Genomic DNA, 115,343 nt, shown 5'->3' with positions numbered 1-115,343 from the left:
TCAGCAAAATATTGCATCCGGTACGGTGCGTGTTCGTGTTATTCCAGGACGAGTGGATCAGATTAAGTTCGCTGATGGTACTTCTAAACGTGCACATTTGTGGAATGCTTTACCGATGAAGTCGGGTGAGCTGTTAAATATTCGTGATATGGAGCAAGGTTTAGAAAACTTTAAACGAGTGCCAACGGTTGAAGCTGACTTTAAAATCCAGCCAGCAGAACAAAAAAATGAACCGGGTTATAGTGATGTGATTCTTGCATGGCAACAAGCTAAACCTTATCGCTTACATGTGGGGATTGATGATTCAGGTTCTGATGCTACTGGAAAATACCAAGGTACAGCGACCTTGTCACTTGACCATGTGTTAACTTTAAATGATTTATTTTATATCAGTTATAACCATGATTTAGGTAGCAATGGTTCTGGTAAACATGGTACAGATGGCTTTTATGCAAGTTATACCATTCCATTTGATTATTGGTTATTTTCAACCAGTTATAGCCGTTCTAACTATTTACAAACAGTCGCTGGAAGCACTGAAACTTATCAATACAGCGGTAAAAGCGAACTCATTAATGCAGATTTGTCTCGAATTATTTATCGAGATGCTCACCGTAAAACTGCTGTAGGTTTTGGTGGATGGTATCGTGAATCACAAAACTATATTAATGATGTCGAAGTAGAAGTACAGCGCCGTAAGACTGCAGGCTGGAAAGCAAGTCTTGATCATACCGAATATTTTTCTAATGCCACTTTAAGCGGCAATGTGACTTATAAACGTGGTACAGGTTGGTTGAATGCAATGAGGGCACCAGAAGAAGACTTTGGTGAAGCTTATACACATGTCGGGATTCTACAGGCCAATGCCAGTTTACAAGTGCCTTTTAAAGTGGGTCAGCAAAATCTGCAATATTTAGCTGAATGGCGTACTCAGCACAGCAATCAACCTTTAACTCCTCAAGACAGATTTTCAATTGGAAACCGTTATACCGTAAGAGGTTTTGATGGCGAGCAAACTTTATTGGCTGATAATGGTTTTTTAGTTCGCAATGAACTGAGTGGCTCAATTATGAATAAGCCACACTCTTGGTATGCAGGTATCGATTACGGAGAGGTTGGTGGAAAAACTGCACATTATCCGAATCCTTTACCAGGCACGAGTTTATTAGGTGCAGTTATTGGGTTGCGTGGACAAATTACTCCCTTGCGTTTGAATTATGACGCTTTTGTGGGTGCGCCTTTGAAAAAGCCAGATCACTTCGAAACAGATGATTACACGACTGGATTTAGCGTGAATTGGACCTATTAATTCAAGTTTAAAGGTCCAGAACTTAATCAACTTTATTAAAAAAAGATTTAGTGAGATTTTAGAATGAATAAGAACCGTTATCGTATTATTTTTAGCCATGCTCGCGGTATGTTTATTGCTGTTGCTGAAATTGTAAAAAGTAAAACTAAGCAAGCAGGGCAAAGTCAGGGACAAGTGGGAACAGATTCGACTATAGATTCGGTTCTACCTATTCATTATAAAAAACTAAATCCACTTAATTTTGCTGTAATTGGTTGTTTGGGAGCATTGGTAATTAGCTTACCAATGAGCAGTGTGGCTGAAACTCAGATTATTGCCGATAAAGGTGCGCCTACATCGCAGCAACCGACTATTTTAAATAGCGCAAATGGAACAACTCAGGTCAATATTCAGACACCAAGTGCGGGTGGTGTTTCGCGGAATACCTATACACAATTTGATGTTGGTCAAGAAGGTGCCATTTTAAATAATTCACGAAATAACACCCAAACTCAGTTAGGAGGCTGGGTACAAGGTAACCCATGGCTTGCAAAAGGCGAAGCCAAAGTTATTTTGAATGAAGTGAATAGTAATAATCCAAGTCAACTCAAAGGCTATATTGAAGTTGCCGGAAAACAAGCACAAGTTGTTATTGCGAATCCATCTGGTTTGATCTGTGATGGCTGTGGTGTGATTAACGCAGACCGTTTTACTTTAACCACGGGTCAAGCGGTAATGAACCAAGGTTATCTTGAATCATTCCGAGTTCGTGAAGGTCAGGTTACGATTGAAGGTAAAGGCTTAAACGGAAGTTTAACCCCTTATACGGATATTTATGCGCGTGCTTTAAAAGTAAATGCAGGCTTGTATGCAAATGAACTCAATACTGTACTTGGACAAAATGATATTCAAGTCAAAGACCAAGTAGCTCCTCAAATCACGGCAACGACAGCAGCTACTACCACACCTCCGCCAAACTTTGCTTTAGATGTAGGCCAATTGGGTGGCATGTATGCTGGAAAAATCTTTTTGGTGGGAACAGAGCAAGGGTTAGGTGTACGTAACGCAGGTACGATAAATAGTACTCAAAGTACGCTTACGCTGAATGCAAATGGTGATTTGGTCAATAATGGTAACTTGATCGCGAATCAAGATCAGGTACAGCTGAAAGCTCAAAATACTAAAAATACTGGTAATGTCAGTAGCGCAACTTCACAAATTTCTATTGAAAGTCAAAGTCTAGATAACTCTGGTTTAATCAGTAGTGCTGATGAGTTACGTCTTAATCAACAAAATAGTTTAAGTAATAGTGGCACATTGAATGCTGCTCGCCTTGTTATTGATGCGGGTAGTCTAAAAAATAGTGGTTCTATCGAACAAACAGGTTTGCAAGGACTTGATTTAAAGTCAGGTTCAATGACAAACCTTGGTGGTAAAATCGGAATTGCTAAAAATACCACAGGTGGTGGTAGTGGCGGGTCGACAGGTGGCAGTGTTCCGACAGTTCCAACTGATCCATCCAAAGATGGCGGAAGTTTAGAAGTTGCTACTCCAATAGATACGACCCCAAAAACTTATGATCAAGGTTATATTCATGTTAAGGAACAACTAAATAATGACCAAGGGGCGATCATTGCCAATGGTGGTGTAGATTTAGACAGCCAAAATGGTCTAGATAACCAAGGCGGTCAACTTAATCTGGGTGCTATTCATATTAAAGGGAATAGCTTTAATAACAACCAAGGTGAGCTCACAGTTAAAAGTGCTGATATTCAAACCTCAAGTTTTAGTAACCAACAAGGATTACTGCAATCACTCACTTCTTTAGATGTAAATAGCCAGTCGATTGATAATCAGGGCGGTAAAATTAATGCCTTGAATAATATTAGTATGATCTCGAGCGGAAACATTCTAAATCAAGCGGGGCAGATCGCGAGTTCGTCTGAACTTTATTTACAGGGATTGGGCCTAAATAACAGTGGGGGTGATCTGGAAGCTGAACAATTATTAAAACTTAATCTTTCAGGTCATTTGAATAACCAGAAAGGAAAAATAGTCACTAATAATAACTTGGATAGTTCGCTTTTTGGTTTAGATAACGACCAAGGTGAAATTTCTGCAAAAAATATTACGATTCAAAACAAAGATCAGGCTTTAAATAATGGTTCAGGAACGATTTATGCTGACCAAAGTTTAAAAATTCAAACTGGATCTTTAAATAATGCAGTCAACGGTACGTTATCTAGTCATGAAAATCTGCAAATTGATAGTCAACAACTCACCAATCAGGGCTATATTCGTGCTGATCAACAATTAAAAATTAATAATACAAGTGTTATGACACAGCAAGGAGGTGTTCTTTCAGCCTACGGTAATATTGATTTAACGAGTCAGCGTCTTGTTAGTGATGAAAAAAGTGTTATTGCGGTTGGTATCAATGCTCAAGGTGAGCAAGATCAAAATGCTCAAGCGGATTTAAATATTAAAACAGAGCAGGCACTTGAGCATCACGGAAAACTACTGGCAAGCCATAATATTGATTTAGATGGGGCAAATGTAGATTTATCACAAGGAACTGCAGCAGCTCAAAATATAAATATTACAGCTCGTGATGGAGATATAAATAATCAGTCTGGTATGTTGCAGGCTGACACTATCCAATTAAATGCAGTACAAAACCAGCAAAGTCTGATTAACCAGGGTGGTCAAATTCTTGCGAAAAAATTGAATTTGAACATTGGGAAAGATATTAATAACCAACAAGGTTTGATTCAGCACACTGCATCAGATGACCTGAATTTAACTATTCAGGGAGTCATTAATAACCAGCAAGGCCGTATTCTCACAAATGCAAATCAGTTAAATATTCAAGCACAGGGACTCAATAGTGACTCTGGTGTGATCCTGCATTCGGGCCAAGCTGGCTTAAATATGGATATACAAAATATCCATGCGCAAAAGGCTGAATTGAGAACTAATGGCGCACTTAAACTTACGACCGATCAAGCACTATTAGACCAATCAAAAGTGTCTGCTACTCAAGCCAATATTCAAGCCAACCAATTTACTGACCGTAATGGTGAAATGTTGTTTAGTGCGGTAAATGGTCAAAGTTCAATTCGTGTAAATGGTGACTACCAACATCAAGGAAGTGTATTACAAAGTAACCATAGCTTAGACATTCAAACAGGTTCGCTTAGTAACCAAAATGGGAATATCTTAGTCACCCAAAATGGTTCATCTTCACAACCAGTACAGTTAAATATTGTCAGCCAAAACGATATTCAAAATGATTTGGGTAACATTGTGAGTGAAGGCCAACTTTCATTGAAAACTGGAAAAGGAATAAGCAACCAACAAGGAAATATAATTAGTTCTAATACGCTTGAGCTTACAACAGATCAGTTAATTAATAACCAGTCTGGGCAGATACAAGCGAAGGATATTAAGCTCTCTGCATCAAACTTAGACAATAGTTCAGGAGTAATTGCTGCTAAAACTGGTGATGTATCACTCAATATTAATAATCAGTTGATTAATGGTCGTGTTGAGCAGGGTAAATCGGCTGGTATTATTCAGGCAGCACAAAATATAGATGTTCAGACTGGGTTATTAGACAATAGTGGTCTGATTTATGCGGGTCAAAATCAACAACTCAAAGTTGCTCAAAATCTTAAAAATGCTGGACAGTTAGCTGCTCAAAATAACTTAAATATACAAACGGCGACACTGTCCCAGACTTCTGCAGGGAGCATTATTGCTGGTTTAACATCAGATGGTTCATTAGCAAATCAGGGTAATCTTAACATTGATGCTACAGGTGCTATAAATGCGCAGGGGCAACTCATCGCGGGCGGTGATTTAAGTAGTCAGGCCGCTAACCATGTCTTAAACCAAAGTCTTGTTCAAGCAAAAAATATTTCGCTCAACAGTAAATCTGGTCAATTGAGCGCTCAACAAAGTTCTATACAGGCCGCACAGCAACTCAATTTAACCACTCCAGATACGCTAGATACTCAACAAGCCAATTTAAAGGCGAATAAAGTTCAAATTAATGCAAAAGACTTAAATAACCAGTCAGGACATATCCAGCAAACAGGTTTAGATGATACTCAAATTTTGTTGACGGGTGATTTAAGCAATCAAAACGGGCAAATTGACAGTCTAGGCCAAAAACTACAAATAAATGCCAATAATTTAAATAACCAGAATGGTCTCATCCAATCTGGTACAGCAGACAGCCAACTTATACTCGCTATAGCTAATACGCTCAATAATAATCAGGGCAATATCAAAACTGCTGGTAGTTTGCAAACGAATAGTTCTGAGTTAAACAATGATGCTGGAACGCTACTTAGCTTCAATGGCTTTAACATCAATACACAGCAGCTTAGTAATCAAGCAGGTCAAATTGTTGAGGCTGGAACACAAGACAATATTGTTAACCAATTAATTGTTAAAAACCTTCTAAACAATAGTAATGGCAAGATTCAGACAAATCATAATCTTGAAATTCAGGCTGGTGCGTTAAAAAACAATACGGGCAGTATTGTGACCGCAGGCACAGCAGGTCTTAACCTCAACACAGCATCACGACTCGATAACCAGTCTGGAAATATTCATTCCAGTGGTGATCTAAATATAAAAGCTCAAGACATTTTGAATGATCAGGGACAAATTCTTGCTGCCAAAAATGCTCAGTTTAATAGCCAAAACACCTTAAGTAACCAAGCGGGATTAATTGCAGCACAACAACAATTAATGATTCAAAGTGCTGCTTTGAATAACCAAGCGGGTCAAATTGGGTCGGTAGATGCGGGCGTAAATATCCAGACGACTCAGCAAGCATTGAATAATCAGAGTGGTAAGATTCAGGCGAATCAAGCGATTAACCTCGATGTACAGGGCCTTGATAATAGTCTACAAGGCTTGATTAGTAGTACTAAAGGTGATCAAAGCAAAATTCAGATTGATACTCACCAGCAGAGCCTGAATAACCAAAATGGACAGATTAATAGCGGTAATACATTACAGATTAGTACCAATAGTCTGAACAATCAGCAAGGTCTAATCACTGCACAGGGTGATCTTGGTATAAACGCCGTGCAACTGATTGATAACCGACAAACCTATTTAAATGCTACCTTGCCAGAGTTGGCCCAAGGTATTCAATCTTTAGGACAAGTCTTATTACAAACGTCCGAATTAAATAATGAACAAGGTCAGGTCATTGCTGGAAATGGATTAACCATTCAAGCGCCTAAGGTGAATAACAGTAATGCGGGCTTGTTAGCCAGTGGACAAGACTTACTGATCGACAGTGTTGGACAAGCAGGTACGATTAATAATCAGAAAGGCAAAATCAGTGCTAACCAAAACATTAGCCTCAATACAGGCCTGATGAGCGGAAGCCAACTCGATAATAGTCAGCAGGGCTTCATTAGTGCTGCAAAGCAAGTCAAAATTATTAGTCAAAATATTGATAATTCAAACAATGACCAGAACCAAGGTATTCAGGCAGGGCAAATAGAAATAGCTGCTAGTACTTTAAATAATAGTGCTGGACGAATCTCTGCTGAGCAGCAACTTAATTTAAATATTTTAGATAATTTAAATAACACCAAAGGCTTAATTAGTAGTCTTGATCAATTAACAATACAAGGTCAGCAAGATAATAACCGTCTAATCGTAAACAATCAGCAAGGGACTATTATTGCAGGTGAAGAAGGCTCATCAACTGCAGGTTTAAATATTCTGGCCAAAGGTTTAACAGGCGACGGTAAGGTCTTAAGTCAGGGACAGTTAAATCTTCAGCTCAATGATGATTATGTACAAGATGCTCAAGGTCAGTTGCAGGCACAGGGAAATTTAAACCTTAGCTCTAAGGGAAAAGTTACCAATCATGGTGCAATCAAAAGCAACGGACAGTTATCTATTTCAGCAAATACAATTGAAAATGCTGTAGATGGCAGTTTGGAAAGCCAGCAAACTCAACTTGAATCTGTAGGCGTGCTCAATAATTATGGACTCATTAATGGTTCAAATACATATGTTAAGGCAGGCCAACTCAATAATATTGCCGGACGTATTTATGGTGACCATATTGCAATTCAGGCGAATACTTTAAATAACCAAAGCCTCAAGGGTTTAGCGCCAGTCATTGCCTCAAGAGGTGATCTGGATCTGGGCGTACAGGTTTTAAATAATCTGGAAAATAATCTAAATCATCAAAGTGGTTCGCAAATTATTGCCATGGGAGACTTGCGTATAGGAGGTTCGCTTGACTCACAGTGGCATGCTCAAGGAACTGCTCAGCAAGTCAATAACCGAAGTTCTGTAATTAATGCGAATGGCAATATCGACTTGAATGCTGATATTGTTAATAACCAGAATGTGTTTTTTACAACCAAACAACAGCAGACCACAGAGCAACTGGATTACTGGAATATGTATATTTCAGATTCGCGTGCCGGATGGTATAACCCTGGTCCTCAGTCCTTAATTACTCAGGAAATCTATAGCCAGAATCCAGATTTATTTACTAAATTAAAGCCTGCACAACAACTTGTGACTTCCTATGACAACGCAACGATGCAGGATTATTTAAGTCGTCCTGATGGTTATTTCTTCATTGTAAATAACTATGACGATAGCTCAGCCGGCAACATGTTTAAAGGCTATGTCGTTTATAACGGACAGCTCTACAGTACTGACCATTATGAAAATGTGAAAAGTACCCAAACTACGACTACGACTGTAGCAGATGAGTCAGCACCAGCTGTGATCAGTGCTGGAGGAAATTTAAGTTTCACAGGCACAATTAATAATGACAAAAGCCAAATTATGGTGGGTCAAAAGCTGATTGGAGATGCAAACGCAATTCACAATGTCGATGCCAAAGGTCCTAAAATTACGCATGAAACAGGAACGGTAACGCCGAGTTATGGAAGTTATGGGGGCAAGGGGCACGATAGAGTCTGGGCTTCTGCTGAACAAGCTTATAACCCAGCAGATGTTACCAAAGGGGTGGATTTATTTATCTATGAAAATCCAACCAGTGCGACCCCTGTTAAAGTGCAAGACCAAACCCAGCAAGTCAATAAAGACAATTTGACTGAACAGGCACTTAGTCAAAACCATGACTCCAATATTATTGGTCAGCAAAATACACAGGTTAATCAAACAGAAACTGTTCAACAAACTACAGCTCAAACAGATCGTATTCAATCAAATGAAATTAAAACAGGTCAGGCACAGCTTAAAGGCGTAGTTGGGGCAAACACTACCGATCATAAAGCCATGAGTAATCGTGCAGTCGATCAAATTCAAAACACTGATACTAAGGCTGCCTCTGTTCAGGGGCAAACAACACAGATTGATGGTAGTGGTTTCGAGATTCGTACCAACAACGCTAACGTTAAAGTCCCAAATAATGCGTTGTATAGTAAAAATCCAGACAGCCGTGCTAACTACCTTGTTGAAACAGATCCAGCGTTTAGTAACTATCGCAACTGGTTATCTTCGGATTATATGTTGAATGCATTGGGACTTGACCCAGCACTTCAACAAAAAAGATTGGGTGATGGTTACTATGAACAACGTATGGTACAGGACCAAGTTGCTCAACTGACTGGTTACCGTTTCTTACAAGGATATGGTTCTGATGAGGAGCAATATAAAGCGCTCATGAATAATGGGCTGAGCTATGCAAAACAGTACAACTTACGCCCTGGTATTGCACTCACTCCAGAACAAATGGCGCAATTAAGCAGCGATATTGTTTGGTTGGTAGAAAAAGAAACTACCCTACCAGATGGTACAAAAACCAAAGCTTTAGTCCCGCAAGTTTATGTTAAAGCGCGTGTAGGTGACTTAAAAGGCGATGGAACTTTAATTAGTGCCGATAGTATTCAGCTCAATTTAAGTAAAGATTTGACCAATGCGGGAACAATTGCTGGACGACAAGTGGTTCAAATTAATAGCCAAAATTTAAACAACCTTGCTGGAAACATCCGTGGTGGTGTAGTTAGCATTAGTACTGAAAAAGATTTAAATAATATTGGTGGTATGATTCAGGCCGATCAAGCCATGAATTTGCAGGTAAAAGGTAACCTGAATATTCAGTCAACCACACAGAGCAGCCAAAATGCATTAGGCCAAAGTAACTATAGCTGGACAGGAATAGATCGTATTGCTGGTCTTTATATCGGTTCAGCACAACAGCAAGCGTTGAGTGATCAGCCAACCTTGGTGATGAACGTTGGTGGTGACACTCGTATATTGGCTGCAAATATCCAGAATAACAGCGGTGGACGAAGTATTATCCGTACGGGCGGTGACCTTAAAGTCGGTAGCCTGAATACGGAAGTGACCAACAATGTGGTGGGTAGCTCAAAAGCTTATCATTTAGATACACGACAAGTCGAAGTCGGCAGCCAGATTAAGAGCCAAGGTGATTTAAGCTTACAAGGCAATAATATTCAGATTCATGGTTCACAAATCAGTAGTTCAGAAGGCCTAACTGCGTTACAGGCTAAAGAGCGGCTACAGATTGAAGAGGGCCGAAACAAACTTGATCAACAAGATCAGTCAAGCTTTAGTAAGAAAGGTAAACTGAGTAGCTCTACGACAAGTGACTTTAGCCATCGTAGTTCAGATATTGCGGTCGGTAGCATTGTTGAAGGCAAAAAAGTGCTATTGGATGCAGGAAATATCAATGTCCGTGGCAGCAATATTGTTTCTGATGAGTTGACGCAGATTCAAGCCAAAGACAATGCAAATATTGAGGGAGCTCAGAACCAATACAACAGTCAAACTAATAGTGTTGTTAAAAACTCTGGTCTTATGTCCACGGGTGGCATTGGTTTTAGTTTAGGTAAAAAACAAGAAACTACTTTAAAAACCGAGCAACAGCTTACTAATAGTGCTTCTCAGGTGGGTAGCTTAAACGGTAATACCAATATTGTAGCGGGTAAGACCTATCAGCAAACGGGAAGTACCGTTTCATCACAGAAAGGCGATGTGAATATATTGGCGCAACAAGTCAATATTGAAGCTGCTAAAGAACAAAGCACAAGTGATTATAAGCATGAGATGCAACAGAAAGGTTTAACACTTGCAGTAAATGTTCCCGTAGTCTCGGCTGTACAAAGTGTAGCGGAGTCTGCTAAGCAGGTTGGTCAAAGCAAGAATGATCGTGTGAATGCAATGGCAGCAGCCAATGCTGGCTTTGATGCTTATAAGGCTGGACAGGCTTTAAGTTCATTACAAGGTGCATTATCAAATGCAGGTTCACTCAATGGTGGTGTAGAAGTTGGTGTTAGTCTGACTTATGGTGAACAGAAAAATACTGAAACAAGCCATTCACAAAGTACCACGGCGAGTCAAAGTCAGGTCAATGCTGGCGGAACGACAACCATTGTTGCCACAGGTGCAGGGGATCAATCGAATATTAATATTGTTGGTTCAGACGTATTGGGGCAACAAGGTACACGCTTGGCTGCCGACAACAATGTCAATATTAAAGCAGCCGAACAGAACCATATTGAAGAAAGTAAAAATGAAAGTGCAGGCTGGAATGCCGGAGTTACTGTAAGTAATAAAACAGGCTTTGGTGTAACGGCTGGCGGCAACTTGGGTAAAGGTAAGGGTAATGGTACCGACACAAGTTATGTGAATAGCCATGTGGGTTCTAAAGATAGCCTAACCACGATAACAAGCGGAAAAACGACGAATATTATTGGCGGACAAGTACAAGGTAAAGGTGTACAGATTGAAGCCGATAACTTAAATGTTGAAAGCTTACAGGACAAAGCGACATATAAGAGCAAACAACAGAATATGTCAGCACAGGTAAGTGTAGGTTTTAGTGGAGGTAATGTATCTGGAAGCTTTAGCAAGTCTAATGTAGATGCGAATTATGCATCTGTAAATGAGCAGTCAGGTGTATTTGCAGGCGATGACGGTTACCAGATTAAGGTGAATAAAAACACTGACTTGAAAGGTGCAATTATTACCTCGACTCAGACTGCGGAAAACCTGAAGAAAAATAGCCTAGATACAGGTACTTTAACGTCTTCTAACATTCAAAATGTGACTGAATATGATGCTAAGGGCATTTCTGTAGGTGGTGGTTTTAATGCCGGAAAAAGTGGTACGGCAGGTAACAAAGAACCTGGCACGGTACTTTCGACACCAAACAAAATTGATCAACATGCTTCAACAACAGTAGGAGTAAGTAAATCTGTTGGGTTTGGCCTAGACAGTGATAAAGACAGTAGTGTGACCAAGAGTGGTATTAATACCCAAAACATTACAATTCGAGATGAACAAGGTCAGCAAGCGTTAACAGGTAAAACTGCCGGACAGATTAAATCTGAGATATTGACGTCTGTAACTACAGATACAGCACGTGAGAATAGTGGAGCACTGCAAAACAACTTTGATAAGGATAAAGTTCAAAGTGAAATTAATTTGCAGATGGACGTAACGAAGAACTTTGATGCCAACCGTCAGGAAGCAGGCATTACAGTTGATAATATTGTAAAGGCGCTGGAAGTCACAGGACAGGCAATAGAGGGTGCTAAACAGACACTAGCTATAGCCAAACAAGCACAACAAGAAATCCAAAAACTTAGCCCAGAAGATCAAGTAATATTTGAAAATTTCTTGACAGAACTTGCACAAAGTCAAAGAACGGATAGAACAGACACTTATTATCCTCTTGTTTTGGCAGCTGGAGAAGGGTTAGCGATGGCTGCAGCGGCATGTGCAAGAAGCCCGGCTTGCGCTAGTGCGACAGTAAATGTATTAGGTGCAGTTGGAGTTGCAATTTTAAATGAACAGTCCGATGACAAGAATAAAAAAACTACCCCAAAACCATTACCTTCAACATCTGGGAATTCTGCAACAGGTATGCCTCCTAACAAAGATGATAATGAACGAGATTTTAAATATGACAATAAACAAATAGGAAAAAAATTAGGAAAGCATGTTAGTGATTTTGGCCGAAATCCAGCTAATGCAACTGATAGAGAATATGTATTAGCTCAAATTGAAAATATTGCAAGACATCCTGATAAAGTTGTAAGAGGAACATTTGCAGGACAAGGTCCAATGAATACAAGAGGCGCGGTCCAATTCAGAATAAAAGGCCAAGATGTCGTTGTAACTAAACCTGACGGAACTTTTGTTACTATATTGAGAAATGGGATTAATAATCCTTCAGTTAAGCAAGCATTAAATGGAGCTAAATAATGAAAAATTTAGATTTTCTAAAGGGAAGATTACTAAAAGATGTGTTAGGTTTAGTATATGTCGAAAACAACATAAACGCTGAAGATTTGGAGGAAAATAATATTCTGAAGGTTTTATTAAATTTCGAGGGAAGAAAGATTTTAATAGAATGTGATGAAGTAGGTATTGGTCTGAAAATCAATATTGATAACCCTGTGCTTGAAGAGGTAGACATGGGAGAGTATGGTTTTTTAAAAGTAATTAATATTAGTAATAAAAAGGAATTTAATGAGATTGTTGGAATAAGATTGGGTAATATTAAAAATATCATATTTGAGGAAAATAATGTCGGTTTTGAATTGGAGTTTTTTAATAAACGAAGTAAGGTATTTATTAATTTAGGAGATGAGTTGTATCTGTTTGATAGTATACCAAAAGCTTTGTGTGATGAAGGCTATATTGTTGAATAAAATAGAAATATTTCAGCCTTGATGTCAAGATTTCCCTAGAACACACTGAACTAAGCCACAGAAAAACAGTAGCCGACAAAGCGTGAATTACACCTATTACGCTCGCTGATTTAGCTGTGGCAGCAGGAGAGGCGGCACTTGGAGTAGTGGGAGGTAAGGTCGTTACTAATGTTTTTAGTAAAGCTATAGAAATAAATGATGCCAAAGACCTCACAGCAGATCAGAAATCTACAATTAGTTCTATTGTAGGTTTAGCGGGTAGTGCAGTTGGAGCAACGACGGGTGATATTGTTTCTATAGTTCAGAGTGGGCAAGTTGCGCAGAATGCGGTGGAGAATAATTACTTAACATATAAAGAAGCTTTAACTAAAGAGCAAGCAAAGACAAAGCTTGCTAATTGTAATAGGACTAATAAATGTAGTCCTGATGAAATTAGACAGGCAGAGTTAACAGTAAAATTACTTGACTCTAAAGATCAAATCACGGATGTAAAAATTCTAGAAACTTGTCGTACAAATCCACAATCTTCTGCATGCCAGCAACAGAAAAAAGACTTGCAAGCAACAATTGCTTCATATGCGTTTAAAGACAGTCCAGCTCAATACCAAGCAGCTTTGAATGCTGAACGAAATCAAGATTTAGGTTTATTGAAGAATTTACCACAATCTTCTATAGTCCCTGTCGATTATATAAAAGGCAATGAATTTATCTATGAGCTGGCGCCGACTTTCTTAACAGGATTACAATTAACAAGTGGAGGTAGTATTTCAAGTTTAGGAAAGTATTCTGGTGAAATTATTGGAGCAATAGGTGGTGCGGCAGCTGGTTATGTATCTGGCGGTGATGCTCAAAGTGTAGGGATAGGAGCAGCAGTAGGGGTTGTAGGAGGGAGAGTTAATGAGAAAGTAGTTGGAAAAGTTGAAAGTACACTTAAAAAGGGTGGTTATGATCCATTAGCAATAGGAATGGCAAAAGGAGCAACTACGATTGGTATGGGTGGTGCGAGTGGTGCAGGGGGAACTGTGATTAATAATTATGTCAATAATGATCCTTTAAAGAAAGATGTACCTAAATCTGCAGTTGTTGGCGCATTAGTACCTGCAATCAGTGGTGAAGCGGCAGTTACTGCGGCGGGTGTTGGTGGTAAAATTCAAAAGGTTGTAAGTATAAATTCCGCTGTAGTTGGTACTGCAGCAGAAAAAATTCAAAAGGTAGCACCTAAAAAAGCTAGTCAGAATAATAAAGAAGGAGGAAAATAATAATGAATAATTTAGATTATTCTGTACCCTCATATATTTATAAAGATTCTGACAGAATTGGAGTATTTTTAGCTTCAGTAATTGGTTTTGTAGGTTTGTTTTTTGTTTTAAGAAAAATCTATCTAACAGGTTTTTCTGATATAATGATTGATTTTAATTTTGAAACAATTGTTTTATTAGTGGTTTTGGTTGGATGGTTTTTTATGATGCTTTCAGGCCTGTCTTCAGTATTTCCAATTTATATTGACAACCATGGTGGACATTATAGAACCTTATTTTTAAGAAAAAGAAACCTTAAATGGGAAGATGTAAATAATATTGCTATATTAAAAGGAAAGAAAGGTAATAAATTTAAATATAATACCATCGTGTGTAGTCGAGATCCTAGCAAATTAGTATGGTCTATTTCTGTTTCAGAAGATGATAGTTATGAGGAACTATATAAAGTTATTGACTATTACGTTCATAAATATGAAATTGAAGTTACACTAGAAAGTACCTTAGACGGTTCTGTCCAAAGACTTGATGGAATGCCAAAGAAGTTGGATTTTTCATAACTACACGATGTATAAATAGTGAATGAAATGTCTAGTAAGGTACTGAATGAGTTAGAAGAGGTAGTTTTCAAATATATTAATGATGAAACTGAATTTTGTTATTTTAAAGGATTTATAACTGATAAAAGTAATGCCTTAAATGATTTTATTAATTTTAGACATGATCTAGTCATGGTAATAGAGAATTGGTTTGAGTACGTGGAGTTTTGCTATTTAGAGGAAAACTGGAAAAAATATGCTCTAGAGTTAGGCTTTTTCTTGATTGATGGAATTAAAAATTATCCTAATGAGGTCCATCTACCATTAGAATCAATTATCGTGAAAGAGCAATTTTCTCGTTATTTATCCTGATTTTTAAATTGAGATGAAAAAATTCTAAATAAGGTTTTTCACAGATAAAAAACTAAGTAGGGCAGTCTAATCAGTTTTGAGTAAGGTTTATATTTTACAGTCATCATTTTCGATATGTTTCTTTAGTTTTATAAAATATACTACTCGGTATAAGTCGAATCGATTGATTTTTTCAGTCGTAAATACTTATTTTCGGAACTTTAAAATATCTAGTTTTATATACTTCAAAAGTAACTATAAAGGAAAACAAAATGACTTTAGTTAATAAAACATTGGTCTCTATTGCAATGGGATTGGCATTAACTGCTTGTGGTGGTTCTGGGAGTGATGGTGGAACTTGGAGTGCGCCGCAAACACCTAATACGGGTTCAAATAGTCAAGAGCAAACGGACAGAAGTAATAGCTCAGGTACTGTGACTGCAGCATTTGTTCCGACAGCAACGGCAAGCATGATGCTAATACCTTTTAATGGTTTCACATTAGGTAAAATGGATGCAAATAGAGCAGTACAAAATAACGATGGAAGCTATACCAAGTTTGAGAACTATGAGTTAACTGGAGATAAAATAGCAGTTAAAGATATTGCGGGTAATCAAAATTTTGCGTTAGGGCGTTGGTCATACGGAACGGCCAAACAATATAAATCTGATGGAACGCTTTCAAGCCAAGACGTTTTACAGAAATCGCAAAACTTATATTGGACATATGCTGTTTATAACGCATATACCCAAGGCGCGACTTCTGTGGGTAAAAAGACCTGTGAGGTTAGCGCATTTACTAAGCCTTATCTGACCAATTGGGGCGACGGTTCATCATCGACTTTACCAAATTTAGCAACCTCTACTGCTGGTACAGCAGAGTTTGAACTTTTAGCCGATGGAAAAGCTACTTTTAAAATCAGTATTACAACAACGAATGGCAGAAGTACAAACACTGCAACGTATAGTCCAGGCCAAAAAGCTGACTTTGCTACAAATTCAGGCATTATTACTGGCGCAACAACGATTGATCCTACGTCAAGTATAAATTCAAATGGACAATTTCTTGTGCAAGTGGGCCAAGGTTTAAATAAAGAAGTTCTACTTATCGCAAGCTATACAAATCAGCTTTCTGCAAAAGGCGAACGTTATTCAGGTCAAGCAGTATTTACCTGTAAATAAAAATGCATAAAAAAATAGGAGGGATTAACTTCCTATTTTTTATAGGTCACTCATATCAGCTCACCTCAAAAAACCCACTGATTTATCAAATACTTTGTCTGTTTTATTTTAAAACAGTTGTCACTTTTTGTGCTTGACGATAAATAGAGTGACTATTATCCTTTGCGTGCTGGCCTACATCGCCAGTCGGTTTTGACGGACCGTATCATAGAAGCATTAAAGGTTTTACTTTTAATGCTTAGCCCCTCGTGCCCCCTCTGCGGCGGAACGGGAGGGGGACACCTTCGGGTGTGCTGGCTCTATGACCAGTCCGTCAACCCCTTTTCGTTCTGCCACCATAATTTTAATGTCTGGCAGAACTCCCAATAAAAAGGAGTTGGCTTTGCACATCCATTGTTTCTTGGCTCTCGAAGCCAAAAGCTATAACGACACAGCTTAAAAATTTAAAGCAGCTTGATTACCCTAAGGTTTTCACGCTCAAAGTCATTTTTATTTAAAACTTAGTAACCACAAAATGTGAGATGTGCCAAGCACAGTCTTTATGGCTTTGCTGTGCCTTTTTTTCTCCCAAAAAAGTATCTCATTTACAAACAACAAGAATTTATAACGGTAAAATTATGCGAAATTTAGTTCTCCCAACACGTGCCTTATACGTTGTAAATAAAGCAATTGATCTGTTTCATCACCGTGGATTTCACCTTATTGGCGTCGACAGAATAGTGAAAGAATCAGAGATTACAAAAGCGACTTTTTATAATTATTTTCATTCTAAAGAACGGCTTATTGAAATTTGCCTTGTGGTGCAAAAAGAAAAGCTCCAAGAGCAAGTGGTCGCAATGGTCGAATATGACTTAAGCCCTCCCGCAATAGATAAACTTAAAAAGCTTTATGACTTACATACCGATGTAGAAGGGCCGTATTACTTATTATTTAAAGCCATTTTCGAGATTAAAAATAGCTATCCCAACGCTTATCAAACCGCCGTGCGCTATAGAATATGGCTAAAAAATGAAATTTATAGTCAGCTTAGATTGCTTAAAACCGATGTATCTTTTACCGATGCCAAACTATTTTTATATATGGTGGAGGGCACAATTATTCAGTGTTTAGACAAGAACGATGCGCATGAAGGAAATAAAGTATTAGATTACTTTTTATTGAGTATTTTAAAGATCAATTAACTTTAAAAGCTCCTTTTGTGGAGCTTTTTATTTCAATATCAGTACCTACCTTTAATTGTTAGCTATTCGCTTCTCAAGCATTTCCATAAAGGTTTTTAAAATATTATTGTGATTTTTACCCTTATGAGTAATTAAGCATATAGGGGTGCTGTAGTGCATTTTATCTTTTAAAACAGGCTGCATAATACCGTCTTCAACCCATTTTTTTGCATAGTGGTCGGGTAAAAAGCCTAAAAATTTTCCGGTTAAAATGAGAAAGGCAATACCTTCGCGGTCACTTGCGGTCGCTTTACAATCTAAAAGCTGATGCAACTTGGCTGCTTCCGAGGTAATCGCATAATTAGGAAGAATGGCTTGCCATTTTTTTAATTCATTTAAATGAATGTTGCTACATTGGTTAAATAAAGGATGATTTTTGCCGCAATATAAAAATGAACTTTCACTATATAAATCGAAATAGTCTAAACCAGACAAAGGCGTAACAAGGGGGATAACACCTGCGTGCAAACGGTTATCAAGTACACGGCATTCAATATCTGAAAGGGTGCTCATACTGATATTAATAATAACCTCGGCATGTTCCTCGGCAAGTTGTGTCAAGGTGTTGGTGATATAGCCTCTAGGCATAGTCACAAGGTTGTTAATAATGCCGATATTAAACTCACCCTTAAGACGGTTATGCATTTGATTGACTTTAGAACGGAAGTCTTCAATGGCTGCTGTGAGTACTTCAATATATTCTAAAATTTCCCGTCCTTCATCGGTCAGGGCAAAGCCGGCACGGCCACGTTGGCACAGCCGAATGCCCAGACGATTTTCTAAATCACTCATATGCAAACTAATTGCAGAGCGGCTAATACCTAAAATACTTTCTGCAGATGTAAAGCTATGACAGTCGCAAACCGTTTTAAATATTTTGAGAAGTTTTATATCAAAATCAGTGACTTGATTTAATTTTTTAGGTTTCATTTAGTTTTGTTTTTTTAAATCTAAACTCAAGATAATTTGAATTTATCAAACTTATCTCGCTATGTACACTCAAACCATAATTTGAAAATAAACAGGAATGGTTATGTTTGATACGGATAAATTTAGCGACTCAGAACATACTTTGGATGCGGTTCAAACTAATAATAATATGCACATAAATTATCAGGCGCACTGGATGCCTTTTTCAGCAAACCGAAACTTTGCTAAAGACCCACGTATGATTGTGGGTGCCAAAGGGTCTTATCTGATTGATGATTCTGGCCGTGAAATATTCGATTCACTTTCAGGCTTATGGACGTGTGGTGCAGGTCATACCTTGCCCGAAATTCAACAAGCGGTGAGCGCTCAGTTAGGTCAGCTCGACTACTCACCAGCGTTCCAGTTTGGACATCCACTGTCTTTTAAGTTGGCAGATAAAATTGTTCAGCATATGCCTGAAAAACTACAACACGTTTTCTTTACCAACTCAGGTTCAGAGTCGGCGGATACGTCTATAAAAATGGCACGTGCCTATTGGCGCATTAAAGGCAAACCAAGTAAAACCAAATTGATTGGTCGTGCCCGTGGCTATCATGGTGTGAACGTTGCAGGGACAAGTTTAGGTGGGATTGGCGGCAACCGTAAAATGTTTGGACAACTTATGGATGTAGACCATTTACCGCATACCTTGCAGCCCAATTTAACTTTTACCAAAGGCTGTGCAGAAACAGGGGGGGTAGAACTTGCTAATGAAATGCTTAAGTTAATTGAGCTGCACGATGCTTCAAATATTGCAGCTGTCATTGTGGAGCCTATTTCCGGTTCTGCAGGTTGTATTGTGCCGCCAACAGGCTATTTACAACGTTTAAGAGAGATCTGTGATCAGCATGACATCTTGTTAATTTTTGATGAGGTGATTACAGGTTTTGGGCGTTTAGGAACGTGGACGGCGGCAGAATATTTTGGGGTAACACCAGATATTTTGAACTTTGCGAAACAGGTGACCAATGGTGCCATTCCTTTAGGTGGAGTGGTGGCAAGCCATGAAATTTATTCTGCCTTTATGCAACAAGACTTACCAGAGCATGCCATTGAATTTACTCACGGCTATACCTATTCGGCACATCCAGTTGCTTGTGCTGCCGCTTTAGCTGCGCTTGAAATTTTAGAGAAGAAAAACCTGTTGGCTCAATCGGCGGCGTTGGCACCAAGTTTTGAAAAAATGCTGCATGGTTTAAAAGGCGCACCGCACATTTTAGACATTCGTAACTGTGGCTTGATTGGTGCTTTACAGTTAGCTCCGCGTGATGGCGATACCACCATCCGAGGCTTTGAGCTTGGTATGAAACTCTGGAAAGAAGGTTTCTATGTCCGCTTTGGTGGTGACACGCTTCAGTTCGGTCCAATGTTTAACAGTACAGAAGCAGATATTGACCGCTTAATGAATGCTGTAGGCGATGCGCTTTATCAAGTGAATTAAGCTTTATTAGGTATTTTACCGAAGTCTGTAATGTTAACAGACCCATCTTCAAAATCTAAATGAAAAATACAGTTTGATCTGAAAACTAATTGTAGTAAGGAGTGACAACAATGACAAATGGCCTAGAAGATTTTAGCTATGACGAAGTTTCAACTGAAAATAGTACGCATAGTGAACAAGCCAAAAAAGTGCTAGGGCATTTCATTCAAGGAAGAATTGTATCTAAAACGGCAAGAAAACAGCCAGTTTACAATCCTGCGACGGGTGAAATTAGTAAAGAAGTTGAAATTGCAGATGCGCAAACGGTAAATGAAGCAGTTCAGGCAGCCGAGCAAGCATTTCCTGCATGGCGTGATACACCAGTCATTAAACGTGCACGTGTCATGTTTAAGTTCAAACAATTATTAGAGCAAAATGCCGAAAAGATTTGCGCTTTGATTGGGCAAGAGCACGGTAAAATTTCTCATGATGCTCAAGGCGAACTGCAACGTGGTATTGAAAATGTTGAATACGCTTGCGGTGCACCAGAGCTTTTAAAAGGGGAATATTCAAAAAATGTCGGACCAGATATCGACTCATGGAGTGAGTTTCAACCGCTAGGTGTTGTGGCTGGAATTACACCATTTAACTTCCCAGCTATGGTGGCGTTGTGGATGTTCCCAATGGCACTGGTTTGCGGAAACTGCTTTATTTTAAAACCTTCTGAAAAAGCACCTTCTGTGGTTTTATTCCTTGCTGAACTTTTAAAACAGGCAGGTTTACCTGACGGCGTGTTTAATGTGGTGAATGGTGACAAAGAGGCGGTAGATGCCTTATTGCATCATCCTCGCATTCAGGCAGTCAGCTTTGTGGGTTCAACACCAATTGCTGAATATATTTACCGTACAGCGACTTCAACGGGTAAACGTTGCCAAGCATTAGGCGGTGCAAAAAACCACGCGATTATTATGCCTGATGCCGATATTGATAACGTAGTGACTTCATTGTTAGGTGCAGCTTTTGGCTCTTCTGGCGAACGTTGTATGGCACTTTCGGTTGCGGTTGCCATTGGCGATGAAGTTGCCGATGTTGTGATTGATAAGCTGACTCAAGAAATGAAAAAATTGAAGTTCGGCCACTATGCAGATGCAAGCAACGACTTTGGGCCACTTATTACCCAAGCACATAAAGACAAAGTACAAGCCTATATTCAAAGTGCAGAGCAGCAAGGCGCAAAAATTGTGGTCGATGGCCGCGATGCAAAACCGGCAGGCTATGAAAAAGGTTTCTTTGTTGGGCCAACTTTAATTGATCAAGTCACACCAAACATGACCAGTTACCAGCAAGAGATTTTTGGTCCTGTGTTGCAAGTTATGCGTGTAAATACCATGCAAGAAGCGATGCAACTCATTAATGACCATGAATATGGTAACGGTACTTGTATCTATACCCGTGACGGTGAGGCAGCACGCTATTTTAGCAGTCATATTCAAGTCGGTATGGTGGGTATTAATGTGCCTTTACCAGTACCTGTGGCTTATCATAGCTTTGGTGGCTGGAAGCGTTCACTGTTTGGTGATTTACATGCGTATGGCCCAGATGGTGTCCGTTTTTACACACGCCGTAAAACCATTACACAGCGTTGGCCATCTGCTCAAGTCCGTGAAGCAAAACAATTTTCAATGCCAACTTTAAATTAATTTTTATTATTAGGGAAAACAGCCGTTTTCCCTTTTTTCATGACTGTAGGATTTTGAAATGTAATAGATTGTTTTTATGGATATATTTTTAAGGAATGAAATATGAATAATGATAGAACAAAAAAATTAGGCGAAGGACTCTCAAATCGCCATATCACAATGATTAGTATTGGCGGTGTTATTGGTGCTGGTTTATTTGTCGGTTCATCTTCTGCAATTGCCAAAGCAGGCCCCGCAGTGATTCTTGCATACCTGATTACCAGCATTATGGTGTTTCTGGTGATGCGCATGTTAGGTGAAATGGCCGTTTTAGAGCCGGACACTGGTTCATTTTCTACCTATGCCCGTAAAGCCATTGGCCCGTGGGCAGGCTTTACCATTGGTTGGTTATATTGGTGGTTTTGGGTACTTGCGATTCCGGTAGAAGCCATCGCAGGTGCTGAAATTTTACATTCGTGGTTTCCGAACGTTTCAGTTTCTATCTATGCGTTCTGTTTTATTGTGTTCTTAAGCTTGGCCAACTTTTTTAGTACCAAAAGTTTTGGTGAGTTTGAGTTCTGGTTCTCTTTAGTCAAAGTCGTTGCCATTATTGGGTTCATTATTATTGGTATTTTGGCAATTTCAGGTATTTGGCCTTTAGCTAAAAATGTCAGTGGTGTTGCCAATTTATACAACAACGCTGGTTTTATGCCGCACGGGATGGGAGGCATTTTAGCTGCCATTTTAATTACGGCATTTTCATTCTTTGGTGTGGAAATTGTCTCGATTGCCGCAGCAGAGTCATCTAACCCTAAACAGAAAATTAGACGTGCCACCAATTTGGTGTTGTACCGTATTATTCTTTTTTTCGTGGTCTCAATGTTTATTGCGGTTTCACTTGTCGATTGGCGTTCACCGGACTTACAAAAGTATGGGACATTCCAATATGTTTTAATGAGCTTAAACGTACCGGGCACTAAACTTATTATTGATACGGTCGTATTTATCGCCGTGGCGAGCTGTATGAATGCGGCAATTTATACCTCTTCTCGTATGTTATTTCGTTTGGGAACACGCAATGAAGCACCGCAGGCAGTCACTAAAGTGAACTATGCCGGTGTACCTGCAATTGCGGTGTTTTCCTCAACTTTTATTGGTTTAGTGTGCTGTGTCATTAACTATGTATTTCCAGGAAAAGTTTTTGGCTTATTGCTCTCAAGCACAGGGTCAATTGCTTTGCTCGTGTACTTGGTTATTGCGTTTTCACAACTACGTTTAAGACATAAGCTAGAAGCGGCTGGAGCGGAAATTCCATTTAAAATGTGGTTATTCCCATGGCTGACTTGGTTTGTGATTATCATTATTTTAAGTGTATTGGCTTATATGTTCTTCTCACCAGCCTATAGTTATGAAACGACTCTATCTTTAGGTGTAACCTTAGGTGTGGTGGTTTGCGGTTTGTTTGTGACCCGAAAGCGTAAAGCAACCCGTTCGGTTGCGATCAATCAGAGTAATTTATAAAATATTAAATTAATTTTTAATGATACAAATAAAAAGCTCCTTAATAAAAAGGAGCTTTTTATTTTTTTAATTCTAATTATTTTATTTTAATTGTAGTTGGGTTTTTATAATAATATAAAGAGTTAAAAGCTAACTGAGCAAAGACGTTTAAATCGCTTGCCAGTTTTCTTTAACTTCTTCTGAGTTTTTATTTAAAATGACTTGATCTTCTTTTACCTCCCCAATCCAAGAAGTAGGGATAAGATGATGTTGATCATTTTCATCTTTGGTGAGTTTTAACTGATTTTCACCTTCAAGATGATCGACAGTTCCTACTTTGGTGCCACAAGAAGCAATAACGTCTGCATGTTTTTTAATATCATTAATATTTAAAGTATTCATCTTTGACCTCTTCTTTGAAAATAAAAAAACGGTAGAAACTAAATTACTGGATAAAACGGCAGAAATCCTTAATTTTTAATAAACCTTACATGATTATTTTATAATTTCACTTAAGCGATATATTTAGATAACAATGAAATAAAAAGAAATATTCCTTGAATAAAGTTATATAAAATATCTTTTTATTACATTTTATATCTTTAATTAAACAGAATTATTTCGATATGTTTAAGTGAATACTTTTGAATAATTATTTGTAATGAATATTAAAATATCTATAAATATGACAATCTTGAGTATGTTGAGTGAATTTGAACATGCTCAGGCCGAAAACAAAAGTCAGCTCCGCCAAGATTTACTCTACCAATTGGTAAGTTTATCTAAAAGTTTGCCTTATCCAGCTTCAGGTCATACCTATCAGCGATGGCAATTGTTTGCTCAAACTGCAGGGTATGATTTAAGTCTCGCTAAATTATTCGAGTCACATCATGATGCTTTAAGTATTCTAAATGAATTGGGCTATCAAGACGAAATCGATGACCAAACTTGGGCGGTATGGGCAGCAGATGGCGGGCCGGCACCTGTACAGGTCCAGAACAATCACTGTAATGGCATAAAAACCTGGTGCTCAGGTGCAGAGTTTATTCAAAAAGCCCTAATGAGTTATAAGGACAAAGAAGGCCAAGCACAGCTTTGTATCGTTGATTTGGCTCATCCCTCTGTTCATGTTGACTTGAGCCACTGGCAAGCAGTCGGTATGCAGGGAACCCAAACAGCTCAAGTGCATTTTGACAATACTCCTGTTATTCCTATCGGACTGCCAAATTGCTATTTGGAGCGTCCGGGTTTTTGGCATGGTGCTGCTGGTGTTGCGGCTTGTTGGTATGGTGCCGCGGTACGCTTGGTTAGCTTCTTACATAAAAGTTGCACCCTTAACCCGAACGCATTTAAAAAAATGTATTTAGGGGAGTTGGCTCAACAGCTCTCTGTAACCAAACAGTATTTTCAATATATTGCCAAGCTCATTGATGATGAGCCTGCGCTCAGCCATGAGCGTGAAATCCGTATATTACGTGCCCAAACAGAACAATGCTGCCAGAGTGTTATTCAACTCGTTGGTAAAGCTTTGGGCGCGCGTCCTTATTGTGAAGAGCCTACATTTTCACAGCTCATCGCTGATTTACCAGTATTTATCCGACAGAGCCATGCGGCTTTTGATTATGAGTCTATTGCTGAGCTCTGTTTACCGGAGAAAAGCTTATGGGAACTTTGAAGCATCCCTTAGTAGAGGACCGTATGATTTCAGGTGAAGGCACACCCGAATTCATGTGGCTTGAGGCATTTAAAAAAAATCCTTTAGATCGGCTGAATTTAAAGTTGTTTCAGTCTAAAAGAGTGGTGATTGTTGCTCCGCATCCTGATGACGAAGTGCTGGGTTGTGGCGGTTTAATGCAGCAGCTAGTCGAGCAAAACTGCCATATTGTCATTTTGGCAGTCAGTAATGGAACACAAAGCCATCCTCATTCAGTGAAATATACTCCTGACCAATTGAACGATTTACGTCCGCAAGAAACATTGGCTGCTTTAAACACTTTAGGTATTTCAGCTTTTTCTGAACGGATTGGTTTAAATCTAATGGATGGTCAAATTCATTTACAGACGGATCAATTGAATCAGGCGCTTAGCCAAATAGTTCAGCCCGAAGATATTTTAATTTGTAGCTATGCACTTGATGGCCATCCAGATCATGAGGCTGTCGGGAAAACAGTACAAGCTTTTGCCGAAGCTCGGGACTTACTATGTTTGCATGTATTGATTTGGGCATGGCATTGGGCAGAGCCTTTTGACACACGAATTAACTGGTCCAAAGCAAAAGCTTATGCCTTAACTGAAAACCAGTTAATTAAAAAACATCAGGCGGTTATGCAATTTAAAACACAACTTGAAGCCGATGAGAGCACAGGAAATTCCGCCGTTTTATCCTCAAGTGCGATTAGCCGTCTTTTAATGCCTTATGAGGTATATCTGAGTGATTCATTCTCGTGTGTATTTTGAAGAGTTGTATCGTAGTAATAATGACCCGTGGGGCTATGACTATCACTGGTATGAAGCCCGTAAAAGACAAATCTGCCTTGCATTATTAACGCGACCACACTACGAAAGAGTTTTAGAAATTGGCTGTTCAAATGGGCATTTAAGTGTTTATCTGGCTCAGCGCGCTGCTCGTCTGTTATGTATTGATGTGTCGAAGCAAGCCGTTCAGCTCGCATCTCAACGGTTAGAAGCATTTGAACATGTGACTGTTGAAAATAGAAAAATACCTGAAGATTTTTATGAACAAAAATTTGACCTGATTGTAATTAGCGAAGTGGCGTACTACCTCACATTCGATGAGTTAGGTGAGTTTATTGAACAGTTAAAGCAGGCCTTAAACCCGGAAGGGGAAATTTTGTGTTGCCATTGGCGACATGATATTCAGGATTTTGAATTGAATGCCCAAAAAGTCCATCAAAGCTTTCAACAATCTTTTCCATTTCATCACTATTTAAGTCTGAACGATCCGGACTTTATGGTCGATGTTTGGACGGTTAATCCTTCATCAATAGCTCAGCGAGAACAATTACGATGAAAATAGGTGTTGTAGTTCCAGCGCATAATGAAGAGCAACATTTGCCAGCCTGTTTGCAATCAATTCAGGAGGCGATTGAAAAAGTACCGGATGAACAAGTCGAGGTCATGGTCGTACTTGATAGTTGTACGGATCAGTCACGTTCAATTGTACAGCGCTACGAAGTAAGCTGGATTGAATGCAATTATGCATGTGTCGGAAAAGCGCGGGACTTAGGTATCCGCCAACTTATTCAAAACGGCGCAACTTGGCTGGCTTGTACAGATGCTGATAGTGTGGTCAGCCCTGACTGGTTACGCTGCCAGATTTTGCATCAACCTACAGATGCAATTTGCGGTATTGTGACTTTAGATGACCTTAGCCGTTTATCAGTTATGAAACAAAAAAAATATTTATCGCATTATCAGGATTGTATGGATCATCACCATATTCATGGCGCAAATTTAAGTTTTAGTGCTGCTGCTTATATGCAAGTAGGCGGTTTTGAACCTGTTCCTTGCCATGAAGATGTTTCACTCATTCAAAAACTGATAAGGCAGTGTTGTAATATTACATGGAGCAATTTAGTTCGGGTAACTACCAGTAGTCGACTCGAAGGAAGAGCGCCGGAAGGCTTATCAAAATTTTTAGAAAATCTTTAATTAAACTTATTTTCTTAAGATTATTTTAATAATTAAAATATATTCTAAACTCAGATCCTCTGTTATACATAGTGTTTTAGTGTTCAATGAGCTATACCTTTTTTGCCACATCACCCGATGTGGTTTTTTTTTTCATTATGACCATACAAACATCTAGGCCAATGAAAAGACCTTCTCAACAATAGTGCTGTATATCTGACACGATGACACAAAAAATCACAAAAGCTAAAACTCATAGTTTTTATAAATTGTTTAGATAGCTATAGATAAAATAACGAGGAGAACATTCATGAAAAAAATATTATTTACCACACTCACTGGACTTGTTTTATTAACTAGTAGTGCAGCATTTGCAAGAACAGATCCCGCTTTACTTAATCAAGCAGCAAAAAATGTAGTCACTGTTTCAAAAGCTAAAACTTTAGCTGATGAAACAGGGGTAACCTTAACTGGTACTATCGTTAAGCATATTGCTGGCGACCATTATGAATTTAAAGACAAAACAGGTTCAATCGTGATTGATGTCGATGATGATTTGGCAAATGGTTGGCAGTTAAAGGTTGGAGATAAAGTGCGTATTGTAGGTGAGGTTGATACCCACCGCGTTAAACCGACTGAAATTGAAGTATTACAAATTGAACGTGTTAAATAATTTTTCATTTTAAATAAAAAGCTCGAACTAGATTCGGGCTTTTTTATTGAAATAAGCAAGCTTATAAATTTTTTATAATAATGAAATATAAAGTATTTTAAATAAAGGTATGTTAAGTTGAAAATTCCATTAATAATGAAATTTTATATTTCACGGAAGTCTTATGAACGTTCGCCTGTGTTATGCCAGCCAACGAAATGAAAAAAATGAAGATTTGCTACAAGATTTACGTGATATTCTGACAGAAGCTCGTGATTTCAACGATTTAAACGGGATTTGTGGGGTGCTTTATTATGCCGATAATGCATTTTTTCAATGTCTAGAAGGCGAACAAGAGGTCGTTGAAAGATTATTTGAAAAAATTCAAAAAGATCAAAGGCATTATAATATTAAATGTTTATGCACATACTCCATTGATGAACACTCTTTTCAGCGTTGGTCAATGAAATACGTGCAGCGTAATACAAATATTGAAGCTTTCTTTCTTAACATGGGAGAGAATACCTTTAACCCGCTTTTGCTGAACCAGCAAAACCTCAAATTTTTCTTAAATGAACTCTTAATTGCAGAGCAAACTAAGATGAATACGGTTAAAAAAGTTGGAATGGTGAATCGGGGAGTAAACCCGTTCTAGCTATTAGATGCGATACCGATATGGATGTGTTTGAGTTTAGGTACGATTTGTGTCATGACTAAATAAACAATTACTGAAATCGACAGCATCCATATCACTTCTAAACTTTGACTAATCACAAACATTGCCCAGTAAAAAAAGCTAAAAAGGGCAATACACAGTCCGCTTCCTTTGTAGTACCAAGTAATAAATATTCCAAAGAGCGCTGAAGAAATGATGAGATTTAGTGTCTGATTCATTCCTAGATAGTTAAAAAGAATAATTAGTAAGCATAAAGCTAACATTGATAGTAAATATACAAATATATTTTTTGCAATAAACATTCTTTATATCCTATCTGAAGATTTAAAAAGTAATCTTTCCTCTGTTTCCAGAGGAAAGATAGTACATATTCATTTTTTGAGATTCTTTTTCTATTATTGAGACTTTTTATATTAATAAAGATGACTTTATCATTTTCTCCAGATCTCTTTATTAATATTCAGCTTTCTATTTAATAGTAAAGAGTGCTTATATGTACTGAAATTAATTATAGGAAAAACAATCAATTATGTTGTAAGTTTTGGCTTACATAATTGTGAGACATTGCCTACATTTGTATAAAAAATAACCTAATTTTACAAAGTTGTATGGATAAAAATTTATATTTTACATATGTTTATTTAAAATTATTGTTGGAATGGTCTTTACATAAATAACAAAAAGTAACATCAGATATTCAATTATTATTTTTAAATAAAATTTGATGAATTAAAAATATTATTATTAAAAAGTTAATTAATATGAGTTTTTATAATTTGTATGATGGGAAGTAATAATTTGAACTTATAAATTTAAAATATGTTTGTTAAAAATAGATTTCCTTATCTATTTTGATTAGATTTTGATGATCAAAATATAGAGAACATGGGCCACCAGACCAAGGCTAGTAATATAATAGCCATTATTTTATTAAAAATATTTATATGTTTTGGTTTTGAAAAAAGTCGAGTACTTAGTCTGCCTACTAAGGCCCATAGGTAGAGACAAGGAAGTGCTATAAGTAAAAAAATGCAGGATAAAATTGAGACATTTATCAAGATATCTTGTCCCTGTTTTGTATAGACGCTAATAACTGCAAAAGCCATCATCCATGTTTTAGGATTAATCGCTTGCATTAAAAAAGCAGCTTTAAAACCAATAGGAGGGTATTGTTCATTTTTTTCTAAAGAGATAACAGGATTGTAGGTATATAATTTCCAAGCTAGAACGGTAAGCCAGATTAAACCACTCCATGTCATAATTTTTTGAATAACAGGGTAAGCAAGAATAGCGGAGCCAAGGCCAATACCAACCACTAATACAAGTAAGGCTGCTCCAATACAAGAACCTAAAATAACGGGAAGTGTTTTAGAAATTTTATAATGACTACTTAAACTTAAAATTATAAAGTTGGTCGGGCCTGGAGTAATTGAGGCAACAATTGCAAATAATGAAAATGCAGTGAGGTTTTCCATCTTGTCTACCTTAGTTAATTGGGAGAGACAAGATGAAATAATTAAGATTTTTAATCTTGAAGATTTGTGCAGATTTTTCTGTAAGCGGCTGGTGTTAGTCCATAACAGCGTTTAAACCAACGACTTAAATGACTTTGGTCTGAAAAACATAAGTCAGAAGCAACTTGTGCTGGAGAAATACTTCTAGCGAGTAAATCACGTGCTCGTGTAAGTCTCAGTTGAATAAGATATTGATGAGGAGCTAAATGAAAAGTGGATTTAAAAATACGGTGAATATGGTAACGGTCTAGTCCCACCATACGTGATATATCTTCTAACCCAATATCTTCAAATAAATGATCATGCAGAATATCTCGGATTTTATGGGCGATTTGGGGTACATGAATACACGAAGATTGAGAAGCTTTTTTTAACCATTTACCTTGGGCAATATATTGAATAAGCATATCTAGACTATTGTCTTTCACGATATTCATTTCTTTATAGTGTAAGTGTCGAAATGCTTGCGAAGTAATGATTGCAAGTTGATCATCGGATTTTAATGGCGCATCAATCACTAGTTCGTAATGATCGGGGCTGTTGTGAAACAAACCTTGAAGGCGTTGCTTTAACCATTCTGGATGTAGATAAAGCATTTGGTAGGTAAAACCATCAGATGCAGGCGCATGTCCATCATGAATTTCTTCTGGCTCAAGCATAAAGACTTGCCCAGCATGACTATTGATTTGCTTTTTACGGCAATGAAATTGTTGAATGCCAGATTCAGTTACACCAATTAAATAACTTGAATGCCAATGGGGATCATACGCATGACCAGTAAAATGAGCACGGATTGTTTCGATACCCGTATTGGTATCTTTTGAAATATCCACCCAGTTACTACTCATAAGCACTGACCTATAAACTTTTAATCTTAGCTCCTGAAACAGTATAAAAGAGCTAAAATTAGTTCTAGAAGATTTGTGCAAAAACTTTAAAAATTTAGTGTGCATTAAAACCAGCCTAAGGTTTAACAGGCTGGTTTTTCATTAACGTTTGAATTGATTAATCTGAACGTGTAGCCAGCCAATTACTCATTTCAGGCCAAACAGAGGTCGGAGCTTGGCTACCGGACACTACGCCCATATGGCCACCGGGCACAGTTTTGAATGTTTTATCTTGGCTACTAATTAAATCCATAAGGGGCTTAACAGCATCGGCGGTCACAATAATATCTGTATCTCCACCTACAGCCAACACTGAACAATCAATATCTTTTAAATAAGCTGTAAGTTCGCCAAATTTGATTACACCTGTTGAGAGTTCATTATCAATCCAGAAACGTAAAATAATGTCGCGCATAACGCCACCCGGATAGGCCAGCATATTGTCGATAAATGAACTAGAGGTAGCGTGGTCAACAATAAATTCTCGGTTATCCAGATTTTTAAGAAGTTGCCAATAGGTTTTTAAATTACCAATGGGGTCCGTTAATTTAAAACCGAGTGTGTTTTGCCATCCATGAATATGAAATACTTCACTTGGTACATGTTGGCGAATACGAAAAGGCGTATGCTTACGGACCCACTGTGCAGGTTTAGTCAGACTTCCATAGAGCTTACCCATATAACCTGCTTTATGTGTGTCGATCGGGGAAGCAAGAATCATCAGATTCTTAATATCTTTATCTTTAAATAACGCGGTATAGCAAAGTGAAAGTGCGCCACCTAAACTCCAGCCATGTAATGAAAGCTGTTGTTGTCCACTATGTATACGGACCTGCTTTAACATTTCAGGCATAAAGACTTTTACGTAGGTGCCAAAATTGTATTTGGCTTGATTTCGGGTAGGTACGCCCCAGTCTATTAAGTAAACCTCGAAGCCTTGATCTAAAAAATAACGTATAAGACTGCGGGTAGGAAACAAATCGTAAATGAGCATGTTCACAGCTAAAGGTGGAACAATCACTAACGGCACACGGTGTTTGGCTGATGCTTCTGTCTCATTTCTATAATGGCGAAGGCTTATAATTTCATGCTTATAAATTACATCAAAAGGCGTTTTTCCTGACAGGGCAATTTCCGACCCTCTAAAAAACAGATCTGATGCATTGGAGAGCATGTGAGGTATTTTCTGACCAGCACGCTTTTTAAGAGATGTTTTAATCGACTGTACCTGTGGAACATTCTGTCGAACTTTAAGCAATAAACTCATTGAATATAAAACCTATAAAGATGTTGCCCAGAGCAAATAACGAGCTGGTCTTTTGCGGATATTAAAGGGAATAAAAGATGAGTTCAGTGACCTAAAAGACAGGATTTTCTGTTTAAGAGATCAAAGTGAAGTTATACTAAATTAATGATTTCTTTACATAAGATTTTGAAATGATTGATAAATTAAATTATAGGGCATGATTTTGTATAAAATATTTAAAAATTTAAGCTATTCTTAAGAATAGTAAAAATTTATTGGTAGGGTAATTTTGTAAAGTTTATTTGTGTTTTTTTTACATATTAAAAAATAAAATATAATTATTTTACAATCCGTTAGGAATGTAATCAGAAAGTAGTATATATGGAATTTGTTTTTAATGGTTTTTATACACTAATTTCGGCGGTCATCGTTCTATTGTTGGGTCGCTTTCTTGTCAATCGGATTGATTTTTTAAAACGTTATAATATCCCTGAACCGGTAGCAGGTGGTTTGGTCGCTGCGGTAGTTTCTTTACTTGTCCACACTTTCTGGGGATACAGTATTGTTTTTAGCAGTGAATTACAAACCAGCTTTATGCTCGTGTTCTTTGCTTCAATTGGTTTAAGTGCCAATTTTATGAAGCTTAAAGAGGGTGGTACTGCTTTAGTCATCTTCTTAATTTGTGTAGCCTCATTTATTGTTGTTCAAAATGCTGTCGGTATGAGCCTTGCAACCTTATTGGGTCTAGACCCACTTATCGGTTTGATTGCAGGTTCAATTACTTTAACCGGTGGTCATGGTACAGCAGGTGCATGGGGTGAAATTTTAGAAAGCCAGCATGGTATTCAGGGTGCTTTAGCGTTAGGTATGGCAAGTGCTACGTTTGGCTTGATTATTGGTGGTGTCATTGGTGGTCCTTTAGCCAAATTGCTCATTAATCGTTATAGCCTTGCTCAAGCAAAAACCAATGCTGAGATTCAGCAGCGTGACACGCATGTTGAACAAAATTCAGATGATCTTGCACCGTTTGAAAACCCGCATCAAGTTCGTTTAATTACTGCCGACAATGCAATTACCACGCTTGGTATGTTTGCAGCATGTTTAGCATTTGCTGAATTTATGACTGGCTTTAGTAAGGGAACTTGGTTTGAGTTACCAACTTTCGTTTGGGCGCTTGGTGGCGGTGTAATCTTAAGAAATATTTTAGAAAGCGTGTTGAAAGTTGATATTTTTGACCGCGCGATTGACGTTTTTGGTAATGCGTCTTTATCTCTTTATTTAGCAATGGCATTGCTTTCATTAAAGCTTTGGCAACTTGCTGACTTAGCAGGTCCACTTGTGGTTATTTTAGGTGCTCAAACACTGACGATGGCTTTATACGCAGCATTTGTGACTTTCCGTGTAATGGGGAAAAATTACGATGCGGCAGTATTGGCAGCAGGTCACTGTGGTTTCGGTATGGGGGCTACACCAACCGCCGTTGCAAATATGCAGGCGATTACCAATATGTATGGTCCATCGCATAAAGCATTCTTAATTGTTCCGCTTTGTGGTGCATTCTTTGTTGACTTGATTAATGCAACTGTCATTCAGCTCATGCTGAAATTTATTGCTTAATTAAAAAAAGCCCGTAAGGGCTTTTTTTATGGAGCATGTTATAGCCAACAACTTAAACCGTTAAATCTGCTGCGCTCAGCATTTCTTGGCCCACAATCATTTTAGCAAATTGATTGGCAATTCTTCCTGAGCGGTTGCCTTGCTGAGTTGCATATTGAATAGCTTTTAACTGGATCGTTTCCCAAGTTTCACGTTGTTGCCATTTGTATTCATTTAGCCAGTATTGAACAGTTTTTAAATACTCTTGTTGGCTAAAGCCATAGAAATTAATTTGTAAACCAAATCTGTCTGCTAAAGAAATCTTTTGTTCAATGCTGTCGCCAGGGCGTAATTCGCCATTTTCCCCAACATTTAACTCGGTATTATCTTTGTTGTATTCGGCCACCATATGCTTTCGATTTGATGTTGCATAAATGAGTGTATTGTCTGAACTAGAGGCCAGTGAACCATCTAATACAGTTTTTAAAGTTGCGTAACTTGAGTCACCAGCTTCAAAGGCCAAGTCATCACAAAAAATGATAAAACGCTCAGTACGGTCTTGCAGTAAGTTAATAATTTTAGGCAAATCTTCTAAATACTTTTTCTCAAGTTCAATCACCCGAAGACCTAAGTGGTGATATTCATTTAAACAGGCTTTTACAATAGACGACTTGCCTGTACCACGTGAGCCTGTCATGAGTACATTATTTGCCAACAAGCCTTTTGCAAAGGCTTCAGTATTTAGTTTTACTTTGGTGAGTTGGCTGTCGATATTGCAAAGATGATTAAAAGAAATGAGTTGAGGTTTGCGGATCGCGACGAGCGAACCTTTATTATTTTCTCTTTCCCATCTAAAGGCGATTGCCTCATCTAAGACATCTACAGAAATTTCTTGGGTTTTAGAAATTTTTTCGACTGCTTGAGTAAGCTTTTGAATTTCAAAAATAAGATTTGAAATTGTCTGACTTAATTCCATGAGCTCAACCTTTAAAAATGCATGAAAGAGAAATTGAACAATTAAACATAGGATGATAGTATCACCGTATGTTTAAGCTTACTAGTACCAATTTTAATGATTGAGCAAATTCAAAAAAGATCACTGGTCGATGAAGTGATTCATGTCATACGTCAGAATATTAAAAATGATATTTGGAAAGTAGATGAGAAAATTCCGACTGAACCTGAGCTTGTTCAAGGTTTGGGTGTGGGCCGAAACACCATTCGAGAAGCAATTAAAATTTTAGAATATTTAGGTGTTTTAGAAGTCAAACAGGGGCTGGGTACTTTTGTACGCACGAAAAATGACTTTTCAATTGTGATTAATTCAATTCATCATTCTGATTTATATGAACACGTAGAAGTAAGATGTTTATTAGAAATCGAAATTGCTAAATTAGCTGCTAGACATAGCACGCCTGAAGATATGCGCGATGTTATAGCGTGTTTAGAACATAGAGCAGCAACAAATCAACAAGATGTTGCTAACTTCATGTTAAGTGATAAGAAACTACATTTGGCAATTGCCAAGGCGACTCATAATAAAGCTTTACAGGCAACTTATGAGTATTTCTTAAACTCAAGCTATCAATACACCTTAGAGCTAGTGACTAATAAAAATTTACCTGACCCAAACCAGCAAATACATAGTGAACTTGTTCAAGCTATTCAACACAAGTCTGAGTCAGAAGCCATGCGAGTTGCGGAGTCTATGTTGGCGCCCATATTACGTTCGCTAGATTCAATTAAAGCTGACTTTGTCCAAAACCACTAAATAGCTAGATCAAATACTATGAGTTTTATGATTGTTTCGAACAACTTTGCTGTTCCTTACTATTTAAATGTGAGGAAAGAAAAGGGAATGACAACTTATTATTGGGCAACTCATCAATCTCAGTTAGCTCTATTTGACTCTTACGAATTGGCTTATCGCTTTTACTTTCCATCTCGACATATTTTGATTCGAAGTGAAATTAAAGCTTTCGCTCAGTAATATAATAATTGAGTACAACACCCCCATATATTAAAAACATAGGAGAACTGGCTCCTATGTTTTAAAATTTATGGTTCACTGACTAATCTTAATATATTTTTTAACAGTATACTTCTTAAAAATTCTTTATAATTTTCATCTGTATTTTTGTTCGAATGTTGAACTAAATATCCATTAAGTTGAGTGATTATAATAATGGCTCTTTCTTTATATTCTTCTGAAGATATTTTATTATGAATGGGGAGGATGATTTTATAGATAAGTTCGAGATTATACTTTTGTATGATTGACAAAGCTTCATATACATAGGGTAAATGATCTGAAATAGAGAAAAACTCTTTAAATGCATTTGTAATGATCGGTTGCTCTATTTCATAAATTATATTAGTTATAATATTCATAAACCGAATTAAAGGTGGTTCATTTGCATTCAAATTGATTAAAATTTCAATACGCTGTATATAGTCACAAATTAATTTATTAAGTAAAGCTTTTAATAAAATATCTTTATTTTGAAAATAATGTTGCAAAGTACTTAAACTAATATTTGATTGAGTTGCAACTCCTCTCATACTAAATCCGGAATAACCTTTAGTAAGAAAAACTATTTCAGCATTTCTTAAGATCTGCTTTATTCTTTCTTGCCCTTTTAGTGTGGTAAAGGACTTCTTTATTTGCATAGTATCAAAGGTATCAATTTTGATCATTATCCAGCCTGTAAGTACTATTTAAAAAAAGGCATTCTAAACCATGAAATTAAAAAAATATAAATAAAATATTTAAATTCTATTAAACTAAAATTAGGTTGGACGACCTATATTTTTTAAATCTAGGTCATTCGACCTAATTAATGGTTAAAAAATGGGTCAAATGACTTATTTTTATTTCTTTAGGTAGGATTAAAATAGGTCATGTTACCTATTTTAATAAAAATAAATAATCCTCATTTTTGTTGTGTGTATAAATAATTGTATTTGAATAACTATTTAAAAAGTATGATCGTTAAAACAATAATTTCTTTTTCTAGTTTTTAGTCATTTTAATAAAGTAGGGGTGGGTATTTAATTGGGTGTTTTTATAAGATTAAAAAAAATGATTTTAAATAACTCAACATAGTCTTTTTGTAATATGTGTATACAAGTTAAATAATTGTTATTAAATTGTGAAGAGAATCACACAATAGTAAAAGGTAGTTTGTTTTATATATAAAACAGATTAGCCATATTTTATTTGTCGAGTTTGATTCATTTTGTTCTACAAATCTAATCATTATATATGTAGGTTATGAATATGAAAAACATTCAGAAATCACTTCTTGCAGCATTAATAGTTGCTGGTTATGCGGTAAATACTCAAGCAGCTGTTACTGGACAGGTTGACGTTAAATTGAATATCTCAACAGGCTGTACTGTAGGTGGTAGTCAAACTGAAGGAAATATGAACAAGTTTGGTACTTTAGATTTTGGTAAAACTTCCGGTACTTGGAATAACGTATTAACTGCTGAAGTTGCTTCAGCAGCAACAGGTGGCAATATTTCTGTGACTTGTGACGGAACAGATCCTGTTGATTTTACAGTCGCAATTGATGGTGGTGAACGTACAGACCGTACTTTAAAAAATACTGCTTCTGCTGATGTAGTTGCATATAACGTTTATCGCGATGCTGCACGTACAAACCTTTATGTTGTAAACCAACCACAACAGTTCACTACAGTAAGTGGCCAAGCTACTGCTGTACCAATTTTCGGTGCAATTGCTCCAAATACAGGTACACCAAAAGCACAAGGCGATTATAAAGATACTCTATTAGTCACTGTAAATTTCTAAATATAAAAAAGAAATAATTAATTGAGTAGCAGGTTTGCTCAAATATGAGTAGACCTGTTTTAAATGGAGGGAAGATGATATTCAATCGTGGTTCGGCATTTATAATTTCTTATTTTTTAATTTCTTTAGTAAATGCGGGTGAAATTGGAGCTAAATTAACTAGTCAAATTGAATTATTGCCTTCTTGTTCTGTTAATAATAATGTTGTAGAAAATAATGCAGCAAATTTAAATTTTGGAACTATAGATTTTGGTGAAGCTACCACATCTTTTAAAGGGGTTTTAGAAGCTAGTTTAGTTAATAATGGTAATTCAGGTTTTCAGATCGAGTGTGCTGGTATTTCAACTGTAAAAATAATATTTGGAGCAGGAAATAATGATAGTAATATTCCAGCTTCATTTTCACAAAATTATTATCATGCTTTAAGTAATGGTAGAGATTTTATTGCTTATAACTTGCTCTATGGTTTAAATAAACAAGTCATTAAAGCAAATGAAGCTTTTATTCTTAATGATATGAATAATAAAAAGAATATCGATATTTTTGGTCAAGCAGCCCATGATGGTAGTCGTATATCTAAGGGTGAATATAAAGATATAGTACCAATTACGATTGAGTTTTAAGAAAAATGAAATACTTATATTTTAAAGCAATATTTTTGCTATCTGTTAGTCAATTTATATATGCAGCAGATCCTCAGCTCAATTCAAGTTTTAAAGTACAAGCTAAAATTGAAAATGGCTGTTCAATAGATAATATTGAGCAAAACATGGATTTTGGTAAATACTCTGCTTTATCAAAAAATAAAGTAGTGACTAATATTATTAATAGCAAAGGTTCTTGGAATATTCGTTGTACAGAAAGTTTACCTGTAAGTATTTCTATAGATGGTGGTGAAAACCTTCAAAATAATACAAGACGTATGAAGAATGGTTCATCCACTAATTATTTATCTTACAAACTGTATAACTCTAGCAGTTTATCCAATGAATATATTGTAGGTAATAAATATTTATTGCCTGCTACAACACCTACAAACCGTCTGGCAAATTTTGAAATATATGGTGTCGTTGATTTAGAAAATAATAATGAACCCCATGCGGCCGGAATTTATAAAGATACTGTTTCAATAATGATTACATGGTGATTTGTATGAACAATTCTGCATTTATTAAAAATGGCATTTTAAAATCTTTTTTATTTGCAAGTACATTATCACTTGTTACACCTGTGATGGCACAAGCAACTTTTCTAATTTGGCCGATTTATCCAAAAATTGAAGCCAATGAAAAGGCAACTGCGGTTTGGCTTCAAAATACGGGTAAGACCGATGCAATGGTGCAAATTCGGGTATTTAAATGGAATCAAGATGGCTTAAAAGATAACTATAGTGAGCAATCAGAAATTATACCAAGCCCGCCTGTAGCCAAAATTAAAGCAGGCGAGAAGCATATGCTTCGCTTAACCAAAAGCGCCAATTTGCCAGATGGGAAAGAGCAGTCATATCGCCTGATTGTAGATGAGTTACCGATTCGACTTTCTGATGGCAATGAGCAAGATGCTTCTAAAGTAAGTTTCCAAATGCGTTACTCAATTCCATTGTTTGCTTATGGGAAAGGAATTGGCAGTGGATTAACCGAAGAAAGTCAAAAACTTAATGCAAAAAATGCTTTAGCAAAACCGGTTTTACAGTGGTCAGTTCGCACCAATCAACAAGGCCAGTCTGAGCTATATCTTAAAAATAATGGTCAGAAGTTTGCGCGTCTTTCGGCACTGAAAACTTCAAAAACAGGTAATGATATCTCTTTAGGAAAGGCTGCTTTTGGCTATGTTTTATCAAATAGCACTGTAAAGTTTGCTATTGATCAGTCAACGGCACATGAGTTGTCAAAAACATCTAAAATTTATGGTGTGGACAGTTCTGGTATTAAACAAGAATTGATTGAAATCACCAAAATGGAGGATCCATCATGATCCTTCGGCATAATAATTTATGCAAAAGTATTTTGCTGATTTTATTGTCGGGTGGATGTTTAAATATTCCAAATACTGTGTTTGCAGGCGATTTGCCTCCACCACCAAGAGACATTAATGAAATTAATCAACTTTTTAAACTGTACCTAGATTTGGTTGTGAACCAATATTCGGTCCAGCAAGTTGTGCCCGTTATTGTGAAAAATGATGAGTACTTCATACAAAAAAAGAAGCTGATTGATGAATTAGAAATTAAGATCCCTCAAGAGTTATTAACAAACACTGACACATCTTTATCGAATCAAGATGTTTTGACCTTGGGGTTTAGTGGTGACGCGAGTGATTGGATATCTTTAGATAAATTAAAAGATGTAAGTTATGAATATCAATCTTCGAACCAATACTTTAAGCTCAATTTTCCGCCCGCTTGGATGCCCACTCAAGTTTTGGGTAAAGACTCATGGTATAAGCCGGAAGTCGCTCAGTCTGGTATAGGGCTGCTCAATAACTATGATTTTTATACATATAGACCCTATCAAGGCGGTTCAACCAGTAGTTTATTTACTGAGCAGCGTTTTTTCTCTCCGTTAGGGGTCATTAAAAACTCTGGTGTCTATGTCAAAAACCATTACAAAAATGAAGGTAACGCCGAGCCTGTAGATAATGATGGCTATCGTCGTTATGACACATCTTGGCAGTTTGATAACCAAAAGAACGCTACATCTTTTTTACTGGGTGACATTATTACCGGTAGTAAAACGACGTGGGGAAGTTCTGTTCGACTAGGCGGTTTTCAGGTACAGAGAAATTATTCAACCCGACCAGATTTAATTACCTATCCATTGCCACAATTTATTGGGCAAGCTGCGTTGCCAAGTACGGTCGATTTAATTATTAATGGGCAAAAGACCAGCTCAACAGAAGTACAGTCTGGGCCGTTTATTTTAAACAATGTTCCTTTTATTAACGGTAAAGGGGAAGCCGTTGTGGTCACGACCGATGCAGTCGGGCGTCAAGTCACAACAGCGGTTCCATTTTATATTTCTAATACTTTGCTCAAGCCCGGCTTATTTGATTACTCATTGTCTTTAGGGAAAATTCGAGAAGACTACGGACTTAAGAATTTTTCTTATGGAAAATTTGCAAGTGCAGCTGATGCCCGTTATGGGGTAAATGACTGGCTGACTGTAGAAGGACGCACCGAACTTTCTTCAGATTTACAGTTATTGGGTGCTGGGTCTGTACTCAAGCTTGCAAATTTAGGTGTGCTGAGTGCCTCTTTTACCCAAAGTAAAGCCGATAAGTCTATGTCTGAAGATCGAACGAAAGACTTGGAAGGTAATCAATATACAGTTGGATACAGCTATAACCGTAATCGGTTTGGTTTTAGCATTAACCATAACCAACGTGATGATGAATATACTGACCTTTCACGGCTGCAATATAGCAATTTAATTTCAGTAAATAGCAATAAAAGCTTAACGGCCAATACTTATTTTGCGACCAAAAACTCAGGAACTTTTGGCGTCGGTTATATCAATACCAAGGCGAATGACTTTAAAAATCGCTTTTTAAACTTGTCTTGGGCGCCTGTTTTACCGACTTATATGAATGGCGTGACTGTTTCATTAAGTGCCAACCGTGATTTCATCGAAAAAGAATGGAGTGCTGCATTTCAGCTTTCGATACCGCTGTTTCAGCGAAACGCGACTGTTAACTCAGGTTATGCATTTAATAAGCAGGGCGATACTGGCTACCTTAACTTCAACCGCTCTGTTCCGTCTGAAGGTGGTTTTGGTGTCGATTTAACCCGACGCTTTAATGAAAATAGTGAAGATTTAAATCAGGCACGCGTCAATTATCGCAACAGTTATATTAATACTGACTTTGGTCTGTCTGGAAACCATGACTATAACTACTGGTTTGGCCTATCCGGTTCCCTAATTTATATGGCAGGTGATTTATTTGCTTCAAACCGATTAGGTGAATCTTTTGCATTGATCGATACAAACCAAGTGCCTGATGTTCTGGTCAGATACGAAAACAGTTTAATTGGCCGCAGTAATAAAAAAGGCCATATTTTTGTGCCATCGGTAACACCTTATTATTCGGGTAAATACAGCGTCGACCCAATCGACTTACCTTCAAACTTTACAATCACACAAGTTGAACAACGGATAGCGGCTAAACGCGGTTCGGGCGTTGTGATTAAGTTCCCTGTTCATCAGTCTATTTCTGCAAATGTCTATTTGACTCAGGCAGATGGCAAACCTGTGCCGGTAGGGTCTGTAGTACATAGAGCTGATCAAGAGTCTTCTTATGTGGGAATGGATGGCATTGTCTATTTAGAAAATTTAAAACCGAATAACACCGTAACGGTTCAGCGTTCGGACCAAAGTATTTGTAAAGCAGATTTTTCTGTAGATGTAGAACAAGCCAAGCAGCAGATTGTGGTGGTTAAACCTGTTACTTGTCACGAGGTATCTTTGCCATGAATATAAAAACAAAAAAATTACTCAGACATTTATGTATGTTCTCTGGACTGATGTTGACGGGAAATATGGCTCATGCTGCATGTAGCGTGAGCGCTTCAGGTACATCTTCTATTTCGGTCCCGTCTATTTACTTAATGGAAAATGGTGAAAACTCATCACAATTTAATTCGGGTTTGTCGTGTACAGGTTTTAGCTTGGCTTTAGCAAACATGACCTACCTAAAATATCGGGTTGAGCAAATGTCAAATTCATTTACCAATGCTCAGACCGGAGAAAAACTTAACGCCATTATTCTAGACAGTAACAATGAAATCATTAGTCTAGGCCAAGAAAAAGACATGAGTAGCTTTACGCTGGTCAATCTTTTTAGCGGGCCTGATGGCAATTTACCTTTCTACATACGGCTTCCGGCTGGACAAAGTGTATCGCCGGGTGTTTATCAAGCCGACTCACCGTTAAAAGTAAAATGGTTCTATTCTGTGCCCGCAGTCGCGATTGTGGGAATCGGGGTGTTCTTTGAGAGTCCTGGGTTTAGACGCGGTGCATTGGGTATTGGTTTTAACTGGGGAAGTGGGGCAGACTCGCTTGGTTCACTCTCAATTACCGTACTTCCAGACTGCCGAATTTTAGCTCAAGACGTAAACTTTGGTACGGCGGCGTTTGCTTCCAAGCTTGAACCTGTTCAGTCTTCTATGGGAATACGTTGCTCTGTAAATACACCATATTATGTCAGTTTAAATAATGGACTTTCCCCGCAAAATGGCAACCAGCGAGCCATGAAGTCACAAACGGGAAATACATTTTTAAAATACGATATTTTCAAGAATTCATCGAATGACCGATGGGGAAGCGGTAACGAGCGTTGGTCGAGTTTAAATGCAACAATTAACCCGGGGGTACATAACGGGGTAACTCAGCAGAACTATGTGTTTACTACAAAAATTGTGGATGAAAACGCAGACACGATACCAGCGGGAACTTATCAAGATACGGTCACGGTACAAGTCGAGTTTTAAAAGCTGTTTTATATAGAAGATAAAAGCTCAGTTTATGGGCTTTTATCTTTAACCAAACTATTCAATTTCTAACTGATCATCATCTTTGGTAATTTTAATTTTTATTTTTTTATATTTCCGCTTATTTGGATCGAGCGCCGAGTTTATTACTTCATCGGCAAAAGGCGGGCACTGCATGAGTTTTGCATAAGCTCTATAGCCGATGCGTATTCGATTAGGCGGGCAATCGGTTCTTTTTGAATAGTATTCAATGAGTGAGTTCAGTTCTTGTAATAAAGTTTGCTGTTCCATCATACATACTTAACAATTAGATAACTCAAGCATAATAGATTTAAACCTTTTGCTGTGTAGCTGTTTATCATAAGCACCCATCAAAATTGTGATGCAGTTCTCTAAAATAACTTATATATGTATTAAGTTTGTTTTGGGGTAGGCTGAGGTGTTTTTTTAATTGAATTGTCACAATGGAAAGCTAAGTTAGACCTATAACAAAAACGAATGAAGATTGTTGCGAACAATAAAACCAAGAAGCAATTTTCAACTAAAGCTGGTCTGCTGTAATTAAGCTAATTCGAAAGAATTGGCTTTTTTATTTATTAAATATTATTCCTAATAATAGATTTACTAAGTTAATTCTTTTTTACTATCAAATTGAATGAAAAATATATTAAAAGAATAGCGACATTTAAGTCGCTACTCTTATAAAAAACGTTGCTTTACTCATGCTATATCAGGGTGTTTATCAGCAAGTTTTTGACGTTTTTGTTGAAGCTCCTGAATTTTCTGATCAATATTTTCAATTTTCTGTTCAATAGTTTCATGAAACTCTTCGAGTAACTCTTGTGCTTCCTCTATATTGTGAGCAATAGGCACGCCCCCAATTAAAGGCTTATTGGCTGTTTCCTTTAAATACATTGCAGTAGCAATACCTACCACCCCGCAAATCATCAAGTAATAGGCTGGAACCATTAGATTGTGGGTAGTTTCAACCAGCGTTGCGGTAAGAGTTGGGGTTAAACCAGCGATAACTACTGAGAAATTAAAGGCAATACCTAAAGCGCTATAACGGATTTCAGTTGGAAATAGGGCTGGTAAAGTTGATGCCATCACTCCGATAGACATATTGAGAGATAAAGCAAGAATAAGTAAGCCTATAAAAATTTGATAATTTACTCCAGAGTTAAGTAATACAAAGGCAGGATAGGACAAGAAAATAAGAGAAAGGCTTCCAATAAAAATAAATGGGCGGCGTCCAAACTTATCACTCAAATAACCAATCACAGGTTGTACAAATAGCATGCCAACCATAACCGCAATGATAATAAGTGCACCATGTGCTTCTGAATAGCCTAAGTTATGCGAAAAATAGCTTGGTAAATAAGTTAGCAACATGTAGTAAGTAACGTTAGTGCTGATTACGAGACCAATGCACACCAATAAACTACGCTTATGTTTAACAAAAATTTCTTTGAAACTAAATTTTGGGGGTTTGCTTTTTTGTGCTTGTTGCTCTGAATGCTGTTGATATACAGGGGTTTCTTCAAGGCGGTTTCGTAAATATAAACCGATTATGCCCAGTGGTAGAGCGAGAAAGAAGGGAATACGCCAACCCCACTCGGCAAAGCGTGCCTCACCCACGGCGTGTGTGATCAAGGCGACAGTTGCAGCCCCAAGTACAAAGCCGGCTATCGATCCAAAATCAAGCCAGCTTCCCATAAAACCACGTTTTCGGTCTGGAGAATATTCAGCTACAAAAATCGCAGCACCTGAGTATTCACCACCAATGGAGAAGCCTTGTACAATTTTTACGATGAGTAAGAGAATAGGTGCCCATAAACCGATTGTTTCATAAGATGGAATAAGGCCAATACCAAAGGTACTGATGGACATAATAATGACAGTAATGGCCAGAACTTTTTGACGTCCGTATTTGTCACCTAAATGTCCAAAGAAAAGACCACCTAATGGACGGAAAATAAAAGGTACTGAAAATGTAGCAAGCGCGGCAATCATTTGCACGCTTGGTGAAGCATCTGGGAAAAATACTTTACCGAGAACGTATGCCACATAACCATAAACGCCGAAATCAAACCATTCAATTGCATTACCTAATGCAGCTGCAGTAATCGCTTTTTTGGTTTTTTCGTTCTCGATGATATTGATATCATCAATCTCAATAGGTTTTACTTGTTTTTCAGATGTGCGCATATCTAGCCTAAGAATTGAATCTCAGTATTTAAAGTGAAAATATACGGTTTTAAATACTGAATTAAAAAATTGCAGAATAAAGAGACAGAATAACGATAAGTTACTCAAGAAAAGGGAATTAAGAGGTGTTCTCTTAATGATCAACAAGATAGCAAAAGAGAACTAATTATTTGTTTATGTTAGAGTTTTAAATTGTGGAGAAATTGTATGGATAAAGTTACATAAGTTTACTTAGTGGTAAAACTGAATCATGGGGTAAAAAAATTATATAAAAATTGATAAAAGACATGAGATTAGCATAAAAGTTAAGCGCTATTTTTTGAGCTTAAAAGGCCAAGTTTTTTTACTTTTCATATACAAAAACTGAACTTGCCTTATATCAGGTTTTCATTAATCAAACTTCGTTGCTTCAGGGATTGACTCTAAATAATCAAAAAATTGTTGAATCTGTTCTTCAGTTACACGTGCTGTAGAAATCGGGGCCAATTCATCTCTACCCAAGAAACCGATATCTACCTATGTAACGTTGATAAGTATTTTATACACTCCAATTTAACAATAAATTTTAATTATTTATCCTTACTTTTTAATGATCTAATTTAAAACAAATGTCATTTTGTGTGCTTGACTGTAATAGGGCAGAGCACTATCCTTTGCCTGCTGGTCACATTACCAGTCAGCTTTTGACAGAGCTGGTACAAAAGGCGCACAACAACGTATTATTTCGTTTTGTGCGTACTCCTAAGTCACGCCTTTATGGTGAGGCTAGGAGGGGCACGCTTGCGTGCGCTGGTTTCCTTTTGTACCAGTCTGTCAACCCTTCTAGTCTTGCCACCATTATTTGACAGTAATTGGTAAGACTCTTTTAAATCAAAAGGAGTCCGCACATGCGTACTATTTCTTATTTATTGGCCTTTGCCAAATTCTCTCTATTTATACCGCCTAAACAGTCATTAAAACGGCTCAATAGACCGTAGGTTTTCTACGCCTTAAGCATCGTTACGACTCAAAATCATAGCAACAATAAACCCGAGATAGGCGAGCACACCATTTTGTGCGGTTTTCGCATGCCTGCATTTAGCACTCATTTTAAGAGTGACGGCATTTTTATCTCTTTTTACATACAACAAAAAATTATTTTAAGCGGTATACATGAAAAATTTAGGCACTTCATTTAGAGCATTACACGTGCTTCACATAGCATCGGATTTATTTAAACAATACGGGTTTCATAAGGTTGGGGTAGACCGAATTATTAGCGAAACTAAAATTTCCAAAGCTACTTTTTATAACTACTTTCATTCAAAAGAACGTCTGATTGAAATGTGCCTTCTACTTCAAAAAGACACATTAATGGAAAAAGTAAGAGTGGAGATAGAAACGACTCACTATTCAACTTTCGCTCATAAACTCAGGCAAATTTATCTCTTACATGCCAATTTAAAGAGCGCTTATTATCTGTTGTTTAAAGCAATTTTTGAAATTAAAACAAGTTATCCTACAGCTTACCAAACGGCGATACGTTATAGACGATGGATTAAAAATGAAATTTTCTGCCTGCTTATGGAAACTAAAAAAGCCGTTTCATATGCCGAAGCGGAAATTTTTATATTTATGATAGATGGGACAATTTTTGGACTTTTGACTTCAGACAGAGTCGAAGAACAAACCAAGTTGTTAGATTACTTTTTAGTGAGGGTTAACTAAATTTATTAAGCTAAAGAATCAGTATTTTAGAATGAATTAACCATCTTTTTATTTTGAAATAATGATTTCTTAATTAAAAATTAACATGATTAATCTTTTATTTTATTGTTCTAGATTTTAAAAAGGACAAGTTATTTAGACTAAAAACTCACGGAATACTAAGAAAAAGTGAGTTTATAAAATCTGAAATAAAAATAGATGAAGACTTAACAATATAAATTTTTGGAGAAATTCGTGGATGATCATCATTTAAAAAGAAAAGTCGGCACGCTTGAAATGGTCGTAGCCATGCTGCTTTCAGGGAGTATTGGTCTATTTGTGATTAAGTCAGGTCAATCACCCGTTAATATTGTATTTTTCCGTTGCCTTATTTCAGCATTGTGTTTAATACCGATTTGTTACTACTATGGTCATTTTAAAAAAGTATACTTCGGTAAAAAAGAACTGTTTTTAATGGTGACTTCGGGCCTTCTAATTATTTTTAACTGGGCTCTACTGTTTGCCGCTTTTCCTAAAACTTCTATTTCTTTAGCGACGATTGTTTATCACGTGAACCCGTTTGTCATTTTATTTTTAGGGGCTTTGGTCTTCCATGAAAAGCTCAATAAAAATGATGTGCTATGGACCATCATTGCTTTTATAGGGCTAATCGTGATTATAGGCTTAGGCAGTGCTTCGGTGAACTCTAATGAGTTAGTCGGCTTGGGGCTGGTTCTTATTGCCACAACACTTTATTCAATATCGGTATTAATCACTAAAAAATTAAGTAATACACCGCCTTTATTAATTGTATTTATACAAACTCTGAGCGGGGCGATTGTCATGGCTCCGTTTATTTCGGTTTTTGAAAACCCGCCGATCGGTCAACAATGGCTGTTTGTGGTCGGATTGGGAGTTTTGCATACTGCATTTCTCTACTATTTAATGTATTCGGCGATTAAGAAAATACCTTTAAATAATATTGCGATCTTATCTTTTATTTATCCAATATCGACCATAGTGATTGATTATTTCTTCTTTGATCATGTGTTGACGAGTACTCAAGTTTTAGGTGCAGGTTTAATTTTATTAGGCGTACTGGGTGTGAAGTTGCATTGGAATATTTTTGCAGTAAAAAAAGTAGGAATAAGGAATTAAGATATAAAAATAAAAGGTGAGGTTGTTAAAGCCTCACCTTAGTTATAATTTTATTTTATCTTTTTCGTTTTTGTGTATTCGGCATAAGCTTCATCTGCAAAGCGTCGTAAAGATTCACCAATTGCGGCATATTGATATTCATTAAGGTTAGCTAAAGATGCACGAGCAGAAGGGTGCTGCACACCGAAGCCAGAACCGGGTAATAAAACCACACCTGTTTCATCAGCTACTCTAAATAATAGCTCGGTTGGGTTTTTATTTTTCATGACCCAATCGGCAAACTCATCTCCATAGAGAGTCCGTGAAGTGTTTTCGAGGTTGACTAGGGTGTAGTAGTCCACAGCATTTGGATCTGTTGGGACATCGACACCAAGCTGTCTATAAAGTGCTGCATCACGTTCACGAACAACAGATTTGACTGCTTTTTTATAGCTTTGGCGTGAGTCCATCATATTAAATAGCGCAAATAAAACCATTTGAACTTGCTGTGGGGTAGACAGGCCAGCGGTATGGTTCAAAGCAACATTTCGGCTATCGGCAACTAAGCGGTCAATAAACTTAATGCTTGCTGGGTCGGTGGTTAAAGATGAATAGCGGTCTTCCAGCTCTTTCTTCTCTTTTTTCGATAAGTTCGCAATTTGTTTATCAAGCACATTGTTATTTGAAAGTGCAATGACACCAAGTCGCCAACCAGTCGCACCAAAGTATTTAGAAAATGAATAAACCAAGATCGTGTTGTCAGGACAGATCGCAAATAGTGATTTGAAGTTATCGGCAAAAGTACCATAAACGTCATCTGTCAAAATGATCAGGTCGGGGCGTTTTTTAACAATATCTGCCAAAATCGCAAGACCTTCATCGCTCATTTTTACCGATGGCGGGTTACTTGGGTTGACTAAAAAGAACGCTTTAATAGACGGATCTTCTAACTTTCTAAGTTCTGACTCTGGATATTGCCAGCCGAGTTTAGGGTCTGCCTCAATAAGTACTTCTTCAAGCTGGTAGTCATTAAGTTTTGGAATTTCCAGATATGGCGTGAAAATAGGGCTACCAATGGCAATACGGTCGCCGTTTTTAATAATTTTATTTTCTTTTAATGAGTTAAAAATATAGGCCATTGCAGCTGTTCCGCCTTCAACAGCAAACAAATCTAAATCTCTTTTTTGCATGCCTTGTACGCCCATTTCTCGTAAGACATACTCTTTAATAATGGTTTCACTCACTCTGAGCATTCGGTCTGGTACTGGATAGTTACACCCTAAAATCCCTTCAACCATTTCAAGTAAAAAAAGATCTGGATCTAAGCCTAACTGGTCACGTACATAAGACACGGCTTTACCTAAAAAGACCACACCGGGTTTGTCACGGTTTTCCAAAATGAAGTTATCAAAACGTGACTGGAGACCAACGGTGCGCGGGAAGCCACCTAAACCTTCAGGCATATAGGAAAATGAAAACTCGGATTCAGTCGCAGAAAACAGACCCAGTTGAAAGAATGCTCTACGTGGGATAGTGGCAAGAAAGTTCGGATTACCACGCCCAGCATTTAACATTATTCGGTCAGTTTTGCTTTGAGCTAATTCTATTAAATTATCTTTAAGTTCAAATGGGCTGAGTTTTGCGTATTTAGAATAATCGACTTTCCCCATGGGACGTCTCCTTAATTATAGTGAGATGAATAAAATTTCTAATTCAATGTAGAAAATCAGGCCAAGCCTACAATCAGTGGTCCGAGTAAGGTTAAGAACACATTTGCCAAGGCATAGGTAATTGCAAATGGAACAGTCGGAATCGAGTTGCCTGCTTTGTCTAAGATTGCCCCAAATGCAGGGTTTGCACTGCGTGAACCTGATAATGCACCAGCCATTACTGCAACGTTGTTATAACGTAGAACATAACGAGCAAAGAGCATGGAAAGTAGGAGAGGAACCAGTGTTACCACAACGCCAATCATAAAGAGTGAAAGACCACTTTCTTTAATGGTTTGAATAGCCTGTAAACCTGATTGTAAACCGACGGCTGCAACGAAGCCTGCAAGTCCTAAATCTTTAAGAAGCTGTGAAGCCGCTAAAGGCATATTGCCATGCACCTGATTTCGACTTCGAATCCAACCAAACAGAAGACCTGATAGTAAAGCACCACCACCAGCGCCAAGTGTTAGGGGCACATCACCTAGATGAATCACAAAAAGACCAATCACTAAACCAACCACAAGGCCAGCACCATGAAAAATCCAGTCTGTTTTTAAGCTTTCAGGCAGGGCTTTACCAGCTTCTTTCACCAAGCGGTCGAGGTCACTTTTTGTACCGTAGACAGTGACTACATCACCTTGGCGTAAAACGGTGTCGTTACTTAAAGGTTGGGACTCATCGTTACGCTTAATCGCAAGTACATAAATACCGTGCTTTAAATACGCAGGCGTATTGGCCTTAATATCTCCTAAAGTACGGTTGAGATATTTGGAATTTCTTAGGATGACATCGCTGGTATCCATAATCATTTCCATACCTTGCGATGACTGTAATTCGCTACCGATTTGCTCGGCAACCGAAACAACACTGGCACGGCGACCAACCAGTAAAATGACATCGTCTGTTTGTAAAGTTAGTTCAGGAGCAACATCAATAAACTGATCTTTACGTTTTAACCGTTCAATCGTAATACTCGGCTCTTTTGCTTCAATTTCCGCAATAGTTTGCCCATTGGCTTGTTTAACTTTATAAATACGGCCAACAATTTCCGGCATTGCGAGTTCTTGGCCTGGGGCTAATTCAAAAGCACCTTTGAGCCGTTCACTTTGAGCTTTTAAAGCATCGTCGTGAATTTCTTTACCCATAAATTTAGGTAAGATATTCACACAGACAATAATTGCTCCCAATGAACCAAAAATGTAAGTCACTGCATAGCCAATCGCGACATTTGCTTGAAGTCTTTGAATTTCTGCGAGTGGGAGATCAAGTCTAGAAATTGCGTCTCCCGCAGTCCCAATAATGGCTGATTGAGTCATGCCGCCCGCAGCGAGACCTGCAGCCAAGCCTTTATCGAGATGAAAAATTTTAGCCATCACTAAAACAGTAACTAAACCACACACTGCCATAAATACTGCTAAAAGAATTTCTTTTATGGACTGTGGTCCAAGTGATTTAAAAAACTGTGGACCACTTTCAAAGCCTACTGCGTAAATGAAGAGAGCAAATAAAATTGCTTTAACGCCGTTATCGACAGGCACACCAATAAGACTTAAAACAACTGCGACGAGTAAGGAGCCTGCAACTCCACCAAACTGAAACTTTCCGAACTGGAATTGTCCAATCCAGAAACCTATTGCGAGTGATAAGAACAATAATATTTCGGGGCTGTGCTTTAAAACACCTTGTAACCATTCAATCATTTTGATCTCACTTTTATTATTAGCTCTATCTTTAATATATAAATTTATTTATTTTTCATTTTTAAAAATACATTATCAAAATTACTTAAGCAAACCTTCAATCCTGGTGATTTTCTTAAGTTTAAATATCAAAAATAATACTTTTAAAATACTTGTGATCAATACATACCAGTAATTCTGACTGATTAAATCAACTTATATTTTTTTAATGGATGGTAAAATTTATTTACAATAATATAAAGAATATTTTATGAAATTAAAGAATCTTACTTATAAATTAGCTTGAAAAATAATTTTTTTAATATATTGATTTATAATGACTAGTTATTAAGTGTCATACTGGTCTTAATTTTGTATAAATTAAAAAACAATTTGCTTAAAATTATTTTTTTGATAATTGTGTCGCATAAATTAATTTTTAATATATTTGAATTAATTTTCATAAATATATTTGTTTCAAGGGGGAGTATAAGATTTAAAATTGCTATTTTTGAATGGACTATATATTTAGATGCAAAAATGATTAATATTTTGGTTTTATATTTTGATTAAATTTATTGTATTGAAAAATAGGGGTTTAGGGATATTAAAAAATTGAATTTGCTCTATTGGCGCTCTTATTTTTAAGTGATTTCCTGTCCGCTTTATGACCCACACGCTATTTTTTCTTATTCTTTTTTCCAAACACTCACATGCCATACTGCTTAGGAGTGCTAAATTTTGATGGATTTATGCTGTCACATGCTGATCTTAGATATTTTGGCCATAAAACTGTGTTATCTCAGCTTAAGCCTTTAAATTTGGGCCTCTATTTTCAATTCCACCACACAATCTGTACATATTATTCAGCAGTTTCAACGATATATTGAACAGCACCTACGGTAATTTTTATTCTAAAATTTCCATTGTCTGATATAGCTTTTAGATTGATTTATATTTTAATTTATCTTAGTAATAAAAAGAGTTTTGTGGCACAGTAAAACGATAAATCTTAGAGTATAACTATGAAGCTTAAAGAATTAGCAGGTTGTGAGGAGTGCGATACCGTCTATCGTAGAGTCCCGCTTGCTTACGGAAAAAGAGCTTATTGTGTCTGCTGTGGTGCAGAGCTTTATCGGCATACCAAGCCTTTTACTACATTGTTAGCTCTAATTTTAACGGCCCTCATTGTATTTGTTATTGCCAATAGCTTTCCCATTGTCAAAATTGAACTGCAAGGCAATATATCTGAAACCACTTTACTGGGCGCCGTGTGGGTGATGTTTCATTACGATCGGGCATTTGTCGGTGTTCTTATTTTAATTACTACATTCATTGTGCCACTTACGTATTTGTTATTGCTGGGCTATGTACTCGGTACGGTCAGTATATTAAAGAAACGCCCCCAATTTTTAGTCGGTGCCTTGCGAACACTTTATTTTATGAGAGTGTGGGGAATGGTTGAGGTGTTCCTGATTGGAATTCTGGTCACTCTTGTAAAGCTAATGGGCATGGTTCTTGTTATTCCGGAAATTGCTCTATGGGCATTTGCGGTCTTGAGCCTATTGATGGTTTATATTACTTCCGTAAAGGTGAGTGATATATGGAATGAAATTGATAGGTCACAGCCATGGCAGAAATAAAAAATGTGACTTTTGAGAAAATCACAAATACCAATATGATTTTAAAACAATATCCAAGAGCCAAAGATCTTTCACTGATATTGTGTCATTGCTGTGGCTTATTGAATTCCTCAAAAGTAAATAAAGCTGAGGCTCATAAAAATCAAATTCTCCGCTGTGTTAGATGCCATAGCGTTTTGCACGAGCGTAAGCCGGGAAGTTTAAATCGTACCTTCGCTTTAGTGGTGGCTGCGACCATTCTCTATATTCCTGCAAATGTCCTTCCTATGACCGTAACTGACTCTCTTTTGGGCCGTCAGCAAGATACCATCATGAGTGGAGTAATTTACTTTTGGCAAAGTGGAGACTATTTGGTGTCGGTGGTCATTTTTATGGCGAGTATTTTTATTCCGATGCTAAAGCTTATTATTTTGTATTTCCTGTTGTTGGTTGTATATATACAGTCATCCGCGGCGTGGAAGTTTGCACCGGAGCAATGCATTAAACTCTACCGAATTGTTGAGTTTGTAGGGCGCTGGTCCATGATTGATGTGTTTGTGGTAGCCTTACTTACTGCTCTCATTCAAATTCAATCACTTGCAACTATTTTAGCGGGACCGGGTTCAATTGCTTTTGGTGCGGTTGTGGTTTTAACCATGTTTGCATCTTTAAGTTTTGACCCACGTATTATTTGGGATAATTTTTATGCATCTCAAAATACAAATAAACCTAACCGTGTTTCTTCGGAAAAAAACACAATTATTCAGGCAGAACACTCGCCTTTGAATAATGATTCCATTAATCCCAGTCAATAAAAGAACAATGAGTATGTCTGAAAACAAAACAACCAGTGAGACCTCAGATCATCATGAAACAGATGTTGAACTGGAAAACATGAATGATTTACCAGAACCCCAAGAAAAGAAAAATCGGTGGAAGCCTCTACTAATCTGGATTATTCCACTTATTGCGCTGCTGATTGCGCTTTCTTTGGCGGTGAAAGCACTACTTTCTAATGGACCAACCATTGAAGTATCTTTTCGTACCGCCGAAGGTTTAGTCGCAGGTAAAACAACAGTACGCTATAAGCAGGTAGACATTGGGGTGGTACGGCAAATCGATCTTGCAGAAGACCGATCTCATATTATTGCGCGCATTGATTTACGTAAGGATGCAAGCAATTTTGCTGCTCAAGATTCACGGTTCTGGGTAGTGCGTCCACGGATTGGGACAAGTGGGGTTTCAGGCATCGACACTTTATTGTCGGGTTCATATATTGAAGTGGATGGCGGGAAATCACCCGAGAAAAAACTTGAATTCACAGGTCTGGAAATACCGCCAGTGATTACCTCCGATGTGCCGGGCAAAGAGTTTTTCTTGAAAGCCGATGATTTGGGATCTTTAGATATTGGTTCGCCAATTTATTACCGAAGAATTAACGTAGGACAAATTACAGCTTATAAGCTATCTGATGACGGTAAAAGCGTAGAACTTCAGACGTTTATTCGTGCGCCGTACGATAAATTTGTAACGACTGACACACGTTTCTGGCAGGCAAGTGGTATTGATGTGACGTTAAATGCTTCAGGCTTTAACTTAGATACTCAATCACTTGCAAGTATTGTGGCTGGTGGTATTGCGTTTGGTTTCCCTGAAAACTCAAATGCGACTGTTGCTGCCAACAAGAGCCGTTTTAATCTTTGGGACTCAAAAGCTGAAGCATTAAAAGAGCCGGATGGTCTACCGCGTGGCGTGATTATGTACTTTGATCACTCATTACGTGGTTTGGCTGTGGGTGCGCCAATTGACTTCATGGGAATTGAAATTGGTAGTATTAAATCAATTAATGCAGAGTTTTATAACAACTATAAGCAGATTCGCATGCGTGTTGAGGCAGTGATTTATCCTTCACGTGTTGAAAACGGCCAAGCACTTAATCCAAACAGCGACATTTTCAAAGATTTTGTTGAGCATGGATGGCGTGCCCAAATGAGAACTGGCAACCTCTTAACGGGTCAAAACTATATTGCTTTAGATAAGTTCCCTAAAGCAAAACCTGCAACTCTACAAATCTTGAATGATGGCCGTGTAGTAATTCCAACCACTGCAACAGAGTTAAGTGGTTTACAGGCACAGGTTTCCCAAATTGCTGATAAGTTAACGAAATTCCCACTAGTCGAAATTGGGCAGGATGTTCGCAAAACGCTTAAGAATATGAATACAGCCATTGAGTCTACCGATAAGCTGGTTAAACAGTTAGATGGTAAAGTTGCTCCTGGTTTACAAGCAACCTTAGACGATGTTCGTAAAACTGTAAGATCTTCCGAGTCTATTTTGTCAAGCGATGCGCCGTTACAACAAGATGTACGTAAAGCACTACAACAAATGACTCGTGCGGCTGCGTCATTACAGTTAATGGCAGACTATATTGAACAACATCCTGAATCTATTATTCGTGGTAAGAGACCAGAGGCCAACGATGAAAAATAAAAAGAAACGATCATTGCAACACTCTAAAGTAGCCAAATGGCTGCTTGGGAGTGGAGTGCTTTTGACAGCGATAGCCATGACAGCATGTTCTAGTTCACCAACACCAAACTATTATACGCTTACACCTAAAGTGACTCCGGTCTCGAACTCGACCGTGCAGGTGATTGAGGTCTTGCCGGTCGGGATTCCAGATCGCTTAGACCGTGCACCGTTGGTGCTACAAGACAGTAATGGTAAGTCGACTGTACTTGATAATGAGCGCTGGACATCGACTTTGGGTACACAATTACGCGATACCTTATCGGCGGGTTTGCAGCAAAAACTTGGAGCAATTGACAGTTATAGCAGTGGGCTTTCTGGAAACAATCAGCCTCTATATCGAGTTTCTACTGACTTTTCTCATTTTGATATTGTAGATAATAGCAATATCAACGTTGCCGTATCTTGGGTAGTGAAGCGCCAAATACCGCCTACTCAACTAGAATCAACGAATCCGAAAGTAATCTCGAATAGAGGAGCGCAGCTCAATTGTAGAATTGCGTTTAAACAGCCAATTGATCAAAAAGCTAAAAAAATGGAAGCAATTGTAAGTGCTTCAAATGAAGCGATGAGCCAAATTATTAATACCATCTCTTCTTCAATTGTGGCGCTAGATTCAAATAAAAAAATGAACATCAATAACGGTATATGTTCATCTTAATAAAGGCTTATTTGTTATACGTTTAATTTAAAGCTCCTTATGGCTAAGGAGCTTTTTTATTTACTTTTATTGGTAAAAAACTAAAGATCTTTTAAAACAGTTATGAATTTAATAAAGAGAGCAATTTTATTCTAGCTGTCTATTTATCGAAGAAGATATAGATAAGCTTTAGATTCAGTAAAAGGTTTAAATAATGAAAACAATCGGTTTACTCGGCGGCATGAGCTGGGAGTCTACAGCACTTTACTATCAACAAATTAATAGAATGGTTCAGAACAAGTTAGGGAAACTACATTCAGCCAAAATCATTCTAAATAGTGTCGATTTTGAAGAAATAGCAGCCTTACAATCGAAAGGTTTATGGCAAGAAGCTGGCGCCTACTTAGCTGAGCAAGCGCAAAATTTAGAAAAAGCAGGGGCAGACTGTATTTTAGTCTGTACTAATACCATGCATAAAGTAGCGCCTCAAATTGAAGATGCCATTATGGTTCCATTTATACATATTGCTGATGCCACAGCGAAAGAAATTTTAAGTCAAAATATCCGAAAAGTTGCACTGTTGGGAACCGCTTTCACCATGGAGCAAGACTTTTATAAAGCCAGATTACAAGATCGTGGCATTGAGGTGATTATTCCAAATGATGCAAATCGGAAAATAGTACATAGCATTATCTATGACGAGCTTTGTTTAGGTGTGATCAACCCCGATTCGCAACATAAATATACGACCATTGTTGAAGAGTTGATTGGGCAGGGTGCCGAGGGCATTATTTTGGGATGTACCGAAATTTGTATGTTGATTGGTGATATCAAATTTTCTGTGCCACTATTTGATACCACCACCATTCATGCGAAAGAAGCTGTAAATTTTGCATTAGAGCAAAAAACGGCAGCCCGTTCTATTGCTGCTGGTTCGGTATAAATACTCATCAGCTTTTAATTTATTCTGAAATACGAACGAATCACAGCCCAATTTGTTGAAAGCCAGCAGATAAGTGAACCCGCCGTGACCATGGCTGTACCTTGCCAAAAGCTGATTGATAATTCTGTCTGTAAAACCAGCATGGCAAGTAAAGATGAAATGATTGGGGTAAAGTAAGAAGCAACCACCAGCATGGTAATGTTGCTATGAATAATGCCAATATTCCATGCTGCATAACCGAGGCCAATTGCAGCAGAAGCAACGATTAAAGATAAAATTGTATTTAAATCGAGTGAAGGCAAACTCACTTGACCGCTAAAAAGCAATTTTAGCCATAAGGTTAGGGCAACACCAAGAAAGAAAATAGAAATAGGGTTTTGTCCTTTACCCATTTTCTTGGTCAACACACAGTAAAAAGCCCAAATAATGGCACCTATAAAGGCCAAAATATAACTTAAAGGATTACTATGAAAATTATCGACAACACGACCTAAACTAAAATCTCCGTTCCCGGTCTGAATAAAAATGATACCGGAAATTGAAATGAGTAATCCTAAAATAATAAACACATTAAATTTTAACTCTCTAAAAATAACAAAAGCTAAAACAGTCAGGCTTGGCCAAAGGTAGTTCACAATACTTACTTCAATCGCTTGTTGCGCCGTCTTTGAATAGGCAAGTGCAAACGAAAAGCAAAGCTCATAAGCAATAAATAAAATTGCCCCTAAAATTAAATATTTTTTAGAAATTAATTTAAAATTTGGCACCCTAAAAATAATGAGCAGGAGTAAAGCACTTAAGGAATAGATCAGCGTAATGCCAACATCTGGACCGATTGCGGTCGTAATATGTTTTACAAAGCCCACCATAGAGGCCCACATTAGGATGGCACTTAAACCAATCAAGGTTGCTAAATTTTTTGACATAAGAAATAAATGAACTTAATTGAATACCTGAGCTACAGTGAAAGTTAAAAATAATTAAAGTAAGTCAGGGTAAAGGAATTTTTAATTAAAAAATAGGCACGATAGACCAAATTACCTAATAAGTATTATCAGCCAACATAAATACTTTTGGTAATTAAACTAAATGCCAGGTATTAATTTATAGCTAAGCATTAGAGTAAGTTAAACCTCTAGAAAACACCCAGTTATGTATTAAAATTTTAAAAATATAGACTGTAATGCTCAGTACAGTTAAATAAATCAACTATAAGTCTCTCTTCTAAAGCATTACCTTGTGTTTATTGCGAAAAAATAATAAATGGAGATAAAAGATGTTTACACGTTTTTTACTGCCGATTTTGGGCACTACCGTTTTAGTTACAGGCTGTGCTTCGTCCTCTCAATATCCGATTAACGAGAGTTATGGTCCAGAGCCAAAGTTGCCTGAACCGAAAACAAGCTTATTTCCGACCGTAAATATAGCACCGGCACAAGGTTGGCCAAGTGGTGTGATGCCTACTCCGGCAGAAGGTTTAAAAGTAAAAGCATTTGCTAAAGGACTTGAGCACCCACGTTGGCTCTATGTATTACCAAATGGTGATGTGCTGGTGGCTGAAACGGATGCTCCACCTAAACCTGAAGACAGCAAAGGGATTAAAGGCAAAATTATGACCTTCGTAATGAGACAGGCAGGGTCATCTCATCCAAGTGCAAACCGAATTAGTTTACTCCGTGATACGAATGGCGATGGTATAGCTGACCAAAAAACGGTATTCCTTAAAAACCTAAACTCACCGTTTGGTATGGCACTGGTAGGTAATCATTTATACGTTGCCAATACGGATTCACTCATGCGTTTTCCTTACCAAGAAGGGGAAACCCATATTACTTCAACCGGTACTAAAGTATTGGACTTACCGGGTGGGCCTCTAAACCACCATTGGACCAAAAATATTATTGCCAATCGTGAAGGGACAAAGCTCTACATTACCGTTGGCTCCAATAGTAATGTGGCCGAAAATGGTCTAGATCAAGAAAAAGGCCGTGCACAAATTATGGAGTTTGATATTGCAAGTGGTCATTCACGTCCATTTGCAACAGGACTGCGTAATCCAAATGGTATGGCTTGGCAGCCTCAAAGTGGCAAACTTTGGACAGTTGTAAATGAGCGTGATGAAATTGGTAGTGATTTAGTGCCCGACTATATGACGTCGGTACAAGATGGCGCTTTTTATGGCTGGCCTTATAGTTACTATGGTCAACACGTAGATGTACGAGTCAAACCACAAAATCCTGACATGGTGGCTCGAGCAATTAAACCAGACTATGCTCTAGGTAACCACACTGCTTCGTTAGGTCTTGCATTTTATACAGCCGAACTCATGCCACAATTTAGAGGCGGAGCATTTATTGGACAGCATGGTTCTTGGAACCGTAAACCACATAGTGGATATAAAGTCATTTTTGTGCCATTTAGAAGTGGTCAGCCCTCTGGTCCACCGCAAGATATTTTGACAGGGTTTTTAAGTGAAAAAGGCAAAGCGTATGGGCGTCCTGTCGGGGTAGCAATTGATTTTTCGGGTGCAGTATTAGTCGCAGATGATGTTGGTAATACAATATGGCGTGTTTCACCAGTTGCTGAAACAACTTATGAGAGTCCAACCCAGCAATCCATTCGTAGTTCAGTGACTCAACCTTAAAAAGGTTGGACAAAATAGGTTTATTTTATGCAAATATTACGGTTATCTGATTACCCTCAATACAAAGAAATGGCTGCACAGTGGTTTTCTGAAAAATGGCAAATCCCTGTGGAAGCCTATCTTGAGAGTATTCAGATTTCCATTGATCAAAAGCATGCTATTCCACAGTGGTACATTGTTTTAAATAAAGATAAGCATTTAATTGCTGGAGCAGGAGTCATTGATAATGACTTCCATGAGCGTAAAGATTTAACACCAAACTTATGTGCTTTATTTGTAGAAGAGAACTATCGAAACCAAAACATTGCAAAACACATTTTAGATTTTGTACGTGAAGACTTGAGTAATCAGGGCATCCAAACACTTTATTTAATAACAGACCATACCGAGTTTTATGAAAAATGTGGTTGGCGGTTTTTAACGTTGGTAAAGGATGAGGAAGGCGAGATGGTACGTATGTATGTAGCAGATACTTTTTAATAGAACTTAAAGAGCATCTATTAAAAAATAGCCTCTAGTGAGGCTATTTTTTATGGCTTATTTATTTTTAAAATTTTTAATAATCATTAGAAGGGCGACCAGTGACAATAAGATAATAAAACCAATATAACTATTTGCCGTACTCATCAGCCCAATTTTACCTACAAAATAGCCAGCTAAAATTGCAGGAATACTAAAAGCCAAATAACTTTCAACAAAAAAAGCAGCCATAAGACCCGCACGTTCTTCGGGAAGTGCCAATGGCATTACACTACGAATAGCCCCCATAAACGCCGTACCAAAACCAACTCCAGTAATAATAGAACCTAAAAATAGAACTACTGCATTGGTTAGGTTAATGGCGATGAATAAGACAATGGCACCAATAGCAATCGAGAGCGTACCGGTTAATAAAATACGGAAATTTGTCGACTTCCTAAGCGTTAATATACCTACCGCACCGGAAAGGGCGAGCGCCATAAACATAATCCCGTTTAACCATGCCGATGACGTGTGGAAAATTTTTGCCAGTAAAGAGGGCATAAGCGATAGGAAGAAACCACTGACCATCCAAAGTGCAATGTTAATTGGGCTAATACTCAATAAAGCGCTTTTTGTCTGTGGCGGAATGGCCATATTGGGTTTTAATGAAGCAAGTGCACCGGATCTTCTTTGTGCGGTCTCTGGAGTAAGAAAACTTAAAATGAGTTCACAAATAAGAAGAAAACATAAGAACTCAAAAACAAGCTGTAAGGGGTGGGCAGAGAATTGCAAAATAGAACAAGTCAGAAAAATCCCAACAGCCATACCTATCATTGGTGCAATACTATTAATCAGTGAGCCATGAAGCTTACTAAAATCTAAAATTGCTGCGCCTATAGCTGAAACAGCAAGCCCTGTTGCGATTCCTTGTAAGCCTCGTGCAATGAATAACATCGAAACATCTGAAGCAAATAAGAAAAAGCTCATTGAAATAATTTGCAGAGAAATAGCTGCAATAATGACTGGGCGGCGTCCAATATAGTCAGACAAAGAACCAATAATGAGTAATGAGCCAAGCAGCGTAAAAGCATAGGTGGCAAAAATCAAAGTCAATGTAACCGGTGAGAATTGCCAAAGCTGTTGGTATAGGCGGTAGAGTGGTGTCGGCGCACTAGATGCAGCCATGAATGTCATGAGCGTGATGGTATTAAGTGTCAAAGCACTTGCTGCATCTAATTGAAAAACAGCTCTTGACCGTTTTGAACTTGAATTGTTCATATAAGATGAATAACATAAAAGCAAATATTTAGCTTTTATACATTATTTTTCCACTAAAGCAAATCCTTAGCTTTAGTGTATTTTGTATATAGTTATAAATATTTATAAATTTTTTTGATCCCTTTACAGAGTTTATAAATGGCAAAAGTTGTTACTGGATTACGCCCTGGTGGACGCAGCGAAAGAATACAAACTGCGGTACATCAAGCTGTAAAAGAACTACAAAAAGATTTTGAGCAGAGCCAAATTACTATTCCTATGATTGCAGCGCAGGCAGGGGTTACGCCTTCAACCATTTACCGTCGATGGGGTGACATCAATCAATTATTTTCAGATGTAGCTTTAAATGAACTCAAACCTGATATGGAACCCAAAGATTTAGGCTCGTTCCAACAAGATATTACAGCATGGGTTGAGCAATATTTTGAAGAATATGCTTCAGAGGTTGGGCAAGACTTATTGCGAGACGTACTCTATACATCAAACTCGGATTCTAATGCCCGTAAATGTGAGACTTTAATTATCCAGCAGCTCGATATTATTCAAAACAGGGCAAAATTACGTAATGAGTTTACTATACCTAATCAGGTAATCATCGAGGCAGTGATTGCACCTATGTTATTTCGAATTTTATTTACCAATCATGATCTTAGTCTTGAGTATGTATATGAACTTTTAAACCGTCTTTTTATAAAAAATAAGTAGATAAAATCTATAAAATGACTAGTCCCTTGTTTTTATTAAATAAACATATATCAATCTTTCTTATTATTTAAAAAATAAATTCTCATAATTTAAGATTGATATGAGGATGAGTTAATCATTTATTTTTGAAATAATTGTTCTGCTCATTTAAAAATCAAAAATAAACATAGATAATGCATGATGTAATTAATTAAATTACTTTATAAACATTGACTTATGTAAATTTTTAAAGACTTTGAGTTTTATGAAACTTATTGTGATAAATATTTTCTATACAAAAATATGCATGGTTTTTAAATTTTACATTTTTTAAATTTATGACACAGGGTGTTTTTTATTCTTTACAATGGCTCCACTTCATTTAAAGCAGCTTGTGGTGCACGCTTTATATTTTATTTTTTTATCCCCATCGAAAAGGTATTTAGATAATGGATTTCAATACCCTTGACCAAGAAACGGTACAGAAAAAACAAAAGTTTCATCAAATTTTGTATGTACAGGTCATCTTTGCAATTATTTTGGGCATTTTAATTGGTCATTTTTACCCAGAACTTGGCGAGAGCTTAAAACCGCTTGGTGATGCATTCATCAAAATCGTCAAAATGATTATTGCTCCCGTAATCTTTTTGACAGTGGTTACCGGTATTGCCAGCATGACGAACATGAGTCGAGTTGGGCGAGTGACAGGTAAGGCAATGCTATATTTCCTTACTTTCTCTAGTCTTGCGCTTGTGGTTGGTATGATTGTGGCTAATATCATTCAACCTGGTAAAGGCTTAAATATTGACCCGGCAACCTTAGTCAACGATAAAGTAAATAGTTACGTTGAAAAGGCTCATGCTACAAATATCACTGACTTTTTCATGAATATTATCCCGCAAACATTAGTGAGTCCGCTTGCTGGTGGTGAAATTTTGCAGGTTCTATTTGTAGCAGTCCTATTTGGTATTTCTTTAGCTGCATTGGGTGACCGTGCACGTCCAATTACTGATTTTTTAAATAACCTCACGGCTCCGGTTTTCTATTTGGTTGGCATGTTAATGAAACTTGCACCAATTGGAGCTTTTGGTGCTATGGCATTTACTATCGGTGCGTATGGAATTGAATCAATCGGTAATTTATTACTATTGATTATGACCTTCTATATCACGGCAGTGCTGTTCGTATTAATCATTTTAGGGGCTGTAGCACGCTACAATGGCTTTTCAATTATCGATTTAATTCGTTACATCAAAGACGAACTCTGGTTAGTTCTAGGTACAAGTTCTTCTGAAGCTGCTTTACCATCTTTAATGGATAAAATGCAAAAAGCAGGTTGTGAAAAATCTGTAGTAGGTCTAGTCATTCCGACAGGTTACTCATTTAACCTTGATGGAACTAACATCTATATGACTATGGCGGCTTTATTTATTGCACAAGCATGTAATGTTGATTTATCAATTGGTGAGCAGGTTGCATTGCTTTTAGTGGCAATGGTGAGTTCTAAAGGTGCGGCAGGGGTAACGGGCGCAGGCTTTATTACACTCGCAGCTACTTTATCGGTAGTACCTGCTGTACCAGTGGCAGGTATGGCGCTTATTTTAGGTATTGACCGTTTTATGTCGGAGTGTCGTGCATTAACCAATTTAATTGGTAATGCATGTGCAACCATTGTGGTTGCCCGTTGGGACAAAGCTCTGGACAAGGATGTTCTAGATAAAGCATTACGCAAATCGAAAACGAATTAATTTTTTAATTCGAAATAAAAAACCTGTAGCAACTGGCAAATCGGGAGAGGTGCTGTGCTACAGGTTTTATTATTTAATGATCAAAAAAATATAATTTAAAAACTATATACTCATTAATAGTTATTAAGGAAAGCCACTATAAAAATTTCGCAAATTCTCGTATAGAACTACTTTTTAAAAAGCAGAACTTTTGAGTTATCTACACTATAAAAATAGTATACAAACTCGCCTGGGTTTATGCTTTTAAGTGATCCTCAAACTCTTCACCTAATTGCATTGCTAAAGCATTACCTGCCAAATCACAGGTAACTAAGCCATATTCTTTTTTAAAACTGAAAGTAAAACCTTTTCCATCAGCAAGGTTTTTAACCGAATACCCTAATTTTTCTAACCAAATACGGAACGCAATTAAATTTTTCGCTTTAACAACCTTTTTCACGTGAGAACTCCTTCTATCCGTGTCTTACACCTTATTTATTAATAGGGATTTACTCGAATTTTTTAAAGGGGGAAAACTTTGTTTTATTTTGCATCTTGTAAAAAAAGTAAAATAGATAAAGCAATATCCTTCATTTTATAAATTTATTAAGTTTTTATGTAATTAATCTGGATATTTATAAATTTTAAGTTTTTGTTTTTTATATAGATTTTAAAATAATAATATTGGGTTAAAATTTAATCAATTTAAATTAATCTAAAATCAATAAATGTAAAAAATAATTTCATGCAACATGCTTTATTCAAAAAGATACAGTTCTTAAAATTAAACTGTATCTTGGTTGAAAGCTTATAATTTTAAAAATTGTCTTTTAAGCTACGTAAGTGAGCGAACTCATCTATACTTTCAGCACGTAAAAAGGGATTTGTTGCTAGTTCAAGTTCAATACTACTTGGTAAGGTAATTTTACCTTCTTGACGAAGCATACGGACTTGTTCAGCACGTTCTTGTAGGGCATGGTTTTCAGGCTCTACACTCAAGGCAAATTCCGCATTAGAAAGTGTATATTCATGTGTGCAATACACTTTGGTTGCAGTGGGTAGTGCAGCAAGACGATTTAGTGAGTGGTACATCTGTTCTGCTGTACCTTCAAATAGTCGCCCGCATCCCATTGCAAATAAGGTATCTCCACAAAAGAGGGCATTAAGCTCTTCAATAAAATATACAATATGACCTAAGGTATGGCCTGGTGTTGCAATAATCTCTACTTTTAAATCATTAAATTTTAGATGATCATCGTGTTGTAAGGGATGAGTAATGCCAGGGATTTTACTTAGTTCATCTCTTGGGCCATATACCGCCATAGGCGTGTTAGCCGTTAAATCAGCAACACCGCCGATATGGTCTTTATGCCAATGGGTAAGCCAAATCTGTTTTAGAGTTAATCGATGTTCTTGGCAAAAGTGGGTGACTAACTCAGCCTCTGTTGGATCAACTGCAACAGCTTCATGAGTCTCAGTATCTTCTAAAATCCAGATATAGTTTTGTAGGGCATTTTGCACATCAATATAATGAATTCTATAACGCATTTTTTTATCCTGAAACTAAATCCAAAAGCAGTATCTACGGGCTAATTTTGATAATAACAGAAATTACCTTGAGTAACCTGTCTAATAAAATGCTCTATAAATTAGACTCTCTAAAATAAAAAAGCCCTCATGGAAGAGGGCTTTTGTAGGAGTTCAATTAGCGCATTTTTGCGAGCCAATTTCCTAGCATTTGAACGATTTGTACCAAAAGTAATAATACAATAACCGTTAAAATAACGACGCTTGTATCAAAACGTTGATAGCCATAAGAAATTGCCAAGTCACCAATACCACCAGCACCAACTGCACCAGCCATAGCGGTTGCACCAATAAGGCTAATCGTAGCAGTCGTTAAGTTCAAAATAAGCGAACTACGAGCTTCAGGTAAGATAAAGCGCGAAATAATCTGCCAAGGTGTTGCACCCATAGCTTGAGCAGATTCGATAATTCCTTCATTTACTTCAAGCAGGGAAGTCTCAATAAGACGTCCCATATATGGTCCAACGTAAATTGTTAAAGGAACGATCGCTGCCCATGTACCAATTGAAGTTCCTACCAATAATTTGGTCAGTGGAATAACTGCAATAAGTAAAATAATAAATGGCAGAGAACGTAAAGCATTTACAATTGGGTTGAGTAAATGATAAATGAATTTATTTGGCAAAATGCCTTCTGGGCGGGTTACAAGTAGAATAATCCCTTGGATAAAGCCCCAAATACCACCAAATAAAAGCGCAAAGAACACCATATGGAAGGTTTCTTGTAACGCAGTTACAAACTGGTCAATTGAAAGAGAACTGTGCCAGAAAGGTTGAGTAAGTTCAGTTAACCACTGTACGATTAAATCTCTCATACTTGATCTCCTGATTGAACTACACTCACTTCATTTTTCTCTAAAAACTCAATCGCCTGACGAATCAACTGTGGATCACCTAAAAGCTGTACAAACATCTGACCAATGACGGTGCCGTTAATTTCAGTCATATTGGCAAATAAGATATTTAAACTAATATCAAATTGTTTAATAAGCGACTGAATCACAGGCTCTTGTGCTGAACGCCCTAAGAACTGTAAGCAATAAATGCTGTGATGATGCTGGTTTTCCAGTTGATTTAAAATATTTACAGGCAACTGCTGATGTAAAACAGTTTGTATAAAGTTTTTAGTTGTCGGATGTTGTGGATTACTAAAGATATCAATGGTTGAGCCTTGCTCAATCACTTTACCAGCTTCCATGACAGCAACATGGTCACATACAGTCTCAATCACATCCATTTCATGAGTTACCATGACGATTGTGATTTTTTGCTCTTGGTTAATTTTCTTTAATAATTCTAAAACCGACTTTGTCGTTTGTGGGTCGAGGGCAGAGGTGGCCTCATCACACAAAAGAATTTTAGGGTGGTTGGCTAAAGCACGAGCGATACCAACACGTTGTTTCTGACCGCCAGATAATTCATCCGGATAAGCATCTTTTTTATGCTTAAGATCAATGAATTCAAGTAACTCATTTAAACGCTTTTCACGTTCTGCTTTGCTGTAATTTAGCAGACGCATTGGCATTTCAATATTTTCAGCAACTGTTTTGGTTTGAAGCAAATTGAAGTGCTGGAAAATCATACCAATATTTGCACGTTCCTGACGTAATGAACGCGCATCCAAAGCAGTGAAGTCCTTTTGATTAATGATAACCTGACCTTCATTTGGTCGTTCAAGTAAGTTAATCAGGCGGATTAAAGTACTTTTACCTGCACCACTATAGCCGATAATGCCGAAAATACTGCCTTCAGGAATTTCCAAATTAATTTGGTCCAGTGCACGTATAGTTTGGCCTTTAAGCTGATAGTGCTTTGAAATGTTTTTAAATTGAATCATGTCGTCAAAAACTATGCTAAAAGGAAAAAACAGGCAAAGAGTCTTTGCCTGTTTCGCGTTGCAGCTATTATATTACTATTTAGCTTGCGTGAGGTAGCTGATTGGCTGATTCACGTCAACTTTTGTACCACCAAAGTGTTGTTCAACGTATTTTTTAACAGCTTCGGTGTGGTAAAGCTGACCAACTTTCTGAAGAACAGGGTCATCTTTACGTGATTCAGCAGTTGCAAGAATATTTACATTCAGCTTTGTACTTTGGTCAACTGGCTCATAATAGATAGAATCTTTAAGCACATTTAAACCACCTTCCATTGCTAAAGTATTTCCTAAAACAATTGCATCAACTTCGTCTTTTACACGAACAGCAGTTGCCATTTGAATTGGTTTAATGTCAATTTTTTTGCTGTTGTCAGTAATATCGCTTGGAGTGCCTTTCGCTGGATCAAAGTCAGCTTTAAGCTTGATTAGACCTGCGCTTTGTAACAATAACAATGCACGAGCTTCGTTCGCTGCATCATTAGGAATAGCAATGCTTGCACCTTGAGGGAACTCATCAACTTTTTTGTATTTACTCGAGTAAATACCCATTGGTTCAAGATAAGTTGTAGCAACAGGAGCAATCTTATCTTTATTTGAAGCATTAAATGCAACAAGGTAGGCATAAGATTGGAATGCATTTAGGTCAACTTCTTTGTTTGCAGTAGCTGTATTCATTGCAACATAATCAGTGAAGTTTTTCACCTCAAGTTTAAGACCGGCAGCTTTAGTTTCCGGTAAAGTTGCAATATAGCGCCAAATATCAGCGTCAGAACCAGTTGAAGCAATGACTACAGTTTGTAATTGAGCAGAGTCTTTGCCATTTTGTGGTTCATTTTGCTGTTTGCCGCAAGCTGCAAGTAATACTACAGACACGCTTAAAAAAAGACTGATCAGCTTTTTCATGTAAAAAAAGTCCTGATTATGAGAGATCTCAACCATTCGGGTTGGCTCTCAGCTGGGAAAATTGGTGATGTTGAAAGTTCCAACGGTTTAACCAATCATAACAATAAAAACATATTCAATATAGTGGACATGTTTCGATCTTATTAATCAGAATTGAATAAAAATTAAGATTAATATGAATATTTGTGATAAGTGAATAAGCAAAATAAAAAAGCCCTCATAAGAGAGCTTTTTTTACTATTTAAATTTTTATTCAGCTTTTTCACGAGCAATAGCACGGTAACCAATGTCACTGCGGTATTGCATACCTGTGAAGGTTACTTGCCCACATACTTCTAAAGCATTGATTTGTGCTTCAAGAACGCTGTCACCTAGAGCAGTCACGCAAAGTACACGTCCGCCAGAAGTAACGATATGGCCATCTTCACGAGTAGCAGTGCCTGCATGGAAGATTTTAGTATCTTCTGGTGATTGACCGATACCTGAGATAACGTCACCTTTACGCACGCTGTCTGGGTAACCTTCTGCTGCAAGTACAATACCGATTGACTTACGCTCATCCCATTCTGCTTCGCTTGGTAAGTTACCTGCGATACCTGCTTCAACCAAATCAACAAGAGATGACTTCAAACGCATCATGATAGGTTGAGTTTCCGGATCACCGAAACGGCAGTTAAACTCAATTACGCGTGGTTGACCTTGTTCATCAATCATTAAACCAGCATATAAGAAGCCAGTATAAACATGTCCATCAGCAGCCATACCATCAACAGTTGGGCGCATAATTTCATTCATTACACGCTCAAAAACGTCTGGAGTCACAACTGGAGCAGGAGAGTAGGCACCCATACCACCTGTGTTAGGACCTTGGTCACCTTCAAAAATACGTTTGTGATCTTGTGAAGTTGCCATTGGTAAAATGTTTTTACCGTCAATCATACAAATGAAAGAAGCTTCTTCACCAGCAAGGAACTGTTCAATTACAACACGTGAGCCTGCATCACCAAATTTGTTGCCTGCAAGCATGTCATCAATTGCTGCAAAAGCTTCTTCATTGGTCATTGCAACGATAACGCCTTTACCAGCCGCAAGACCGTCAGCTTTAATTACAATTGGTGCACCATTTTTTTTAACATAAGCTTTTGCTGCATCAACTTCCGTAAATACTTCATAAAAAGCAGTTGGAATGTTGTGGCGTTTTAAAAAGTGCTTAGCAAATGCTTTTGAACCTTCAAGCTGTGCTGCATATTGAGTAGGTCCCCAAATTTTTACGCCTGCTTCACGTGCAGCATCAACAACACCATTTACTAATGGCGCTTCTGGGCCAACAACAATCAGTTCAACATTATTTTCTTTAGCAAAAGCAATAATTGCCGGGTTGTCTAAAATATCGAGCTGAACGTTAACGCATTTTGGTTCTGTTGCAGTTCCTGCATTACCAGGCGCAACGAACACTTGAGTAACTTTGGCATCTTGCGCGATTTTCCATGCTAAAGCATGCTCACGACCACCACTACCTAAAACTAAAATATTCATTTTTAATTTGTTCCTTAACTTTAATCCTTTTTCATCCCCCTCTATTTCTCAAGGTGGAGAGATAGTTCCATTATTGTGGAAAACCCTCCTGAATAAAAGGAGGGTTAGGAAGGACTAAATTTAAATTAGTGGCGGAAATGGCGCATACCAGTGAAGACCATTGCAATACCAGCTTCATCAGCAGCTGCAATAACTTCTTCATCACGCATAGAACCACCCGGTTGAATAATGCATTTAATGCCAGCTTTCGCTGCATTATCAATACCGTCACGGAACGGGAAGAATGCATCAGATGCCATAACTGCGCCTTCAACAACCAGACCAGCATGCTCAGCTTTAATTGCTGCGATACGTGCTGAGTTAACACGGCTCATTTGGCCTGCACCTACACCAATAGTTTGACGGTTTTTCGCATAAACAATAGCGTTTGATTTTACGTATTTCGCAACTTTCCATGCAAAAATAAGGTCATCAATTTCTTGTTCAGTTGGTGCACGTTTAGTCACAACTTTAAGATCATCTTTAGTAATCATGCCCAAGTCTTGGTCTTGAACAAGTAAACCGCCGTTAACGCGTTTATAGTCAAGTTGTGGAGCACGTGCATCAATTGCAGGTAATTCACCACATACTAAAACACGAACATTTTTCTTCGCGCCAGTAACTTCAAGTACACCATCAGCAATGCTTGGAGCAATAATTACTTCAACGAATTGGCGATCTACAATTGCTTGAGCAGTAGCAACGTCTAACTCACGGTTAAATGCAATAATACCGCCGAAAGCAGATTCTGGATCTGTTGCGTAAGCTAAATCATAAGCAGCTTTAATACCGTCTAAAGAAACGGCAACACCACAAGGGTTAGCATGTTTTACGATGACACAAGCTGGTTTTGCAAATGATTTCACGCACTCAAGGGCAGCATCAGTATCAGCAATGTTGTTATAAGACAATTCTTTGCCTTGTAATTGTTTTGCAGTAGAAACAGAAGCTTCTTTTGCATTTGCTTCAACGTAGAAAGCAGCAGATTGGTGTGGATTTTCACCGTAACGTAAATCTTGTGCTTTGTTTAATTGGGTATTGAACGTACGAGGGAATAAATCTGCTTCACCTTCGGCCTTACCAACGCGAGCGCCTAAGTAAGAGGCAATCATGCCGTCATATTGAGCTGTATGTTCAAATGCTTTAACCGCTAAATCGAAGCGTGTTTCGTAAGAAAGTGAACCAGAAGCTTTTAATTCGCTAATAACTGTATCGTAATCTGAAGCATTTACCACAATACCGACAGATGCATGGTTCTTAGCAGCAGCACGTACCATTGTTGGACCACCGATGTCGATATTTTCGATAGCATCAGCAAGAGAACAGTTAGGTTTAGCTACTGTAGCCGCAAATGGGTAAAGGTTAACTACAACTAAATCGATTGGATCGATGTTGTGTTCTTGCATAACAGCTTCGTCTAGACCACGACGAGCCAAAATACCGCCATGAATTTTTGGATGTAGTGTTTTAACACGGCCATCCATCATTTCCGGGAAACCGGTATGTTCAGATACTTCAACAACAGCAATATTATTATCTTTAAGCAACTTGTATGTGCCGCCTGTAGATAATAATTCTACCCCTAAAGCTGCAAGGTTTTGAGCAAATTCGACAATTCCTGTTTTGTCTGATACAGAAATCAAAGCACGTTTAATAGTCATGATGTTCAAGTCAACAATTTCAAGTCTACGGATTAAAACCAATTAGAAGCACAAAAAAAATGCCCACGAAGCCGTGAGCATTTTATCATTTATTCACTCATTAAACCGTGAGCTTTTAACTTTTTACGTAAAGTGCCACGGTTGAGTCCAAGAATTTCTGCGGCACGTGTTTGGTTACCACGAGTATATTCTAGAACTACAGATAAAAGAGGTTTCTCCATTTCTGCTAGCACCATGTCATATACCTGAGATGGTTGCTCACCTTGCAATTGTGCAAAATAATGGCGAACTGCGCGATCCACGTGGATGCGAAGAGCAACATCAGATTGTGCAGTAAAAATAGGAGATTTGCTATTCATGCGAGTTAATCCGAAAATCAAATACTAGCTTGGGTAAAGTAGTATATAAATGTGGTCTAAAAATACGGAGTCCTGTTTTAGATCCTAAAACAGTGACTCTAAAACATAAGAACAATTAGCTTGCCATATTTCTTCGTATTGAGTAAAAAATAAGCGTAACAATAATTAAATATTTGTTACAGCCCCCTCAAAAACAAAAAAAGTTAGGCTATGCGCTTAATGTAGAAAAGCACACATGCTTAACAGTATATTTTTTGAATTGAGAGCGAGGAGTATATGAGTCAAAGCTTTCGTGGCGCGTATCATACCATTGTCTAGGAAAAAGTGAGCAAATTAACTGCATTTTTTTTAAATTTTTTTTCACTTTTTTTACAAATTAGGGGTGGACAATTTCTAATCGATAATTTACTAGGCTTTTTTTGCTTTTATTTAGCTCAACTTGGAATCTAAAAGGTGTATTGGTCGGAATGCGTTGAATACCACGTAAATTTTCGACCAAGTATTGTTGAGGGGTAAAAATGATTTCTTCTTGATCGGTTTCTTTGCCAAAGCTGAGTTTTAGGTTGGGCAACTCAATACTTTTATTATTCTGATTTATAAGAACACCTGAAAGTTGAGTATGCTCTGTACCAATTTTACGTAGCTTTACCTTTTCTATATAAAGAAGTTGATATTGTTCAGCTGACTTGTTGCAATGCAATATTTGACAAACATAATTAAAGGCATGGCTAATCGCAGGGCTTTGTTGCATGAGTTTAGGGTTAAACCAAAGAATCTGAAAAGTAAAAACCAAAATCAGAATCAGATTTGCAGAACTCCAAAGCGTATAGTACAACCAGCTATGCTTTTTACCGTTATCTTGTTCAGGAGAGGTTGCTTGCTCAGCCAAATTAAGATTAGGAAGAGCATTAATAGGTTCATTATGGAAGTAATTTAAATTATTCAAATAAGTCAAAAGATCAATATTAGAGTTTTCAACTTTTTGATCAAAGATATCTAACACATGAGAATGGGTCATATATCGTGTTTGCATAGAGCCATGAGCTAAAGCAGATGAGTTTACCGTTTCCGGCTGCTCAACATTTACTAAATTAGTCAGAGCATTAAAATTTAAATTACATTTAGGGCAACAAACCATACCCTGAGCAACAGTTAACTGAGTAAGAGAAACTTTATAAACTGTTAGACACTTAGGGCAGCGGGTTTGTTTTTCATTCATGAGTTAAAACATCTCAATTTGTTGTTTTACGTTTTCCTGAAATGCGGCACCAGTTTTCTTCGCGCTTTTCGACATCTAATATATCAAAAAATTCAGAATAAACACCTGAAACATCAGCAACTTGCTCTTCGATTACACCAGCAAGTGCGAAATCACCATCAGATTTAAGTAATTTTGCAAACTCTGGCGCAAGTGCCATTAAAGGACCCGCTAAAATATTTGCTACTAAAACATCTGCTTGTTGAGGTTTGAATTCTTGATCAAACTCTTCAGGAAGACCTACATATAAACGGTCTAATACACCATTGAGTTCTGCATTTTGTTTAGTTGCTAAAACTGCTTGTGGGTCGATGTCTGTCGCATAGACTTTCTTAGCGCCTAATAATAAAGCTGCAACACCTAAAATGCCTGAGCCACAGCCATAATCAATCACGATCTTATCTTTAACATCAGTTTTACCTAACCATTGTAAGCATAAGAAAGTACTTGCATGATTACCTGTACCAAAAGCAAGGCCTGGGTCAAGCTTAATATTTGTAGCATCTGCTTCTGGTGGCTCTAACCATTCAGGAACAATCCAGAATTTTTCCCCGATCTGAATTGGCTCATAATAATCCATCCATGCGCGTTCCCAAACTTGATCTTCAAGTTCTTCATGACGCATCGGCACATCTGGAAGTTGTGCTTTTAAGAAAGCTTCTAAAGTATCAACATCAATTGGGTCTTGTTCGTCTTGTTGGTAAATACCAGTAACAATGACTTTGTTCCAGAGTGGTGTTTCACCTGGTAATGGTTCCAGTAAAGCCTGATCTTCGGCGTCATCCAAAGTTACGCTTACCGCACCTAGAGACATTAAAAGTGTTTCTGTGAATTCAACTTGTTCTTGATCAACGGTAATGTGTATTTGTAACCACTTCACGAAAAGGACCTAAAATTTTATTTAAAGGCATATTGTAGCTGACTAGAGTAGTTTAAAAAAGAAAACGGCCCATCTTTAATGGACCGCTTTTTAAAAATGATGATGTGATATAGAAGAATATAAAACGATTTCTCTATATCTTAAGTCAAAACTGTATTAAGGAGCAGGGGCCTTGAATTGTAATTTGCCATTTTCGTTCGGCTGGCAAGTACCATTAAAGGTTACACCGTTGTGATTGTAAGAAACCCATTCACCTTGCTGTTTTTTTGCACATACTCGAATTTGTTTTTGAGTTTCGGCTTTGCTCGTGTCAGCAGCGTGTGTAAAAGTGACGCCTGAAAAACAAATTAGAGATGCTGTTAAGATTTTCAACATGGTCGTTTTCATTTTGTGTTCCTTCTAGTTGCGTTAATTTTAAAGTCATAGAAGTGCTGTACGTTTTTTATTCTAAAATGAAAAAGTTTTAAAAACATTCACTTTGTATTGAATTCATGAAACAAAATGTCAAAACATGTGGCTTACCGTAAATCATGTCACGACAATTTTGTAATTATGTACATCTATAAGCAGATAATTTTGCTATAATGTTCCGTCTTTTTTTTCTGGTGTTTTTGTACTCATGCACTATCCTAAAGTTTATGATGTTATCGTTATCGGTGGCGGTCACGCAGGTACGGAAGCGGCGCTTGCTGCTGCGCGTATGGGACGACAGACTTTGCTTTTGACCCATAACATTGAGACTTTGGGTCAGATGAGCTGTAACCCAGCAATTGGTGGCATTGGTAAGTCGCACTTAGTTCGTGAAATTGATGCGCTTGGCGGTGCAATGGCTTTAGCTGCCGATAAAGGCGGTATTCAATTCCGTATTTTAAACTCGCGTAAAGGTGCAGCAGTACGTGCAACGCGTGCTCAGGCTGACCGTGTTCGCTATAAAGCTGCGATTCGTGAGACCTTAGAAAACCAAGCAAATCTTGATATTTTCCAACAGGCGGCTGATGACCTGATTGTTGAAGGCGATACAGTTAAGGGTGTTGTGACCCAAATGGGTATCCGCTTTGATGCAAAAACTGTTGTGTTAACTACTGGTACATTCTTGGGCGGTGTTATTCACGTTGGTTTAGAGAAATCAAGCGGCGGTCGTGCTGGTGATCCTCCTTCTATTGCTCTTGCTCAGCGTCTTCGTGAATTGAAATTACCGGTAGGCCGTTTAAAAACAGGTACACCTCCACGTATTGATGCACGTTCAGTTGATTTTTCTGTTATGACACCACAACCAGGCGACTTCCCGTCTCCGGTAATGTCGTTCATGGGTGATGTATCTATGCACCCAGAACAAGTGAACTGCTATATCACGCATACTAACGAAAAAACTCATGACATTATTCGTGGTGGCTTAGACCGTTCACCAATGTATACCGGTGTTATTGAAGGTGTAGGTCCACGTTACTGTCCTTCAATTGAAGACAAGATTCATCGTTTCTCTGATAAAGACTCACATCAGGTATTTTTAGAGCCAGAAGGCCTAGATACACATGAGCTTTATCCAAATGGTATTTCAACTTCATTACCATTTGATGTTCAGTTTGAGCTTGTACGTTCAATTCGTGGTATGGAAAATGCTCATATCCTACGTCCGGGTTATGCAATCGAATATGACTATTTCAATCCACAAGCATTGAAATTTACCCTAGAAACCAAAGCAATTAACGGTTTGTATTTTGCTGGGCAAATTAATGGTACTACCGGTTATGAAGAAGCGGGTGCTCAAGGTTTGCTTGCAGGCTTGAATGCTGCACGCCGTGCATGGGAACAAGAAGAATGGACACCTAAACGTGACCAAGCTTATATGGGTGTATTGGTTGACGACTTGATTACCCTAGGTACGAAAGAGCCATACCGTATGTTCACTTCACGTGCGGAATATCGTTTGATGTTACGTGAAGATAATGCCGATCAACGTTTAACAACTATTGGTCGTGAGCTTGGTTTGGTTGATGATGTTCGTTGGGCGGCTTATTGCGAAAAAATGGAAGCAGTTGAGCGCGAAACATCACGTTTACAACATTTATGGGCGGCACCTAACAACCCAATGGGTAAAAAGTTTGTTGAAATGACAGGTGCTGACTTAAGTAAAGAATGTAGTGCGATTGACTTGCTTAAACGTCCTAATATTAATTTTGGCCAAATTGCGGAACTTACTGGTTCTGACGTATCACAGCAAGTCGGCGAGCAAATTGAAATTGCTGTTAAATATGAAGGTTATATCAACCGTCAGCATGAAGATGTAGCTCAATTAAAACGTCTTGAAGAAACCAAAATTCCTGCTGATTTTGATTATGACGTCGTTTCAGGTTTATCTCGCGAAATTACTCAGAAGTTGAAAACAGTTCGCCCGGAAACATTAGCTCAAGCAAGCCGTATTCCTGGTGTTACCCCAGCTGCTGTTCAGCTTGTAATGATCACGATTCGTAAAAATAATATGACGAAAAAAACGGCTTAATTATTTAAGCGTGTAAAAAAAAGCCCGGTTAAGACTGGGCTTTTTTATTTTCTGATCAAAAAATATATGGAATTTTCCTAAGCATCAAAAGAGATTTTGCATCCTTTTTTTCTTATTTCACAAGTTTTAAAGCGAAAGTTATATTAAATTCACGTTCAAACAAGAGGGCTTTAAACATGACAATGAAATCAATTCGCTACAATGGATATGAAATGGCATGCCAATGCTCATGTTCAACATAGCGCAAAAGAAGAAGCAGATCAGTTTTGGCGGGGGAAAACATATTGATCTGAAAATAAATAAAAGTATAAATGCCAATATAAAATTAAGAAAATTACAATTCAAAATCTAAAGAGAACCATATGGTTCTCTTTTTTATATCTACTGATTATTTGCTATCAGGCTCAATTTCTCGCACAGCATTGTGTACTTGGACTGGCTCAATATGAAGCAGTTTTTTACCAAAACTCCGTAACCACCATACGAGTTGGGATGTAAATGGAACGGTCGCCGTAACTTCGACAATATTTTCTTCAATTGGGGTAATGGTCTGATCTTTACTTAACTGACTTTCATAAAAAGTTTTAGCAGTTTGCTCGGTCATGGTTAAAGTAAGCTGAATAGATTCAGTGGGTTGGTTGTAATCTACTCTGAAACCTAAAGCTCCTGAGTCAATATAATGGTCAATATCGAAATTAACAGGGTGTAAAGCCCGACTTTCTAAAACTTTAGCAGATTTGAATCGGTGCAAGGCAAATGTTTGTACTTCAGTTTTATCATGGCGAGTACAAATTAAGTAAATCACAGCACCTTTTTGGACCAAAGCAAGAGGATTTAAAATATAAGTTTTATCTTCGCCTTGATTTACACGGGCCCGATAGACACACTCAATCTGTTTGTCTTGTAGTAGACCCTCATAAATTGCCTGCTGAGCAGCACGGTCCACTACAGGTGGAATAAGAGGTTGGCTTGCTGGCACAATACGGACACGATTAATCCACTGTCTCACATTATTTTGTGTAGACAGACTACGTTTTGCCAAATCGAACCAAGGCCCCATCTCGTCAAGGAGACTGGGTGGAAGTAAATGTTTGAGATGTTCCTCAACCATCATAAAGGTTACAGCTTGAGAGCTTGTCATATGCGGTAAGCTTTGAATTGGTGCATCTGATTGCCAACGCCAGCCTTGAGGTACAGCTTTATTACTTTCAATTGGAAAACGCTGAGCAATTTGGTTTAAATCACGCTGAATTGTCCTTAAACTGATTTCAATACCTTCACGCTCAAGCATTTCTTGCAATTCTCGAGTTCCGATCCATTTACCGGTAGGAAGGCGAGATAGAATCTGCCATTGGCGATATAAACTATTTGAAGTTTCTTTTTCTGTTACAGACATAAGCGTAATACATCTATATCCAATTGCTTTGGTGTCAACACAATAAAAAAACTTTACAGATTTAGCAAGTTTGTCAGATTCGGTTTATAGCAGCTTTTACAATCAATGTTAAAATTTAGAAGAAAGTTATAACAATGATATTCAATAAGCATTATAGATATATAAGTGGCACTGAAATTGCTTATTTAAAAATGAAATATAGATAAATGATAAGACGAGGTTGCTATGTCAGAACAAGAGAAAGACCTACAAGCCGATATTGATTATTTTTTACAGGAACAGGCGACCAACGCATTACTTAACCAAACTTCGTTTATAGAAAATCTTTCCGTACAGTCGAACCTATTTGAACAACTAAAATCACAGTTTTTTAATGAGATGTTAGATGATGCAACATCTAACGGTGTGGCCTCTAAAAAAATTGAACAATGGCTGAGCATTCGTACTTTGGATGAGTTGAAACAATTAAATGCGGAGGCTAAGCAACATTTTCTCTATCACGGCATTACATTTAACGTATACGGTGATAAGGAAGGAGTGGAGAGAACGATACCTTTTGATCTCATTCCAAGGGTTATTGAAAAAAAACAGTGGGAAAAAATCGCAGCTGGCTGCGCACAGCGAGTTAAAGCGCTCAATTATTTTTTAGATGACATCTATCATGGGCAACATATTTTAAAAGAGCAATTAATTCCGGAAAGTCAGATTATTTGTCATGAGGCTTTTCAGCCCCATATGCTTAAACACACGCTCAAAGGCAAAATTTATTCTCAAATTAGCGGAATAGATATTATTCGTGACAGTGAAGGCGAGTTTTTTGTACTTGAAGATAATTTAAGAACGCCATCTGGCGTATCTTATATGATTGAATGCAGGAATATTAGTCAGCAACTCATGCCTGAGCTCTGCGCTGCTAACAATCTGCAAGGTATTGAACACTATCCAAGCTTATTAAAAGAAATACTTCAAGAAAACTCTGAGGTTGATCAGCCTTTTATTGTGGTCTTAACGCCAGGACGTTTTAACAGTGCTTATTATGAACACGCTTTTTTAGCACGTGAAATGGATGTGCCACTGGTTACCAATCGAGATTTATTTGTAGAAAATGATCAAGTATTTGTAAAAACGATTCGCGGCCGTCAAAAGGTTGATGTGATTTATCGCCGTTTAGATGATGATTTTTTAGACCCACTTGCATTTAGACCTGATAGTGCTTTAGGTGTGGCAGGTTTAATGTCTGCTTATTTACAGAAAAACGTAGTGATTGCCAATGCACCCGGCACTGGAGTAGCTGATGATAAATCGATTTATCCATATGTTGATCAGATGATCCAATATTATTTGGGTGAAACACCAATTTTGAAGAATGTACCTACTTACCAGTGCCGTGAGAAAGAACATCTGGACTATGTACTGGCTCATTTAGATCAATTGGTCATTAAAGAAGCTCAAGGATCGGGTGGATATGGCATGTTAATTGGTCCTAAAGCAAGCTCATGTGAAATTGATGAATTTAGACAAAAACTGCTTGCTACACCGCATGAATATATTGCCCAGCCAACATTGGCTTTATCGGTTGCACCGACTTTAACTACAGCAGGGGTGGCTGAGCGCCACATCGACCTACGCCCGTTTGTACTCAGTTCTCCTTATCGGACCGAAATTGTGCCCGGAGGTTTAACACGAGTAGCCATGCAGGCAGGTTCTTTAGTCGTTAACTCCTCACAAGGAGGAGGTATTAAAGATACATGGGTCGTTGAAACGCTACATTCTTAATGGTTGGTTAAAGAGGAAATTTATGGTTTTACTCAATTCGAGTGCGCACCACATTTATTGGTTGGGTCGTTATTTAATGCGAATTCAATTTGCTGTATCACATTTGCCATTTACAGATGATGCTAAAGCAGCCCAATTTGCAGCAGCATTTGGGCTAGTCATTGATCAAGCAGAATTACTGAATTGCTATATGTTGGATACGAAACAAACATATTCATTACTGAATCAGTTCGCTATTGCTAAAGATAATATTCAAGAGTTAAGAGGAATATTATCTTCAAATGCCTATGCAGAATTAAATCATGCGATTAAGGGAGTCCAAGCTCATCCTGATTCATTAAAGCAGGCTTTAGCGAAATGTAATCAAATACTTGATGCTGAACATGAAGATATAGCGTTATTTCTGCATTTAGGACAAAAGATAGAATTATTTGATATACAACTACGTTTTCAGCAAGACCTTACACAGCTCTTGCAGGAGCTAGAAAAATTACTTCAACAGCTGAATGACTTAGGGTGGAATAAATTAACTCAACCATGGCAATTATTAAAAGATCATCCAAATTGGGAAGCTTATTATAATTTTACCCAGCAGTTGGAATATATGTTCGAGGCATAATTATGAAATTGATGGTTAATCATCAAACGCATTATAACTATACTGAAACTGCTAAAAACAGTATTCAGTATATCAAGATGATGCCTCAAACATCGCTGCATCAACATGTTATGAATTGGGCAATCAGCGTGCCTGGTGACAAGACGCTCAAAAGAGATATTTTTAATAATATTTGGATAACGGCTAGCCAGCGTTATGAGTATCAGCACCTTACTTTTATGGCACAAGGTATTGTAGAGCTTCTAAATACAGAAATAGGAGGAGTAGATGTATCTATACCAATAAATCTATTTCTCCAAAGTACAGAGGCCACTAAATATGATGCTGAAATGTTGGATTTTGCCCAGAGAATTGTAACTGTCAAAGATCGACAACATATTGCTTTGCTCAGTGAAAATATTCTGCAAAAGATGCCATATCAACCGGATAGTACATCTGTTCATACAACGGCTACGCAAGCCTTTCAGGCAGGTCAGGGGGTATGTCAAGATCATGCACATGTTTTAATCGCTATGTGCCGTGCGTTACAATTACCAGCACGTTATGTCTCTGGTTATCTATTTGATCAAAATTCTCCACACCTTGCCAGTCACGCTTGGGCGGAGGTATTTTTAGATAATCAGTGGTATTGTTTTGATGTGAGCAATCAATTGTTTACACCAAAGCATCATATTTATCTTGCTGTTGGTCGGGACTATCTCGATGTTGCGCCCATTAGGGGAGTGCGAGAAAAAGGTGGTACTGAAAATATGATGTCTGTGGTTCAAGTGCTGGCTTGTTGAATGTAAAGAGAACGAAATGACCTATTGTTGTGCGCTGAGATTGGAACAGGGTTTGGTGTTTATAAGTGACACTCGAACTAATGCCGGGGTCGATCATATTTCTGTGTTCCGTAAACTGCATACTTTTGGAGTAACGGGAGAGCGGTTTATTGCCTTGCAAACAGCAGGCAATTTAGCAACTACACAAGCGGTTATCGGGCATTTGCAAAATGCACTTATTTTGCAACAAGAGCCTAATTTATATAGCATTAATACTATGTTTGAGGTGGCTGATCTAGTCGGTAAAACCTTGAAAAGCGTTTTAGAAGATATCAGTTCAGATACCCAAGAACAAATGAATTATGCCTGTAGTATTTTAGTGGGGGGACAAATTAAAGGCGGAGATATGCAGCTTTATAATGTTTATCCGCAAGGCAATTTTATTTGCGCCACCACAGATACGCCTTACTTTCAAATTGGTGAAAGTAAATATGGCAAACCTATTTTAGATCGAGCTTTATATTATGCGATGCCATTAGATGATGCTCTTCGTTGTAGTTTAATTTCATTTGATTCTACATTGCGTTCTAATGTCTCTGTTGGTTTGCCGTTAGATGCATTAGTTTATAGTAAAGATAGTTTTGTGATCCCTATAGGTAAGCGAATTACTGAAGACGATCCATATTTTTCACAAATTAGTCGTCAATGGTCAGATACGTTACGCCGTGGTTTACAGGAAATGCCAAAACCTACAGATGATTATTGGCGCTAAAATTTATTCAAAAAAAATCCAAGCAGTGCTTGGATTTTTTATTTAGTGAACTTTAAGTACCCTGACGGACTGGGCGAGAACTTAGACGGCAAAGTAATTCATAGCCGATTGTGCCATTTGCTTCAGCCACATCATCAACTAAACGGTGATTTCCCCAAAGTTCAATTTGGGTGCCAAGTTTTACTTGAGTATTTGTGACATCAATCGCAATCATATCCATACTTACACGGCCCACAACTGGGCAAAGTTTGCCATCAATAGCGACAAAATTTTGCTTAACATAAGCTCTTGGATAACCATCACCATAGCCAATAGAAACAATGGCGATATCCATAGCCTGTTGAGCACAAAAAGTAGAGCCATAACCTACGTGTTCACCAGCTTCAATATGGTTTAACGCTATTATTTCTGCAGTAAAAGTCATGACAGGTTTCAAATCAAGATCATGCACTGTTTTATCTGCAAAAGGTGAAGCGCCGTAGAGCATAATACCAGGACGTACATAGTCAAAATTTAGTTCTGGCCATTTAAAGATGGCAGCTGAATTACAGCATGATGCTAAAATTGGATCGCAAGTTTTTTTAATATGCAAAAATTGCTGTTTTTGTTGTTCATTTAAAGGGTGGTCTACATCTGCATTTGCAAAATGCATAGCAAGTACACATGTAAAACCTTCAGACTTTAATGTCTTAATCACTTCAATAATTTCTGGGTTTTTAAAACCTAAACGGTTCATACCGCTATTTAATTTAACCCATACTTTTAAGCCTTGGGCAATATATGCTTGTTTGTGTTTAATTAACCATTCAAACTGTTGTTGATGGTGAATGACGCATTCAAATTTTTGTTCAATTGCGACGGGCATTTCATCTTCAGAAAATACCCCTTCAATTAAAGTAACTGGTTGCTCGAAACCAAGTTCACGGATTTCTAATCCTTCTTGTAGGCAGGCTACACCAAAGGCATCTGAGGCATTTAAGGCTGCTAAACAGTCTTTGACTCCATGTCCGTATGCATTGGCCTTTACCATGCTTACGATTTTTGAATTTGCTGCGAGTTGTTTGACACGGTTTAAATTATATTGAAGCGCTTGGCGATCAATATAAACTGTTGCTTGACGCACCCTCATTTACTCCTTTGGGCTAGAGATAGAGTTTATTCTTCATCATCATATTGGCTGTAATACTCAGGAGAGAGATTACTAAAACGAGTATATTGGCCTTCAAAGGCAAGGCGAACAGTACCAATTGGACCATTACGCTGTTTACCGATGATAATTTCTGCGGTGCCTGCTTCTTTCGATTCTTTGTTATAGACTTCATCACGGTAAATAAACATGATTAAGTCGGCATCCTGTTCAATCGCACCAGATTCACGTAAGTCAGACATTACTGGACGTTTATTCGGTCGGTTTTCCAGACTTCGGTTAAGCTGAGATAGTGCAATCACAGGACAGTTCATTTCTTTAGCTAAAGCTTTTAAGCTACGTGAAATTTCCGAGATCTCACCAACACGGTTGTCACCCATGCCCGGAACTTTCATTAACTGTAAATAGTCGACCATGATACAGCCGATTTTACCATCATGCATTTTTGCGATACGTCTAGCTCGGGCACGAACTTCAGTAGGTGGTAGGGCAGAGGAATCATCAATATACAAATGCATTTGTTGAAGTTGCAGAATGGTACCCGTTACTTTAGTCCATTCATCAGCATCCAAATTACCTGAACGTAAATGCCCTTGATGCACTTTACCCATAGCTGAAATTAGACGCATCGCAATTGAGTCTGCTGGCATCTCCATAGAGAAGACGAGAGCTGGGAGTTTATTGTATTGTAAAACACTTTCAACCAAGTTCATGGCAAAAGTAGTTTTACCCATAGATGGACGTGCTGCGACAATAATTAAATCACCCGGTTGCATACCAGAAGTTTTATTATCGAGCTCTAAGAAGCCAGTCGTTAAACCAGTAATATTTCCGTCTAATTTTGAAAGTTCATCAAGTTTACTAATTACATCGGCAGTTACAGAACTAATTGCTTTAGGACCAGAATCTTTTTTATTGTTGTTATGTTGTTCTGCTAAAGAGAAAATACTTGTTTCGGCTAAATCTAAAATTTCACTTACACCTCGACCTTTTGTGTCATAAGCATTTTGTAAAATTTCAGTACTTACCTTAATCATACTGCGTAGTGTAGAAAATTCTTTAATTTTATTCGCATAAGTTTCAAGATTATAGAAACTCGAAGGTGAGTCAGCCATAAGCTGCATCAAATATTCTTCACCGCCAATCGCATCGAGTAAGTTTTGTTTTAAAAGCCAGTCGTTGACCAAAACCGCATCATACGGTGAGTTTTCCTGTGCTAATTTTTCAATTGCACGATAAATATATTTATGACGAGTGGCATAAAAATCATTTTCTTTGAGTAAGTCACTGACTTGTTCAAAAGATTCAGCAACGGTCATCAGCGCAGCAAGTACAGCTTGCTCAATGGCTAAATTGTGTGGGGGAGTGCGAAACTCTTTAAGTTGGCCTGATTCACTCGTCTTATTTTCTGTTGGAGATGAAAGGGTTAAAGAAGTGGCATTCGCCTGAGACATAATTAGACCTGATGATAAAATGTGTACACAAAAAGGGTTTTAAGCCGAGAACTATCTTAAAACAAAACTAAATAAACTACCTAATTAAAAAACCAATTAAACTGAAGAACTGATCAGGAATTAATATATCTAATTTTATTGCTTAAATTTAAGAGATAAAAAAAGAGCATGCGTAAGCATGCTCTTTTTTTGATGAGAAATTACTCAGATACGATAGTAACGAGAACTTCTGCAACAACATCATGGTGCAATTGAATTGCGATGTTGAATTCACCAGTGTGACGAAGCGCACCGTTTGGTAAACGAACTTCTGCACGGTCAACTGTAAGACCAGCATTCGTTAACGCGTCAGCGATGTCACGAGTACCGATAGAACCGAAGAGTTTACCTTCGTCACCAGCTTTAGCAGTGATAACGATGTTAACTTCGTTCAATTGTTCAGCACGTGCTTGAGCAGCAGCTAATACTTCAGCTTCTTGCTTCTCAAGTTCAGCACGACGAGCTTCGAAAGCAGCAGTGTTAGCTTCAGTAGCTGCAACTGCTTTACCTTGAGGGATAAGGAAGTTACGGCCGTAACCAGCTTTAACTGATACTTTATCGCCTAATTTACCAAGGTTCTTAATGCGTTGTAATAAGATAACGTCCACAGATCACCTCACTTATGGTTGTCAGTGTACGGAATCAAAGACAAGTAGCGAGCTTGTTTGATAGCAAGCGCTAATTGACGTTGATAACGAGCTTTAGTACCAGTGATACGGCTAGGAACAATCTTGCCGTTTTCAGTGATGTACTGTTTTAAAGTATCGATATCTTTGTAGTCGATGTACGCAACATTCTCAGCTGTAAAGCGGCAGAACTTGCGACGACGGTAAAAACGTGCCATTGATGTTCTCCTTATTCAGCTTCTTGAGCAACTTGCTGTGCTTCTTCACGTTGAGCTTTACGCGCACGCTTTTCTTCAGCACTCTTAGCAAGCAATGACTCTTCAGTGATTGCGTGTTCACGACGGATGATAAGGTTACGAATGATCGCGTCGTTATAACGGAATAATTCTTCTAACTCATCAAGCGTAGATTGACCACATTCAACATTCATAAGAATGTAGTGCGCTTTGTGAATTTTGTTAATTGGGTAAGCCAATTGACGACGGCCCCAATCTTCTAAACGGTGAATTTGACCATCAGCTTCTTTGATCTGAGAGATATAGCGTTCAACCATACCTACAACTTGATCGCTTTGGTCTGGGTGTACCAAAAGTACGATTTCGTAATGACGCATTGTCAGCTCCTTACGGTTTAAACAGCCCCTAATAAAATTAGAAGCAAGGAGTCATAGCTAAAAATATAAATAGCTACGTCGCAAAAAATGCGAAGGCTGAATTATAGGTAAAAATTAGACTAAAAACAAATCTTTTGATGAGAAATATAAAAGTTATTTGAGAGAGGAGGAAATCCTCCCTTAATTAAAAGAGAGGAAGATTTGGAGCAGGGGATTGATAGGTAAAGCTAAAACTTAAACTTAGCAAAGTAATTAAGATTACTGAGTAAAGGAAAAAGCGTTTAGCCCAAAGTTGGTCGTTTTCGGCTTTAAATCCAATAATTGATAAATAAAACCAGTATGCGGTCAAAGCATTAAAGGTAATCAAGAAAAATACATTGGTATAGCCAAAACAATATAACCCATTCAAAACAGCTGCAAACAACAGGATATAGATTACACATTCAATTTTCGTGCGATAAATGGAACGTGCTACAGGCAAGATAGGAATTCCCGCATTTTTGTAATCATCAAAACGATAAATTGCAATTGCCCAAGAGTGAGGCATTTGCCATAAAGCGTATGCTAAAAACAAAAGCAAGGCTGCCACATCAAATTGATGAGTTACTGCTGTATAACCAATAACAGGAGGGCTCGCTCCGGAGATACTACCAATGACGGTTTGATGGATTGAGGTACGTTTAGTCCACAAACTATAAAAACCGACATAGACAATAAAACCAATCATTGCAAACAAAAATGAGTAGCCATTTACACCAAACCACAAAATGCTAAAACCCATTACTCCGAGTACGAAAGCATATACAAGCGCAACAGTAGGAGAGATGGTTTTTTTAACGAGTGCACGGTTTTGAGTGCGCTGCATCTTTGTATCAATATCTTGATCTATAACATTATTAACCACACAACCTGAAGCAACAACTAATGTTGTTCCAATGAGAGTGAGCAATAATAATAAGATGTCTATAGAGCCTTGGGCGGCTAAGAAGAAGCCGCCCAAGGTGGTAATGAAATTACCGAAGAGAATTCCTGGTTTAGTCAGGAATAAATACTTTTTCAACATGACAATCAGTTTAGATCATCATATTGTAGTGAAGGTAATTCATAATCCACACAGAACCGATTAAAAGTACAGCGATACATAGGATTGTGTAGATAAATGCAATCATATTCCAACGTTGTTCAGATGATGTATTCATGTGTAAGAAGTACACAAGTTGTACAAGAACCTGAGCAACGGCAGTGATTGCAATCACTGTAACCAAAAGACCGCGGCTGAAACCACCCGCCATCACCATCCCGAATGGGATGATGGTAAGGATGACAGAAAGAATAAAGCCAACAGTGTATTGCTTAAAGTTACCGTGTGACGCACCAGCAGCATTATGCTCATGACTACTCATTAGAGAACTCCCAGTAAGTAAACGACGCTGAATACACAGATCCAAACGATGTCAAGGAAGTGCCAGAACAAGCTTAAGCAAGCAAGACGACGTGTATTCGGTAAAGTCAAACCTTTAGTTTTGATTTGATACATCAGTACCAACATCCACACTAAACCAGAAGTTACGTGGATACCGTGCGTACCTACCAAAGTAAAGAACGATGATAAGAAAGCACTGTGTGTTGGACCATGACCTTCTTCTACAAGGTGATGGAATTCATAGAGTTCCATCCCGATGAAGGTTGCACCAAAAAGGAATGTAATAAATAACCAAGTGATCACTTGATTTACATTCTTTTTATAAGATGCAAGTACCGCAAAACCGAAAGTCACCGATGAAATCAATAAGGCAAATGTTTCAGTTAACACGTAGCCTAATGATTCATGGAACAGGTCATATGCACTTGGAGTTCCTGGTGGAACATGACTGCTTAATACAGCGAACGCAATGAAGAGTGATCCGAAAAGAATCAAGTCACTCATCAAGTATGTCCAGAAACCAAAGACCGTTAAGTCAGTATCATCATGTTCATGATGACCATCATGGCCGTGGTTGTCGTGATGAAGTACTTCAGCCATTTCCTTAGTCCTTCTTCAAGTGTTTTTCAAGTAAAGCATAGCGTTCGTTTTCAATACGCTCAACTTCTGCAGCTGGAACATAGTAATCAACATTCTTAGTGAATGAGCTTACGATCAAGCTAACAACAGCTGCAACGAATGAAACAACAACGAGCCACCAAATATGCCAGATGAGTGCAAAGCCAAGAAGAGTAATGAACATTGCAATGACAAAACCAGCAGCACGGTCAGTCGGCATGTGGATGTCTTCATATTTAGTATTACGTGCGTATGCTACACCGTTTTCTTTGTCAGTCCAGAAACGGTCAATACCGCTTGCATCTGGTTCATGAGCAAAGTTATAGAATGGAGCAGGGGAAGAAGTAGCCCATTCAAGTGTACGAGCATCCCATGGATCGCCTGTGTAGTCCATGTTTTGGTGACGTTGTAAGAAACCAACGATGATTTGCATTAAGAAACATGCAATACCAATCGCAACAAGAACAGCACCGAATAATGCAATCGCAAGGTATGGGTCCCATTCAGGGTTGTCATATGTATTCAAACGACGAGTCATACCCATGAAACCAAGGATATAAAGTGGCATGAATGCAAAATAGAAACCGAAGAACCAGAACCAGAATGCAGCTTTACCCCATGCTTCATTGAGCTTCCAACCAAACATTTTTGGCCAGTAGTAAATGATGCCGGCAAACATACCAAACACCACACCACCGATAATTACGTTATGGAAGTGAGCGATCAAGAATAATGAGTTGTGTACAAGGAAGTCCGCAGGTGGAACAGCCATAAGTACACCAGTTAAACCACCGATACCGAATGTTACAAGGAAGCCAAGCGTCCATAACATTGGAGTAGTAAAGGTGATGCGACCTTTATACATGGTGAATAACCAAGAGAAGATTTTCACACCAGTAGGAATCGCAATAACCATGGTCATGATACCGAAGAACGCGTTAACGTTCGCACCAGCACCCATGGTGAAGAAGTGGTGAAGCCATACAACAAATGCTAATACAGTAATTGCAATTGTCGCATATACCATAGACTTGTAACCGAACAACGCTTTACGAGAGAAGGTTGCAACGATTTCTGAGTATAAACCAAATGCTGGTAATACCAAGATATATACTTCAGGGTGACCCCATGTCCAGATCAAGTTCACATAAAGCATTGGGCTACCGCCAAGCTCATTTGTGAAGAAATGGAAACCGAAGTAACGGTCTAATGTAAGCATCGCAAGAGTACCTGTTAATACAGGGAAAGATGCAATGATTAATACAGCCGTACAAAGTGAAGTCCACGTGAAAATAGGCATATCCATCAATTTCATGCCAGGCGCACGCATTTTGATGATGGTAACGAAGAAGTTAACACCAGATAAAAGCGTACCTAGACCAGAAACCTGAAGTGCCCAGATATAGTAGTCAACACCTACACCAGGAGAATATTGAATACCAGACAGAGGAGGGTAAGCCATCCAACCAGTCGCAGCAAATTCACCTAATACAAGTGAAAGCATCATTAAACCAGCAGCACCAGCGAATAACCAGAAGCTTAAAGAGTTTAATAATGGGAAAGCAACGTCACGAGCACCGATCTGTAAAGGTACAGAGATGTTCATCATACCTACAACTAGACCCATTGCTACGAAGAAGATCATGATTACACCGTGTGCGGTGAAGATCTGGTCGTAATGGTCAGGATGTAAATAACCTTCACCACCGCCTTTAGCGAGGAAAAGTTGTAAACGCATCATGATCGCATCGGCGAAACCACGCAAAAGCATGACAACAGATACGATGATATACATGATACCAATCTTTTTATGGTCTACAGTTGTAAACCATTCTTTCCATAAATATCCCCATTTTTTGAAATAGGTGATACCGCCAAGCACAGCAATTGCACCAAGTGCCATAAAGACCATGGTGACAAGTACGATTGGCTCTGTCGGGATAGAGTCCCAACCCAATTTACCAAAAATCATATCCATGTCTTATTCCCCTTGAGCAGCGTGTTCAGCTGCAACATGAGTTTCTGCTGTTGTATGTGCAGCAGAGTGGTCAGCACCATGATAGTTACTCATATAATGGTTGATAATTGTTTCAAACAATTTTGGTTCAACTGAAGAGTAATAAGTCACAGGGTGTGGCTTAGTCGGGAACGGTTTCATCGCTTCTGCTTTAGCAAGCGCTTCTTGATCACCAGCAGCTTTAGCACGATTTACTAAATGCTCGATTTGGTGCTTAGAACGATCGCCATCACGTAAGGTTGCCAATTCAGCTTGGTCAAGCGTAGTTTTTTGAACTGCTTCTGGGTTAATAGTTGTACCATTACCTGCTTTAACAGCCGCTACCCATTCGTTGAATTGTTGCTCTGTAACGCTATGCGCTTTGAAACGCATTTGAGAGAAACCATAGCCTGAGTAGTTAGAAGAGAAACCACGATATACACCAGTTTCATTTGCTAACAAATGAAGGTGAGTTTGCATACCTGCCATTGCATAAATCTGACCGCCTAACTGTGGAATGAAGAATGAGTTCATCGTGAAGTTAGAAGTGATTTTGAAACTTAACGGAGTTTTCTCTGGGAAACGTATTTCGTTAACAGTCGCAATGTTTTGTTCAGGATAAATAAAAATCCACTTGAACTGTTCAGCAATAACCTGAATAGTTAAAGGTGCTTTATCTGATTCTAAAGGACGGTATGGGTCATACTTGTGGGAACCCCACCAAGTTAACCAAGCTAAAATACCAATAATAATGACAGGAATACCCCATACTACAACTTCAATTGCAGTTGAGTGTGCCCATGTAGGTTTATAGTCTGCATCTTTATTTGACGCACGATATTTCCAACCAAACCATAATGCCATGATGATTGAAGGAATCACCACAAGTAACATTAAATAGATCGCAGTCATCATAAGGTCACTTTGACCTTGACCAACTGGACCTTTAGAGTTTAGAAGTACCATATCACCACCACACCCAGTCAAAAGTGCGGCAAGCGTTGATAAAGACAATACAGCTAAAATCGTTTGTCTCATTTTACAACCTCGGTGAAGAGTCCCATTCCCTAATTAAATATGGGATAGCGATTAAAGTGTCGCATGATTGAGAACGCTAGTCTTAAAAATTAGACTTCTCAATGATGTGACACCGCTACGTTGTAGGGCATTATGCCTCATATCGACAAACTAAGCTACACATAAAGTCGTCTGAAATAATTGTTTTAAAACCCGATTTTTTTTGTAGGGTATCTAATTTCAACAGAGCTTTTATTTAAATATCAACTCTCTATGGAAAAAAAGGAGGCGAGGTGCCTCCTTTTTTTTAGACATTAAATGAATGAGTCATTTACTATCATTTGATCACTTTTGTTCTTGCAATTTTGTCATGTAGAGCTTGTCGCTTTTGTCCTAATGCAAAAGCATAGTCAATAATTGTACTAATAGGCATAAATAGTAAGTTTAATATAATGAAAACGACACTTCTTAGAAGGAAGATACGCGTTAAATTAACTTTACCATTGGTTTCGGCATCGACAATTCTAATTCCGACAATTTTTTTACCAATACTTTGCCCAAACTTGGTCAATAAAAATGCTTGAATAGCGAGCATTATCGCGACATAAAGTAGCATTGTGTGCCAAGCTTCTATAGGAATAAGGGTAAAAAGCTGCTGTTGAAGTTCAGCTGCTTTAGTTGATGCAACTTCTGCAGATTGCATCTGTTTTTGTAACTCAAAAAGTTGTTTATATTGAGCTTCATTAAAGAAAAAAGACGGAATAGCTGCAATAGGTAGCCAAAGTAATAAGTCAATAATTTTCGCAAGAGCACGAGACGAAATTGAAGCAAGCTCGTGTGTTTTAGTTTCTACACGAATGTGCTGAATGGTCTCATTATAAGGCGTATTTGTATTTGCTGAAAAAGCAGAATAACCAGTAGGTTGATATACAAGTTTACCTTGGGTTAATTCTCCTAAAGCTTTCCATTCTGTCATGCCTTCATGCCAAGCTAAATCAGTAAGCAAAACTTGTTGACTTGCCAACATTTGATTTAGTTGTTCTAAGGTATAAGGCCCAGCTTGTTGATTATTACGTGCCAAGTAAATTTGCATAAGTAAAAATTCTCTATTCTAAAGATGAAAAAAGACCCACGGATGGGTCTTTTTTTATAACAAATTAGATTTGCTTGATTTTTTCTTCAGCAAGGAAGAACCATGTGTCTAAAACCGAGTCAGGGTTAAGAGATACTGATTCAATGCCTTGCTCCATTAACCATTTTGCAAGGTCAGGGTGGTCTGATGGTCCTTGACCACAGATACCGACATATTTACCCGCTTTACGACAAGCATGAATTGCCATAGAAAGGAGAGCTTTTACAGCAGCATCACGCTCATCGAACAAGTGAGAAACAATACCAGAGTCACGGTCAAGACCAAGTGTTAACTGAGTTAAGTCGTTAGAACCGATAGAGAAGCCATCGAAGTGTTCAAGGAATTGTTCAGCTAACAATGCATTAGTTGGTAATTCACACATCATGATGACTTTTAAGCCATTCTCACCACGCTTCAAGCCATTTTGAGCTAATAACTCAATAACGCGTTTCGCTTCAGACACTGTACGTACGAATGGGATCATGATTTGGATGTTAGTTAAACCCATTTCATCACGAACTTTTTTAAGTGCGCGGCATTCAAGTTCGAAACAGTCACGGAAATTGTCCGAAACATAACGGCTTGCGCCACGGAAGCCAAGCATTGGGTTTTCTTCTTCTGGCTCGTATAACTTACCGCCAATAAGATTCGCATATTCATTTGACTTAAAGTCAGACATACGAACAATAACTGGTTTATCAGCAAATGCTGCTGCAAGTGTAGCAATACCTTCAACTAGTTTTTCAACATAGAATTCTACAGGCGATGCATAACCAGCTGTACGGGTCATTACCGCAGCACGAGTTTCGCGAGGCAAGCTTTCAATGTTCAGAAGAGCTTTAGGGTGAACACCGATCATACGGTTAATAATGAACTCTAGACGAGCAAGTCCAATACCCTCGTTTGGAATTTGAGCAAAGTCAAAGGCACGGTCAGGGTTACCTACGTTCATCATGATTTTGAATGAAAGTTTAGGCATAGATTCGATAGAGTTACGTTGAACTTCAAAATCTAACGCGCCTTCGTAGATGAAACCAGTGTCGCCTTCAGCACAAGAAACAGTAACTTCTTGACCATCAGTCAATACCTCAGTTGCGTTACCACAACCTACGATTGCTGGTACGCCAAGTTCACGGGCAATAATTGCAGCGTGACAAGTACGGCCACCACGGTTAGTAATGATGGCAGCAGCACGTTTCATTACTGGTTCCCAATCTGGGTCAGTCATGTCTGATACAAGTACGTCACCGTCTTGTACTTTGTCCATTTCTTTAATTGAGTTAACAATACGGACTTTACCAGAACCAATACGTTGACCGATTGAACGGCCTTCACAAAGTACAGTACCTTTTTGCTTGAGTAGGTAGCGTTCCATTGTGCCGACATTTTGACGGCTCTTTACAGTTTCAGGACGAGCTTGAACAATATAGATTTGACCATCGTCACCATCTTTTGCCCACTCGATATCCATTGGAGCGCCATAGTGCTTTTCGATAATAAGCGCTTGTTTCGCTAACTCTTGTAACTCGTGATCATTTAACGCGAATTGTTGACGTTCTTGCTTTTCAACGTCTACAACTACAACAGATTTACCCGCTGAACCTTCTTCACCATAAATCATTTTCTGGTGCTTAGAACCAAGGTTACGGCGTAATACCGCGTGTTTACCTGCATTTAATAATGGTTTAGAAAGATAGAATTCATCCGGGTTAACGGCACCTTGTACAACCATTTCACCTAAACCGTAAGATGCAGTAATAAATACAACATCACGGAAGCCAGACTCAGTATCAAGGGTAAACATTACGCCTGCAGCGCCAGTTTCAGAGCGAACCATACGTTGAACACCAGCAGAAAGCGCAACTAGACTGTGTTCAAAACCTTGGTGAACGCGATATGCAATAGCACGGTCATTAAATAATGATGCAAATACTTCTTTTACAGCAATTAATACGTTATCAATACCGCGAATATTCAAGAAAGTTTCTTGCTGACCGGCGAACGATGCATCCGGTAAGTCTTCTGCAGTAGCAGACGAACGAACAGCAACAGCAATATCTGGGTTACCATTTGAAAGTGCAGCAAATGCTTCACGAATTTCTTGTTCTAAGCCAGGTGTAAGTGGAGTCTCTACAATCCATTGACGAATTTTAGCGCCAGTTTCTGCTAAGGCATTTACATCGTCAACGTTAAGCTCTGCAAGTTCTGCTTGAATTCGAGCGTTAAGACCGCTTTGGTCTAAGAACTCACGATAGGCATCAGCAGTTGTTGCAAAACCACCAGGTACCGATACACCAGCATTTGATAAATGGCTGATCATTTCACCCAAAGATGAGTTTTTCCCACCTACGAGTTCGACATCGTGTTTCCCTAATTTTTCTAGACCGATTACGCGCGCTTCCAAAGTTTTCACTCCACTTTTGCAGTATTAATGTCTATCTTGGCATGAAATTAAAAAATAAAGTGCTTAGTTGAGAATTTTACTAAGCGACAGTCATGTAAGATCAGTTTACTATAAAGATTATATAGCACTAAGACAAATGTTTAAGGAGAATTTTAATGTCAGAAAGTAAACAATTTAAGCGGAGTGTTTTTTTTATTTCTGATGGAACTGCGATTACTGCCGAGACCCTTGGACATTCGTTATTAGCTCAATTTCCTAACGTAGATTTTGATATTCACATCATGCCTTATATCACCACTGAAGAGGCCGCAATGGCAGTGGTGGTCGAGATTAACAAGTGTCAGACCAGAGATGGTTGCCTACCATTAGTATTTGATACTTTGGTCGATCCGCATGTGCGAGAAATTATTAATACGGCTAAAGCGGTTAATCTGGATGTGTTTGAAGGGTTAATTAGTAAGCTGGAACAGGAGCTTGGAACCCCGCCTACAACTTTAGTCGGACAGACCCATGCCGTGACCGATTCGGAGTATTACAAGGCCCGGATTGATGCTGTCCATTTTGCACTTGATAATGATGATGGAGCACGTACCCGCCATTATGACAAAGCTGATTTAATTTTAATTGGCGTGTCTCGTTCCGGTAAAACACCGACTTCTATTTATCTATCTTTGCAATTCGGTATCCGTGTTGCTAACTATCCTTTAACCGAAGAAGATTTAGACGATAATCGTTTACCGGCAGTCTTAAGAGAGCACCGCAGTAAATTATTTGGTTTGATGATTGATGCCGAGCGCTTGGTTGCGATTCGAAGTGAACGTAAAGCGAATAGCCGATACGCAAGTTTTAGCCAGTGTCAGATGGAGTTGCGAGCTATTGAAGGTATTTATATTTCTGAGGGAATTAAATACTTAAACGTTACTGAAATGTCGATTGAAGAAATTTCTACTCGTATTTTACAAATGACAGGTTTAAAACGCCGTATTGGTTAATTAAGTCAATTATTTATTTTAGCCATTCAATTTAAACTTTATTAATATGATTAAATTGAATGGTTTTAAATATAAAACAAATTAAAAATAAAAGTTTTAAATATAAAACCATTTATATAAAAATGTTTTTGATTGGTTAATGTTAAGTGTATTTTGTGCAAATTAAATATATTCAAAAAGAATAATTTTGAAAAGAAATGTATATAAAAGAATAATCTATATTTTTATAAATGTTTGTTTTTAGATAGCTTTTAAAAAAACAAATACTTTTTTTCTCCATATTTATCATTTGTGATTAAAGTTGCTAGTTATTTGATTATTGTGATGTATGTCACATTTTTAACTATACTTTCCTATCTCGATATGGGACTATTCGATTCTCAAAATGCTAAAGAAATGTGTTTTTTCATTGGTCTATCTCTTGCCAATTCATTTATACGCTGCTCAGGTTGATGTATTGCGTGAGCAAGCTATTCAAAATTATAGAGCAGGACAAACTCAACAAGCTGTATCTCAACTAGATCAATTGCTAAATAAATACCCGCATGATCAAAAGCTGCTTGCTGATTATCTGTTTATTATGTCAAGTGAAAAAAGGGATCTTACGAATTTTTCACGGTTTTTGGTAAATATTAATTATGTAGACTTTCCAGAATATGCAAAGTTACCTTTAATTCAAAATTTCCGTGATTTTAAGCATTTTAAAACTGCAATTGACTGGTCAAATAAGTTCAATATTCAAAAGTCAGTTGATGGGCGTATTTTATTATCGGTTTTGTATGCTGAAGCTCAAGATGTAGCGAATGCTAAAGATCAGTTGTCGAAGATCGATATTAAAGGTTTAACTGCTGATCAGTTGGTACGGGTTGCATATGCTTATCGTTTAATAAATTTACCAGTAGATGCTTTAGCTACAGTTGAGCATGCTTATCAACAACAACCAAAATCCTCATCCGTTTTACAAGAATATGTTTACGATCTAATTGCTATTGGCTCATATAAAAAGGCGCAGCAATTACTGCAAGCGAGCGAAAAAACTGAACAAACAGTGCAAATGTTAAAGACTTTACAAGTTAGTGAGTTTTCTCAACATATCAACAATGCAATTGCTCGATATAAATATTTAAATCGCGAAGGTCTATCCGATGCCGAAAGCTTTGCTGAATTAGATAAAGTGCTGGAGCAAGGACAAAAAATGCATCAGCAAATGAATCCTTCCGATCCTAATTACTTACGGTTTTATTACGATTATTTATATGGATTAGATTTTAGAGGGCGTTCAAAAGCGGTTATAGAGAGTTTCACCCAGTTGAATATTCCACTCGAAAAATTACCGGCATATGTACGTCATGCAATTGCGGATAGTTATTTGGCGGAGCAAAAACCGAAACAGGCCGAGTTTGCTTATAAAACGCTTTTAAGTGAAAAGAATTATCCGGATATGACCGTTTATACGGGACTGTATTATTCTTATATTGAACAAGAAAAATATAAGGAAGCTGAACAACTTCTCGCTGAAGTTGATCGGCTTATTCCAACTTATAAATATAGTCAGGCTAAGGGTGTAGATAAAACCAGTCATCCTGATCGTGATGATTATATTGCTTTACAAGGAATGCATTTAGCCTACGCTAATCATCTGGATCAAGCTGAAAAGCATTTTCAAAAAAAAGTAGAGCAGGCGCCTGCAAATGAGAGCCTGATTAATAATCTTGCGCGTGTAGAACGTTGGAGAGAAAAACCGCTAGAGGCAAAAAAAACAATTTCCCGGTTAAATGGTATAGATCCGATTGCTAAAGACACCCGCATTAATGAAATGCAAAATGCTCAAGCTTTAGGTGATATTCCGACATGGCGAAAAACGACTCAAAACTTAGTGCAATATTACCCTGATGATAGTGGGGTCATTAAAAGTCGAAAAGAATTAGAAGATCGTAATAGAGCCACAATTTCACACTCAACCACTTGGGGGCAAAGTAAGGCCGACGGTCGCGATACTGTAAGTGGGCAGAATGGTTTAAAAGACCGTGAAATGGAAACGCGTCTTAATAGCCCTTGGATTAATGATAATTATCGTTTATTCGCTTGGCATCAAGATCGTTATGGTGAGTACCGTTTTGGCGATGTGCATGACCAGCGTTATGGGGTAGGAGCAGAATGGCAGGCGAACCGTAAGGCGTTGTCGGCAATTGTGTCGCAAAGTACGGATGGTGGACAAGCAGGAGTCCGTCTTGATTGGTCCCAATGGCTAAACGACCACTGGCAGTATCAATTGCAATATAACAGTCAGGCTGACATTCCTTTACAAGCCCTTGATGAAGGGGAAGATGGTCAATCTTACCGAGCTGCTGTTACATGGCAAAAAGATGAATCTCGCCAGATTGGCGCGAGTTACGGTTTAACTGATATTAGTGATGGTAACAAACAACAAGAATTTTCAACATTTTGGCGTGAAAGGCTATTCGACGCACCTCATCATATTACTTATGGCACTGTTCGAGGTTTCTACGGTACTAACAGCCAAGATCAAACAGCTTATTTTAGTCCAAGTTCACATTACAGCGCTGAGTTGAACTTAAGTCATGACTGGGTGACTTGGCGTGAATATGAGCGTTCATTTAAGCAGCATTTTGAAGCGGGTGTAGGCCTTTATAAACAAGCCGATTACTCTGCTAAACCTACTTACTCTTTGCAATATCAACATCAATGGCAGCTATCCCGGACATGGCAGCTCAATTATGGAATTGGTTGGCAATACCATCCTTACGATGGACATGATGAACAACATACCTACGGTATTTTTGGATTTGAAGGGCGTTTTTAATGAATAATTTATTGTCGAAAATGTTGGGCTGTGCTTTGGTCTCAACATTGTTGCCTCTGCAATTTGCATATGCCCAGATAGAAAAAGATTTACCAAAAAATCATACGGTTTCTTTAACCTTTCATGATGTGAGAGATGATGTCTTAAAAGAAGGGGATCGGGATATTTATGCAATCCAAACGAAAAATTTAGCACAGTTCTTTGACTGGTTAAGTCAATCTGACTGGAAACCAATTCGCTTAAAAGATATTGAAGAAGCGCGTAAACAAGGTAAGGAATTACCTCATAATTCTATTCTATTAACTTTCGATGATGGCGCTTTAAGTAGTTATAGCCGTGTATTTCCATTACTTAAGCAATATCAGATTCCGGCAGTATTTGCACTTCCGACCAGTTGGCTAAATGGGAATACACAAGCTGGCTATGAAGCTTATGGACAAGGAAATCTAGTCAATTGGAAGCAAGTGCGAGAAATGCAAGCTTCGGGCTTAGCAGAGTTTGCAAGTCATAGTGATGATTTGCATCATGGAGTATTGGCTAATCCTCAAGGGAATGAACAGCCTGCTGCGACTTCTTACACGTACTTAAAATCCCAAAAACGTTATGAAACGGATGTGGAATATCAACAACGTATTTTGCAGGACTTAAAAAAATCATACGCCGTTTTAAAGAAAGAAGTGGGTGTTGAACCTAAGGCAATTATTTGGCCTTACGGTGCTGTGAATGAGCAATTAGAAAAATTGTCTCAAGAAGCCGGCTTTATTTTTTCTTTCAGTTTAGGGCGCGATGGAATGAATAGAGTGAGTGACTCGACTTTTAAACGTAGTTTGGTCACTAATAATCCTACAGCTGAGCAATTAACAGAGGGTATGATCAATATTCTCAACTTTGAAGAATTAGATTTATTTAAGCAACCTCGCCACTTTGTGAGTATGGACTTAAAACAGTTAGCTGCTTCAACTAATACTCAGTCAGATGAGAAACTAGGGTTATTGTTATCCAAGCTTTATAGCTTAAAAAATAACACATTGATATTGAAACCTTTAGATGATCAAGATGGCGATGGGCATTATGACATTGCTTATTTCCCAACAACTCAACTAAGCGTCCAGCAAGATATTTTGAACCGAACTTTATGGCAGGCACAAACTCGTGCCGGACAGTCGGTTATTTTAGAGTTGCCTGTATATCCTCAAAAAAATAAACCGTTTTTGGTGGCAGACTTAGCGAAGAATATCGCACGCTTCAATAGTAATTTAAGTGGTATTCAACTTAATGCTGGAACCACTTTAAACTGTGCTATGCAAAGCACAACAATAAAAGAAAATGCCTGTGCCGACCAATTAAAACAGCTCACATATGTGAGCCAGCTTACTCAAAAGGCTGTGAAGCCTTATTTAAACATGAGTAATCAGGCTCAGTTTAGTTTATTGCTTACACCTGATTTTGAACATATTGAAAATTTACCAACGCTTTTAAAAACGCTGTTATCCCAACATGATTTAGTAAATCTTAAGTTCAATATAGTGGGTAAGCAAAAACAGTTTAATCACGTATTAGCACTTTTAAATACGCTTGATGCGAAATATAAACAGCGCATTATGCTGACTTTATCATTACCCGAAAATAGTCAGCAAAATGCCTGGCAAGAAGTGAAACAAGGTCTTTTCAATATTCAGCGCATAGGTATTCAGAAATTTGGTATTGATGGCTATACCAATGAAAACTCAAAAAATGTTCATGAATATTTATATAACCCGATTAGCTTGAATTCGAGTTCGGTCATGTATCAGCCCTTTGCAGGTCTCGCGACTGAGGGGAAAAAGTAATGAAAGTATTACTCGATATTTTATTTGCTTTTGCCTTTTTATATCCGTTGTTGATGGCTTGGACATGGATGGTAGGAGGTCTCTGGTTTTTCTTTAAAAGGGAATATCATGAGCAGCAACTGCCTGAGCCATCAAGTGAAGGGTGCAGTATTATTATTCCTTGCTTTAATGAAGAAGCTCAGGTCCGACAAACGATTCGTTATGCATTACAAACAAAATATCCGAATTTTGAAGTCATTGCCGTAAATGACGGAAGTAGTGATAGCACTGCAGAAATTCTTGATGAACTGGCAGCTCAAGATGCCCGATTAAGAGTTGTGCACCTGGCAGAAAACCAAGGTAAGGCAGTGGCTTTAAGATCGGGGGTGTTAGTAAGTAAATACGAATATCTAGTTTGTATTGACGGAGATGCTTTATTACATCCTCATGCAGTACTTTGGCTTATGCAGCCTTTTTTAAATTTTCCAAGAATTGGTGCTGTAACTGGGAATCCTAGAATTTTAAATCGCTCAAGTATTTTAGGTAAATTACAAGTTGGCGAGTTCTCTTCAATTATTGGCTTGATTAAGCGCGCACAAAGAACATATGGCCGTATTTTTACAGTATCAGGTGTAATTGCAGCATTTAGAAAGACCGCTTTGGTTCGCGTGGGCTTTTGGTCTGATGACAAAATTACGGAAGATATTGATATCTCTTGGAAGCTCCAAATGGACCATTGGGACATTCAATATATTCCTCAAGCACTTTGTTATATCTATATGCCGGAAACCTTTAAAGGCCTTTGGAAACAGCGTTTACGCTGGGCACAAGGTGGGGTAGAGGTATTATTAGAATATATTCCGAAAATGTTCAAACTGCGCTTGCGCCGTATGTGGCCGGTAATGCTCGAAGCTTTAATCAGTATTATTTGGTCATATGTGATGATTATGATTTTTATTTTGTTTTTTGTGGGATTGTTTGTGGATTTACCGCAACAATTTCAAATCAATTCACTCATGCCGCAGTGGTATGGCGTGATATTAGGTGGAACATGTCTTGTTCAATTTCTAGTAAGTTTATGGATAGATCATCGTTATGATCGTGGTCGACTTTTTAGAAATTATTTTTGGGTAATTTGGTATCCATTATTTTTCTGGTTACTGACGTTATTTACCAGTGTTGTTGCTGTACCTAAGACTATATTTAATACAAAAAAACGTGCTCGTTGGGTAAGCCCTGATCGAGGCTTCCGTGGAGATCACTCATGAAAAATGATGCAAATATCGACGTAGAAGTTTTAGATATACCTGAATATATTGATCAGCCTGAATATGTGAAAAATAAAACTGCAAACTATACGTTACAAACAATAGGTTGGTTTTGTTTAATGTGGCTGCTTTTTCCACTCGTTTCATTATTTTTATGGATTTTTGAAGGGCACCTCATTTATGACTATGTGTGGGTCGATCATGTTTCAGAAGTGAAAACTTTATTGCACTTACTTCTGCTAATAGGTCTGAGCGCGCTAATTTTAATTTTATGGGCAAGTTATAACTGGCTTAGATTTCATGGGGATGATCGTCGCAGCAAGGCCCCGAATAGCTCTGTTGAGTTACTGGCCTCACAATTTATGGTCAGTACCGAATCATTATCAGAATTACAAAAGTCCCAGCGCATCATCTTACATTATGATGATCAGGGGTATTTAACTCGATATGATTTGAAATGAGTGAAAAAAGCATGGTCTATCAACCATGCTTTTTTATTTTTAAGGAGTAGTTCTGATAATGATATCAACGGGTCGTTGAGTGCCATCCATACTATAAATGGCTGTATCGGTAACTTTTACAATCGGCCAAGTTTGTAGTTTGCAATTTGGTCTTTGCAGTGCCGTATAGTAGCTATCCGATTTAAAAAATGTTTTATTGGCCCGTGCGGTATTGGGCGTCAAAAGTCGTTTAAGCCATGTTTCATTTACTTGGGTTTCAAGAAAACGTAGAGCTAAGATGCTTTTAACACGATTGTTAAATAACCTCCGGTTCTTGGCAATAAGTGGATGGGTAATTAATCGATGTATACCGATTTGACTGTGAGGTAAAATAAAGTGAGGCGTAATTTGAAATACCGTTACAAATTTTGCCTGTTGGCAGATTTTTTCTAAATGCGTTACGGTCTCCTGATCCGTTCCAATAATGGCTACATTTAAATGAGAAAAATCAAATTCTTTAAGTTTATTTGATGGCAGAATTTGACCAGTGAAGGCTTCAAAATCCTCAACTGTATTTTGAAAAATAGCTGATTTAGCGACATTATTTTTAAGGTCAATACTCATTTTCCAAAAGTCCTTTTGGTTTTCATTTATGATGATTTTTATCGTTTTAATATAAATAACCAAGCAAGGAGTCTGGGTAAAGTATTTTCAGATAGGTGGTTATCTCATGCTTGATATAGATTCAAACATGAGATGTCGAGGATATGTTAATTGTCTGATTTTACTTGCATTAATTGAGTGAAACTATCTAAGCGTTTAGCTGTGTCGTATACATCACAAGTAAAAATAAACTCATCGACTTCATAAGTGTCCAGAAGTTTTTGCAGACCCGAACGTACTGTTTCAACTGAACCGATTTGTGCCATCGTATAGAAGTTTTCAACAGAAAGTTGTTCTGCCGTGTTCCATAATCCCTGCATAGATGTAACTGGTGGCTTAAGTTTGAGACTTTCCCCACGAATTAATCCTAATACACGTTGATAAGCACTTGTTGCCAAGAACTGTGCTTCTTCATCTGTATTAGCAACGACAACTGGAACACCCATTGAAACGTAAGGTTTATCTAGATATTCAGAAGGCTCAAAATTCTCACGATAAAGTTCAATGGCTTGACCAAGCATACGTGGTGCAAAATGTGATGCAAATGAGTAGGGTAAGCCAAGTTTTGCAGCCAACTGGGCACTAAATAAGCTTGAACCTAACAACCAGACAGGTACATGAGTATTTTGTCCAGGTGTCGCAATAATCTTTTGGCCCACTTGAGGTGCTTTGAAATATTGCAAGATTTCTACAACATCTCTCGGGAACTGATCTTCTGTTTCCTGATGCCCACGGCGTAGGGCACGCATGGTGACCTGATCTGTACCTGGAGCGCGACCTAAACCTAACTCAATACGGTCTGGATATAAAGTAGCTAATGTACCGAATTGTTCTGCAACCACTAAGGGAGCATGGTTTGGCAGCATGATCCCGCCTGAACCTAAGCGAATGCGCTGGGTATGAGCCGCGATAAAACCAAGTAAAACAGCTGTTGCCGAACTCGCAATTCCATCCATATTATGATGTTCAGCAAGCCAAAAACGGTCATAACCTAACTTTTCTACATGTTGGGCAAGCTCTAGTGCATGACGTAATGAAAACTCAATAGTTTTATCATCACGTATAGGGGCAAGCTCCAAAATTGAAAATTTAGTATCTTGAAGTGATCGCATGCGATATTCTCGGAAAACTTTATATCGAAATAATACGATATAAAGAAGCTATTGTATATCGTTTTTTTTCGATATGGCTTTCTTCCTAAAATAAAAAAGCACCACTAGGGTGCTTTTTTAGATTGATATATAAATTAACGATGTTTGTACCAACCACGGTGTAAACCGTTGTCATGACGGTAGTTACCACCTCTGTAATAGCGGCGATCACCATCATAATATCTACGGTCATCACGATCATAACGACGGTCATAACGGTCATCATAGTTACGATCTTGGGCAACTTTACGACCTAGAGCAGAACCACCAGCGGCACCAACTGCTGCACCGATATATCCGCCATTTGTACCGCCCATGTTTTTACCAACGGTGTAACCTGCGCCACCGCCTAAAGCACCACCAATAGCCGCTTCTGTACGGTTACGACGGTCGCTTGCTGCTGCTGCACCACCAGCACCACCTAAAGCTGCACCAATTGTTGCACCTGATGTACCGCCGATACTTTTACCGATTGCTGTTCCTACTACACTACCTAGAGCAGAAGTTGCCGCTACACGGGTACCATTATCTGCATGAGCAACTGTAACCATAGATGTTGTTGCGATTAATGCACTTGCTAACCAAACATTCATTTTCATTGTGGAACTCCATGCTCTTTTCAATAACGAGCAATCTTTATGTCTTGAGCTAAATGTAATTAAAAATTTCGAGAAAATTATGAAGAAGGCACATGCTGATATGATAGTTTTGTGTCTGCTTTGTATTGTTTCTATTAATATGTGGATAAACTATCAGCAACTATCCTAGAAACCAAAATTTTTGGTTATAAAAAAACACCCGAAGGTGTTTTTAAGCCGATTTCATCACGGTAATTAGTGACGATGATGACGGTGTTTTTTCTTCCAATACTTAGAAGAATGGTCTGCATCACGGTCTTTAGAAATTTTATTACCTAAAGCAGAACCACCAGCTGCACCTAAAGCAGCACCGATGTAACCACCGTTTGTACCACCCATGCTTTTACCAACAGTATAACCTGCACCGCCACCTAAACCACCGCCAATTGCAGATTCTGTACGGTGACGACGGTCACTTGCAACTGCTGCACCACCAGCACCACCTAAAGCAGCACCAATTGTTGCGCCAGATGTACCACCCATGCTTTTACCAATTGCAGTACCAGCGATACTACCTAAAGCAGAAGCTGCTGCTACATGAGTTGTGTTGTCAGCATGTGCTACAGTTACCATAGAAGTAGCTAAAACAGCACTACATAATAAAGCATTTAATTTCATCATTTACTCCGTGTCCCAAGTTACAGGACCTTAATATCTTTCGTTACGGCAAATGTAACAAAACACTTCTCTTTAAATGTGGAGAACCTTCATTCGATTATTGGAGTTTAGTGTCTTCTTTGTATGCTTTCTATTAAAATAGAATATTTACTATTCACCTAGAAAAATTAAATACCATTTACATATATTCAGTTTAGCTAGTCATCATTTGAACATAAGAAATCAATTAAAGCTCGGGTAGCAGAGGACATGTGTTTATGCTGCGCATATAACAAAGAAAAAGGACGTGTATGACCTGCATATGTAGTAAGTATAGGTTGTAGTTTTCCTTGTTGAATTTTTTCATTAACAATAAAGTCGTAACTTTGACATATACCTAGCCCGCTTTCAGCAAGAGTTACCACACCCACAGTATCTTCTTTTACTAAAATTCGATTTGTTGGTATCCATTGAATTTCCTCATTATCATTTTTTAAAAACCATGGGGTTATTTTGCCGCTACTGGGCAATTCAAAGGCAATACATTGATGATGTTTTAATTCTTCCAAATTTTTTGGAATACCCATGCGTTTCAAATAAGCAGGTGAGGCAACAAGTTTTAAAGGAGCTTGCTCTAAAGGTCTAGCAATAAGGGTGCTGTTAGGAAGTTTTCCTTGACGGATGGCTAAATCAAAACCCTCAGCAATTAAGTCAACGTTTCGATTAGAAATACTAATTTCAATTTGAATGTCCGGATATTTCAAAAGAAATTTTTCTAATAAGGGTGGTAGACGATAGTGTCCATAAGTCGTAGGTACACTTAATTTAATTTTTCCAGAGATTTGTAGTTGTTCACCTTGAACCACGCGTTCAGCATGGTCAATTAACTGAAAAGCATGTTGCATTTTTTCATAGTAAAGCTGGCCTGCTTCGGTCAGACTTAAATGACGAGTAGTTCTTCTAAAAAACTGGATACCTAATTTTTTCTCGAGTCTTGTAATTGTTCTACTAATGACCGAAGGCGTTGTAGATAAATCAATTGCAGCTGCACTAATAGAAAGCTTTTCAGCCACAATTAAAAACACTTCAACATCGGCAAGATGGTCAAATTGGCGAGACATTTTGTCCTCAAACGCAAAAAAGATTTGTGAAATGAGTTGTTTTTCTACCTCTGGGGTAAAAATAGAATATATCCATCCCAGTTATAAATCCAGCAAATGTTTGGAATGAAGGTCGAATAATGAAGAAGTTAAATCAAATAATGTTTGCAATGATTGCAGCTTCGGCAGCATTAAGTGCAAATGCCGCTCATGTATTGGTTGTATTGTCTGATGAAGGACAGTTAGAGCTAAAGAATAAGCAGGTTTTTAAAACGGGCTTTTATCTTAATGAGTTGATGCAGCCTACAAAAATGCTTTTAGATGCAGGGCATACCGTAACATTTGCCACTCCAAAGGGGAAAGCTCCAACGTTAGATGAGTCATCAAATAATGCAATGTATTTTAATCAAGATGAAAAAGCATTAAAGCAGTATGCAGACTTATTGCATGATCTAAAGTTAACTTCTGCTCAAGATTCTCCTGTTGTAAGTCTGGCGCGTATTGAGCAAATTGGTATAGATCAATTTGATGCTATTTATATTCCAGGCGGACATGCGCCTATGCAAGACCTATTAAAAGATAAACAGCTTGGTAAAGTTCTCACGGCTTTTCATAATGCAGGAAAGCCTACAGCTTTGGTTTGTCATGGTCCTATAGCCCTGATGTCAACTTTACCTCATGCTGCGGAAGCCGTTAAGCAATTTGAACAAGGTAAAAAAGTTAAAACTGGAGAATGGATTTATAAAAATTATCAGATGACAGTAATTAGCAATCAAGAAGAAGAGCAAGCGAAGAGCTTATTAAAAGGTGGTGAGATGAAGTTCTATCCACAAACTGCATTAGAGTCACTTGGAGCAAAATATCAAAGCAATACGAAAGCTTGGTCGCCAAATGTAGTGGTGGATCGTGAACTTATTACTGGACAAAATCCAGCTTCGGCTGTTCTTGTCGGTAAAACTTTATTAGAAAAATTAAAATAACTATAAAGGTTAAAGAGACTTTATAAATAAAGTCTCTTTTATTATATGGATTTGGAAAGTTAACGTTTTAAAGGATTACATATGTTATTTAATCGGCATAAACTGTAAACTATGCGCTATTTTTATGATTTGGCTTATCTTCTTATATTTATCTAGATAAGTTTTTTGGACTTTTGAGATATTTCCTCTTATGAAAGCGTCACTCCGTTTACGTCTTGATCAACTCTGTGATCGTCATGAAGAACTTACTGCATTGCTTGCAGATGCAGAAGTGATTTCCGATAACAAACGTTTCCGTAAACTGTCTCGTGAACATAGTGATTTAACTGAAATTACCGAAGTTTGGGGCAAATACCGTCAAGCAGAAGAAGATATTGAAACTGCTGAAATGATGAAGTCGGACCCTGACTTTAAAGATATGGCAGAAGAAGAAATTCAAGCAAATAAAGCATTGCTTGAAGAATTAGAAAACCAGCTTAATATTTTGATGATTCCAAAAGATCCAAATGACTCTAATGCTGCATATTTAGAAATTCGTGCTGGGACGGGCGGTGATGAAGCTGCAATTTTCTCAGGCGATTTATTCCGTATGTATAGCAAATATGCCGAATCGCAAGGTTGGCGTATTGAAGTCCTTTCTGAAAATGAAGGCGAGCATGGTGGTTTTAAAGAAGTCATTTGCCGTGTAGATGGTGATGGTGTGTATGGCCGCTTAAAGTTCGAAAGTGGCGCGCATCGTGTACAACGTGTTCCAGCAACTGAATCACAAGGTCGTGTGCATACGTCAGCTTGTACAGTAGCAATCTTGCCTGAAATTGACGTTGATACTAACGTTGAAATTAACCCGGCAGATTTGCGTATTGATACTTACCGTGCGTCAGGTGCGGGTGGTCAGCACATTAACAAAACCGATTCGGCAGTCCGTATTACTCACATTCCAACCGGTACAGTCGTTGAGTGCCAAGAAGAACGTTCACAGCATAAAAATAAAGCTAAGGCGATGGCATTGCTAGTATCACGTCTAGAAAATGCTAAACGTGCAGCAGCCGATGCAGCAACTTCTGAAATGCGCCGTGATTTGGTCGGTTCTGGTGACCGCTCTGAACGTATCCGTACTTATAACTACCCGCAAGGACGTATGACGGATCACCGTATTAACCTAACTTTATATAAGTTAGATGCCATTATGGAAGGTGATCTAACGGAATTGCTCGATAGTTTACATCGTGAATATCAGGCAGATCAGCTTGCGATGCTTGCACAGGAAAATGGCGGCTAATGAATATTGCTCAAGCGCTTGCAATTCGTGGTGAGCCTGACAGTTATGAACGACAGGAAAATGCTTGGTTACTTGAGCATTTTCTAAAAATCAATTCACTCGAATTAAAGTTCAGACTTGAGCAAGAGTTAACAGTCCAACAAGAGCAAGACTACTTGGCTGGTCTTGAACGTATCCAAAATGGTGAACCTTTAGCCTATGTGACAGGTTCGCAGCCATTTTGGACGCTCGATTTAAAAGTAACGTCGGATACTTTAGTGCCACGACCAGATACTGAGGTTTTAGTTGAAACTGTTTTAAATCTAAATTTGCCAAAGAACGCAAATATCGTGGATTTGGGAACGGGAACAGGTGCAATTGCGCTTGCATTGGCAAGTGAACGTCCAGACTGGTTCGTCACAGCAACTGATATTTACGCACCTACTTTAGATGTTGCAAAAGAAAATGCACAAACACACGGCTTGCATCATGTGAAATTTGCTTGTGGCGCTTGGTTTGAAGCACTGGAACCCCAACAATTTGATTTAATTGTTTCTAATCCGCCTTACATTGACCCTGAAGATGAACACATGCAAGCTTTGGCAACAGAGCCGCGTCGTGCGTTGGTTGCAGACCATCATGGGTTAGCCGATATTGAAATTATTATTGCTCAAGGCAAGAACTGGTTAAAACCGCAAGGCTGGATTGCACTGGAACATGGTTACGATCAGGGGCAAGCTGTTCGAGGCATTTTCGCAGAGCATGGTTTTAGTGAGATAAAAACTATTCAAGATTATGGTCAAAATGATCGAGTCACTTTAGCATCATTATTAATAAAATAAGAATAACTCAAGCTGTAGAGTTAAGGGTTGCTTCCCGATAAGCGCCGGGGCTAACACCTGTCCATTTTTTAAAAGCACGGTGAAATGCACTCGGGTCATGGAAATTTAAGTCTTCACTAATGTCTTGTATTGAATCATTGCTTTTGCTTAAACGTTCAATTGCAATATCACAGCGAATTTCATTTTTGATTTGTTGATAACTCACTCCTTCATGTTTAAGTCGGCGTTGAACGGTAGCTTCTGAAATATTGAGCTGCTGTGCGACATCTTTGAGTTCAGGCCATTCGGCTGGGTGAAGTTTTAATAAATGACGCCGAATAACAACACTCAATGCATTTTCATTTTTAAAGCGAACTAAAAGATTTTGTGGAGTTTGCTCTAAAAAATCGTAAAGCGCTTTTTTATCTTTTTTAATTTTTATATCTAAATAGTGTGCATCAAATTCAATCTGATTTGTCTCGGCATTAAATTCTATATCTTCACAAAAGCGTACCAAATAATCTTGAATATCGTTCGGTTTTGGACAACGTACAGCAATACGGTTTAAGCCAATTCTTTGATCGACTAACCAACACATAAGCCCATGTACCAACATTAAAAAGGTTGCGTAGGTAAACATACGTTTGGGTTGGTCACGATCACGAATGACCAAATAAGCTTTTTCTTGTTCTCGAATGAGTTCTCCTCGTATATCGTCAAGCACAAAATTAAAAAACTTCAAAATATCGTAGAGTGCTTTTTCTAAAGTTTCAGCCGTACTGACGAGTTTTGTAAGTAATTTATAACTACCACGGCGCATAGGGTGACTATCCATGCCAAAAAACTCGTCATCCATGGCATTGGCAAGTTCTATCCATAATTGTGCATACGTTGCTACCGGAACACGCGCTTTAGGTGTCATAAGTAATTCAGCAGGAATGCCAGCTTTATTCAAAATAATTTGAGTATTTAGTCCTTTAGCATAAGCCGCACTTAATGCTTCATGTACCAGTGCAATCGAAATTGTTCCTTTACTTAAAGAAGATTGGACAACCATGACAAAGACTCATTTTTTACGTATTTCAAGTGAAATATTTCATATTCAAAATTTGGATTGATCAAAAGCTGCAAGCATTTTGAGGTTTTTTGAAATTGTATCGGAAAAAAACAACTTTTACTCTCACTACTAAGCTTAAAGAACATTTCTATAGGACGTTACATAATGAAAATTCAAGGAAAACATTTCGTGATTACAGGTGGTGGCTCTGGTTTAGGAGCTGCAACGGCTGAATATTTAGTAAAGCAGGGTGCCTCAGTCACATTAGTAGACATGAATGTAGAAGCAGGTGAGCAGCAGGCGAAACAACTAGGACCAAAAGCTGACTTTGTAAAACTTGATGTAACCGATGAAGCAGCTGCTGAGCAGTTCTTTAAAGATGTGTTGGCCAAACATGGTCATTTGTATGGTTTGGTGAACTGTGCCGGTATTGGCCCTTCTGCAAAAGTAGTTGGCCGTGAGGGCGTTCATGACTTGGGGTTATTTGCAAAGACTTTAAATATTAATGTCACAGGTACATTTAACATGTTGCGTTTTGCAGCAGATGCAATGAGCAAAAACACGGTTGAAGCGGGTGAAGAAGACCGTGGCATCATTGTGAACACTGCTTCTGTTGCGGCATTTGACGGTCAAATTGGACAGGCAGCTTATTCTGCATCAAAAGGCGCTATTGTTGCGATGACTTTACCGATCGCTCGTGAGTTAGCACGACATGCCATTCGTATTATGACCATTGCACCGGGAATTATGGAAACTCCAATGCTTAAGGGTATGCCACAAAATGTACAAGATGCTTTGGGGCAAATGGTGCCTTACCCATCTCGTTTAGGAAAACCAGAAGAGTTTGCTCGTTTGGTTGCCCATATTGCTGAAAACTCTTACTTAAATGGTGAAGTCATCCGTCTAGATGGTGCAATTCGCATGGCAGCAAAATAATAAAATAAGGATGTTGAAATGATTCTAAATGCTGAACAAAGTATGGTTCAGGAGATGATGCGTAACTATGCGCAAAATCAGTTAAAACCAACTGCTGCACATCGCGATAAGACCCATGAGTTTCCGGCTCAGGAATTAAAAGACTTAGGCGCCCTAGGCGCTATGGGGATGACTGTGCCCGATGAATGGGGCGGTGCCGGAATGGATTATGTATCTTTGGTACTCGCAATTGAGGAAATTGCCGCAGGCGATGGTGCTATTTCGACAATCGTAAGCGTACAAAACTCTTTGATTTGCGGTATTACACTGGCATACGGTTCAGAGCAGCAAAAACAAACCTATTTGCCAAAATTTGCCTCTGGTGAATGGCTAGGATGCTTTTGTTTAACTGAGCCACATGTCGGTTCCGATGCGAGCGCGATTTTATGTAAAGCCGAGCGAGATGGCGACCATTGGGTTCTCAATGGCGTAAAGCAATTTATTACCAGTGGTAAAAATGCTCAAGTGGCTTTGGTATTTGCGGTTACAGATAAACAGGCTGGCAAAAAAGGCATTTCGTGCTTTCTTGTACCGACCAATACACCAGGTTACTTGGTGACTCGTATTGAAGACAAAATGGGTCAACATGCTTCGGACACCGCAACCATTACGTTAGAGGACTGCCGAATTCCTTTAGAAAATTTGGTAGGGCAAGAGGGTGAGGGTTATAAAATTGCGTTATCTAATTTAGCGGCTGGACGTATTGGTATTGCTGCTCAGTCTGTTGGTATGGCAAGAGCTGCTTTTGATGCTGCTGTCCAATACGCAAATGAACGTAAGGCCTTCGGTGTAGAGCTGGTTCAGCATCAGGCGGTTGGTTTTCGCTTAGCTGATATGGCGACTCAGATTGAAGCGGCACATCAGCTAGTTTTGCATGCTGCAACTTTAAAAGATGCGGGACTACCTTGTTTAAAAGAGGCCTCAATGGCGAAACTCTTTGCATCAACTATGGCTGAGCGAGTATGTTCGGATGCAATCCAGATTCATGGCGGTTATGGATACGTCAGTGATTTCCCTGTTGAGAGAATTTATCGGGATGTTCGTGTAAGCCAGATTTATGAAGGTGCTTCTGATATTCAGCGCTTGGTGATTGCTCGTGAAGTGGCTCAAGTTTAGATCATAAGGTATTGAGTTTTTAAACTTAAAACTGCAAGAAGCCGCACACTATGTGCGGTTTCTTGCAATTGAAATGATGCATTTTTACTATTAGTTTTGTTTGAAATAGATGGAAAAGTTGAAGAAATATTCTTCAAGCTTTAGCTAAAACAATAACAGTCAGGACAGATTTTGTAGCCTTACACAAAATCAATCATCAAACGGAATGAAGGTGAGCATCATGAAAACTTTGGCAGAAGCTTATCAGCAATTTGATCTTACAAGGCTCATCGAAGAGCAACTTGTTGGGCATCCCCAAGCAATAAATGCTTATGTTGAGTGCTGTGAGCGTTATGTAGGAAAAAATAAAACAGCGCTTATCTGGGAAGGAAAAAACGGGCAGGCAGAGCACTATACGTTCGAACAACTTGCTGAACTTTCTGGAAAACTTGCTAACTTCTTTAAAGCACAAGGAATTCAAGCTGGAGATTGTATTGCAGGACTTCTACCAAGAACGCCTGAGTTATTAATTACAATTTTGGCAGCATGGCGTATAGGTGCTATTTATCAGCCTTTATTTACTGCCTTTGAAGCAAAATCGATTGATCACCGTATTACTACTGCTCAAACTAAATTGATTGTGACCAATGATGAACAGCGTCCTAAACTGAATAGCTTGAATGTTCCGGTTATTGTCACTGTTCATCAAACAGGTCTTTTATCTGAGCATGACTTTGATTTTTGGCAATCTTTACAACGCTATTCTGAGCAATGTGAGCCCGTAAATCGTAGCTTTGATGATGACTTTTTAATGATGTTTACCTCAGGCACAACTGGACTTGCGAAGTCTGTACCCGTTCCACTAAAAGCAATTTTAGCATTTAAAGGTTATATGACCCATGCCGTCGATTTGCGTGAAGAGGATATGTTCTGGAATCTGGCAGATCCGGGCTGGGCGTATGGATTGTATTATGGCATTACTGGCCCTTTAAGCTTGGGGCATAGCATTATTATGGATGAGCGTTCATTTAATGTAGATCAGGCAATTGAGTTAATTAAAAAGTATAAAGTAAGTAATTTAACAGGATCACCAACAGCATTTCGCATGTTCTTTGGTTTTAAGGAAAAATTTGATCCTTCAATTAAACAACATTTACGCGTAGTTAGCAGTGCAGGTGAGCCATTAACTCCTGAGGTTGTGAACTGGTTTAAACAGGATTTAGGGGTCAATATTTTTGATCAATATGGACAAACTGAGCTAGGGATGGTGATTGCAAATCATCATGCTCTTGAGCATCCATTAAAAGTAGGTTCAGCTGGTTTTGCAATACCTGGACATCGTTTTGCTGTGTTAGACCAAAATTATCAAGAATTGCCGACTGGTGGTGTTGGTATTTTGGCAATGGACTCGGAGCAATCCCCACTAATGTGGTTTAAAGGTTATGGTGGCAATAATCGCAAATCATTTGTTGGTAAGTATTATTTAACAGGTGACACGGTCACTTTAAATGAACATGGAGGCATTGATTTTGTGGGACGTGCGGACGATGTCATTACAACATCGGGTTATCGAGTTGGACCATTTGATGTTGAAAGTACTTTGTTAGAGTGTGAGGCGGTATTAGAGTCAGCAGTAATTGGTAAACCAGATCCGGAACGTACCGAAATAGTAAAAGCTTTTGTGGTACTTAAACCTGCTTATCAAGCGTGTGAAGCATTAAAAGATAAGTTACAGCAATATGTTCGTAACCGTTTATCTCGTCATGCGTACCCAAAAGAAATTGAGTTTGTGGATAGTCTACCGAAAACCACGAGCGGAAAAATTCAAAGAGGATTATTGAAGCAGCAAGAAATTGCAAAAATGCAGCAAGCCTATGCAAGCTAAATTGAACAAAGGGAAATATTTAAATATTTCCCTTTATTTTTTTATATTAGAGATCGGCTTTCACTTCCTCACCAATTAAATAAAATGTTCCACCAGCAATATAGTGCAGGCTACGAAGTTCTTTTGGTGCATCTTGAAAATGCCAGTGCCCATCTCTAAAAACGCGACTATCTGCCCATGCACCTACAACAGAACCAATAAATAGGTCATGAGCTGACTGATTATGTGGTTCAGGAATAAGTTTACATACCAGCCATGCGATACAACCTGATACAAGCGGACTGGTCAGATCTTTTTGGTAAAACAGCTCAACCCCGCAGTGTTCAAGTTTTTGTGGGTCATCTAATTTGCTAATGGTACCAAGTTGCTTGGTCATATTGAGCTGTGCATAGCAAGGAACTTGTAGTGTGAAATAACCACTTTGCTCAACCAGCTGTCGGGTTTTAGTACTTTTATCTAAAACGACGGTCACTTTGGCAGGTTTAAACTCTAAGGCACATGCCCATGCGGCAGCCATCACGTTACGGTCATCACCATGCTGAGCAGAGACTAGTACAGTTGGACCATGATTTAACAAACGATAAGCTTTTTCTAACTCTACTGGTGCAATATATGATTGGGACATATTTAGCCTAAGTAATACAGAAAAGGGATAGCTCTATTGTTGCAGAAAGCATGTGAGAAGTAATGTAATAGGGGATTAACTGAATAAAAAAGTTGTTTCCATTTTATAGCTTTCCTAATGACGAACTTAGTCATAAAATCACTTGGCTTCTAAGTGAAAGGATTAACGTGTGACCGAGCTCCAAGATATCGATTTTGTAGAGTTAAGTGATGAAGAAATGCATCTCTATAGCCGTCAGATTTTACTTGATGGATGGGATATTGAAGCTCAGGAAAAACTTAAACTCGCCAATGTATTAATTGTCGGTACTGGCGGAATAGGCTGTAGTAGCGCGGAACTACTTGCACGAGCAGGAGTTGGGAAAATTACCCTCATTGATGCAGATACCATTGAGATAAGTAATTTACAACGACAAATCGCATTTGGTCATGAAGATATTGGACGTTATAAAGCTGAAGTTTTAGCTAAACGGTTACAGAAAATTAACCCTTATATCTGTGTTGAATACTTTAATGAACGTTTAGACGAACATAACATTGATAAACTAGTTGAACATCAAGACGTCGTTTTAGATGGCTGTGATAACTTTACAACGCGTTATTTAGTGAATGCAGCTTGTAAAAAGCATCAAGTCGCATTAATTAGCGCTTCTGCAATTGGTTTTCAGGCGCAAATGTTTATGGTTGAAGGTGATTCAGCTTGTTATGAATGTTTGTTCCCAAAAGAACAACATGCCAATGAAGGGCTGCGATGTGCGGAATCTGGTGTGCTTGCGACCACACCTGTAATGATCGCGTCATTACAAGCACATCACACTTTATTGTATTTAGGACTAAACAGAACGCCGCTAAAACAAAAACTGTTACTTTGGGATGGGTTAAATATGACGCAACGCATTGTTAGTTTTGATAAAGACATAAATTGTCCACTTTGTCAGGCAAGCTAATCAGCAAATAAAACAAAATTTGCTACACTTGATTTGAATATTCTGGTTTTAAAGAAATATGAAAAAAAATATTTTATTTGATGGATTGCGCTCAGTTGCCCGCATCGGTGAAACCGCAGTAGTTGCGGCTAAAGCCGGTATTAAGTATGCAACTGATAAGCCAAGTAATGCCAAACTCATGCGTGAGACTTTTGAGTCGCTTGGCTCAACATATATTAAGCTTGGTCAGTTTATCGCGAGTACCCC

At 38.1% G+C, this 115,343-nt stretch carries 98 protein-coding genes and 3 pseudogenes (2 of these 101 cut by a window edge); 55 read left to right on the top strand and 46 right to left on the bottom strand.

Translation table 11 applies throughout. From position 1 onward, the window contains the following. The 8 genes and pseudogenes from EGT34_RS04725 to EGT34_RS04690 all read left to right on the top strand — a co-directional run. Positions 1–1,309: the 3' portion of a ShlB/FhaC/HecB family hemolysin secretion/activation protein gene (locus EGT34_RS04725; RefSeq protein WP_024437189.1), read on the top strand. 449 nt of this gene lie to the left of the window's left edge; only the last 1,309 of its 1,758 coding nucleotides appear in the window; the start codon falls outside the window, past its left edge; it ends in the stop codon at positions 1,307–1,309. A 63-nt stretch (positions 1,310–1,372) separates the two neighbouring features. Next, positions 1,373–11,914 (top strand): annotated as a pseudogene (locus tag EGT34_RS04720) (hemagglutinin repeat-containing protein); the annotation flags it as partial. A gap of 629 nt (positions 11,915–12,543) precedes the next feature. Further along, complete coding sequence (locus EGT34_RS04715; RefSeq protein ID WP_000792642.1) at positions 12,544–12,993, top strand: hypothetical protein; 450 nt, start codon at positions 12,544–12,546, stop codon at positions 12,991–12,993. 257 nt (positions 12,994–13,250) lie between these two features. Then, a pseudogene (locus EGT34_RS04710) lies at positions 13,251–14,252 on the top strand (DUF6862 domain-containing protein); the annotation flags it as partial. A 2-nt stretch (positions 14,253–14,254) separates the two neighbouring features. Beyond that, positions 14,255–14,809, top strand: coding sequence for a hypothetical protein (locus EGT34_RS04705; RefSeq protein ID WP_001061008.1), 555 nt, complete (start codon positions 14,255–14,257; stop codon positions 14,807–14,809). Positions 14,810–14,836: 27 nt separating this feature from the next. Further along, positions 14,837–15,160: a hypothetical protein gene (locus EGT34_RS21225; protein ID WP_000096172.1), complete on the top strand. Its 324-nt coding sequence runs from the start codon at positions 14,837–14,839 to the stop codon at positions 15,158–15,160. A 251-nt stretch (positions 15,161–15,411) separates the two neighbouring features. Continuing rightward, positions 15,412–16,320 (top strand): hypothetical protein, encoded by a 909-nt coding sequence (locus EGT34_RS04695; protein WP_000177070.1) that lies wholly within the window; start codon positions 15,412–15,414, stop codon positions 16,318–16,320. A 617-nt stretch (positions 16,321–16,937) separates the two neighbouring features. Continuing rightward, positions 16,938–17,501, top strand: coding sequence for a TetR/AcrR family transcriptional regulator (locus EGT34_RS04690; protein ID WP_024432201.1), 564 nt, complete (start codon positions 16,938–16,940; stop codon positions 17,499–17,501). Between the two features lie 51 nt (positions 17,502–17,552). Here EGT34_RS04690 and EGT34_RS04685 read toward each other — a convergent pair whose 3' ends face one another. After that, complete coding sequence (locus tag EGT34_RS04685) at positions 17,553–18,470, bottom strand: LysR family transcriptional regulator (protein WP_000802860.1); 918 nt, start codon at positions 18,468–18,470, stop codon at positions 17,553–17,555. A 97-nt stretch (positions 18,471–18,567) separates the two neighbouring features. Between EGT34_RS04685 and EGT34_RS04680 the strand changes: the two genes are divergently transcribed. The 3 genes from EGT34_RS04680 to EGT34_RS04670 all read left to right on the top strand — a co-directional run bounded on the left by EGT34_RS04680 (position 18,568) and on the right by EGT34_RS04670 (position 23,129). Beyond that, positions 18,568–19,950 carry an aspartate aminotransferase family protein gene (locus EGT34_RS04680; RefSeq protein ID WP_086241996.1) on the top strand — a complete coding sequence of 461 codons (1,383 nt, stop codon included), beginning with the start codon at positions 18,568–18,570 and terminating at the stop codon, positions 19,948–19,950. Positions 19,951–20,060: 110 nt separating this feature from the next. Further along, positions 20,061–21,629 carry a CoA-acylating methylmalonate-semialdehyde dehydrogenase gene (locus EGT34_RS04675; protein ID WP_000181277.1) on the top strand — a complete coding sequence of 523 codons (1,569 nt, stop codon included), beginning with the start codon at positions 20,061–20,063 and terminating at the stop codon, positions 21,627–21,629. 102 nt (positions 21,630–21,731) lie between these two features. Further along, positions 21,732–23,129 (top strand): amino acid permease, encoded by a 1,398-nt coding sequence (locus EGT34_RS04670; RefSeq protein ID WP_001058164.1) that lies wholly within the window; start codon positions 21,732–21,734, stop codon positions 23,127–23,129. Positions 23,130–23,276: 147 nt separating this feature from the next. Here EGT34_RS04670 and EGT34_RS04665 read toward each other — a convergent pair whose 3' ends face one another. After that, a complete protein-coding gene (locus tag EGT34_RS04665; protein WP_001094391.1) occupies positions 23,277–23,510 on the bottom strand; it encodes a DUF2171 domain-containing protein in 234 nt (77 codons plus the stop codon). Positions 23,511–23,808: 298 nt separating this feature from the next. Between EGT34_RS04665 and EGT34_RS04660 the strand changes: the two genes are divergently transcribed. The 6 genes from EGT34_RS04660 (at position 23,809) to EGT34_RS04635 (ending at position 28,066) form a co-directional block, all read left to right on the top strand. After that, complete coding sequence (locus tag EGT34_RS04660) at positions 23,809–24,783, top strand: acyl-CoA dehydrogenase (RefSeq protein WP_024437187.1); 975 nt, start codon at positions 23,809–23,811, stop codon at positions 24,781–24,783. Next, complete coding sequence (locus EGT34_RS04655; protein WP_000536980.1) at positions 24,771–25,565, top strand: PIG-L deacetylase family protein; 795 nt, start codon at positions 24,771–24,773, stop codon at positions 25,563–25,565. The genes EGT34_RS04660 and EGT34_RS04655 overlap by 13 nt, the downstream gene beginning before the upstream one ends. Further along, positions 25,540–26,139, top strand: coding sequence for a class I SAM-dependent methyltransferase (locus EGT34_RS04650; protein WP_000581929.1), 600 nt, complete (start codon positions 25,540–25,542; stop codon positions 26,137–26,139). The genes EGT34_RS04655 and EGT34_RS04650 overlap by 26 nt, the downstream gene beginning before the upstream one ends. Further along, the gene (locus EGT34_RS04645; RefSeq protein ID WP_000690466.1) at positions 26,136–26,780 is read left to right on the top strand and encodes a glycosyltransferase; all 645 of its coding nucleotides are present in this window, start codon (positions 26,136–26,138) and stop codon (positions 26,778–26,780) included. Before EGT34_RS04650 ends, EGT34_RS04645 begins: the two co-directional genes overlap by 4 nt. 289 nt (positions 26,781–27,069) lie before the next feature. Continuing rightward, entirely contained in the window at positions 27,070–27,432 is a 363-nt protein-coding gene (locus tag EGT34_RS04640) for a NirD/YgiW/YdeI family stress tolerance protein (RefSeq protein WP_000721827.1), read from the top strand. Between the two features lie 163 nt (positions 27,433–27,595). Beyond that, positions 27,596–28,066, top strand: a complete 471-nt coding sequence (locus tag EGT34_RS04635; RefSeq protein WP_001102886.1) for an AnBLUF65 family BLUF photoreceptors — start codon at positions 27,596–27,598, stop codon at positions 28,064–28,066. Here the strand turns inward: EGT34_RS04635 and EGT34_RS04630 are convergent. From EGT34_RS04630 to EGT34_RS04615, 4 genes are all read right to left on the bottom strand, one after another. Further along, positions 28,063–28,389: a hypothetical protein gene (locus EGT34_RS04630; protein WP_000469224.1), complete on the bottom strand. Its 327-nt coding sequence runs from the start codon at positions 28,387–28,389 to the stop codon at positions 28,063–28,065. The genes EGT34_RS04635 and EGT34_RS04630 overlap by 4 nt on opposite strands. Positions 28,390–28,956: 567 nt before the next feature. Then, entirely contained in the window at positions 28,957–29,562 is a 606-nt protein-coding gene (locus EGT34_RS04625) for a LysE family translocator (protein ID WP_000429457.1), read from the bottom strand. A 50-nt stretch (positions 29,563–29,612) separates the two neighbouring features. Then, entirely contained in the window at positions 29,613–30,449 is an 837-nt protein-coding gene (locus EGT34_RS04620; RefSeq protein ID WP_000097861.1) for an AraC family transcriptional regulator, read from the bottom strand. Positions 30,450–30,606: 157 nt separating this feature from the next. Further along, positions 30,607–31,755 (bottom strand): alpha/beta fold hydrolase, encoded by a 1,149-nt coding sequence (locus EGT34_RS04615; RefSeq protein ID WP_000054924.1) that lies wholly within the window; start codon positions 31,753–31,755, stop codon positions 30,607–30,609. A 360-nt stretch (positions 31,756–32,115) separates the two neighbouring features. Here EGT34_RS04615 and gltS point away from each other — a divergent pair, with 360 nt between their 5' ends. Beyond that, positions 32,116–33,351, top strand: coding sequence for a sodium/glutamate symporter (gene gltS / locus EGT34_RS04610; protein WP_000397471.1), 1,236 nt, complete (start codon positions 32,116–32,118; stop codon positions 33,349–33,351). Between the two features lie 52 nt (positions 33,352–33,403). Here the strand turns inward: gltS and EGT34_RS04605 are convergent, their stop codons facing one another. After that, the gene (locus EGT34_RS04605) at positions 33,404–34,306 is read right to left on the bottom strand and encodes an ATP-binding protein (RefSeq protein WP_000423653.1); all 903 of its coding nucleotides are present in this window, start codon (positions 34,304–34,306) and stop codon (positions 33,404–33,406) included. A 96-nt stretch (positions 34,307–34,402) separates the two neighbouring features. Here EGT34_RS04605 and EGT34_RS04600 point away from each other — a divergent pair, with 96 nt between their 5' ends. Together EGT34_RS04600 and EGT34_RS21435 are read left to right on the top strand one after the other, a co-directional pair. Continuing rightward, positions 34,403–35,101 carry a FadR/GntR family transcriptional regulator gene (locus EGT34_RS04600; RefSeq protein ID WP_000572518.1) on the top strand — a complete coding sequence of 233 codons (699 nt, stop codon included), beginning with the start codon at positions 34,403–34,405 and terminating at the stop codon, positions 35,099–35,101. A gap of 87 nt (positions 35,102–35,188) precedes the next feature. Beyond that, complete coding sequence (locus tag EGT34_RS21435) at positions 35,189–35,320, top strand: hypothetical protein (protein WP_257787398.1); 132 nt, start codon at positions 35,189–35,191, stop codon at positions 35,318–35,320. A 68-nt stretch (positions 35,321–35,388) separates the two neighbouring features. Here the strand turns inward: EGT34_RS21435 and EGT34_RS04590 are convergent, their stop codons facing one another. Next, a complete protein-coding gene (locus EGT34_RS04590) occupies positions 35,389–36,027 on the bottom strand; it encodes a TetR/AcrR family transcriptional regulator (RefSeq protein WP_000590086.1) in 639 nt (212 codons plus the stop codon). A gap of 583 nt (positions 36,028–36,610) precedes the next feature. Here EGT34_RS04590 and csuAB point away from each other — a divergent pair. The 6 genes from csuAB to csuE all read left to right on the top strand — a co-directional run bounded on the left by csuAB (position 36,611) and on the right by csuE (position 42,632). Then, positions 36,611–37,147 (top strand): Csu fimbrial major subunit CsuAB, encoded by a 537-nt coding sequence (csuAB, locus tag EGT34_RS04585; RefSeq protein ID WP_000790104.1) that lies wholly within the window; start codon positions 36,611–36,613, stop codon positions 37,145–37,147. A 74-nt stretch (positions 37,148–37,221) separates the two neighbouring features. Continuing rightward, positions 37,222–37,770 carry a Csu fimbrial biogenesis protein CsuA gene (gene csuA, locus EGT34_RS04580; protein WP_000577013.1) on the top strand — a complete coding sequence of 183 codons (549 nt, stop codon included), beginning with the start codon at positions 37,222–37,224 and terminating at the stop codon, positions 37,768–37,770. A gap of 5 nt (positions 37,771–37,775) precedes the next feature. Then, positions 37,776–38,294 (top strand): Csu fimbrial biogenesis protein CsuB, encoded by a 519-nt coding sequence (gene csuB / locus EGT34_RS04575; RefSeq protein ID WP_000876484.1) that lies wholly within the window; start codon positions 37,776–37,778, stop codon positions 38,292–38,294. Continuing rightward, positions 38,288–39,121, top strand: a complete 834-nt coding sequence (gene csuC / locus EGT34_RS04570) for a Csu fimbrial biogenesis chaperone CsuC (protein ID WP_148792957.1) — start codon at positions 38,288–38,290, stop codon at positions 39,119–39,121. The genes csuB and csuC overlap by 7 nt, the downstream gene beginning before the upstream one ends. Then, positions 39,118–41,616 (top strand): Csu fimbrial usher CsuD, encoded by a 2,499-nt coding sequence (csuD, locus tag EGT34_RS04565; RefSeq protein WP_000603297.1) that lies wholly within the window; start codon positions 39,118–39,120, stop codon positions 41,614–41,616. Before csuC ends, csuD begins: the two co-directional genes overlap by 4 nt. Further along, positions 41,613–42,632, top strand: a complete 1,020-nt coding sequence (gene csuE, locus EGT34_RS04560; protein WP_001022741.1) for a Csu fimbrial tip adhesin CsuE — start codon at positions 41,613–41,615, stop codon at positions 42,630–42,632. Before csuD ends, csuE begins: the two co-directional genes overlap by 4 nt. A 57-nt stretch (positions 42,633–42,689) precedes the next feature. Here csuE and EGT34_RS21115 read toward each other — a convergent pair whose 3' ends face one another. The 3 genes and pseudogenes from EGT34_RS21115 to EGT34_RS04545 all read right to left on the bottom strand — a co-directional run. Next, on the bottom strand, positions 42,690–42,923 hold the full coding sequence (locus tag EGT34_RS21115; protein WP_000437831.1) for a hypothetical protein: 234 nt from the start codon (positions 42,921–42,923) through the stop codon (positions 42,690–42,692). Positions 42,924–43,352: 429 nt separating this feature from the next. Continuing rightward, entirely contained in the window at positions 43,353–44,840 is a 1,488-nt protein-coding gene (gene proP, locus EGT34_RS04550) for a glycine betaine/L-proline transporter ProP (RefSeq protein ID WP_001260519.1), read from the bottom strand. A 390-nt stretch (positions 44,841–45,230) separates the two neighbouring features. Further along, a pseudogene (locus EGT34_RS04545) lies at positions 45,231–45,353 on the bottom strand (ADP-ribose pyrophosphatase); the annotation flags it as partial. Positions 45,354–45,992: 639 nt separating this feature from the next. Here EGT34_RS04545 and EGT34_RS04540 point away from each other — a divergent pair. Beyond that, positions 45,993–46,547 carry a TetR/AcrR family transcriptional regulator gene (locus tag EGT34_RS04540; RefSeq protein ID WP_000792947.1) on the top strand — a complete coding sequence of 185 codons (555 nt, stop codon included), beginning with the start codon at positions 45,993–45,995 and terminating at the stop codon, positions 46,545–46,547. Between the two features lie 234 nt (positions 46,548–46,781). Beyond that, positions 46,782–47,684: a DMT family transporter gene (locus EGT34_RS04535; RefSeq protein ID WP_000340904.1), complete on the top strand. Its 903-nt coding sequence runs from the start codon at positions 46,782–46,784 to the stop codon at positions 47,682–47,684. A 50-nt stretch (positions 47,685–47,734) separates the two neighbouring features. On the opposite strand, the gene EGT34_RS04530 is transcribed toward EGT34_RS04535, so the two are convergent. Both EGT34_RS04530 and aspT read right to left on the bottom strand, forming a co-directional pair. Beyond that, positions 47,735–49,333, bottom strand: a complete 1,599-nt coding sequence (locus EGT34_RS04530) for a bifunctional aspartate transaminase/aspartate 4-decarboxylase (RefSeq protein ID WP_000520925.1) — start codon at positions 49,331–49,333, stop codon at positions 47,735–47,737. A 56-nt stretch (positions 49,334–49,389) separates the two neighbouring features. After that, entirely contained in the window at positions 49,390–51,075 is a 1,686-nt protein-coding gene (gene aspT / locus EGT34_RS04525; protein WP_000574044.1) for an aspartate-alanine antiporter, read from the bottom strand. Positions 51,076–52,079: 1,004 nt separating this feature from the next. Here aspT and EGT34_RS04520 point away from each other — a divergent pair. From EGT34_RS04520 to EGT34_RS04500, 5 genes are all read left to right on the top strand, one after another. Beyond that, entirely contained in the window at positions 52,080–52,697 is a 618-nt protein-coding gene (locus tag EGT34_RS04520; RefSeq protein ID WP_000768111.1) for a paraquat-inducible protein A, read from the top strand. Next, the gene (locus EGT34_RS04515; protein WP_000807918.1) at positions 52,685–53,491 is read left to right on the top strand and encodes a paraquat-inducible protein A; all 807 of its coding nucleotides are present in this window, start codon (positions 52,685–52,687) and stop codon (positions 53,489–53,491) included. Before EGT34_RS04520 ends, EGT34_RS04515 begins: the two co-directional genes overlap by 13 nt. A gap of 7 nt (positions 53,492–53,498) precedes the next feature. Next, positions 53,499–55,166 carry an intermembrane transport protein PqiB gene (locus EGT34_RS04510; protein WP_002016783.1) on the top strand — a complete coding sequence of 556 codons (1,668 nt, stop codon included), beginning with the start codon at positions 53,499–53,501 and terminating at the stop codon, positions 55,164–55,166. Then, positions 55,156–55,866 carry a PqiC family protein gene (locus tag EGT34_RS04505; protein ID WP_000791280.1) on the top strand — a complete coding sequence of 237 codons (711 nt, stop codon included), beginning with the start codon at positions 55,156–55,158 and terminating at the stop codon, positions 55,864–55,866. Before EGT34_RS04510 ends, EGT34_RS04505 begins: the two co-directional genes overlap by 11 nt. A gap of 193 nt (positions 55,867–56,059) precedes the next feature. Next, entirely contained in the window at positions 56,060–56,788 is a 729-nt protein-coding gene (locus EGT34_RS04500; protein WP_000848608.1) for an aspartate/glutamate racemase family protein, read from the top strand. Positions 56,789–56,802: 14 nt separating this feature from the next. Here EGT34_RS04500 and yddG read toward each other — a convergent pair whose 3' ends face one another. Continuing rightward, the gene (gene yddG / locus EGT34_RS04495) at positions 56,803–57,714 is read right to left on the bottom strand and encodes an aromatic amino acid DMT transporter YddG (RefSeq protein WP_000042004.1); all 912 of its coding nucleotides are present in this window, start codon (positions 57,712–57,714) and stop codon (positions 56,803–56,805) included. A 350-nt stretch (positions 57,715–58,064) separates the two neighbouring features. On the opposite strand from yddG, the gene EGT34_RS04490 reads away from it, so the two are divergent. Continuing rightward, positions 58,065–59,432 carry a PQQ-dependent sugar dehydrogenase gene (locus tag EGT34_RS04490; RefSeq protein WP_031974739.1) on the top strand — a complete coding sequence of 456 codons (1,368 nt, stop codon included), beginning with the start codon at positions 58,065–58,067 and terminating at the stop codon, positions 59,430–59,432. A gap of 27 nt (positions 59,433–59,459) precedes the next feature. Next, positions 59,460–59,912 (top strand): GNAT family N-acetyltransferase, encoded by a 453-nt coding sequence (locus EGT34_RS04485; protein WP_001166562.1) that lies wholly within the window; start codon positions 59,460–59,462, stop codon positions 59,910–59,912. A gap of 57 nt (positions 59,913–59,969) precedes the next feature. Here EGT34_RS04485 and EGT34_RS04480 read toward each other — a convergent pair whose 3' ends face one another. Then, a complete protein-coding gene (locus tag EGT34_RS04480) occupies positions 59,970–61,172 on the bottom strand; it encodes an MFS transporter (RefSeq protein ID WP_001066098.1) in 1,203 nt (400 codons plus the stop codon). Positions 61,173–61,310: 138 nt separating this feature from the next. On the opposite strand from EGT34_RS04480, the gene EGT34_RS04475 reads away from it, so the two are divergent. Both EGT34_RS04475 and EGT34_RS04470 read left to right on the top strand, forming a co-directional pair. Then, positions 61,311–61,877, top strand: a complete 567-nt coding sequence (locus EGT34_RS04475) for a TetR/AcrR family transcriptional regulator (protein ID WP_001151694.1) — start codon at positions 61,311–61,313, stop codon at positions 61,875–61,877. A 428-nt stretch (positions 61,878–62,305) separates the two neighbouring features. Next, positions 62,306–63,604 carry a dicarboxylate/amino acid:cation symporter gene (locus tag EGT34_RS04470; RefSeq protein ID WP_000347180.1) on the top strand — a complete coding sequence of 433 codons (1,299 nt, stop codon included), beginning with the start codon at positions 62,306–62,308 and terminating at the stop codon, positions 63,602–63,604. Between the two features lie 235 nt (positions 63,605–63,839). Here the strand turns inward: EGT34_RS04470 and EGT34_RS04465 are convergent, their stop codons facing one another. The 11 genes from EGT34_RS04465 to EGT34_RS04415 all read right to left on the bottom strand — a co-directional run bounded on the left by EGT34_RS04465 (position 63,840) and on the right by EGT34_RS04415 (position 74,068). After that, positions 63,840–64,043 (bottom strand): hypothetical protein, encoded by a 204-nt coding sequence (locus tag EGT34_RS04465; RefSeq protein ID WP_000758190.1) that lies wholly within the window; start codon positions 64,041–64,043, stop codon positions 63,840–63,842. 356 nt (positions 64,044–64,399) lie between these two features. Further along, a complete protein-coding gene (gene gloB / locus EGT34_RS04460) occupies positions 64,400–65,131 on the bottom strand; it encodes a hydroxyacylglutathione hydrolase (protein WP_001270571.1) in 732 nt (243 codons plus the stop codon). Between the two features lie 157 nt (positions 65,132–65,288). Then, on the bottom strand, positions 65,289–65,984 hold the full coding sequence (locus EGT34_RS04455) for a methionine ABC transporter permease (RefSeq protein WP_001205190.1): 696 nt from the start codon (positions 65,982–65,984) through the stop codon (positions 65,289–65,291). Beyond that, complete coding sequence (locus EGT34_RS04450; protein ID WP_000614025.1) at positions 65,981–67,006, bottom strand: methionine ABC transporter ATP-binding protein; 1,026 nt, start codon at positions 67,004–67,006, stop codon at positions 65,981–65,983. The genes EGT34_RS04455 and EGT34_RS04450 overlap by 4 nt, the downstream gene beginning before the upstream one ends. Positions 67,007–67,081: 75 nt before the next feature. Then, positions 67,082–67,948: a MetQ/NlpA family ABC transporter substrate-binding protein gene (locus EGT34_RS04445; protein WP_000733779.1), complete on the bottom strand. Its 867-nt coding sequence runs from the start codon at positions 67,946–67,948 to the stop codon at positions 67,082–67,084. A 249-nt stretch (positions 67,949–68,197) separates the two neighbouring features. Continuing rightward, complete coding sequence (purD, locus tag EGT34_RS04440; protein ID WP_001024113.1) at positions 68,198–69,484, bottom strand: phosphoribosylamine--glycine ligase; 1,287 nt, start codon at positions 69,482–69,484, stop codon at positions 68,198–68,200. Positions 69,485–69,609: 125 nt separating this feature from the next. Continuing rightward, a complete protein-coding gene (purH, locus tag EGT34_RS04435; protein ID WP_000153210.1) occupies positions 69,610–71,184 on the bottom strand; it encodes a bifunctional phosphoribosylaminoimidazolecarboxamide formyltransferase/IMP cyclohydrolase in 1,575 nt (524 codons plus the stop codon). An 89-nt stretch (positions 71,185–71,273) separates the two neighbouring features. Beyond that, positions 71,274–71,543 carry a DNA-binding transcriptional regulator Fis gene (fis, locus tag EGT34_RS04430; protein WP_001086304.1) on the bottom strand — a complete coding sequence of 90 codons (270 nt, stop codon included), beginning with the start codon at positions 71,541–71,543 and terminating at the stop codon, positions 71,274–71,276. 376 nt (positions 71,544–71,919) lie between these two features. Beyond that, entirely contained in the window at positions 71,920–72,762 is an 843-nt protein-coding gene (locus EGT34_RS04425; protein WP_001003277.1) for a zinc-ribbon and DUF3426 domain-containing protein, read from the bottom strand. Positions 72,763–72,775: 13 nt separating this feature from the next. Beyond that, positions 72,776–73,681: a 50S ribosomal protein L11 methyltransferase gene (prmA, locus tag EGT34_RS04420; RefSeq protein WP_000871703.1), complete on the bottom strand. Its 906-nt coding sequence runs from the start codon at positions 73,679–73,681 to the stop codon at positions 72,776–72,778. Positions 73,682–73,837: 156 nt separating this feature from the next. Beyond that, positions 73,838–74,068, bottom strand: coding sequence for a hypothetical protein (locus EGT34_RS04415; protein ID WP_000859008.1), 231 nt, complete (start codon positions 74,066–74,068; stop codon positions 73,838–73,840). Positions 74,069–74,300: 232 nt separating this feature from the next. Between EGT34_RS04415 and mnmG the strand changes: the two genes are divergently transcribed. Next, positions 74,301–76,181, top strand: a complete 1,881-nt coding sequence (mnmG, locus tag EGT34_RS04410) for a tRNA uridine-5-carboxymethylaminomethyl(34) synthesis enzyme MnmG (protein WP_000559182.1) — start codon at positions 74,301–74,303, stop codon at positions 76,179–76,181. A 388-nt stretch (positions 76,182–76,569) separates the two neighbouring features. Here the strand turns inward: mnmG and EGT34_RS21110 are convergent, their stop codons facing one another. Beyond that, entirely contained in the window at positions 76,570–77,577 is a 1,008-nt protein-coding gene (locus EGT34_RS21110; protein WP_000117148.1) for a helix-turn-helix transcriptional regulator, read from the bottom strand. A 225-nt stretch (positions 77,578–77,802) separates the two neighbouring features. Between EGT34_RS21110 and EGT34_RS04400 the strand changes: the two genes are divergently transcribed. The 4 genes from EGT34_RS04400 to EGT34_RS04385 are packed head-to-tail and all read left to right on the top strand — an operon-like array spanning position 77,803 to position 81,505. Further along, positions 77,803–79,353, top strand: coding sequence for a circularly permuted type 2 ATP-grasp protein (locus EGT34_RS04400; RefSeq protein ID WP_001295019.1), 1,551 nt, complete (start codon positions 77,803–77,805; stop codon positions 79,351–79,353). Between the two features lie 22 nt (positions 79,354–79,375). Then, positions 79,376–79,972, top strand: coding sequence for an alpha-E domain-containing protein (locus tag EGT34_RS04395; RefSeq protein ID WP_000243516.1), 597 nt, complete (start codon positions 79,376–79,378; stop codon positions 79,970–79,972). Positions 79,973–79,974: 2 nt separating this feature from the next. Then, positions 79,975–80,754 carry a transglutaminase family protein gene (locus EGT34_RS04390; protein WP_000772592.1) on the top strand — a complete coding sequence of 260 codons (780 nt, stop codon included), beginning with the start codon at positions 79,975–79,977 and terminating at the stop codon, positions 80,752–80,754. A 16-nt stretch (positions 80,755–80,770) separates the two neighbouring features. Next, positions 80,771–81,505 carry a proteasome-type protease gene (locus tag EGT34_RS04385; RefSeq protein WP_024437185.1) on the top strand — a complete coding sequence of 245 codons (735 nt, stop codon included), beginning with the start codon at positions 80,771–80,773 and terminating at the stop codon, positions 81,503–81,505. 52 nt (positions 81,506–81,557) lie between these two features. Here the strand turns inward: EGT34_RS04385 and alr are convergent, their stop codons facing one another. The 12 genes from alr to ppsA form a co-directional block, all read right to left on the bottom strand. After that, complete coding sequence (alr, locus tag EGT34_RS04380) at positions 81,558–82,628, bottom strand: alanine racemase (RefSeq protein ID WP_001248175.1); 1,071 nt, start codon at positions 82,626–82,628, stop codon at positions 81,558–81,560. A 32-nt stretch (positions 82,629–82,660) separates the two neighbouring features. Next, positions 82,661–84,106 (bottom strand): replicative DNA helicase, encoded by a 1,446-nt coding sequence (gene dnaB, locus EGT34_RS04375; RefSeq protein ID WP_000075888.1) that lies wholly within the window; start codon positions 84,104–84,106, stop codon positions 82,661–82,663. Positions 84,107–84,306: 200 nt separating this feature from the next. After that, positions 84,307–84,753: a 50S ribosomal protein L9 gene (rplI, locus tag EGT34_RS04370; RefSeq protein WP_000382591.1), complete on the bottom strand. Its 447-nt coding sequence runs from the start codon at positions 84,751–84,753 to the stop codon at positions 84,307–84,309. Between the two features lie 8 nt (positions 84,754–84,761). Continuing rightward, positions 84,762–84,989 (bottom strand): 30S ribosomal protein S18, encoded by a 228-nt coding sequence (gene rpsR / locus EGT34_RS04365; RefSeq protein ID WP_000090661.1) that lies wholly within the window; start codon positions 84,987–84,989, stop codon positions 84,762–84,764. Positions 84,990–85,000: 11 nt separating this feature from the next. Further along, on the bottom strand, positions 85,001–85,384 hold the full coding sequence (gene rpsF / locus EGT34_RS04360) for a 30S ribosomal protein S6 (RefSeq protein WP_001216679.1): 384 nt from the start codon (positions 85,382–85,384) through the stop codon (positions 85,001–85,003). 184 nt (positions 85,385–85,568) lie between these two features. Beyond that, positions 85,569–86,447 carry a heme o synthase gene (gene cyoE, locus EGT34_RS04355; protein ID WP_000915320.1) on the bottom strand — a complete coding sequence of 293 codons (879 nt, stop codon included), beginning with the start codon at positions 86,445–86,447 and terminating at the stop codon, positions 85,569–85,571. Between the two features lie 10 nt (positions 86,448–86,457). Further along, positions 86,458–86,787, bottom strand: coding sequence for a cytochrome o ubiquinol oxidase subunit IV (locus EGT34_RS04350; RefSeq protein ID WP_000094534.1), 330 nt, complete (start codon positions 86,785–86,787; stop codon positions 86,458–86,460). Further along, positions 86,787–87,407 carry a cytochrome o ubiquinol oxidase subunit III gene (gene cyoC / locus EGT34_RS04345; RefSeq protein WP_000852577.1) on the bottom strand — a complete coding sequence of 207 codons (621 nt, stop codon included), beginning with the start codon at positions 87,405–87,407 and terminating at the stop codon, positions 86,787–86,789. Before cyoC ends, EGT34_RS04350 begins: the two co-directional genes overlap by 1 nt. Before the next feature lie 4 nt (positions 87,408–87,411). Continuing rightward, on the bottom strand, positions 87,412–89,403 hold the full coding sequence (cyoB, locus tag EGT34_RS04340) for a cytochrome o ubiquinol oxidase subunit I (RefSeq protein ID WP_000367186.1): 1,992 nt from the start codon (positions 89,401–89,403) through the stop codon (positions 87,412–87,414). A 3-nt stretch (positions 89,404–89,406) separates the two neighbouring features. Then, entirely contained in the window at positions 89,407–90,459 is a 1,053-nt protein-coding gene (cyoA, locus tag EGT34_RS04335; RefSeq protein WP_001250041.1) for a ubiquinol oxidase subunit II, read from the bottom strand. A gap of 316 nt (positions 90,460–90,775) precedes the next feature. Beyond that, positions 90,776–91,531, bottom strand: coding sequence for an RDD family protein (locus EGT34_RS04330; RefSeq protein ID WP_001167806.1), 756 nt, complete (start codon positions 91,529–91,531; stop codon positions 90,776–90,778). Positions 91,532–91,595: 64 nt separating this feature from the next. Further along, a complete protein-coding gene (ppsA, locus tag EGT34_RS04325) occupies positions 91,596–93,983 on the bottom strand; it encodes a phosphoenolpyruvate synthase (RefSeq protein WP_000853480.1) in 2,388 nt (795 codons plus the stop codon). A gap of 146 nt (positions 93,984–94,129) precedes the next feature. Here ppsA and EGT34_RS04320 point away from each other — a divergent pair, with 146 nt between their 5' ends. From EGT34_RS04320 to pgaD, 5 genes are all read left to right on the top strand, one after another. Next, the gene (locus EGT34_RS04320) at positions 94,130–94,966 is read left to right on the top strand and encodes a pyruvate, water dikinase regulatory protein (RefSeq protein WP_000004354.1); all 837 of its coding nucleotides are present in this window, start codon (positions 94,130–94,132) and stop codon (positions 94,964–94,966) included. Between the two features lie 385 nt (positions 94,967–95,351). Next, positions 95,352–97,790, top strand: a complete 2,439-nt coding sequence (gene pgaA, locus EGT34_RS04315) for a poly-beta-1,6 N-acetyl-D-glucosamine exporter porin PgaA (RefSeq protein ID WP_000913298.1) — start codon at positions 95,352–95,354, stop codon at positions 97,788–97,790. Continuing rightward, a complete protein-coding gene (pgaB, locus tag EGT34_RS04310) occupies positions 97,790–99,619 on the top strand; it encodes a poly-beta-1,6-N-acetyl-D-glucosamine N-deacetylase PgaB (protein WP_001061316.1) in 1,830 nt (609 codons plus the stop codon). The genes pgaA and pgaB overlap by 1 nt, the downstream gene beginning before the upstream one ends. Further along, positions 99,619–100,866: a poly-beta-1,6-N-acetyl-D-glucosamine synthase gene (pgaC, locus tag EGT34_RS04305; RefSeq protein ID WP_000866236.1), complete on the top strand. Its 1,248-nt coding sequence runs from the start codon at positions 99,619–99,621 to the stop codon at positions 100,864–100,866. Before pgaB ends, pgaC begins: the two co-directional genes overlap by 1 nt. Further along, positions 100,863–101,327: a poly-beta-1,6-N-acetyl-D-glucosamine biosynthesis protein PgaD gene (gene pgaD / locus EGT34_RS04300; RefSeq protein WP_000786638.1), complete on the top strand. Its 465-nt coding sequence runs from the start codon at positions 100,863–100,865 to the stop codon at positions 101,325–101,327. Before pgaC ends, pgaD begins: the two co-directional genes overlap by 4 nt. Before the next feature lie 39 nt (positions 101,328–101,366). On the opposite strand, the gene EGT34_RS04295 is transcribed toward pgaD, so the two are convergent. The 5 genes from EGT34_RS04295 to EGT34_RS04270 form a co-directional block, all read right to left on the bottom strand. Then, a complete protein-coding gene (locus EGT34_RS04295; RefSeq protein WP_000020766.1) occupies positions 101,367–101,930 on the bottom strand; it encodes a hypothetical protein in 564 nt (187 codons plus the stop codon). A 146-nt stretch (positions 101,931–102,076) separates the two neighbouring features. After that, on the bottom strand, positions 102,077–103,081 hold the full coding sequence (locus tag EGT34_RS04290; RefSeq protein WP_001257213.1) for an LLM class flavin-dependent oxidoreductase: 1,005 nt from the start codon (positions 103,079–103,081) through the stop codon (positions 102,077–102,079). 134 nt (positions 103,082–103,215) lie between these two features. Continuing rightward, positions 103,216–103,719, bottom strand: a complete 504-nt coding sequence (locus EGT34_RS04285) for a hypothetical protein (protein WP_000783724.1) — start codon at positions 103,717–103,719, stop codon at positions 103,216–103,218. Between the two features lie 234 nt (positions 103,720–103,953). Further along, a complete protein-coding gene (locus tag EGT34_RS04275; RefSeq protein WP_000772604.1) occupies positions 103,954–104,376 on the bottom strand; it encodes a glycine zipper domain-containing protein in 423 nt (140 codons plus the stop codon). Between the two features lie 197 nt (positions 104,377–104,573). Then, the gene (locus EGT34_RS04270; protein WP_000089865.1) at positions 104,574–105,476 is read right to left on the bottom strand and encodes a LysR family transcriptional regulator; all 903 of its coding nucleotides are present in this window, start codon (positions 105,474–105,476) and stop codon (positions 104,574–104,576) included. Positions 105,477–105,595: 119 nt separating this feature from the next. Here EGT34_RS04270 and EGT34_RS04265 point away from each other — a divergent pair, with 119 nt between their 5' ends. From EGT34_RS04265 to prmC, 3 genes are all read left to right on the top strand, one after another. Beyond that, the gene (locus EGT34_RS04265) at positions 105,596–106,435 is read left to right on the top strand and encodes a type 1 glutamine amidotransferase domain-containing protein (protein WP_031971926.1); all 840 of its coding nucleotides are present in this window, start codon (positions 105,596–105,598) and stop codon (positions 106,433–106,435) included. A gap of 190 nt (positions 106,436–106,625) precedes the next feature. After that, a complete protein-coding gene (gene prfA / locus EGT34_RS04260; RefSeq protein ID WP_000648002.1) occupies positions 106,626–107,714 on the top strand; it encodes a peptide chain release factor 1 in 1,089 nt (362 codons plus the stop codon). Continuing rightward, a complete protein-coding gene (gene prmC / locus EGT34_RS04255; protein ID WP_001017502.1) occupies positions 107,714–108,535 on the top strand; it encodes a peptide chain release factor N(5)-glutamine methyltransferase in 822 nt (273 codons plus the stop codon). The genes prfA and prmC overlap by 1 nt, the downstream gene beginning before the upstream one ends. A 7-nt stretch (positions 108,536–108,542) precedes the next feature. Here prmC and EGT34_RS04250 read toward each other — a convergent pair whose 3' ends face one another. Beyond that, positions 108,543–109,571 (bottom strand): AraC family transcriptional regulator, encoded by a 1,029-nt coding sequence (locus EGT34_RS04250; RefSeq protein WP_000261465.1) that lies wholly within the window; start codon positions 109,569–109,571, stop codon positions 108,543–108,545. 165 nt (positions 109,572–109,736) lie between these two features. Between EGT34_RS04250 and EGT34_RS04245 the strand changes: the two genes are divergently transcribed. The 3 genes from EGT34_RS04245 (at position 109,737) to EGT34_RS04235 (ending at position 113,526) form a co-directional block, all read left to right on the top strand. Next, positions 109,737–110,507: a 3-hydroxyacyl-CoA dehydrogenase gene (locus EGT34_RS04245; protein ID WP_000701532.1), complete on the top strand. Its 771-nt coding sequence runs from the start codon at positions 109,737–109,739 to the stop codon at positions 110,505–110,507. A gap of 18 nt (positions 110,508–110,525) precedes the next feature. Continuing rightward, a complete protein-coding gene (locus EGT34_RS04240; protein WP_000602463.1) occupies positions 110,526–111,662 on the top strand; it encodes an acyl-CoA dehydrogenase family protein in 1,137 nt (378 codons plus the stop codon). Positions 111,663–111,882: 220 nt separating this feature from the next. After that, complete coding sequence (locus tag EGT34_RS04235; protein ID WP_000853303.1) at positions 111,883–113,526, top strand: AMP-binding protein; 1,644 nt, start codon at positions 111,883–111,885, stop codon at positions 113,524–113,526. 46 nt (positions 113,527–113,572) lie between these two features. Here EGT34_RS04235 and EGT34_RS04230 read toward each other — a convergent pair whose 3' ends face one another. Further along, complete coding sequence (locus EGT34_RS04230) at positions 113,573–114,151, bottom strand: flavin reductase family protein (RefSeq protein ID WP_000083683.1); 579 nt, start codon at positions 114,149–114,151, stop codon at positions 113,573–113,575. A gap of 169 nt (positions 114,152–114,320) precedes the next feature. Here EGT34_RS04230 and EGT34_RS04225 point away from each other — a divergent pair, with 169 nt between their 5' ends. Then, a complete protein-coding gene (locus EGT34_RS04225) occupies positions 114,321–115,097 on the top strand; it encodes a HesA/MoeB/ThiF family protein (RefSeq protein ID WP_000137909.1) in 777 nt (258 codons plus the stop codon). 58 nt (positions 115,098–115,155) lie between these two features. Then, positions 115,156–115,343, top strand: the 5' portion of a protein-coding gene (locus tag EGT34_RS04220) for an ABC1 kinase family protein (protein ID WP_000739365.1). The gene runs 1,111 nt beyond the window's last position; the window shows 188 of its 1,299 coding nt (coding positions 1–188); its start codon is at positions 115,156–115,158; the stop codon falls past the right edge of the window.

Origin of the sequence: Acinetobacter sp. FDAARGOS_558, from assembly GCF_003937785.1 — a bacterium.
Classification (GTDB): Bacteria; Pseudomonadota; Gammaproteobacteria; order Pseudomonadales; family Moraxellaceae; genus Acinetobacter; species Acinetobacter baumannii.
This window is presented reverse-complemented; position numbering and strand designations above follow the sequence as displayed.

Excerpts from the sequence above, each read along its gene's own strand:
- EGT34_RS04715 (WP_000792642.1), top strand. The coding sequence starts at position 12,544 with ATGAAAAATTTAGATTTTCTAAAGGGAAGATTACTAAAAGATGTGTTA.
- EGT34_RS04705 (WP_001061008.1), top strand. The coding sequence starts at position 14,255 with ATGAATAATTTAGATTATTCTGTACCCTCATATATTTATAAAGATTCT.
- EGT34_RS21225 (WP_000096172.1), top strand. The coding sequence starts at position 14,837 with ATGTCTAGTAAGGTACTGAATGAGTTAGAAGAGGTAGTTTTCAAATAT.
- EGT34_RS04695 (WP_000177070.1), top strand. The coding sequence starts at position 15,412 with ATGACTTTAGTTAATAAAACATTGGTCTCTATTGCAATGGGATTGGCA.
- EGT34_RS04690 (WP_024432201.1), top strand. The coding sequence starts at position 16,938 with ATGCGAAATTTAGTTCTCCCAACACGTGCCTTATACGTTGTAAATAAA.
- EGT34_RS04685 (WP_000802860.1), bottom strand. The coding sequence starts at position 18,470 with ATGAAACCTAAAAAATTAAATCAAGTCACTGATTTTGATATAAAACTT.
- EGT34_RS04680 (WP_086241996.1), top strand. The coding sequence starts at position 18,568 with ATGGTTATGTTTGATACGGATAAATTTAGCGACTCAGAACATACTTTG.
- EGT34_RS04675 (WP_000181277.1), top strand. The coding sequence starts at position 20,061 with ATGACAAATGGCCTAGAAGATTTTAGCTATGACGAAGTTTCAACTGAA.
- EGT34_RS04670 (WP_001058164.1), top strand. The coding sequence starts at position 21,732 with ATGAATAATGATAGAACAAAAAAATTAGGCGAAGGACTCTCAAATCGC.
- EGT34_RS04665 (WP_001094391.1), bottom strand. The coding sequence starts at position 23,510 with ATGAATACTTTAAATATTAATGATATTAAAAAACATGCAGACGTTATT.
- EGT34_RS04660 (WP_024437187.1), top strand. The coding sequence starts at position 23,809 with ATGTTGAGTGAATTTGAACATGCTCAGGCCGAAAACAAAAGTCAGCTC.
- EGT34_RS04655 (WP_000536980.1), top strand. The coding sequence starts at position 24,771 with ATGGGAACTTTGAAGCATCCCTTAGTAGAGGACCGTATGATTTCAGGT.
- EGT34_RS04645 (WP_000690466.1), top strand. The coding sequence starts at position 26,136 with ATGAAAATAGGTGTTGTAGTTCCAGCGCATAATGAAGAGCAACATTTG.
- EGT34_RS04640 (WP_000721827.1), top strand. The coding sequence starts at position 27,070 with ATGAAAAAAATATTATTTACCACACTCACTGGACTTGTTTTATTAACT.
- EGT34_RS04635 (WP_001102886.1), top strand. The coding sequence starts at position 27,596 with ATGAACGTTCGCCTGTGTTATGCCAGCCAACGAAATGAAAAAAATGAA.
- EGT34_RS04630 (WP_000469224.1), bottom strand. The coding sequence starts at position 28,389 with ATGTTTATTGCAAAAAATATATTTGTATATTTACTATCAATGTTAGCT.
- EGT34_RS04625 (WP_000429457.1), bottom strand. The coding sequence starts at position 29,562 with ATGGAAAACCTCACTGCATTTTCATTATTTGCAATTGTTGCCTCAATT.
- EGT34_RS04620 (WP_000097861.1), bottom strand. The coding sequence starts at position 30,449 with ATGAGTAGTAACTGGGTGGATATTTCAAAAGATACCAATACGGGTATC.
- EGT34_RS04615 (WP_000054924.1), bottom strand. The coding sequence starts at position 31,755 with ATGAGTTTATTGCTTAAAGTTCGACAGAATGTTCCACAGGTACAGTCG.
- gltS (WP_000397471.1), top strand. The coding sequence starts at position 32,116 with ATGGAATTTGTTTTTAATGGTTTTTATACACTAATTTCGGCGGTCATC.
- EGT34_RS04605 (WP_000423653.1), bottom strand. The coding sequence starts at position 34,306 with ATGGAATTAAGTCAGACAATTTCAAATCTTATTTTTGAAATTCAAAAG.
- EGT34_RS04600 (WP_000572518.1), top strand. The coding sequence starts at position 34,403 with ATGATTGAGCAAATTCAAAAAAGATCACTGGTCGATGAAGTGATTCAT.
- EGT34_RS21435 (WP_257787398.1), top strand. The coding sequence starts at position 35,189 with ATGACAACTTATTATTGGGCAACTCATCAATCTCAGTTAGCTCTATTT.
- EGT34_RS04590 (WP_000590086.1), bottom strand. The coding sequence starts at position 36,027 with ATGATCAAAATTGATACCTTTGATACTATGCAAATAAAGAAGTCCTTT.
- csuAB (WP_000790104.1), top strand. The coding sequence starts at position 36,611 with ATGAAAAACATTCAGAAATCACTTCTTGCAGCATTAATAGTTGCTGGT.
- csuA (WP_000577013.1), top strand. The coding sequence starts at position 37,222 with ATGATATTCAATCGTGGTTCGGCATTTATAATTTCTTATTTTTTAATT.
- csuB (WP_000876484.1), top strand. The coding sequence starts at position 37,776 with ATGAAATACTTATATTTTAAAGCAATATTTTTGCTATCTGTTAGTCAA.
- csuC (WP_148792957.1), top strand. The coding sequence starts at position 38,288 with ATGGTGATTTGTATGAACAATTCTGCATTTATTAAAAATGGCATTTTA.
- csuD (WP_000603297.1), top strand. The coding sequence starts at position 39,118 with ATGATCCTTCGGCATAATAATTTATGCAAAAGTATTTTGCTGATTTTA.
- csuE (WP_001022741.1), top strand. The coding sequence starts at position 41,613 with ATGAATATAAAAACAAAAAAATTACTCAGACATTTATGTATGTTCTCT.
- EGT34_RS21115 (WP_000437831.1), bottom strand. The coding sequence starts at position 42,923 with ATGGAACAGCAAACTTTATTACAAGAACTGAACTCACTCATTGAATAC.
- proP (WP_001260519.1), bottom strand. The coding sequence starts at position 44,840 with ATGCGCACATCTGAAAAACAAGTAAAACCTATTGAGATTGATGATATC.
- EGT34_RS04540 (WP_000792947.1), top strand. The coding sequence starts at position 45,993 with ATGAAAAATTTAGGCACTTCATTTAGAGCATTACACGTGCTTCACATA.
- EGT34_RS04530 (WP_000520925.1), bottom strand. The coding sequence starts at position 49,333 with ATGGGGAAAGTCGATTATTCTAAATACGCAAAACTCAGCCCATTTGAA.
- aspT (WP_000574044.1), bottom strand. The coding sequence starts at position 51,075 with ATGATTGAATGGTTACAAGGTGTTTTAAAGCACAGCCCCGAAATATTA.
- EGT34_RS04520 (WP_000768111.1), top strand. The coding sequence starts at position 52,080 with ATGAAGCTTAAAGAATTAGCAGGTTGTGAGGAGTGCGATACCGTCTAT.
- EGT34_RS04515 (WP_000807918.1), top strand. The coding sequence starts at position 52,685 with ATGGCAGAAATAAAAAATGTGACTTTTGAGAAAATCACAAATACCAAT.
- EGT34_RS04510 (WP_002016783.1), top strand. The coding sequence starts at position 53,499 with ATGAGTATGTCTGAAAACAAAACAACCAGTGAGACCTCAGATCATCAT.
- EGT34_RS04505 (WP_000791280.1), top strand. The coding sequence starts at position 55,156 with ATGAAAAATAAAAAGAAACGATCATTGCAACACTCTAAAGTAGCCAAA.
- EGT34_RS04500 (WP_000848608.1), top strand. The coding sequence starts at position 56,060 with ATGAAAACAATCGGTTTACTCGGCGGCATGAGCTGGGAGTCTACAGCA.
- yddG (WP_000042004.1), bottom strand. The coding sequence starts at position 57,714 with ATGTCAAAAAATTTAGCAACCTTGATTGGTTTAAGTGCCATCCTAATG.
- EGT34_RS04490 (WP_031974739.1), top strand. The coding sequence starts at position 58,065 with ATGTTTACACGTTTTTTACTGCCGATTTTGGGCACTACCGTTTTAGTT.
- EGT34_RS04485 (WP_001166562.1), top strand. The coding sequence starts at position 59,460 with ATGCAAATATTACGGTTATCTGATTACCCTCAATACAAAGAAATGGCT.
- EGT34_RS04480 (WP_001066098.1), bottom strand. The coding sequence starts at position 61,172 with ATGAACAATTCAAGTTCAAAACGGTCAAGAGCTGTTTTTCAATTAGAT.
- EGT34_RS04475 (WP_001151694.1), top strand. The coding sequence starts at position 61,311 with ATGGCAAAAGTTGTTACTGGATTACGCCCTGGTGGACGCAGCGAAAGA.
- EGT34_RS04470 (WP_000347180.1), top strand. The coding sequence starts at position 62,306 with ATGGATTTCAATACCCTTGACCAAGAAACGGTACAGAAAAAACAAAAG.
- gloB (WP_001270571.1), bottom strand. The coding sequence starts at position 65,131 with ATGCGTTATAGAATTCATTATATTGATGTGCAAAATGCCCTACAAAAC.
- EGT34_RS04455 (WP_001205190.1), bottom strand. The coding sequence starts at position 65,984 with ATGAGAGATTTAATCGTACAGTGGTTAACTGAACTTACTCAACCTTTC.
- EGT34_RS04450 (WP_000614025.1), bottom strand. The coding sequence starts at position 67,006 with ATGATTCAATTTAAAAACATTTCAAAGCACTATCAGCTTAAAGGCCAA.
- EGT34_RS04445 (WP_000733779.1), bottom strand. The coding sequence starts at position 67,948 with ATGAAAAAGCTGATCAGTCTTTTTTTAAGCGTGTCTGTAGTATTACTT.
- purD (WP_001024113.1), bottom strand. The coding sequence starts at position 69,484 with ATGAATATTTTAGTTTTAGGTAGTGGTGGTCGTGAGCATGCTTTAGCA.
- purH (WP_000153210.1), bottom strand. The coding sequence starts at position 71,184 with ATGACTATTAAACGTGCTTTGATTTCTGTATCAGACAAAACAGGAATT.
- fis (WP_001086304.1), bottom strand. The coding sequence starts at position 71,543 with ATGAATAGCAAATCTCCTATTTTTACTGCACAATCTGATGTTGCTCTT.
- EGT34_RS04425 (WP_001003277.1), bottom strand. The coding sequence starts at position 72,762 with ATGAATGAAAAACAAACCCGCTGCCCTAAGTGTCTAACAGTTTATAAA.
- EGT34_RS04415 (WP_000859008.1), bottom strand. The coding sequence starts at position 74,068 with ATGAAAACGACCATGTTGAAAATCTTAACAGCATCTCTAATTTGTTTT.
- mnmG (WP_000559182.1), top strand. The coding sequence starts at position 74,301 with ATGCACTATCCTAAAGTTTATGATGTTATCGTTATCGGTGGCGGTCAC.
- EGT34_RS21110 (WP_000117148.1), bottom strand. The coding sequence starts at position 77,577 with ATGTCTGTAACAGAAAAAGAAACTTCAAATAGTTTATATCGCCAATGG.
- EGT34_RS04400 (WP_001295019.1), top strand. The coding sequence starts at position 77,803 with ATGTCAGAACAAGAGAAAGACCTACAAGCCGATATTGATTATTTTTTA.
- EGT34_RS04395 (WP_000243516.1), top strand. The coding sequence starts at position 79,376 with ATGGTTTTACTCAATTCGAGTGCGCACCACATTTATTGGTTGGGTCGT.
- EGT34_RS04390 (WP_000772592.1), top strand. The coding sequence starts at position 79,975 with ATGAAATTGATGGTTAATCATCAAACGCATTATAACTATACTGAAACT.
- EGT34_RS04385 (WP_024437185.1), top strand. The coding sequence starts at position 80,771 with ATGACCTATTGTTGTGCGCTGAGATTGGAACAGGGTTTGGTGTTTATA.
- dnaB (WP_000075888.1), bottom strand. The coding sequence starts at position 84,106 with ATGTCTCAGGCGAATGCCACTTCTTTAACCCTTTCATCTCCAACAGAA.
- rpsR (WP_000090661.1), bottom strand. The coding sequence starts at position 84,989 with ATGGCACGTTTTTACCGTCGTCGCAAGTTCTGCCGCTTTACAGCTGAG.
- rpsF (WP_001216679.1), bottom strand. The coding sequence starts at position 85,384 with ATGCGTCATTACGAAATCGTACTTTTGGTACACCCAGACCAAAGCGAT.
- cyoE (WP_000915320.1), bottom strand. The coding sequence starts at position 86,447 with ATGTTGAAAAAGTATTTATTCCTGACTAAACCAGGAATTCTCTTCGGT.
- EGT34_RS04350 (WP_000094534.1), bottom strand. The coding sequence starts at position 86,787 with ATGAGTAGTCATGAGCATAATGCTGCTGGTGCGTCACACGGTAACTTT.
- cyoC (WP_000852577.1), bottom strand. The coding sequence starts at position 87,407 with ATGGCTGAAGTACTTCATCACGACAACCACGGCCATGATGGTCATCAT.
- cyoB (WP_000367186.1), bottom strand. The coding sequence starts at position 89,403 with ATGGATATGATTTTTGGTAAATTGGGTTGGGACTCTATCCCGACAGAG.
- cyoA (WP_001250041.1), bottom strand. The coding sequence starts at position 90,459 with ATGAGACAAACGATTTTAGCTGTATTGTCTTTATCAACGCTTGCCGCA.
- EGT34_RS04330 (WP_001167806.1), bottom strand. The coding sequence starts at position 91,531 with ATGCAAATTTACTTGGCACGTAATAATCAACAAGCTGGGCCTTATACC.
- EGT34_RS04320 (WP_000004354.1), top strand. The coding sequence starts at position 94,130 with ATGTCAGAAAGTAAACAATTTAAGCGGAGTGTTTTTTTTATTTCTGAT.
- pgaA (WP_000913298.1), top strand. The coding sequence starts at position 95,352 with ATGCTAAAGAAATGTGTTTTTTCATTGGTCTATCTCTTGCCAATTCAT.
- pgaB (WP_001061316.1), top strand. The coding sequence starts at position 97,790 with ATGAATAATTTATTGTCGAAAATGTTGGGCTGTGCTTTGGTCTCAACA.
- pgaC (WP_000866236.1), top strand. The coding sequence starts at position 99,619 with ATGAAAGTATTACTCGATATTTTATTTGCTTTTGCCTTTTTATATCCG.
- pgaD (WP_000786638.1), top strand. The coding sequence starts at position 100,863 with ATGAAAAATGATGCAAATATCGACGTAGAAGTTTTAGATATACCTGAA.
- EGT34_RS04295 (WP_000020766.1), bottom strand. The coding sequence starts at position 101,930 with ATGAGTATTGACCTTAAAAATAATGTCGCTAAATCAGCTATTTTTCAA.
- EGT34_RS04290 (WP_001257213.1), bottom strand. The coding sequence starts at position 103,081 with ATGCGATCACTTCAAGATACTAAATTTTCAATTTTGGAGCTTGCCCCT.
- EGT34_RS04285 (WP_000783724.1), bottom strand. The coding sequence starts at position 103,719 with ATGAAAATGAATGTTTGGTTAGCAAGTGCATTAATCGCAACAACATCT.
- EGT34_RS04275 (WP_000772604.1), bottom strand. The coding sequence starts at position 104,376 with ATGAAATTAAATGCTTTATTATGTAGTGCTGTTTTAGCTACTTCTATG.
- EGT34_RS04270 (WP_000089865.1), bottom strand. The coding sequence starts at position 105,476 with ATGTCTCGCCAATTTGACCATCTTGCCGATGTTGAAGTGTTTTTAATT.
- EGT34_RS04265 (WP_031971926.1), top strand. The coding sequence starts at position 105,596 with ATGAAGAAGTTAAATCAAATAATGTTTGCAATGATTGCAGCTTCGGCA.
- prfA (WP_000648002.1), top strand. The coding sequence starts at position 106,626 with ATGAAAGCGTCACTCCGTTTACGTCTTGATCAACTCTGTGATCGTCAT.
- prmC (WP_001017502.1), top strand. The coding sequence starts at position 107,714 with ATGAATATTGCTCAAGCGCTTGCAATTCGTGGTGAGCCTGACAGTTAT.
- EGT34_RS04250 (WP_000261465.1), bottom strand. The coding sequence starts at position 109,571 with ATGGTTGTCCAATCTTCTTTAAGTAAAGGAACAATTTCGATTGCACTG.
- EGT34_RS04245 (WP_000701532.1), top strand. The coding sequence starts at position 109,737 with ATGAAAATTCAAGGAAAACATTTCGTGATTACAGGTGGTGGCTCTGGT.
- EGT34_RS04240 (WP_000602463.1), top strand. The coding sequence starts at position 110,526 with ATGATTCTAAATGCTGAACAAAGTATGGTTCAGGAGATGATGCGTAAC.
- EGT34_RS04235 (WP_000853303.1), top strand. The coding sequence starts at position 111,883 with ATGAAAACTTTGGCAGAAGCTTATCAGCAATTTGATCTTACAAGGCTC.
- EGT34_RS04230 (WP_000083683.1), bottom strand. The coding sequence starts at position 114,151 with ATGTCCCAATCATATATTGCACCAGTAGAGTTAGAAAAAGCTTATCGT.